This is a genomic window from Salsipaludibacter albus (assembly GCF_019798055.1).
Taxonomy (GTDB): domain Bacteria; phylum Actinomycetota; class Nitriliruptoria; order Nitriliruptorales; family Nitriliruptoraceae; genus Salsipaludibacter; species Salsipaludibacter albus.
The window spans coordinates 115,343-201,510 of sequence record NZ_JAHOPH010000004.1; the positions used below are offsets into that span (position 1 = coordinate 115,343).

At 72.1% G+C, this 86,168-nt stretch carries 63 protein-coding genes, 2 tRNA genes and 2 pseudogenes (1 of these 67 cut by a window edge); 25 read left to right on the forward strand and 42 right to left on the reverse strand.

Annotated features, from left to right (window positions below; translation table 11 throughout):
* The 8 genes from KR546_RS04310 to KR546_RS04345 all read right to left on the reverse strand — a co-directional run.
* On the reverse strand, positions 1-850 hold the 5' portion of the coding sequence (locus tag KR546_RS04310; RefSeq protein ID WP_238443468.1) for an ABC transporter permease. Its footprint begins 326 nt before the window's first position; the window shows 850 of its 1,176 coding nt (coding positions 1-850); the start codon lies at positions 848-850; its stop codon lies beyond the left edge, outside the window.
* A gap of 27 nt (positions 851-877) precedes the next feature.
* Positions 878-1,816, reverse strand: a complete 939-nt coding sequence (locus tag KR546_RS04315) for an ABC transporter ATP-binding protein (RefSeq protein ID WP_238443469.1) — start codon at positions 1,814-1,816, stop codon at positions 878-880.
* 199 nt (positions 1,817-2,015) lie between these two features.
* On the reverse strand, positions 2,016-4,061 hold the full coding sequence (gene uvrB / locus KR546_RS04320; protein ID WP_238443470.1) for an excinuclease ABC subunit UvrB: 2,046 nt from the start codon (positions 4,059-4,061) through the stop codon (positions 2,016-2,018).
* A gap of 132 nt (positions 4,062-4,193) precedes the next feature.
* Entirely contained in the window at positions 4,194-6,155 is a 1,962-nt protein-coding gene (locus KR546_RS19565) for an endonuclease/exonuclease/phosphatase family protein (protein ID WP_238443471.1), read from the reverse strand.
* Positions 6,156-6,159: 4 nt separating this feature from the next.
* Positions 6,160-7,848, reverse strand: a complete 1,689-nt coding sequence (locus KR546_RS04330; RefSeq protein WP_238443472.1) for an aryl-sulfate sulfotransferase — start codon at positions 7,846-7,848, stop codon at positions 6,160-6,162.
* Positions 7,849-7,937: 89 nt separating this feature from the next.
* The gene (locus KR546_RS04335; RefSeq protein ID WP_238443473.1) at positions 7,938-9,386 is read right to left on the reverse strand and encodes a gluzincin family metallopeptidase; all 1,449 of its coding nucleotides are present in this window, start codon (positions 9,384-9,386) and stop codon (positions 7,938-7,940) included.
* 295 nt (positions 9,387-9,681) lie between these two features.
* On the reverse strand, positions 9,682-10,299 hold the full coding sequence (gene coaE, locus KR546_RS04340; protein ID WP_274387563.1) for a dephospho-CoA kinase: 618 nt from the start codon (positions 10,297-10,299) through the stop codon (positions 9,682-9,684).
* Between the two features lie 171 nt (positions 10,300-10,470).
* Positions 10,471-10,890: a hypothetical protein gene (locus tag KR546_RS04345; RefSeq protein ID WP_238443474.1), complete on the reverse strand. Its 420-nt coding sequence runs from the start codon at positions 10,888-10,890 to the stop codon at positions 10,471-10,473.
* Positions 10,891-11,012: 122 nt separating this feature from the next.
* On the opposite strand from KR546_RS04345, the gene KR546_RS04350 reads away from it, so the two are divergent.
* Complete coding sequence (locus KR546_RS04350) at positions 11,013-11,627, forward strand: TetR/AcrR family transcriptional regulator (RefSeq protein ID WP_238443475.1); 615 nt, start codon at positions 11,013-11,015, stop codon at positions 11,625-11,627.
* 569 nt (positions 11,628-12,196) lie between these two features.
* Here KR546_RS04350 and rpsA read toward each other — a convergent pair.
* Positions 12,197-13,300: pseudogene (rpsA, locus tag KR546_RS04355) on the reverse strand (30S ribosomal protein S1); the annotation flags it as partial.
* A 556-nt stretch (positions 13,301-13,856) separates the two neighbouring features.
* Here rpsA and KR546_RS04360 point away from each other — a divergent pair.
* The 3 genes from KR546_RS04360 to KR546_RS04370 all read left to right on the forward strand — a co-directional run bounded on the left by KR546_RS04360 (position 13,857) and on the right by KR546_RS04370 (position 15,505).
* The gene (locus KR546_RS04360; protein WP_238443476.1) at positions 13,857-14,699 is read left to right on the forward strand and encodes an inositol monophosphatase family protein; all 843 of its coding nucleotides are present in this window, start codon (positions 13,857-13,859) and stop codon (positions 14,697-14,699) included.
* Positions 14,700-14,790: 91 nt separating this feature from the next.
* Entirely contained in the window at positions 14,791-15,207 is a 417-nt protein-coding gene (locus tag KR546_RS04365) for a hypothetical protein (RefSeq protein ID WP_238443477.1), read from the forward strand.
* Positions 15,208-15,232: 25 nt separating this feature from the next.
* A complete protein-coding gene (locus KR546_RS04370) occupies positions 15,233-15,505 on the forward strand; it encodes a hypothetical protein (protein WP_238443478.1) in 273 nt (90 codons plus the stop codon).
* Here KR546_RS04370 and KR546_RS04375 read toward each other — a convergent pair.
* Positions 15,502-16,050: a hypothetical protein gene (locus tag KR546_RS04375; RefSeq protein ID WP_238443479.1), complete on the reverse strand. Its 549-nt coding sequence runs from the start codon at positions 16,048-16,050 to the stop codon at positions 15,502-15,504. The genes KR546_RS04370 and KR546_RS04375 overlap by 4 nt on opposite strands.
* A 13-nt stretch (positions 16,051-16,063) precedes the next feature.
* Positions 16,064-18,748, reverse strand: coding sequence for a DNA polymerase I (gene polA / locus KR546_RS04380; protein WP_238443480.1), 2,685 nt, complete (start codon positions 18,746-18,748; stop codon positions 16,064-16,066).
* 571 nt (positions 18,749-19,319) lie between these two features.
* Between polA and KR546_RS04385 the strand changes: the two genes are divergently transcribed.
* Genes KR546_RS04385 through KR546_RS04395 form a run of 3 tightly spaced genes read left to right on the forward strand, consistent with a single transcriptional unit; the run spans position 19,320 to position 23,024 of the window.
* On the forward strand, positions 19,320-20,114 hold the full coding sequence (locus tag KR546_RS04385; RefSeq protein ID WP_238443481.1) for an enoyl-CoA hydratase-related protein: 795 nt from the start codon (positions 19,320-19,322) through the stop codon (positions 20,112-20,114).
* A complete protein-coding gene (locus KR546_RS04390) occupies positions 20,111-22,111 on the forward strand; it encodes an acetyl/propionyl/methylcrotonyl-CoA carboxylase subunit alpha (RefSeq protein ID WP_238443482.1) in 2,001 nt (666 codons plus the stop codon). Before KR546_RS04385 ends, KR546_RS04390 begins: the two co-directional genes overlap by 4 nt.
* Positions 22,101-23,024, forward strand: a complete 924-nt coding sequence (locus KR546_RS04395; protein WP_238443483.1) for a hydroxymethylglutaryl-CoA lyase — start codon at positions 22,101-22,103, stop codon at positions 23,022-23,024. The genes KR546_RS04390 and KR546_RS04395 overlap by 11 nt, the downstream gene beginning before the upstream one ends.
* A gap of 83 nt (positions 23,025-23,107) precedes the next feature.
* On the opposite strand, the gene KR546_RS04400 is transcribed toward KR546_RS04395, so the two are convergent.
* The 4 genes and pseudogenes from KR546_RS04400 to KR546_RS19905 all read right to left on the reverse strand — a co-directional run.
* On the reverse strand, positions 23,108-24,172 hold the full coding sequence (locus KR546_RS04400) for a pyridoxal phosphate-dependent aminotransferase (RefSeq protein ID WP_238443484.1): 1,065 nt from the start codon (positions 24,170-24,172) through the stop codon (positions 23,108-23,110).
* Positions 24,169-24,498 (reverse strand): GroES family chaperonin, encoded by a 330-nt coding sequence (locus KR546_RS04405; RefSeq protein ID WP_238443485.1) that lies wholly within the window; start codon positions 24,496-24,498, stop codon positions 24,169-24,171. Before KR546_RS04405 ends, KR546_RS04400 begins: the two co-directional genes overlap by 4 nt.
* A 175-nt stretch (positions 24,499-24,673) precedes the next feature.
* On the reverse strand, positions 24,674-25,345 hold the full coding sequence (locus KR546_RS04410) for a glycosyltransferase family 2 protein (protein WP_238443486.1): 672 nt from the start codon (positions 25,343-25,345) through the stop codon (positions 24,674-24,676).
* Positions 25,346-25,398: 53 nt separating this feature from the next.
* Positions 25,399-25,962, reverse strand: a pseudogene (locus tag KR546_RS19905) (lysylphosphatidylglycerol synthase domain-containing protein); the annotation flags it as partial.
* Positions 25,963-26,057: 95 nt separating this feature from the next.
* Here KR546_RS19905 and KR546_RS04415 point away from each other — a divergent pair.
* Together KR546_RS04415 and KR546_RS04420 are read left to right on the forward strand one after the other, a co-directional pair.
* Positions 26,058-26,990 (forward strand): NAD-dependent epimerase/dehydratase family protein, encoded by a 933-nt coding sequence (locus KR546_RS04415; protein WP_238443487.1) that lies wholly within the window; start codon positions 26,058-26,060, stop codon positions 26,988-26,990.
* Positions 26,987-28,357 (forward strand): hypothetical protein, encoded by a 1,371-nt coding sequence (locus KR546_RS04420; protein WP_238443488.1) that lies wholly within the window; start codon positions 26,987-26,989, stop codon positions 28,355-28,357. Before KR546_RS04415 ends, KR546_RS04420 begins: the two co-directional genes overlap by 4 nt.
* On the opposite strand, the gene KR546_RS04425 is transcribed toward KR546_RS04420, so the two are convergent.
* Positions 28,338-29,045 (reverse strand): hypothetical protein, encoded by a 708-nt coding sequence (locus tag KR546_RS04425; protein WP_238443489.1) that lies wholly within the window; start codon positions 29,043-29,045, stop codon positions 28,338-28,340. The two genes, KR546_RS04420 and KR546_RS04425, sit on opposite strands and share 20 nt — an antisense overlap.
* Complete coding sequence (locus KR546_RS04430) at positions 29,042-29,203, reverse strand: hypothetical protein (RefSeq protein ID WP_238443490.1); 162 nt, start codon at positions 29,201-29,203, stop codon at positions 29,042-29,044. Before KR546_RS04430 ends, KR546_RS04425 begins: the two co-directional genes overlap by 4 nt.
* Positions 29,204-29,311: 108 nt before the next feature.
* Between KR546_RS04430 and KR546_RS04435 the strand changes: the two genes are divergently transcribed.
* Together KR546_RS04435 and KR546_RS04440 are read left to right on the forward strand one after the other, a co-directional pair.
* Positions 29,312-30,130 (forward strand): SIR2 family NAD-dependent protein deacylase, encoded by an 819-nt coding sequence (locus tag KR546_RS04435; protein ID WP_238443491.1) that lies wholly within the window; start codon positions 29,312-29,314, stop codon positions 30,128-30,130.
* A 30-nt stretch (positions 30,131-30,160) separates the two neighbouring features.
* The gene (locus tag KR546_RS04440; RefSeq protein WP_238443492.1) at positions 30,161-30,589 is read left to right on the forward strand and encodes a hypothetical protein; all 429 of its coding nucleotides are present in this window, start codon (positions 30,161-30,163) and stop codon (positions 30,587-30,589) included.
* 59 nt (positions 30,590-30,648) lie between these two features.
* On the opposite strand, the gene KR546_RS04445 is transcribed toward KR546_RS04440, so the two are convergent.
* A tRNA-Val gene (locus KR546_RS04445) sits at positions 30,649-30,722 on the reverse strand.
* Positions 30,723-30,876: 154 nt separating this feature from the next.
* On the opposite strand from KR546_RS04445, the gene KR546_RS04450 reads away from it, so the two are divergent.
* From KR546_RS04450 to KR546_RS04460, 3 genes are all read left to right on the forward strand, one after another.
* The gene (locus tag KR546_RS04450; RefSeq protein ID WP_238443493.1) at positions 30,877-34,119 is read left to right on the forward strand and encodes a M36 family metallopeptidase; all 3,243 of its coding nucleotides are present in this window, start codon (positions 30,877-30,879) and stop codon (positions 34,117-34,119) included.
* Between the two features lie 203 nt (positions 34,120-34,322).
* Complete coding sequence (locus tag KR546_RS04455) at positions 34,323-34,592, forward strand: hypothetical protein (protein WP_238443494.1); 270 nt, start codon at positions 34,323-34,325, stop codon at positions 34,590-34,592.
* Positions 34,593-35,084: 492 nt separating this feature from the next.
* On the forward strand, positions 35,085-36,614 hold the full coding sequence (locus tag KR546_RS04460) for an HNH endonuclease signature motif containing protein (protein ID WP_238443495.1): 1,530 nt from the start codon (positions 35,085-35,087) through the stop codon (positions 36,612-36,614).
* A 1,155-nt stretch (positions 36,615-37,769) separates the two neighbouring features.
* Here KR546_RS04460 and KR546_RS04465 read toward each other — a convergent pair.
* Both KR546_RS04465 and rsgA read right to left on the reverse strand, forming a co-directional pair.
* A tRNA-Cys gene (locus KR546_RS04465) sits at positions 37,770-37,843 on the reverse strand.
* Between the two features lie 75 nt (positions 37,844-37,918).
* On the reverse strand, positions 37,919-38,908 hold the full coding sequence (rsgA, locus tag KR546_RS04470) for a ribosome small subunit-dependent GTPase A (protein WP_238443496.1): 990 nt from the start codon (positions 38,906-38,908) through the stop codon (positions 37,919-37,921).
* A 201-nt stretch (positions 38,909-39,109) separates the two neighbouring features.
* Between rsgA and acs the strand changes: the two genes are divergently transcribed.
* Positions 39,110-41,062: an acetate--CoA ligase gene (gene acs / locus KR546_RS04475; protein ID WP_238443497.1), complete on the forward strand. Its 1,953-nt coding sequence runs from the start codon at positions 39,110-39,112 to the stop codon at positions 41,060-41,062.
* On the opposite strand, the gene KR546_RS19570 is transcribed toward acs, so the two are convergent.
* The 5 genes from KR546_RS19570 to KR546_RS04500 form a co-directional block, all read right to left on the reverse strand.
* A complete protein-coding gene (locus tag KR546_RS19570; protein WP_238443498.1) occupies positions 41,035-41,781 on the reverse strand; it encodes a sensor histidine kinase in 747 nt (248 codons plus the stop codon). The genes acs and KR546_RS19570 overlap by 28 nt on opposite strands.
* A gap of 38 nt (positions 41,782-41,819) precedes the next feature.
* Positions 41,820-42,563 carry a response regulator transcription factor gene (locus KR546_RS04485; protein WP_274387566.1) on the reverse strand — a complete coding sequence of 248 codons (744 nt, stop codon included), beginning with the start codon at positions 42,561-42,563 and terminating at the stop codon, positions 41,820-41,822.
* A gap of 581 nt (positions 42,564-43,144) precedes the next feature.
* The gene (locus tag KR546_RS04490; protein WP_238443500.1) at positions 43,145-49,750 is read right to left on the reverse strand and encodes an Ig-like domain-containing protein; all 6,606 of its coding nucleotides are present in this window, start codon (positions 49,748-49,750) and stop codon (positions 43,145-43,147) included.
* Positions 49,751-49,944: 194 nt separating this feature from the next.
* Positions 49,945-50,430, reverse strand: coding sequence for a hypothetical protein (locus tag KR546_RS04495; RefSeq protein ID WP_238443501.1), 486 nt, complete (start codon positions 50,428-50,430; stop codon positions 49,945-49,947).
* Positions 50,431-50,509: 79 nt separating this feature from the next.
* Positions 50,510-51,463: a mechanosensitive ion channel family protein gene (locus KR546_RS04500; RefSeq protein WP_238443502.1), complete on the reverse strand. Its 954-nt coding sequence runs from the start codon at positions 51,461-51,463 to the stop codon at positions 50,510-50,512.
* A gap of 173 nt (positions 51,464-51,636) precedes the next feature.
* Here KR546_RS04500 and KR546_RS04505 point away from each other — a divergent pair, with 173 nt between their 5' ends.
* Complete coding sequence (locus KR546_RS04505; protein ID WP_238443503.1) at positions 51,637-53,559, forward strand: DNA gyrase/topoisomerase IV subunit B; 1,923 nt, start codon at positions 51,637-51,639, stop codon at positions 53,557-53,559.
* Between the two features lie 76 nt (positions 53,560-53,635).
* Here KR546_RS04505 and KR546_RS04510 read toward each other — a convergent pair whose 3' ends face one another.
* The gene (locus tag KR546_RS04510; RefSeq protein WP_238443504.1) at positions 53,636-56,656 is read right to left on the reverse strand and encodes an ExeM/NucH family extracellular endonuclease; all 3,021 of its coding nucleotides are present in this window, start codon (positions 56,654-56,656) and stop codon (positions 53,636-53,638) included.
* Between the two features lie 271 nt (positions 56,657-56,927).
* On the opposite strand from KR546_RS04510, the gene KR546_RS04515 reads away from it, so the two are divergent.
* Positions 56,928-59,330, forward strand: a complete 2,403-nt coding sequence (locus tag KR546_RS04515; protein ID WP_238443505.1) for a DNA gyrase/topoisomerase IV subunit A — start codon at positions 56,928-56,930, stop codon at positions 59,328-59,330.
* A gap of 155 nt (positions 59,331-59,485) precedes the next feature.
* Positions 59,486-59,776: a cold-shock protein gene (locus KR546_RS04520; protein WP_238443506.1), complete on the forward strand. Its 291-nt coding sequence runs from the start codon at positions 59,486-59,488 to the stop codon at positions 59,774-59,776.
* On the opposite strand, the gene ligD is transcribed toward KR546_RS04520, so the two are convergent.
* From ligD to KR546_RS04555, 7 genes are all read right to left on the reverse strand, one after another.
* On the reverse strand, positions 59,773-60,687 hold the full coding sequence (gene ligD / locus KR546_RS04525; protein WP_338019089.1) for a non-homologous end-joining DNA ligase: 915 nt from the start codon (positions 60,685-60,687) through the stop codon (positions 59,773-59,775). The genes KR546_RS04520 and ligD overlap by 4 nt on opposite strands.
* Positions 60,680-61,495 carry an alpha/beta fold hydrolase gene (locus KR546_RS04530; protein WP_238443507.1) on the reverse strand — a complete coding sequence of 272 codons (816 nt, stop codon included), beginning with the start codon at positions 61,493-61,495 and terminating at the stop codon, positions 60,680-60,682. The genes ligD and KR546_RS04530 overlap by 8 nt, the downstream gene beginning before the upstream one ends.
* Positions 61,492-62,310, reverse strand: coding sequence for a non-homologous end joining protein Ku (ku, locus tag KR546_RS04535; protein ID WP_238443508.1), 819 nt, complete (start codon positions 62,308-62,310; stop codon positions 61,492-61,494). The genes KR546_RS04530 and ku overlap by 4 nt, the downstream gene beginning before the upstream one ends.
* A gap of 78 nt (positions 62,311-62,388) precedes the next feature.
* Positions 62,389-64,350 carry a glycosyltransferase gene (locus KR546_RS04540; protein ID WP_238443509.1) on the reverse strand — a complete coding sequence of 654 codons (1,962 nt, stop codon included), beginning with the start codon at positions 64,348-64,350 and terminating at the stop codon, positions 62,389-62,391.
* Position 64,351: 1 nt separating this feature from the next.
* Positions 64,352-65,071, reverse strand: a complete 720-nt coding sequence (locus KR546_RS04545) for a sugar transferase (RefSeq protein ID WP_238443510.1) — start codon at positions 65,069-65,071, stop codon at positions 64,352-64,354.
* 242 nt (positions 65,072-65,313) lie between these two features.
* Positions 65,314-67,551 carry a pyruvate kinase gene (locus KR546_RS04550; RefSeq protein WP_238443511.1) on the reverse strand — a complete coding sequence of 746 codons (2,238 nt, stop codon included), beginning with the start codon at positions 67,549-67,551 and terminating at the stop codon, positions 65,314-65,316.
* Positions 67,552-67,587: 36 nt separating this feature from the next.
* Positions 67,588-68,514, reverse strand: coding sequence for a sulfotransferase family protein (locus tag KR546_RS04555; RefSeq protein ID WP_238443512.1), 927 nt, complete (start codon positions 68,512-68,514; stop codon positions 67,588-67,590).
* Positions 68,515-68,713: 199 nt separating this feature from the next.
* Between KR546_RS04555 and KR546_RS04560 the strand changes: the two genes are divergently transcribed.
* The gene (locus KR546_RS04560; protein WP_238443513.1) at positions 68,714-69,886 is read left to right on the forward strand and encodes a hypothetical protein; all 1,173 of its coding nucleotides are present in this window, start codon (positions 68,714-68,716) and stop codon (positions 69,884-69,886) included.
* 26 nt (positions 69,887-69,912) lie between these two features.
* On the opposite strand, the gene KR546_RS04565 is transcribed toward KR546_RS04560, so the two are convergent.
* The 5 genes from KR546_RS04565 to KR546_RS04585 form a co-directional block, all read right to left on the reverse strand.
* The gene (locus KR546_RS04565) at positions 69,913-72,117 is read right to left on the reverse strand and encodes an oligosaccharide flippase family protein (protein WP_238443514.1); all 2,205 of its coding nucleotides are present in this window, start codon (positions 72,115-72,117) and stop codon (positions 69,913-69,915) included.
* Positions 72,114-73,307, reverse strand: a complete 1,194-nt coding sequence (locus KR546_RS04570; RefSeq protein ID WP_238443515.1) for an O-antigen ligase family protein — start codon at positions 73,305-73,307, stop codon at positions 72,114-72,116. Before KR546_RS04570 ends, KR546_RS04565 begins: the two co-directional genes overlap by 4 nt.
* Complete coding sequence (locus KR546_RS04575; protein ID WP_238443516.1) at positions 73,304-74,926, reverse strand: GumC domain-containing protein; 1,623 nt, start codon at positions 74,924-74,926, stop codon at positions 73,304-73,306. Before KR546_RS04575 ends, KR546_RS04570 begins: the two co-directional genes overlap by 4 nt.
* 70 nt (positions 74,927-74,996) lie before the next feature.
* Positions 74,997-75,974, reverse strand: coding sequence for an NAD-dependent epimerase/dehydratase family protein (locus tag KR546_RS04580; protein WP_238443517.1), 978 nt, complete (start codon positions 75,972-75,974; stop codon positions 74,997-74,999).
* 129 nt (positions 75,975-76,103) lie between these two features.
* Positions 76,104-77,339: a PQQ-dependent sugar dehydrogenase gene (locus tag KR546_RS04585; RefSeq protein ID WP_238443518.1), complete on the reverse strand. Its 1,236-nt coding sequence runs from the start codon at positions 77,337-77,339 to the stop codon at positions 76,104-76,106.
* A 147-nt stretch (positions 77,340-77,486) separates the two neighbouring features.
* On the opposite strand from KR546_RS04585, the gene KR546_RS04590 reads away from it, so the two are divergent.
* On the forward strand, positions 77,487-78,665 hold the full coding sequence (locus KR546_RS04590; RefSeq protein WP_238443519.1) for a low temperature requirement protein A: 1,179 nt from the start codon (positions 77,487-77,489) through the stop codon (positions 78,663-78,665).
* Between the two features lies 1 nt (position 78,666).
* Here the strand turns inward: KR546_RS04590 and KR546_RS04595 are convergent, their stop codons facing one another.
* Entirely contained in the window at positions 78,667-79,608 is a 942-nt protein-coding gene (locus KR546_RS04595) for an ATP-dependent DNA ligase (RefSeq protein WP_238443520.1), read from the reverse strand.
* An 86-nt stretch (positions 79,609-79,694) separates the two neighbouring features.
* Between KR546_RS04595 and KR546_RS04600 the strand changes: the two genes are divergently transcribed.
* Complete coding sequence (locus KR546_RS04600; RefSeq protein ID WP_238443521.1) at positions 79,695-80,123, forward strand: cupin domain-containing protein; 429 nt, start codon at positions 79,695-79,697, stop codon at positions 80,121-80,123.
* Positions 80,124-80,132: 9 nt separating this feature from the next.
* On the opposite strand, the gene KR546_RS04605 is transcribed toward KR546_RS04600, so the two are convergent.
* Positions 80,133-80,627 carry an SRPBCC family protein gene (locus KR546_RS04605; RefSeq protein WP_238443522.1) on the reverse strand — a complete coding sequence of 165 codons (495 nt, stop codon included), beginning with the start codon at positions 80,625-80,627 and terminating at the stop codon, positions 80,133-80,135.
* 17 nt (positions 80,628-80,644) lie between these two features.
* Between KR546_RS04605 and KR546_RS04610 the strand changes: the two genes are divergently transcribed.
* Positions 80,645-81,022 carry an MGMT family protein gene (locus tag KR546_RS04610; RefSeq protein WP_238443523.1) on the forward strand — a complete coding sequence of 126 codons (378 nt, stop codon included), beginning with the start codon at positions 80,645-80,647 and terminating at the stop codon, positions 81,020-81,022.
* 22 nt (positions 81,023-81,044) lie between these two features.
* Here the strand turns inward: KR546_RS04610 and KR546_RS04615 are convergent, their stop codons facing one another.
* Positions 81,045-81,497: a universal stress protein gene (locus tag KR546_RS04615; RefSeq protein WP_238443524.1), complete on the reverse strand. Its 453-nt coding sequence runs from the start codon at positions 81,495-81,497 to the stop codon at positions 81,045-81,047.
* Between the two features lie 40 nt (positions 81,498-81,537).
* Entirely contained in the window at positions 81,538-82,161 is a 624-nt protein-coding gene (locus KR546_RS04620; RefSeq protein ID WP_238443525.1) for a hypothetical protein, read from the reverse strand.
* 205 nt (positions 82,162-82,366) lie between these two features.
* On the opposite strand from KR546_RS04620, the gene KR546_RS04625 reads away from it, so the two are divergent.
* From KR546_RS04625 to KR546_RS04635, 3 genes are all read left to right on the forward strand, one after another.
* Positions 82,367-84,031, forward strand: a complete 1,665-nt coding sequence (locus KR546_RS04625; RefSeq protein WP_238443537.1) for an ATP-binding protein — start codon at positions 82,367-82,369, stop codon at positions 84,029-84,031.
* A gap of 7 nt (positions 84,032-84,038) precedes the next feature.
* Positions 84,039-85,199: an exonuclease SbcCD subunit D gene (locus tag KR546_RS04630; RefSeq protein WP_238443526.1), complete on the forward strand. Its 1,161-nt coding sequence runs from the start codon at positions 84,039-84,041 to the stop codon at positions 85,197-85,199.
* Positions 85,180-86,168: AAA family ATPase (locus KR546_RS04635; RefSeq protein WP_238443527.1), on the forward strand; the 989-nt coding region annotated here is incomplete at its 3' end. The genes KR546_RS04630 and KR546_RS04635, both read left to right, overlap by 20 nt.

Here is an 86,168-nt window from a genome sequence, read left to right on the forward strand (position 1 = left end):
CCAGGACCGCGATCGGCACGACCGATCCGAAGTCGACGTCGAAGAGCAGGCTGCCCGCCGTGAGCAGGATGCTCGTCGACACCAGGCCCAGGACGAACGACACCAGGGTCTTGGCCACGATGATGTCGCGCGGGTGCATCGGCATGGACTGCAGGCGCGGCAGGGTCCCGGTGTCGCGTTCCTGGAGGTAGCCGATGACTCCGAACCCCACCGTGAAGAACATGAACAGGGCGGTCTGGCCCGCGACCAGGCTGCCCTGCAGGCTGAGCTGTTCGTCGGCCACCCGGCCCGGTGACGTGGTGACCAACTGGTCGGCCTGGGCGACCTCGCCGGCCAGCGCCGAGACGGCGGACGAGTCGAGGCCCACGGACCCACCCGCGGCGGCGGCCCGGCTGGCGGTCGCGACGCGGTCGACGAACCCGTCGGTCACCGCGATCACGACGTCCTCCTCCAGCGACCCGTCGCCCGAGCGGACCACCTCCACCTCGGGTGAGCCCCCGCCCTGCACCTGCGTCGAGAAGTCCTCCGGGACCAGGATCGCCACGTCCGCCCGCTCCTCGACGACCGCCGTGCGGGCCTCGTCGGCCGAGGACGCCGGGTCGACGGTGGCCGGCAGGACCGACATCGACTCGAAGGTCACCTGCAGCGCGGACCCCAGTTGGTCGGCGGTGCCCGTCATCGCGATGGTCGTGGCCTCGAAGTCCTCGGTCGAGCCCACCCCGGAGAACAGCAGGTTGAACACGACCATCAGCGCGAAGGGCACGGCCAGTCCGAACACCAGCACGGACCGGTCGCGGACCCGCTGGCGCAGGTCGCTGCCCGTCATGGTGACGATCGCACGCAGGTTCACGCCCGCCCTCCCCGGCGGCGGGTGCCGTCAGTCACGCAGGGCCCGCCCGGTCAGGTGGAGGAAGACCGCCTCCAGGTCCGGCTGGGACACCTCGACGTCGGCCAGGGACATGCCCGCGGCAGCTGCGGTCGACACGACCTCGGCCAGCACGGCGGACGCGTCCACGACGGTCAGGGTGATCGTGCGTCCGTCCTCGGCCACCTGGTGGACGCCGGGAAGGTCCCCAAGGGCCACCGCGGCAGCCCCCACCTCTCCCCCACCGGCCAGGTCGATCCGGTCGACCTCGCCCGTCAGGCGGACCAGCTCGTCGCGGGTCCCTTCGGCCTGGAGGCTGCCGTGGTCGATGATCCCGATCCGGTCGCAGAGACGTTCGGCCTCCTCCATGTAGTGGGTCGTGTAGAGCACGGCCATGCCCTCGCCCGACAGGGCTTCGACCGATTCCAGGATGGCGTTGCGGGACTGGGGGTCGACCCCGACCGTCGGCTCGTCGAGCACGAGCAGGGCCGGACGGTGCAGCAGGCCGATGCCGATGTTGAGCCGACGCTTCATCCCGCCGGAGTATTCCTTGGCGAGGTCGTCGGCACGGTCGACCAGGCCGATGACCTCGAGCACCTCGCCCATCCGGGACTCGCGCACGTCCTTGGCCATGCCCTGCAGCCGGGCGAAGAACCGCAGGTTCTCACGCCCCGTGAGGTCGGGGTAGATCGCGAGGTCCTGGGGCACCAGACCGATGTGGCGCTTGGCGTCGACGGCTGCCGGCCCGATCTCGATGCCGGCCACGCGGGCCGCACCGGCATCGGGTTCGAGCAGCCCGGCGACCATGGAGATCGTCGTGGTCTTGCCGGCCCCGTTGGGCCCGAGCAACCCGTAGGTCTCGCCCGGCGCGATCGTGAACGACACGTCGTCCACGGCCACGAGGTCACCGAACCGGCGCACCAGTCCGGCGCAGTCCAACACCTGGTCCATGACCCCTCGTCCGTGCGCGTGTCGCGAGCGATCCCGAACCTAGTCCCCCACCCCGCCGGCAGTGGGCGACGTCCCCCGACGCCCGTCCACTGTCAGACGTTCGCCTGCGACATGAGCCTGTGTTCGCGTGCTGGTCCCGCACAGCCGCTGCTGCGAAGCCGGCAGCATCGACCAGCATTGGAAATCGCCAAGGAAGCCGTCAGATCCCAGCCTGCGACATGTGGCGATGTTCGCGCTGGAGTTCGGAGATCTCGTCGCGGAGACGGGCGGCGTACTCGAAGCGGAGGTCGGCGGCAGCCTCGTGCATCTCCTCCTCGAGCCGGTGGATCAGCCCCTCCAGGTCCGCCAGGGGCATGTCGGAGGTGTCGACCCGGGCCAGGGACTCGCGCTCGACCGGGGCGTAGTCCTCGCCGGCCTCCTCGGCACGCACGGCGGCGATGATGTCGCCGACCCGCTTGCGGATCGTCTGCGGGTCGATGCCGTGCTCGAGGTTGTGGGCCAGCTGGGCCTCGCGACGCCGGTTGGTCTCGTCGATCGCGTAGCGCATCGAGTCGGTCAGGTCCTCGGCGTACATCACCACCGTGCCGTTGACGTTGCGGGCCGCACGCCCGATGGTCTGCACCAACGAGGTCGACGAGCGCAGGAACCCCTCCTTGTCGGCGTCGAGGATCGCGACCAGCGACACCTCGGGCAGGTCGAGTCCCTCGCGCAGCAGGTTGATCCCCACCAGCACGTCGAACTCGCCCAGTCGCAGCGATCGCAGGATCTGCACGCGCTCGACCGTGTCGATGTCGGAGTGGAGGTAGCGGACCCGCACGCCGTTGTCGACGAGGTAGTCGGTCAGGTCCTCGGCCATCTTCTTGGTCAGCGTGGTGACCAGCACCCGCTCGTCGGCCTCGGCCCGCGCCCGGATCTCCTCCATGAGGTCGTCGATCTGGCCGGTGGTCGAACGGATCTCGACCTGGGGGTCGACCAGGCCGGTCGGGCGGATGATCTGCTCGACGATGCTGGAGGACTCGCGCCGCTCGTAGTTGCTGGGCGTGGCCGAGATGAACAGCCGCTGGCCGATCCGCTCGAGGAACTCCTCGAAGCGCAGCGGTCGGTTGTCCAGTGCGGAGGGCAGCCGGAACCCGTGGTCGACCAGGGTCTCCTTGCGCGAGCGGTCACCCTCGTACATGCCCCCGATCTGGGGCACCGTGACGTGCGACTCGTCGACGAACAGCACGAAGTCGTCGGGGAAGTAGTCCAGCAGCGTGAACGGCGGCTCGCCGGGCGCGCGTCCGTCGAAGTGACGCGAATAGTTCTCGATGCCATTGCAGAACCCGACCTCGCGGATCATCTCGAGGTCGTAGTTGGTGCGCATCTGCAGCCGCTGGGCCTCGAGCAACTTGTTCTGCGACCGGAGCTGCTCGAGCCGCTCGCCCAGCTCCTCCTCGATGGTCGTCGCGGCCCGCACGAGCGTGGAGTCCGACGTCACGTAGTGCGACCCGGGGAACACGGCGTAGCGCTCGAGGTTGCCCGACACCTCGCCGGTGACCGTGTCGACCCGCGCGATCCGGTCGATCTCGTCACCGAAGAACTCGACCCGCAGGGCCTTGTCGCTGTCGACCGGGAACACCTCGAGGGTGTCGCCCCGGACCCGGAACGTGCCCCGGACGAGGTTGAGGTCGTTGCGGCTGTACTGCAGGTCCACCAGCCGGCGCATGGTGCGCTCGAGCCCGATCTCCTCGCCGCTGCGCAGCCACAGGATGTGGTCGGCGTACTCCGACGGCGAACCCAGGCCGAAGATGCACGACACCGACGCGACCACCAGCGTGTCACGTCGCGACAGCAGCGCCATCGTGGCGCGGTGTCGCAGTCGCTCGATCTCGTCGTTGACCGACGAGTCCTTCTCGATGTAGGTGTCCGACGACGGGACGTAGGCCTCGGGCTGGTAGTAGTCGTAGTAGCTGACGAAGTACTCGACGGCGTTGTCGGGCAGGAAGTCGCGGAACTCGTTGGCGAGCTGGGCCGCCAGGGTCTTGTTCGGCGCGATGACCAGGGCCGGCCGGTTGACCTGTTCGAGCACCTTCGCGGCCGTGAAGGTCTTGCCCGTTCCCGTGGCCCCCAGCAGGGTCACGGCCTTCTCGCCGGCGCCCAGGGCGTCGACGATGCCGGCGATGGCCGCGGGCTGGTCACCGGCGGGCTCGAAGTCGCTGACCACGCGGAACGTGCCCGCCTGGCGATCGGTGCGCCCCGGCTGCACGGACTGGTCCGGCAGGTCGGGGACCTCATTCGCCCGGGGGGTCGTGGGGGGCAGGAGCGGCTGGGAAGTCGTGTTCGTCGTCATGCCGTCGAACTTACCCCCGGGGTCCGACAACCCACCCCGCCCCCAAGGTCACGGCGAGCGCGTGACGTCGGCGAAGATCGGGAGGTGGTCGCTGGCGGTGGTGGCGGGCACGTCGACGTCGCGGAAGGCCAGGTCGGGCGTGCCGAGGATCCAGTCGATGGTGTGGTCCGGCGCATCGGCCGGTGACGTGGGACGGATCTCGCCGTCCGCCTGGGCCGAGACCAGGCCGGTGGCGTCGAACCACGGGGCGATGTCGGGCGATCCGGGACGCGAGTTCAGGTCGCCGGCCAGCACCGTGCGCTCGGCACCGTCCCACGCCGCGAGCACCAACCGGGCCTGGTCCTGGCGGGTCGCGGTGGTGTCGTCCTGGTGTTGCAGGTGGATGCTGAACACCTCCAGCACGTCGTCGTCGAACGCGACGGAGGCGGCCACCCAGCCGCGCCGCATCGGGCCCTCACCCTTCGGCATGGTCCCGGAGCGCCAGCGCTGGATCGGCCGGGTCGACAGGACCGCGTTGCCGAACTGGTGGTCCGCGGCCGGCCCGTACACGAACTGGGCGTCCAGGCGTCGCCCCAGCCACGACGCGAGGTCGATCCCGCCGGCCAGGGGCCAGCCGCGGGCGACCTCCTGGAGCGCCATGACCTCCGCGCCCCCCTCCTCCAGCACGTCGGCGATGCGGTCGGGGTCCAGTCGTCCGTCGGTCCCCACCCCGGAATGGAGGTTGTACGTGGCCACGCGCACGCGTTCCTCCCCCGCCGGCCCGGACCCGTCCTCGCGGGCCGACCCCGGCCCGGTCAGCGCGAGCACGGCGGGCACGACCAGCACCGGTGCGACCGCCAGCACGGCCGTCACCGTCCCGGCCCGCCCGCGGTCGGCACCGCCGGCCTGGTCCACCGTCGCCTCCTCCACGGCGGTGGGCGGTGCCACCACGGCCGTGGCGACCAGCACCAGTGCGACGAACACGGGCCAGGTCGCCTGTGGCACGCCCAACGGGAGCTCGTAGGAGATCTGGTAGGGCAGCATGCCTGCCACGAGCACCAGGGCACCGATCCCGCCCCCGAGCCCGGTCCGCCAGGCGCGCCCCGGGGCCGACGGCGTCACCGACTCGGCCCGGGTCCCGGTCGCCCCCGCGCGGTCCAGCGCGGTGACGACCAGCACCCCGACCGCCCACTGGGCCGCCAGAACGAGCACGACGACGACCGGGCCGCCCACGGCGGTCGGTCCGGTGGCCAGCGCGGCGACCGCCACCACGGTGGTCGCCGCCACGCCGACCGCCACCCGCCGGGCGTGCCCGCTCCCGAGCAGGCCGCCGCACGCCAGGCCCAGCCCCACGACGACGACCGCCCCGGAGGCTGCCAGCCCCAGGCCGGCGGACGACGCCACGAACGCCGGACTGGCCAGTGCGAGCGTCTGCAGCGCCAGGACCGGGGCGACCACGATGGCCCCACGGAGCCGGTCGGGTCCCCATGGTCCGGTCGAGGCCACGACCCACCCCGTGGCGACCACGACCAGGGTGGCGATCGCCAGCCCGACGACCATGGCCGCCACCGACGACTGCCACGACGGGTCCCACGTCACGAAGGCCAACCGGATCCCGGCGTCGACCGCCAGGCCGACGAACAGCCCGGTGGTCGCCGCCCGCGCCCCCCGACGGGCGACCACGACCCGCACCACGAGCGGGAGCGTGACCAGGCCGGCCACGACCCCCGCCATCACCACGACCAGCGCCGGCGTGGCCTGGACCTGGACGACGACGCGAGCGCCGCCGAGCACCGCGCCGCCGACCCCCAGCAGCACCCTCGGGTGCACGAACCGACCGACGGGGGCCGCGAGCAGCGGCAGGGCGAACAGCACCGGCACCAGCCAGGCCGCGGTCAGGAAGCCGAGGTCCTCGGCCAGTGCGTACAGCAGCGGGAACGACACCCGCAGCAGTTCGGCCAGCACCGCGGCCACGACGACCAGCAGCACCGTCGCCGGTCGGGTCCGCGGGATGTCGGACACCTCGGGCACGGCGCTACTCGAACGTCTCGGTCACGTCCCAGCCCGGTGGGTACAGGCTCGGGATCCGCTCGGCCCGGTACATGCCCCAGCCCTCGCAGTGCTCGTCGTCCCGGGTGGTCAGCTGCCAGACGATGTCGTTGGTGGCCTCGTCGACCTCGACGAGCTGGCCGTGGACGAACGTCGTGTCGTCCTCGGCCTCGGGGAGCTCGCAGGCGGCGGTCTGGCCCCCGTGGGTGATCAGGACGCTGTGCCCGCCACCCTCGATGTCGAGCCGGTCGGCGTCGCCCACGAAGGAGGCGTAGACGTCCGGGTCCATGCGGTGCTCCCAGAGCTGCTCGATGGTCTGGGCCTCGGGGTCGATCGCGTAGCGGACCGCCCGGCTGTAGGGCTCGGGCGCGTCGTCGCGCAGGTTGCCGTTGTCGTAGAGCAGGATCGTGCCGTCGTCCTGGAGCTCGGGGGCGTGCTGGTGCCAGAACCACCGGCCGTCGCCGACCATCTCCCAGCCCGTGTCGACGCCGACCTCCCAGCGCAGTGACCCGGCCGGACCGCCCTCGTCGTCGACCGCGCGCAGGGCCCACAGCGAATCGGTGTGGCGGTTGGACACGAGCCAGGTGTCCCCGTCGTCGATCGGGATCACCGCGTTGGCGTGGGTCCAGTCACGTGGCTGGTACCCCTCCGGGAACTGCGGGTCGAGGTAGCCGGCCGAGCAGTAGTCGGACTCGACCGGACGCGGGTCGTCGCGGACGTCCTGGGCGTCGAAGAACGACAGCTCCTGCAGGACCTGGCCGTCCGCGGGATCGAACACGACCACCGCGTCGCCGACGATGTTCTCGACGTCGCCGGGCTCGGACGACTCGCACAGCCCGTCCGGGTAGGCGACCTCCTCGACGACCCGGGTCAGGGTGACGTAGTTGCCGTCCTCGGTCTCGAGCGTCTCGTGGTGGGTGCTGTGGACGTCCAGGTCGATGACCTCGCCGGGCGACAGCCCGTAGCCGCGGGCGCCCTCCTCGGAGCCCGTGGCGGTGCCGCGCCACTCCCCCAGCACCTCGCCGGTGGGTGCGATCAGTCGGGTGGAGTCCTCGTCGATGCCGAACAGGAAGTTGCCGTCGTCGTCGCGGACGAGCTGCTGCACCCGGCCGGGCTCGTTGTGGTACCAGACGATCCGACCCTCGGCGTCCACGACCTGGATGTAGCCGGCGTGGGTGTTCGGCTCGGCGCCGGCGACCGGGGGTCGGTAGATCGAGTTGAACAGGGTCAGGCCGGGGCTCATCCGCTCGGGCTGCGACACGTCGACCGTGATGGGCGGCAGCTGGTCGAGCGGCAGCGGGGTCGTCACCAGGGTTCCGACCTCGGCGCTCGCCACCTCGTCACCCGCGGCGTCGCGGACCGTGACCGCGACGTCGTAGGTCGTGTCGGCCAGCAACCCGAGCAACGGCACGTCGTGGCTGGTCGCGGGCGAGTCCGTCCCGCCGACCGTGAGCTGGTGACCGGGGGCGACGGCCCGGACCTCGACCGTGCTGGGGTCGCTCGTGGTGAGGCTGACCGTGCCACGGATGGCGTTGTCGGGATCGCGCGTGACCGCCACGTCGTCCGCGACGCCGCGCAGCCCCGAGGGCACGGTGCGGTACCAGCCGACGGCCAGCGCCACCAGGGCTCCCAGCACCACGACCAGCAGCAGCGGGGTCCGCCAACGTCGCACCATGGACGCCTCCTTCGCACGGGCCCGGACGCTAGCGCACCCCGACCCCCGAACACCGCCCACCTGCCCCGTCCGGACGGTCCCGGGCGTGCTCAGCCGGGGGCGGTGGAGAACGCCTCACGCAGGTCCTCGGCGACCGCCGGGGACACCTGCTCGACGCTGGCGAGGAGGGACTCGACGTCGGCGACGCCCAGGGCGTGGTCGGCGATCACCTGGCGGATCGCGTCGTCGACCACGTCCACCCCGTGCGCCTCGGCCGCGTCGACCCAGGCCGTGGCCGCCGTGCGGTAGATCGCCACGGAGTAGGTCGAGCCGTCCGGGAAGTCGGCTGCCGCCTGGGCCGGGGCCACGCGGTCGGGCTGGCCCTCGTCGGACAGGCTCCGGGCGGCCAGGCCGTCGGCGAAGGCCTGGCCGTCCTGGGCGAGGAACCAGCGCCAGGTGAGGTACTGCGCCAGCGGCTCGTCCACGACCGGGTCCGACAACGACCCGTTGCCGACGAGTGCGTGGAAGTACTGGTGGGCCCACTCGTGGGCGAGCGTGAACTCGGTGCCCACGTCGGTCGGCTGCCAGTACTCGGTGTCCTCGATGACCAGGCCCGGGAACTCCATCCCGGCGGCGGGCAGGATCGGAGCGCGGACGAGGTCCAGCTCGGGCCACGGAAGATCGCCCCAGCGCTCGGCGTAGGCGACCAGCTGGTCGTGGCTGACCTGGGCGACCGGTCTGTCGTCGGACCCGTCGTCGCTGGTCGCGACGACGACGGGCGCGGCCGCCCCGTCGCCGGCCACGGTGGTCGGGGTCGCGCCGTCCGGGAACCACGTCGCTGCGAGGTCGCGCAGGCCGAAGCCCAGTGCTCGCACCGTGCCCTCCGGGGTCGCGCGGTCCACCGCCCCCGTGCGCAGGGTGCCCTCGGGGACCGTGACGTCGACCACCCAGGTGCCGGCCGCGAACGCGCCCAGGTCACCCCACTGCGGGACGGCCCCGTCGTTGTCGGGCACCGCGACGACGGCGGGCAGCCAGTGGCCGAGGGTCACGACGTCACCGTGGTCGGCCAGGAGTCCGTAGCCGGCCGGTCCGCCCCCGGCGGCGAGGTCCTCGGCAGCAGGGAGGTCGTAGGCCACGTCCAGGTGGAGCACGACCCCGTCCGGGGCGGCTGCGCCGAGGTCGACGACCACCCGGTCCAGCTCGGGCTCGACCGTGGTCGTGACGTCGCTCCCGGTGACCGTGGCCGTGATCGCCAGCGAGTCCACCGAGGGCCCGATCGACTCGCTGGCGGCCAGGATCCGGAGCACGACCTGGTCGTCGGCGGCCGGCACGGCGACGGCCAGTGACGCGGTCACCCGGTCGCGGTCCACCGACGCCGACCCGACCGTGACCGGTCCGGCGCTCGTGGCCGCCTCGACCAGCGCTCGCTGGCTCTCCACGACCACCCCGTCCGCGGTGGCCAGCAGGTCCACGGCAGCCTGCTGGAGTTCGGCCACCGAGGCCGTGGCTGCGACGTCGGGGGTGGCCAGGAGGTCCGGCAGGGCCCACGACGTGGGCATCGGGCTGGCCTGTCCGTCCCGGTCGAGGGGACCGGTCGCCACGTCCGGCGAGACCGTCGCCGGCCCCGGGCTCGACGTTGGGCTCGACGTCGCGGTGGAGCCGGGTGTGGGCGTCGTCGACGGCACCGGCGTCGCCCGAGCCGTCGTGGGGGACGGCTGGCCGGACCCCGTGGACTCCGATGGCGTGCCACCGTCCGTGTCGCACGCCCCGAGCCCCAGGACCACCACCACGACGACCAGCACCACCCGTGCGCGCTCCCACCTCATCGCGGGCTCCGTCCCGGTCGTGGCATGCTCACGAGGTCGTGGCCCCGGCCGACCGCTGTCGCAGGTCGGTGACCAGGTCGGCGACCTGCCCGGCGAGGTCGTCGCGGGAGCCGCTGTTGTCGAGGACGTGGGTGGCGGCGGCACGTCGGGTGGCGTCGTCGACCTGGGAGGCCATCCGGGCGTCGACGTCGTCGGGGTCCATGCCGCGATGGGTCACCAGCCGGTCGCGTCGCTGCCGGGCCGGTGCCAGCACCACGACGAGCGCGTCCACGCTGTCGACCTGGTCGGTCTCGACCAGCAGCGGGTGGTCCAGCACGACGATCGCCTCGGGGTCGCGGGCCGTCGCGGCCCGGTGCCGGCGGCTGACCTCGGCGCGGATGGCGGGGTGGGTGATCGCCTCGAGCGCGGCGCGTTCGTCGTCGTCGCGGAACACGATCGCGGCCAGGGCGGCGCGGTCGAGCCCGCCACCGTCGTCGATGACGGTGTCCCCGAAGCGCTCCGCGATCGCCGCCAGCGCAGGCTCGCCGGGCTCGACCACCTCGCGCGCGATCGCATCGGCGTCGATCACCACCATGCCCGCCTCCGCCAGCATCCCCGCCACGGTCGACTTCCCACTCCCGATCCCGCCAGTGAGCCCCACGAGCATCAGTCGTGCCTCCCGATCGCGGACCCGGCCAACCTATCCCGGCAGGTCCCCACCCCCTCACCCACCCGCTTCCACCCCGTCGGTTGGGGACTGCGAAGGCGCTGATGGACGTCGAGACGACAACCGACTCGAGGTGGTCCGCGCGCTCGAGGGTGGCACGCGCGGCGGGAGTCAGGCGGTCAGCAGGCCGATGCCGAGCGTTGCGGCCCCGGCCGCCAGCGCAACTGCCCCCAGCCAGACCAGGACGATCAGGCGGTTCGGCTCGTGGACATCGGTGCCCATCGAGGAGAAGAAGAACCCGGCCGGCATCAGGATCGCCGCGACCGGCACCCCGCTGCGGGCCACCAGCGACGCCACTCCGGTGAGGTGGGTGGCGTCGGTCAGCACCGCGGTCAGCACGCCGAGGATCACGAGCACGCCGGCGTGGGCATGGCCGGCCCGGGCGAAGTTCATCTGGAACTCGGTCGCGGGTGCCCGCCCACGCACCAGCTTCACCAGGTACATCCCCCCGGTCTCGATGGTCACGAAGGCGAGCATCAGGATTCCCGCGAGCCGCAGGGCGGCGGGAGTGAGGACGAGGACCGGTTCCATGTCGGGCTCCGACGGCGGGCGGGACTGTTTCGTGACACCGTAACGTAACACTGTTGCGCGCACGTGGCAAGGGTGGTTGAATCGGGCCGACCGATGCGCGCCGCCCGACCGGAGACCACGCCGTGCCCCGACCACGCGTGCACGACCAGGAGACGGCTGACGCCCTGGTGGACGCCGCCGCCCGCCGCCTGCGTGCCGGCGGGCCCGGGTCGGTCAGCGTGCGCGCCGTGGCCGACGAGGCCGGCGTGTCGACCCGCGCCGTGTACTCCCTGTTCGGCTCACGCGACGAGTTGCTCGCCGAGCTGTACCGCCGGGGCTTCGCCGGGCTGGCCGCCGAGCTCGCGGACCACCCCGAGGGGCTCGACCCGCTTGCCGAGCTGCGTGCCCTGGGCGACGCCTACCGGCGCAGCGCCCTTGCCCGCCCGAACCTCTACCACGCCATGTTCGACGGTCCCCACGGGGTCGACGACCCCGACCCCGTCGCCCGCTCCGAGGCGACCTTCCACGTTCTGGTCGACGCGGTCCGTCGCTGTGTCGCGGCCGACCTGCTGGCCGGTGACCCGGTGCTGCTCGCCCGCCAGCTGTGGGCCCTGACCCACGGACTGGCCCTGCTGGAGCTGTCCGGCTCCCTGGGCGACGACCCCGAGCTGGTCTGGGACCAGGCGCGCCGCGCCATGGTCCTCGGACATGCAGGATCGGCCCTGGAGGAGCGAGGACTCGAACCGCCGGCCGGCTGAGACGTGCAGCTGCACGACGAGCGCCCCGACCGTTGCCGGCCGGGGCGCTCGTGGATGGTCGTGCGAGGCGCTCAGGCGTCCTCGGACGTCTCGGTGTCGTCGGCTGCCTCGGTGTCGTCGGAGGCCTCGGCCTCGTCGGAGGCCTCGGCCTCGTCGGACTCGTCGGTCGCCTCGACCTCGGCCATGTCGGCCTCGGCAGCAGGGGCTTCAGCCTCCGCCACGGGCTCGTCGGCGTCGTCGTCGGATGCCTCCTCGGCGTCGTCAGCCTCGGCGTCGTCCGCCGCGGGCTCCTCCGTCGTCTCGGCCGCAGCCTCCGGCGCGTCCTCAACAGACTCGGCAGCCTCGTCGGCAACCGGGGCCTCGTCGGCCTCGGCCTCGGGCTCGTCGGCCGGCTCCGGGTCGGGCAGCTCGGCCTCGGCCAGGGCGATCTCCTCGGGAGACGCACCCTGGTTCTGGACCAGTCCGGCCGCGGCCAGGGCACCGGCCAGCGACGAGCCGCCGCCACCGGAGCTGTCGTCGTCACCCGACGAGTAGGCGTGCTCGACGCCACGGGCGTCGTCCTCGTACGGGCTCTCCGGGTCGCCCTCGGTGGCCTGCTTGAGCGACAGGCTCACGCGACGACGGACCGTGTCCACGTCGATGACCTTGACGTCGATCTCGTCGCCGACGTTGACGACGGCCTCCGGCACCTCGACGTGGCGGTTCGCCAGCTCCGAGATGTGGACCAGGCCCTCGATGCCCTCGTCGACCTTGACGAACGCGCCGAACGGCACCAGCTTGGTGACCTTGCCCTCGACGATCTCGCCGACACCGACCTCGCGGGCGAACTTCTGCCACGGGTCTTCCTGCGTGGCCTTGAGCGACAGCGACACGCGCTCGCGCTCCAGGTCCACGTCCAGGACCTCGACGTCGACCTCGTCGCCGACCTCGACGACCTCCGACGGGTGGTCGATGTGCTGCCAGGACAGCTCCGAGACGTGCACCAGGCCGTCGACGCCACCCAGGTCCACGAAGGCCCCGAAGTTGACGATCGACGAGACGGTGCCGCGACGGATCTCGCCCTTCTGCAGCGACTGGAGGAACTCGGCGCGGAACTCGCTCTGGGTCTCCTCCAGGAACTTGCGACGCGACAGCACCACGTTGTTGCGGTTGCGGTCCAGTTCGATGATCTTGCACTCGAGCTGGGTGCCGACGTAGGGAGCCAGGTCGCGCACGCGACGCATCTCGACCAGGGACGCGGGCAGGAACCCACGCAGCCCGATGTCGAGGATCAGGCCACCCTTGACCACCTCGATGACGGTCCCGATGACGGTGCCGTCGTCGTTGTAGATGCCCTCGATCGTGCCCCAGGCGCGCTCGTACTGGGCGCGCTTCTTCGACAGGACGAGACGACCGAGGTCGTCCTCCTTGTTCATGACCAGGGCCTCGACCACGTCACCGACGCGCACGACCTCGTTGGGGTCGATGTCCATCTTGATGGACAGCTCGCGGATCGGGATGACGCCTTCGGACTTCCAGCCGATGTCCAGCAGGACCTCGTCGGGGTCGATCTTGACGACGACACCCTCGACGATGGAGCCCTCCTCCATCGACTTCATGGTGCCCTCGAGGGCAGCCTCGAACTCGTCGTCGGAGAGGTCGTTGTCGACGATCACGTCGCCGGTGGAGGTCATCGACGACCCGGGGTCGTCCATCACGACGACGGGGCCGGAGTCGGGCTGGCCCTCGGCGCCACCGTCACCCTCGGGGGCGGCGGTCTGGCCGGCCTCAGTGGTGTCAGTGCCTGCCTCGGGGGCGGCCTCGGCGTGGGCGGGATCCGGGGTCTGGGTCGCCTCGGCCTCGTCGGAGGTGGTGCTGGTGGTGCTCTCGGTGGTGGTGGTCTGGTCGCTCATGGCTTCGCTTCGTTGTCGGGGCGGCGCGCGGCCTCGGTCTGCCGGGCACCGGGTCATCGGTGGATGACACGGGTGGACGATCGTGCGATCGGGTTGTGGTCGTCCGGTGACGGTGGCATGACCACCGCGGATGGTCGGCACCGCCCTCGCGTGGGCGTGCACCATCGTTGCGCTCGGACGACGGAACGGGTGGACCACGTCCACCCGTGTGCCTCCATGGTCCCCCATCCGGGCCGGGAATGCAATCCCGCGGCCGTGGCCCGGTCTGCATCGGCCCGCCAGTACGGTCGCAGCCCCACGGACGTGTCCGCGGGACGACCTGTGGAGGACTGCTCCCATGACCCACCCCGACGCTCCCCGACCCGGCACCGCGCCCGGGGGCGACGCGACGGTCGACGAGCTCGTCGTGGTCGCCGCGGCCGTGGCCGAGGCGGCCCGCCACGAGGCCATGTCGGCCTTCCGCACGCCGTTGTTCGTCGAGGACAAGCATGACGACGGTGGCTTCGACCCGGTCACCATCGCCGACCGCACGGCCGAGGCGGCGATGCGCACCGTGCTGCGCGAGCGGCGACCCGACGACGCGGTCGTCGGCGAGGAGCTCGAGGACACCCCCGGCACGTCCGGACTGACCTGGGTGCTGGACCCCATCGACGGGACCCGCGCGTACATCTGCGGCCTCCCGACCTGGGGGACGCTGGTCGCGGTCACCGACGGCACCCGTCCGTTCCTGGGCGTGATCGACCAGGGACACACCGGCGAACGCTTCGTCGGCATCAGCCACGGCGACCGACGCGAGGCATGGCTCGAACACCGGGACACCACGACACCACTGGCCGTGCGTGACGGCATGGACCTCGCGCACGCGACCCTGTTCACGACCTTCCCCGAGGTCGGCACCCCCGACGAGCGGGCGGCCTTCGAGCGAGTCCGGGACCGGGTTCGACTGACTCGCTACGGCACCGACTGCTACGCCTACGCCATGCTGGCGGCCGGGCACGTCGACCTGGTGATCGAGGCCGGGCTGTCACCCCACGACGTGGCCGCACTCGTGCCGATCGTCGAGGGCGCCGGTGGCGTCGCGACCTCGTGGACCGGTGGACCCGGCCACGACGGCGGTCGGTTCCTCGCGGCAGCCACGCCCGACCTGCACCGGGCGGCGAGGCAGGCACTCGCCGCCTGATACGTCCGAGATGCTGTCCGAACGGTCGTGGAGGACGACGCTGGCCGTGGCGGCCCAGCGGTAGGTTCGGCCGCAAGGCAAGGATCTCCTCATGTTCGGTCGTTTCCGCACCTCCTCGTCGTCGCGGGCGCACGGCGGCACCGCCCTGGTCGAAGGTGGCGGCCCAGTGCCCGACGACCTCCCCCGTGACGCGTTCTTCGCCCGGCCGCTGCAGGTCAGCGAGCTGGTGACCAAGGTCGAGGAGCACGAGGACGGGGTGCGAGTCAGCTTCGTGGCCACCGTCAAGGACGCCGAGGGCAAGCGCTGCCCCGACATCGCCGTCCATGCCCGGGTCCGGGGGCCGCACCGGGCCGCCACCGGCATGGGTCACACCTCGATGATGGGCAAGGTCACCTTCCGGATGTCCGGGCCGGCCGGCGAGTACACGTGCGTCGTCGAGGACGTCGCGGGTGGCGCCCTTGGGCTGGACGAGGACGCGAGCACCCTGCGGGCGACCGTGACGGCGTAGCCGCCCGCGCTCCTATCCTGTTCGCATGGAACCCACTGCCCTGACCATCGTCAGCCAACTGATCGTCGACGCCCAGACGCGTCACGGCGCCGCTGCCGTGCGCCGGCTCGACGTCGACCCGGACCTGCTCGACTCGAGCATGGACCAGGTGCTCGAGCTGGGAGGTGCGGTGGGCCTGGACTGGTGCCGCGTCGACGGCGTCGAGGTCCACGGCCTGCCCGACGACGTGGACCTCGCCCGCGCGTGGCTCCACGGCGACGACGAGCCGCATCCGCTCACGCCGCTTGAGGACGACTAGTCCGCCGGTGTCGGCGACGTCCCTCGTTCGACGCGCCGCCGCAGGCCCCGCACCATCGCGGCCTCCATGACCCGGTGACCGGGTCCCAGCAGCAGTTGCAGCGCCACGGCCCGCGTGCGTCCCGGACCGGCCCACATGCTGGTCGTGGTCTCCAACCGGGTGAGGACGTCGCCGTCGTCGCGGCGACGGGCACGCAACGCGAACCGCCACACCAGTGCCAGGTCGGTCGTCGCGATCCTGCTCCGGTGGTGGAACTCCAACAGCCGGGGGCGGTCACGGGTCGCCACGACCAGCTCGGCGCCACGCCCGAGTGGCACGGTGTCGCCCGCGTCCAGCGCCTGCAGCTCCGGCGCGATCCGGTCGAGCGAGCGCCACCCGTCGAGTGATCCCTGCAGCCCGATGACGCGTTCCAGCAGGTCCAGCGAGTACCACCCGGCGCGCCCGTCCCCGATCTGGACGAGCCAGGGCCAGACGTCGTCCGGGGGCGCGGCCAGGACCGTGACCCGGCGATGGTGCAGGTCCGCCGTACGCGCGGGCGGCGCCATCGGACCGGCCACGTCAGTGCTTCTGGGCGTCGAACCAGGTCGTGCCCGTCGCGGTGTCGACCTCCAGCGGGACCGCGAGGTCGGCGACCGAGGCCATCGCGTCGGTCACCAACCGGGTGGCCGACGCGACCTCGTCGTCCGGGCACTCCAGGATGATCTCGTCGTGGACCTGCAGGAGCATCCGTGAGCGCATCCCGGCCGCGGCGAGCTGCTCGTCGACCGCGATCATCGCGAGCTTGATGATGTCGGCCGCGGTGCCCTGGATCGGGGCGTTGAGCGCCATCCGCTGGGCCATCTGCTGGCGGTTGCGGTTGGCCGACACGAGGTCCGGGAGGTAGCGCCGTCGGCCGAACAGGGTCGTGGTGTAGCCGTCGCGCGTGGCGTCCACGACCGCGGCCTGGAGGAACTCGCCCACCAGCGGGAACCGGTCGAAGTAGGCGTCGACGATCTCGGTCGCCTCGTCCGGCGGGATCCCGAGCTGCTGGCCCAGCCCGTACGGGGTCAGGCCGTAGGCGAGGCCGTAGTTGACCGCCTTGGCCCGGTCGCGCAGGCCCGCGTCCACGTGCTCCAGTGGCAGGTCGAACACCTTGGCGGCGGTCGTCGCGTGGATGTCCTCGCCGGAGCGGAACGCGTCGAGCAGGCCGACGTCCTGGCACAGGTGGGCCATGACCCGCAGCTCGATCTGGCTGTAGTCGGCGACGAGCAGCTGGTCGAAGTCGCCGCCCACCGTGAACGCCCGCCGGATCTCGCGACCCTCGGCCCGACGGACCGGGATGTTCTGCAGGTTGGGGTTGGACGAGCTGAGCCGACCGGTCGCCGCGACCGTCTGCGACAGGGTCGTGTGGATCCGGCCGGACTCGTCGTCGACGAGCGGGGGCAGGGCGTCCACGTAGGTCGTCAGCAGCTTGGTGACCTCGCGCCACTCCAGGATCGCCGGGACGATCGGGTGGCTGTCGATGATGTTGCCCAACTGGGTCGCGTCCGTCGACCAGCCGGTCTTGATCCGCCGGGTCTTGGGCAGCTCGAGCTCGGTGAACAACACCTCCTGGAGCTGCTTGCCCGACCCGACGTTGAACTCGTGGCCGGCGTGGTCGTGGATGGTCAGCTCGAGGTCCCGGGCCCGCTCCGTCATGGTGGTCGACATCTCCGCCAGGACGTGGCGGTCGACCGCCATCCCGGCGCGCTCCATGCCGGCCAGCACTCCGACGAGTGGCAGCTCGACCTCGTCCAGGAGCTTGCGCTGGTCGCGCTCGTCCAGGGCGGTGGCCAGGACCTCGGCCAGCTGGCGCACGGCCTCGGCCCGCAGCGCGCGGGCCTCCCACTCGTCGTCGCCCACGTCCAGGCTCAGCTGGTCGTCGGACCCGCGGCCCTCGGCCACCTCGAGGCGACGCTGGAGGTACTGCAGGGCGAGGGCGTCGAGGCTGAACGAGCGCTGGGCCGGGGCGAGCAGGTAGGCGGCCAGCTCGGTGTCGATCACGACCGCCTCGAGCTCGACCCCCAGTCCCCGGGCGACGTGGTCGAGCACCTTGGCGTCGTGGGCGACCACGGCGTGGCTGCCGGCCAGCAGCTCGGCCAGCGCGGTGCGGTCGTCGTCGGTGGCCTCGTCGAGCCGGAGGCTGACCGGGTCGACGTCGGCGTGGGACAGGCCGATGGCATCCAGCCGGAGGTGCGGCACCCGGTCCGACACGTCGGCCACCACCCCGACCGGGGCGTCGGTGGCATCGATGCCGCCCAGCCACCCCCGCAGCTCGCCACCGTCGAGTCGGCGCGGCACGCGCTGGAAGCCGCTGGCCTGGGTGTCGGCGATGTCCGCCTCGAGGACCTCGTCGGCGAACCGGTCGTACAGGGCGCGGAACTCCAGTGTCGCGAACAGCTTGCGGATCGCGTCGGCGTCCCACGGGCTCAGCCGCAGCTGGTCCAGGTCCACCTCCACGTCGACGTCGCGCCGCAGCCGCATGACCGCGACGTTGGTGCGGACCTGGTCCTGGTGCTCGACCAGCATCGCGGGGACCTTCTTGCCCCCGACCTCGTCGATGTTGGCATAGACGCCGTCGACGTCGCCGAACTGGTTGACCAGCTTGGCGGCGGTCTTGTCGCCCACGCCGGGGACACCGGGGAGGTTGTCGGAGTTGTCGCCCCGCAGTGCCGCGGCGTACACGTACTGCTCGGGCCGGATCCCGTAGCGGTCCTCGACCGCGTCGGGCGTCATCTCGGCCATCTCGGTGATGCCGCGGAGCGTGTAGAGCACGGTCAGGTGCTCGCGCGGCAGCTGCATCGCGTCGCGGTCGCCGGTCACGATGTAGACGTGCCAGCCGTCGTCGACCGCGCGCTCGGCGATGGTGGCCAGCACGTCGTCGGCCTCGATCCCGGCGACGGTCAGCACGGGCAGCTGGAGGACGTCGCAGACCTGCTTGATGAGGTCGACCTGGGGTCGGAACTCGTCGGGCGGTGCGGACCGGTTGGCCTTGTACTCGGGATAGGCCTCGGTGCGGGCGATGTCGCGGCCCTTGTCGAAGGCCACGGCCACGCCGTCCGGCTCGCGGTCCCCCAGCATCTTGATCAGCATGGAGGTGAAGCCGTAGACGGCGTTGGTCAGCATGCCCGTCTGGGTCCGCAGGGTGTCCGGCAGGGCGTAGAAGGCGCGATAGGCCAGGGAGTGGCCGTCGAGCAGCAACAGCGTGGGACGTTCCTCGGCCACCGGGACTCCTGTGGGTGCTGTGGGGAGATGTTCTGGGAGGTGTCGGACGATGCCTGACGAGTCTAGGACCCCCGTGCGCCACCCGGTCCGTCCACCCGCCGCCGCCCCGACCCCGATGCCCCGGGCGTTCGCGACCGACCGACCCGGCACCGAACGCCATCCAGCCCCTCCCTCCACGACCGCCTGGCGTTCGCGACCGACCAACCCGGCACCCAACGCCATACAGCCCCTCCTCCACGACCGCCTGGCGTTCGCGACCGACCAACCCGGCACCCAACGCCATCCAGCCCCGACCTGCACGACCGCCTGGCGTTCGCGACCGACCATCCCGGCACCGAACGCCAACGCGCGGGCCCGGACGCAGACCCGTCCGGAGCGGGGCGGTCTCGGCGGGCACGCAGCTTCCGACCCCGCCCCCGGCCATGGAGTTGTGAGCGCAGCGAGCAACTCCAACGTGCCCGGACAGACCCGGGTCCGAAGCACCATGGGTCTCGGCGGGCACGCAGCATCTACGCTGCGAGGTCGACCCGCCGACGATGCCGGGGCGACGAGCCGAACGAAGGATCCAGGCGTGTCCGTGCTGCTGACCGAGCGCGACGACCGGGGCGTGGTGACGCTGACGATCGACCGGCCCGAGGTCCGCAACGCGATGTCGCCGGAGCTCATGACCGCCCTCACCGACACCCTGGCCGACCTGGCCGACGACCCGGACGTGCGGGTGGTGGTCCTGACCGGGTCCGGCGAGGTGTTCTCGGCCGGTGGGGACCTGGAGTGGATGCGGGAGGGGGTCGACAAGGACCGGGCCGAGCACGAGGCCGACTCGGCCCGCCTCGCCGACGTCTTCCGGGCGGTCGACGAGTTCCCCGCCCCGGTCGTGGGCCGGATGAACGGCCACGCCATCGCCGGCGGCACGGGCCTGATGTGTGCGTGCGACGTCGTGGTCGCGGTCCGTGGCGCGAAGATGGGCTTCACCGAGGTCCGGCTGGGGATCGCCCCGGCGACGATCTCGCGGATCGTGCTGCCCAAGATCGGCCCCTCGGCAGCCCGTCGCTGGTTCCTGACCGGCGAGCTGTTCGACACCGAGGTGGCGCGCGACATGGGCCTGGTCCACGAGGTGGTCGCGCCCGACGAGCTCGACGACCGCGTCGAGGAGGTCGTGTCCGCACTGCTGCTCGGCGCGCCGGAGGCCCAGCGCCGCACGAAGACCCTGGTCCGCGACGTGCTGGCGGACCCGGTCGACGCCGACCGCCACACCATCCCGGTGATCGCCGACCTGCGGGTCTCCGCGGAGGGCCAGGAAGGCATGGCGGCCTTCTTCGAGCGACGTCCCGCCGCGTGGGTGCCGACCGACGGCGCGTCGTCGTGAGCATCACCACCGTCCTGGTCGCCAACCGTGGCGAGATCGCCCGTCGGGTCCTCGCGACCTGTCGGTCCCGGGGCCTGCGCACGGTCGCGGTCCACAGCAGCGTCGACGCCGACGCCCCCCACGTGCACGAGGCCGACCTCGCCGTCGCGCTGTCGGGCGAGCCGGTCGCGGCCTACCTCGACGTCGACGCCATCGTCGCCGCCGCGGTCGACACCGGGGCCGACGCCATCCACCCGGGCTACGGCTTCCTGTCCGAGAACCCGGCGCTGCCCCACGCCTGCGAGGCGGCCGGGGTCACCTTCGTCGGTCCCTCCGCCGACGTCATCACGCTCATGGGCGACAAGGCCGCAGCCAAGGAGGTTGCTGCCGACGCCGGGGTGCCGGTGCTGCGCTCGATCGACCCCGCCGGCCTCGACGACGCCGCGCTGCGCCAGGCGGTCGACGAGCTGGGCCTGCCCGTGCTGGTCAAGGCCGTGTCGGGCGGTGGCGGCAAGGGGATGCGCCGGGTCGACGACCTCGACGACCTCGCGGACGCCGTCGCCGGGGCTGCCCGCGAGGGGGCCGCCTCCTTCGGCGACGACCGGCTGCTGATCGAGCGCTACGTCACCGCACCGCGCCATGTCGAGATCCAGGTCGCGGGCGACGTCCACGGTGGTGCCGTGCACCTGTTCGAGCGGGACTGCTCGGTCCAGCGTCGCCACCAGAAGGTCGTCGAGGAGGCCCCCTCCCCCGCGCTGGACGCCACGCTGCGCGAGGAGATGGGCGCGGCTGCCGTCGCCCTGGTCGAACGGGTCGGCTACGTCAACCTCGGCACGGTCGAGTTCATCCTCGACACCACCGGCGGCGGGACCGACTTCTTCTTCCTCGAGATGAACACCCGACTGCAGGTCGAGCACCCCGTCACCGAACTGGTCACCGGACTGGACCTGGTCGGCTGCCAGCTCGACATCGCCGACGGCGGCCACGTCCCCGAGCGCCCCGACCAGCCCGACGGCCACGCCATCGAGGTGCGCCTGTACGCCGAGGACGCCGCGGCCGGCCACCTGCCCCAGACCGGCCGGCTGGACCGGTTCGCGATCGGCGGCACCGACGTCCGGGTGGACGCCGGCGTCGAGCCCGGCAGCGTGGTCAGCCCGCACTACGACCCCATGCTGGCCAAGGTGATCGCCCACGGCGCCGACCGTGAGCAGGCCCGCACCCGGCTGGTCGCCGCCCTGCGCAACGCACGGGTGACCGGGGTCGTGACGAACCTCGCCCACCTGGCCGACGTCCTGGACCATCCGGCGTTCGCCGCCGGGGACGTCACCACGTCGTTCCTCGACGACCACCTCCCGGACTGGGCACCACCGGACCTCGGGGACCACGAACTGGTCGCGGTCGCCGCCACGCTGGCCGCGACCGCGGACCGCGCTGACCCGACGCCGGACCCGTGGACGGTGCTGGGCCCGTGGCGCCTCGCGGGTGGCGGTGGCTGGACGCTCGACCTGGCCGGGGCGACCTGGCGGGTCGCCACGGACCCGGAGGGCTGGCGGGTGCGTCGCACCGACGCCGACGGCGACCAGCCCCCCACGATCGTCGGTCGGGTCAACGGACCGGCGGCCGACGGGACGCTGGTCGTCGAGGTGGACGGGGTCGACCGGCGGATCACTGCCGACCGGGACGGCGACCACGCCTGGGTGACGATCCCCGGCCGGGGATCGTTGCGGGTGGCAGCGCCACGCCGGGTGCGCCACCTGGCCGAAGCCGCCGTCGCCGGAGCCGCCACGCTGGGCTCACCGATGCCGGGCCAGGTCGTCGACGTGCCGGTCGCCGTGGACGACCACGTCGCCGCCGGGGACGTCCTGGTCGTGGTCGAGGCGATGAAGATGGAGCACCCCGTGACCGCCCCGGGACCGGGCACGGTCACCGCGATCGAGGTCACGGTCGGCGACGCGGTCGCTGCCGACCAGGTGCTGGTCGGGTTCGAGGTCGACGAGGAGGACCCCGATGCGTCCTGACCTTCCCGAGCAGGTCCGGATCGTCGAGGTCGGCCCGCGTGACGGGCTCCAGAACGAGCCCGGCGTGGTCCCGACCGAGGTCAAGGTGGCGTTCATCGACCGGCTGTCGGCCACGGGCCTGCAGGCCGTCGAGGTGACCTCCTTCGTCCACCCGAAGTGGGTGCCGCAACTGGCCGACGCCGCCGAGGTGATGGCCGCGATCGGGGACCATCCCGGCGTCGCGCACCCGGTGCTGGTGCCCAACGAGGTCGGGCTCGACAAGGCCCTGGCCGCGGGCGCGACCGAGGTCGCCGTGTTCGCCGCGGCCTCCGAGGCCTTCTCGCAGGCCAACCTCAACACCGACATCGCCGGCTCGCTGGCGATGTTCGCCCCGGTCGTGCAGCGAGCCCGCGAAGCCGGGCTGGACGTGCGGGGCTACGTGTCGACCGTCCTGGGCTGCCCGTTCCAGGGCGACGTCCCGCACGACGACGTCCTGCGGGTCACCGCCGCGCTGCTGGAGATGGGCGTGTACGAGGTGTCGCTGGGCGACACCATCGGCGTGGGAACACCGGGCGCGATGCAGGACCTCCTCGACCGCCTGGTCGACGAGGTCGGGGTCGCGTCCTTGGCCGTGCACTGCCACGACACCTACGGCCAGGGGTTGGCCAACACGCTCGCGGCCTTCGAGGTCGGCGTCACGACGGCCGACGCCTCGGCCGGCGGGCTGGGTGGCTGCCCGTTCGCGCCCGGGGCCACCGGCAACCTCGCCACCGAGGACCTGGTCTACGCCCTGCACGGCTCGGGCGTCGCCACCGGGGTGGACCTCGACGCGCTGGTCGACACCAGCGCGTGGATGGCACGGCGGCTGGGCCGCCCGTCACCGTCCCGGGTCGTCACCGCCACGCTCGCCACGCGCGAGACCGCGGACCGCTGACACCCGAGCGGGTGCACGACCGAGCGGAACCCGCACCCATCCGCACCCGCTCGAGGGGATCGGGCCGGGCTGGCAGGTGCGGGTCAGACCAGGACGGTGGCGGCGGCGGTCAGGAAGCGGTCGATCTCGTCGGGGGTGCCGACCGTGACCCGGATGCTGGAGGGCATGTCGTAGGGCAGCAGTCCACGCACGCCCACGCCCTGGTCGGCGAACGCGTCGATCACCGGTGCGGCGGGGCCGTCCACCTCGAAGGTCACGAAGTTGCCGAGGCTGGGCGTGTGGGGCACGCCGAGGTCGGCCAGGCCACGCTCGACCTGTTCCCGCCCGGCCAGCGTGCCCCGGACCGTCGCTTCGAGGTGCTCGGTGTCGTCCAGGGAGGCGACCGCCGCGGCCTGGGCCGGTGCGGCCACGTTGAACCGGGTCCGCCAGGCATCCACCTCGCCGACCAGGCTGCGGGGACCCATCACGTAGCCCACCCGCATGCCGGCCAGCGCGTGGGCCTTGGAGAAGGTCCGCATGACCAGCATGCGGGGGTGCTCCAGCCCGAGCTCGGCGACGGTCGCGTAGCCACGGTGGCCGACCGCGAACTGGTGGTAGGCCTCGTCGATCACCAGGGTGACGTGCCGTGGCGTGCCCTCGACCAGGGTGGTGAGCTCGTCGGCGTCGAGGTGCGCCCCGGTCGGGTTGCCCGGGTTGTCCACCACGACCAGCCGGGTGTGCTCGTCGATGGCCCCCACCAGGGCATCGACCGAGCGCTGGTAGCCACCGGCGTCGTCGACCGCGGGGCCGCCCGTCGCCACCTCGACGTAGTCCACGCCGGCGTTGCGAGCCGCCAGTCGATAGACGATGAACGCCCGCTCGAAGGTCAGCACGTCCCCGCCGTCCCGGCACTCGTGCCCGATGGCGTCCATCAGCAGGGCCGCGGAGCCGGTGCCGACGGCGATCTCCTCGACGTCGCGGTCCTCGTGCGCGGCGATGGCCGCCCGCAGCTCGGTCGCCTGGTCGTCGCAGTAGCGGTGCGCCTCGGGGACGGCGGCGGTCATCGCCGACACGGCCCGGGGTGAGGGCCCGAACGGGGCCTCGTTCGACGAGAGGCGGACCTCCATGCCCACGGGGGGTCCGACGGCGGCGGCGGAGTCGAGGCTCACAGGTACAGCCCTGTCTTCGAGTCGGTTCGGACCGAGGCCACGGCATGCACGTCACGCTCGCGCACGACCAGGTAGGTGTCACCGCGGACGTCGACCTCGATGGCGTCCTCGGGGAGGTACAGGACCTCGTCGCTCGGGGCGACGTGGCGGACGTGCGGGCCGACCGTCTTGACCTCGCCCCACAGCCCCTTCCGGTCGACCGACTGCGCGGTCGCCGGGATCAGGATCCCACCACGGCTGGTCCGCTCGCCGCCGTCGGGCACCGCGATCATCACCCGGTCCCCCATCACCTGGACGCTGCGTCTGGCCTCGTCGTCGTCGCTCATGGCTCCGTCGCGGTGTGGGCATCGGGGAGGTCGGGGGGCGTCGCACGGCGGCACCCGTGGGCGGTCTGGCGCGAGACGGCCACGACCACCGGGGCGGCACCCGGACCCGTCGAGTCTGCCCGATCGGGGACGGACCTGCAGTGGTGGCGCGCCGCCGGGCGACGTGACCCGGGTCTCACGCCCGGTTGACGACCCGGTGAACGGCGGGGACGACGGCGGCCAGGTAGCGGCCGAGCCGGACGAACGAGCGGCCCTGCTCGCGGAAGTGGTAGCGGATGGGCACCTCACGGTAGGCGAACCCCTTCGCGAGGAGGTCGAGGGTCAGGACCTGCGCGTAGTTGAAGTCATGGGCCACGACGGCCCGCTCGGCCGCCGCCGGGGACAGCGCCCGGTAGCCCGACTGGCCGTCGCTGATCGGCGTCCGGGCGGTCCAGGCGGTCCAGCGGGTCAGGACGACGTTGCCGAGGCGCCGGTGGGGCAGCATCCGCTCGATGTCGCCGTCGAAGCGACTGCCCACGACGTAGTCGGCCGTGCCGTCCAGCACCGGGCGGACCAGGTCGGCGAGGTCGGCCGGGTCGTACTCCCCGTCGGCGTCACAGAACGCGACCGCCACCGCGTCGCGAGCGGTGGCCTGTGCGAAGCCCTCGCGCACGGCCGCCCCCAGCCCGCGGTTGCTGGGCATCCGGACCACCTCGGCGCCCGCGAAGGTGGCGCGCCGGGCCGTGTCGTCCGTCGAGCCGTCGTCGATGACGAGGCAGACCACGTCGTGGCCGTCCACCGTGGCGGGGCACCGCGCCACGACGTCGGCGACGGTGGCCTGCTCGTCGTGGGCCGGCAGGAACAGCACGACCGGACCGCTCGCCGGCCGGTCCACACGGCGCCCACCACGGTCACGGCCACGGCCAGCACGGCCGCGGCCACCGCACCCCCGCGGGTCAGCGACCACAACAGGCCACCGGACGCCACCAGCGCGAGCGCCACCAGCGCCACGAGGTCCAGCCCCCGGAGCAGGACCGTCGACGCACCCGCGGTCGCCGCGTCCACGTCGGTGCGCCGGGCCGCCGAGACGACCCGCAGCGGCTCGCCCAGGCGCAGCGGCAACACGTGGTTCCCGCCCAGGGCGAGGTGGATCCCTGCCAGCGACTGCCCCAGCGGCAGACGCGGGACGACGTACTGCCAGACCCGTGCACGCACGAGGAAGGCCGTCCCGTAGACGGCCAGGACCACGACCAGCGACCAGGGATCGGCCAGCATCCGGCCCCACGCGAGCGCCCAGGTCCCCGGGTCCACGGCGCGCACCACCACGACCAGCGCGACCACCGAGAAGGCCGTCACCAGGACCCCCGCCAGCCCGGCGCGACGGCGAGTCGTGGAGGTGCGTGGGGGCTTCGGCGTCGTCAGCGGCGGCTCGCCGGGTCCCCGGCTGGGACCGGGCGGGACGACGTCGAGGTCAGGGGCGGACATTTCGGCCTCGCGGGGCGTGGGCAACGGCACGAGAAGTTAGGGCAGCCTAAACTAACTTGCCAGTCGACATCCGATCGAACCCAGGCTCCACGACCATGCCCCGACTGCTCGTCACCGGCGCGGCCGGCTTCATCGGCCGTCACGTCGTGGCTGCCGCGACCGCGGACGGCTGGGAGGTCGTCGGGCTGGATCGTCGCCGGTGGGCCGCGGGACCTGCCGAGCACGCCGTGGTGGCCGACCTCCACGACGCCGTGACCCGTCCGCTGCTCACCGAGGTCGACGCCGTCGTCCACCTGGCGGGCGCGCCGGGCGTGCGTGACGACCGCCCGGACGTGGCACGACGGCGGTGGAGCGACAACGTGGGCGCCACGGCCGTGGTCGCGGAGGGACTGCCCCGTGACCGCCCCCTGCTCGTCGCGTCGTCGTCGTCGGTCTACGGCGGGGCCGGCCGGGTCGGTCGCCACCGACCCTGCCACGAGGACGAGCCCCTGGCCCCACGGGGTGGCTACGCACGCTCCAAGGTCGCGGTCGAGCAGGTGCTCGCACGCACCCGGACCGGGCCAGGTCCCACGGTGGTGGTGCGACCGTTCACCGTGGCCGGCGAGGGCCAGCGCCCCGACATGGCCCTGGCGAGGTGGCTGGCGGCAGCGCGGGCTGGCCAGCCGATCGAGGTGTTCGGGTCGCTCGACCGGCGGCGCGACGTCACCGACGTCCGCGAGGTCGCCGCGGCCATGCTGCGCCTGCTCGACGGTGGCCACCACGGCACGTTCAACCTCGGCAGCGGCACGACCCACAGCCTCGGCGACCACGTCGACGCCGTCGCCGCCGTCGTCGGGCGCCGACCCGAGGTCCGGGTGGTGGCGAGCCACCGACGCGAGGTCGCGACGACCTGGGCGGACACGACCCGGCTCGAGACCGCGGTCGGCGGGCTGGCAGCGACCTCGCTGGTCGACCTGGTCGCCCGCCAGGCGACCGCGCAGCCGGTCGTCGAGCACGCCGGCGGACGACCGGTCGCGGCGCACCCGTGAGATCCGACGTCCGCTGGGCCGTGGTGGCGGCCACGGTCGCCCTGGTGGCGGCACTCGCCGGCCTGGCCGTCCCGGCCACGTACGGCGCCCGCACCACGGCCGACGAGCCCCACTACCTCCTGACCGCCCTCAGCCTGGCCGAGGACGGCGACGTCGACATCGCCGACGAGTTGGCCGACGAACGGTGGCGTTCCTTCCACCGGGTCGAGCTGCCGCTGCAGGAGCGCGTGCTCGCCGATGGCCGGATGGTGTCGCCCCACGATCCGCTGCTGCCGGTCCTCCTGGTCCCCGGCGTCGCCCTGGGCGGGTGGGTCGGCGCCAAGATCGTCCTGGCACTGCTCGCGGCGGCGACGGCCGGCGCCACGGTCCTGCTGGCGACCCGTCGTCTCGCCGTCGCGGCCCCGCTCGCGGGGGTGGTCACGGCCGTGGCGTTCGCTTCGTGGCCGCTGGCCGCCCATGCGACCCAGGTCTATCCCGAGATGGCGGCGGGACTGGCCGTGGTGCTGGGGACCGGCGCGGTGACCGCCCGGCGACTCCACCTGCGCCACGTGGTCGTGCTGGTGCTCGCGGTGGTCGCGCTGCCCTGGTTGGCCGTCAAGTACGCACCCGTCGCGGCAGCCCTGGCCGCCGCGGCGCTGTGGCGACTGCGGTCCCGCCCTCGCGTCGTCGCGGCGACGGTCGCGGTCCTGGCCGTCGCCGGCGTCGTCTACCTGGTCGTCCACCAGGTCGTGTGGACCGGGTGGACCGTCTACGCGTCCGCCGACCACTTCGTCGAGCGGGGCGAGTTCTCGGTCGTGGGCTTCGCACCCGACCCGATCGGTCGCAGCCGGCGGCTGGTCGGACTGCTGCTCGGACGGGACTTCGGCCTGGTCGTGTGGCAGCCCGCGTTCCTGGTCGTCCCGGCGGGCGTGGCGGTCGGGCTGCGGGACCGGGTCGGCCGGGTGCTGGTGCTGGTCGCGGCCGCGGGCTGGCTGACGGCCACCTTCGTCGCGCTCACGATGCAGGGCTGGTGGGTCCCGGGGCGCCAGGTCGTGTTGGTACTGCCCCTGCTGGTCGTGCTGGTCGCGACCTGGCTCGATCGTTCGCCCCGACCCTGGGCCGTGCCCGTCACCGCCGTGCTGGGGGCGCTCGGGCTCGTGACGGGCGGCTGGCTGGTCGTGGACGGCCTGTCGGGGGCGCTGACCTGGGTGGTCGACTTCGCCAGCGTGGGCGACCCCCTGCACGGCCTGCGTCGCGCCGTCCTCCCCGACTACCTCCGGGTCACCGGACGGACCTGGGCACTCCAGGCGGCGTGGACCTGCGCCCTCGGCGCCCTCGCCTGGCTGGGATGGCGCGACGGCGACCCGGTCAGGAGTCGGCGAGCCTGAGCGTCTCGGCCAGGCGCGAGGCCTCGTCGCGGGCCAGGTCCGGGTCGCCACCGACCCAGGCGGCACCCAGCACCAGCACCGTCCCGACGCCGGGCACCGGAGCGGTCGTCGCGACGGCGTACTGGGTGAACCCGCTCGCGGGCCCCTTGATGCCGGAGCCGGCGCTGCCGTTGGCCTCCCGGCAGGCCACCAGCAGGCCGTCCTCGGGCGCGTCCGGCCCGTCGACCAGTGGCCCTTCCACGGCAGGGGTGTCCAGCAGGGTCGTGGAGCGGGACGGCTCGACGGTCACGTCGATGGCGTCCGCCCACCACCCCGGCAGGTCGTCGACCTCGACCAGCGTGCGGGACTCCAGGTCCGGGGCCGCGTTGGTGACGACGAGGTGCACCGTGGTCGCGTCACCCTCCAGCGAGTTGAGCTGGATCCAGCCCGGGCAGCGCTCGCGACGGATCCAGTCGTGGGCGAGCTCGCCGGTGACCACGGCCGGTCCGAGCGCGAAGGTGGCCGTCCCCGCCTGCTGCTCGACCTCGTCCTCGTCCAAGAGCTGTTCGGTGGCGGTGCTGCCACTGCGGAACAGCGCGAACAGTGTGGCCACCATCACCAGGCCGACCACGACCATGGCGACCAGCGGCGGTCGGTTCGGCTGGTCACGGTCGGGCCCGGCGGTGGGGCGATCGGTCTCGGTGGTCACGACTGGTCCTCGAACGGCACGCCGGCGCCGTCGCGGTCCCGCACGCGGATGCCGTCGTCGGTGGCCGTGCACGCCCCCAGCACGATGGCCACCAGCACGACCACCAGGCACCGAACGAGCCTGGCGGGCCGGACCGACGTGGAGGACAACGCAGGCATGACGGCGCTCTCGACGACACGGATGTGGGACCGGGACGGTATCGCCCGCCAGTAGCCTGCCCGCGGCACGATCCCGGACCACGCCCATCCCTCCGACAGGTCGCCCCCGTGTCGCCAGACAGTCCCGACGTGGTCACCGAGCTCGCCGCGCTGGTGGCGGCCGCCCGCCGGGCCGTGGTGTTCACGGGTGCGGGCGTCTCGACCGGCTCGGGGCTGCCGGACTTCCGCTCCCCGACCGGCCTGTGGACCCGCTACGACCCCCGCGAGATGACCTTCCAGCGTCACGTCGAGGACCCCGCGGTCCGCCGCGGCGGCTGGGAGATGCGACGGGAGTTCCTCGACGCCGACGCCCGTCCGAACCCGGCCCACCACGCGATCGCGGCCCTGGAGGCCGACGGGCACGTCGCCGGCGTGGTCACCCAGAACATCGACGGACTGCACCAGGCCGCGGGCTCCGCGCAGGTGGTCGAGCTGCACGGCACGGCGATCGTCACGACCTGCATCGGCGTGCGACCGGTCGGCGGCGAACCCGCCGGGTGCGGCTGGTCGGCGCCCACCCGCGACGTGCTGGCGCGGATCGACGCCGGCGAGGACGATCCGCGTTGCCCGGACTGCGGAGGCATCCCCAAGCCGGCCACGATCTCGTTCGGCCAGGCCATGGACGTCGCGACGGTCGAGGCCGCCTGGGCGTTGGTCGACCGCGCGGACCTCGTCCTGGCTGTCGGCACCTCGCTGCAGGTGTATCCCGCGGCGTCCCTGGTCCCCACGGCCCACGAGATGGGCGTGCCGCTGGCGGTCTGCAACGCCGAGCCGACCCCGTTCGACCACCTGGCCCAGGTGGTGTCCCGCGACCTCGTCGAGACGGTCCTGCCGGCCGTCGTCACGCAGGTCCGCGCAGCCGACGACCGCACCGACCGCGACGGCTAGCGTGCCGGGGTGTCCACCGGAGGACACCCGATGGCCGCCTCGCCACCCCGGTACGCCTGGGACTGGTTCGCACGCCAGCAACGGCTGTGGCGTGCGGTGCGACGCGACCTCGCCGACCTCGCCGATCCGCTGGGCAGTCGCTACACGCTGGTCGAGGCACGCGAGGACGTCATGGAACGCCTGCGCGTGGACTACCCGCGCGACGCCCTGGTCGTGGAGGCGGTGCATCGCCACGTCGACGCCCAGGTGTTCCTGGGCCGGGCCGACCGTGGGTTCGAGGCGCTCGGGATCCGCAACGCGCCCCGCGGCCTGCGCTGGTGGTGGAGCGCGATCACCGGCCTGCCAGATCCCGGTCGACGGGCCCCGGCGGGATGGGACCGACAGTTGTCCCTGGACGTGCTCGTCGAGCCCGACGAGGCCGCCGTCCGCGACGAGGTGCGCTACGGCTGGGGCGACTGAGCCCAACGGCGCGTGAACGCCGACGGGCCCCGCCGGAGTCGGCGGAGCCCGTGGGACGGTGGGGTGTATTGGATTTGAACCAATGACCTCTCGCGTGTCGGGCGAGCGCTCTAGCCATCTGAGCTAACACCCCGGGATCGACCGGACATGCTAACCGACCGCCCCCGGGCACGCGAACCCGTCGGGCCCTCCGCGGGCGCGGATGCGACCGCCCTCGAACCACCTCCACGTATCAGGACCGGGCCCGCGTGCTTCCTCATGGACGACACCTCTGGGGAGAACCACACATGTCCATGCGCTCGTCCACCCTGTCCATCACCGGCCTGGCCGTCACGGCCCTGCTGGGATCCGTGCTCGTGGCGGGTCCCGCCGCGGGCCAGCAGCCGTCGGCGGCCACCGCCGATCCGGGCGGTGGGGCGATCGTGCGACAGGACCCGGCCACCGGCGCCGTGCGAACGCTGTCGTTCGCCGCCGACGAGGGCGCGGCCACCGGCACCGACGATCCCGTCGAGGCCGCCACCTCGTTCCTCGCGACCGAGGCCGACCTCCTCGGCGTCGCACCGGACGACCTCGCCCTGGACACCACCGTGCCGTCGCCCGGCGGGATCACCCACGTCTGGTTCGACCAGGTCCTGGAGGGCCTTCGCGTCCACGGCGCACGGGTGGGGATCACCGTCGACGCCGACGGGGTCGTCGCCCACGTCGCGAGCTCGCTCGTGCCCGACCTGGAGCTGGTCGGCGCCCGTCGCCTGGACGCCGCGGACGCGATGGTCGCCACCGGCCGCGAGGTCGGCGAACGCCCCGACCGGACCGTCGGCCGGCTCCGCGCCGCGCCCGATGCACCCGGGCGCGGTGACGACGTGGTGCGCGGCCGGTCACCGTTCGTGACGGGCTCGGAGGCACTCGACGAGGCGACCGCCGAGCCGGTCGCGTACCCGACCAGGCGCGGCCAGGCCCGGTTGGCCTGGGCCACCGGTGTGCCGGTGACCGCGGAGGGCTTCTACGACGCAGTCGTCGATGCCGGCACGGGGGCCGTGCTCGCCATCGACAACCGCTGGAAGGACGACCACGGCCCCGAGGGCAACGTCTTCACCGAGCAGCATCCCGACGTCGCCGGCGCCGACCAGGACGTCACGCCGTTCCCGGCCAACTGGATCACCGACGACACCACGGTCGGCAACAACGCCGACACCTGGCACGACCCGGACGGCGACGACAGCCCGGGCTACCGGCCCGACACGGGCGACGCGGGTGACGCCGGCTACCAGCACTTCGACTACACCTACACCGACGCGATCGACACCAGTGGTGGGACCGACTGGATCACCGACCGCGACGCGGTCATCACCCAGGCCCACTACTACGTCAACATGCTGCACGACCGCTGGTACCAGTACGGCTTCGACGAGGCCTCCGGGAACTTCCAGGAGGACAACTTCGGCAACGGCGGCAGCGACGGCGACCGGGTCAACGTGCTGGTCGACTGGGACATCGAGGACGGCACCTGCTGCAACGCCTCGATGAACACCCCGGCCGACGGCTCCAACCCGTGGCTGCGACTGCGGGTCGGGCTGGCACCGGGCAACCTCGACATGCACCGCGCCATGAACGGCGACACCGTGACCCACGAGTTCGGCCACGGCGTGTCCAACCGCCTGGTCGGTGGCGGCTCGCTGGGTGGCGGCGTGCAGGCCGGCGGCATGGGTGAGGGCTGGAGCGACGCGTTGGCGACCAGCACCTGGAACGACCCGGTCTACGGCGAGTACAACAACGGCGACACCGACGACGGGATCCGCTCGACCGGCTACGCCGACAGCACCCTGACCTACAGCGACCTGTGCTCGGGTGGCTGCCAGGTCCACAGCGACGGCGAGATCTGGGCGACGGCCCTGTGGGACGTCCGCGAGGCCCTCGTCGACCGCTACGGGCTGGCCAATGGGACGTTCCGCCACGAGCTGCTGATGATCGACGGCATGAAGAACACCCCGACCGACCCGACCTATCTCGACGCCCGCGACGGCATCATCGCCAGCGGCGCCACCCTCCACGGCGGCGAGGACACCTGCCTGCTGTGGCAGGCGTTCTCCGAGGCGGGCCTGGGCGTGGACGCGTCGACCTCCGCCGACCGCGAGACCGGCTTCGACGGCTTCGGCGTGCCGGTTGCCTGCATCCCGACCGCCGACGCCGGCGGTCCCTACGACGTCGACGAGGGCGCGACCGTGCAGCTCGACGGCAGCGCGTCGGTGCCCGGCACCCACCCGTCGGCCGGGGCCATCGTGACCTGGGAGTGGGACCTCGACGACGACGGGGACTTCGACGACGCCACCGGCGTGAACCCGACGTTCGGACCACGTGGCGACGACGCCGTCCAGCCGATCGGCCTGCGGGTGACCTCCGACGACGGCATCACCGACCAGGCGACCAGCACCGTCACGGTCCACAACGTCGCCCCGACCGTGACGATCGACAGCGTGACCGCCGACCCCGACGAGGGCGACACCGTGACCGTCGAGGCGTCGTTCTCCGACCCGGGCTGGCTCGACACCCACCAGGCGACGATCGACTGGGGCACGGGCGACGGTCCGGTGGCGGAGGCGATCGACTCGCTGACCCCGGGCGGTCCGGGCAGCCCCGACCAGGGCTCGCTGACCGCGTCGTTCACCTACGGCGACAACGGCCCGTTCACGATCACCGTGGCGGTGACCGACGACGACGACGGTGTCGGCAGCGACGACGTGGAGGTGGCGATCGCCAACGTCGATCCGACCGCGGCGATCGACCCGGCCGGCTCCGAGGACGTGTTCGGCGTGCCGACCTTCATCCTCCACGCCGGCGAGGAGCTGACCGTCAGCGGGGACACGACCGACCCCGGCAGCGACGACCTGACCGCCTCGTGGGACTGGGGCGACGGTGACACCACCGACACGACGTACCTCGTCAACCCACCGGCCGCGGACCCGTTCCCGAGCCCGTCGGTGCAGCCGCGTGACCTCACCGACACGCAGTCACACACCTATGGCGACGCCTGCCTGTACGAGCTGGTCTTCTCGGTGGCCGACGACGACGGTGGCGTGAGCCCCGACGACGTCGCGGCCGTGGTCGTCCAGGGCAACGCCGACGACAACCGGTCGGCCGGGTACTGGTACCAGCAGTACCGCGGCAAGACCGGCAACCTGCTGCCGCTGGCCGATCGCGAGTGCTACCTCGAGATCGTCGGCCACATGAGCGGGGTGTTCCACGAGGTGACCGACGTGTCGACCTTCGCGGCGGCGCGCGACCTGTTGAAGGGGTCGGGTGGTCCGACCTCGGAGAAGCTCGAGCGCCAGCTCCTGGCGGCGTGGCTCAACTGGGCCAACGGCGCGATGGAGCTGCACGAGCTGGTGGACACCGACTTCGACGGGGTGGCAGACACGCCGTTCTCCGACGCGGTGACCACGGCCGAGGAGGTGCTGCTGAACCCGGTGTACTCCGACGCCGACCGGCTCGCCCAGAAGGACGTGCTGGAGTCCATCAACCTGCAGGACCACTGATCGTGCGGATCGTCGGGCTCGCCCTGGCCGTCGTGCTGCTCGCAGCATGCGGTCGGGGCGAGCCCGCGTCCGGGCCATTGGTCGGGCCGTCGTCGAACGGGTCGCCTGCGTCGTCGGCCACCCCCACTCCCCCGGTGTCCAGCCCATCGGGATCCGGCGGTCCGTCGGCCGACGGGACGAGTGCGATCACGGAAGGTCCCGAGGTGGCCACACCCGTTCCCGAGGTCCTGGTGCCGGCCGACGCCGGTACGTACGCGCTGGAGGCCGAGACGTCCGTGGCGGTGCGGCTCGACCGTGAGCACGACTGGGACGAGCCCATCGTCGAGGGGGACGCCGTGGAGGTCACGCGCACCGCGTTCGAGTCCGACCCCGGCTACGACGAGTACGAGGTCCGGGCACGTGCGCCCGGCACGGCCGCCGTCGTCTTCGAGGCCCCGGACGCGACCGCGGCGTTCTCCTTCGTCGTCGAGTAGTGCACGGGCTCTCCCGACCGGCAGGATCTGTGGGTCTGGACCGTGCCTCGAGGATCCCCCATCGGCCTTGGGTCGGCTGTGGTCCGGTGGTCGGGCCGCACCGTCGGCCCGGGGTGGGCTGTGGGCCGGTGGTCGGGGCCGCACCGTCGGACCGGGTGGGCTTCTGGCAGCGGGCGCCAGGCCGGTGGTCGGGCCGCACCGTCGGCCCGGGGCTCCGCTTGGTGCTCGCGCGCCCGCCAGCAGCGAGGGTCTTCGCCACGGACCATGTTCGGGCGCACTGCGCTCCGCTTGAGTCGCCCCGGTCCGTCGGAACGGTCCCTCCCTCCGGCAGGAGGCTTCCTGGCGCAAGAGCCCGCCGTACGTGTGGAGCGGGCCTCCGGGTTGCCGGTCCGAGCGGTCGTTGCGAGCACCGGTTCCTGGGCGGATCAAGGTTCTCCACAACGGTCGAATTCGGAGCTCGGGATGTCGCAGCAGGGGTTTAAGGTGCATGACATGGACTCGAACGACGCCCCGACTCCCGACCCCCGACCCGCCGGTCGGGCACGCACCGTCGCCCCGGTGGCCGAGGGGGTGGCGCCGGCGCCGTCGGCAGCCAGGGAGGTCGACTGGTCCGGCACCCGCCAGGCCGCCACCGTCGGCAGGCTGGTCGAGGCGGCGGGACGGTTCGACCGGCTCGCGGCCGACCTGGTCGAGACGTTGATCCGCGCGATCGAGGACGACGCCTGCGAGACCACGCTGGGCGTGCCGGTCGAGGTCGTGTTGGCGCAGACGTGCCGGCAGGTCGGGTTCGAACGCAACACGCTGCTGCGGGTCGCGACCACGCTCGCCGCCATGCCCGCCCTCCGGTCCGCGTTCCAGCAAGGTCAGATCTCCTGGAGCCAGGTCCGCGGGATCGTCACCGCGGCCCGGACCGTGGACGTCGCGGGGCGTGACCGCATCGACGCACTCGTGGCCGAACGGGCCGTGTCACATGCCGATGTCGAGGCCGATCACCTCGTGTGGGAGGTCGACTGGCTCGCCGACCAACTCGTCGGGCAACGCACGAAGGAGCGTGACCACACGCCGGTCGCAGCGAACCGCACACGGATCATGCCTCGTGTGGACGGGTCCGGATCGTTCAACGGCGACTGGGACCCGACCCACTTCACCCCTTGGGTCGAGGCCATCGACCACATGGCAGCCACCCTCGCCGCCGATGCTGGCGAAGGTGCCGGCGACGACCCGCTGGACGTCGTGAAGGCATCGGACGACTCCGACGCCCCCGAGGGCCACGACGGCTCGTCGGTGCACGACGACCGTGCTCTCACCGAGGCGCACCGGCATGCCGCTGCGCTCGAGGCGGCACGGAGCCGTCGGCGGGCCGATGCGTTGTTCGCGCTGGTCACCGGCAAGCGGGCCGGCACCCTGCAACCGCTCGACCCCGACGGCAACACGTCCGGGCGGGCCGGGCGGGGGCGGCGGGTGCCGTCGGTGACGCTGACGTGCCATGTCGACACGCTCATCGATGGGTCCACGCCGGCGTGGGTGCTGACGAAGCTGGCCGGACGGATGAAGGTCACCTCCGACGTCGCCCGCCGCTGGGTCGCAGACGGGGCCGCGACCCGCCTGGTCGCGGTCGACGACGTCGGGCAGGTCGTCGGGGTCGGACACCGCACCCGCGTCCCACCCGGATGGCTGCGTGACGCCGTGATCGCGCGGGACCTCCACGACACCGCACCGGCCTCCACGACCGCGGCGCGGCTGTGCGATGTCGACCATGTCGTTCCGTGGCCCCAAGGGCGGACCGACGTCGACAACCTCGGGCTCCTCTCGCGGCGGGCCCACACCCGCAAGACCCGCAAGCAGTGGCGGCTCGACCGCCACCCCGACGGATCCCGCACCTGGACCGTCCCCGCGTCCGGCTACCAGGTCCACCAACCTCCCCCCTTCCACCTCCCCACGCCACCGAGTCGACCGACCACTCGTGCTCGCCCGACCGACGACCGGTCCGGCAAGGATCCGCCGACGCCCCGCGGGCCCTGAACCTCCAGGGCGCCGGCCTCCGACCACCGACATCCACCATGTGTCACGGTGCATCAACGTCAAACGCGAACGTCTGGGCGTTCTACGGCCCGGAAGAGACATTCTGTGTTGTGCGCTGTCCGCACGGACTCATGGAGTGGCGCTCAGCACAAAGCCCCCGTGGACACCCAGCACATCGAATTGCTGAGCGCCTACAGGGGCTTTGGGGCTGACCTTGACCGGCCAACGAGCGGCATGACCTTCTAGTTCATGCTGCCTATTGGCTCAGCGGTCACGGTCGTTGTAGTCGTTGAGGCGCTTCAACTGGGCGGACAGGGCCGTGACGGCAAGCGCCAACATCATCACGGCTTCTGGCAGATTTTCCATGGGGCCTGCTCTCATTCTCCGGGGAGTCGCTCTGTTGCGACTCGCTATTCAGATACACACTCACACGGTCTGGCGGACAGAGGTTGCGGGAAGTCCCACCCGTGTTGTTACGCAGTAAACCCACTCCCCGCGACGCGTGGGAGGAACTGTCAGGCCGGGTGGGTTGAAGACGGTCCCTCAACCGGCAACCGACTGTTGGGGACCACTCAGATAGACGTAAGAATGACTGCCAGATGGACGTTCTCATAGTTGTAAACGTAGGATTTACGCAGTGGAACGGCGATTTTCTTTACTGTGCTCTGAGCGCACGACAGCACGTAGCGGGTACTCATCCACAGTTGCACAGGTGCATCGGTGTATTGTCCACAGGTGTAGCAAGTGAGTTACATGGGTGTCGTAGGGCCGGACCTTCTTGAAGTTCAGGCCGTCGATGACCTCGGTGACCCCGTTGAACTGTGACCCTAGGCCAGCAGACGGTCCATGCCGTCAGCGAACGGCTGGGACGACTCGGTCAGCATGTGGGCGTAGACCTTGCCCCACGTGTCCAGCCACAACCTGCGTCACACCTACGTGTCCCTGTCCATCAATGCTGGCTTCACTGCCGAACAGATTTCACAGGTGGTTGGCTGCACCCCGCAGACGCTGGTGAAGAACTGACGCGCTGAACCCTTCCTGTCGGGCCAAATCATTTGGCTGGAACTTGGCTGGCGCTCGTTTGGCACCGTGTTCAGCGTAAACAGAAAAAGCCCCCATAACCCTGTTTAGGGGCCTGTAGGGGCGCGGCGTCGATGGAGGCGGGGACGGGAATCGAACCCGTGATAGAGGATTTGCAGTCCCCTGCCTTACCACTTGGCTACCCCGCCGGGGCATGCGACCGGACAGCGTAGCGATGCACCTTCGTGGTCGCGGACGGCGCCTCGCCCACCTGACCGGGTCGGTCACTGCCCCAGCAGGCCCTCGCGGATGCGCAGGTACGACGACCATCGGGTGGGCGCCACCGCGTCGACGTCCAGCCGGCAACCGGGCTCACCCAGGTGCGCGCAGTCGTCCAGGTCACAGCCCAGGTCGGCCAGCTCCGGGAAGTGGTCCACCAGTTCGTCGGGCGCCAGCGTCCCGAGCCCGAACGACCGCACGCCGGGGGTGTCCACCAGCCACGCGTCCAGGTCCGGCGCGTGCTCGGCGATCGCGGCGACGGTCGTGTGGCGTCCGCCCCGCCGGCCCAGTTCGGCGACGTCCTGCTCGGCCGCCGGCACCACAAGGTTGAACAGCGACGACTTGCCCACCCCGGAATGTCCCGTGAACGCCGTCCAGCGACCCTGCAGTGCGTCCTCGAGATCGTCCAGCCCGGTCCGCGCCTCGGCCGACGTCTGCACGACCGTGACGTCGAGGTCGCGGTAGGGCGCCATGGCCTCGGCGACGATCGCGGGATCGGCGAGATCCATCTTGTTGACCACGACCAGCGGCTCCAGCCCGCCGACCGAGCCGGCCACCAGCACGCGGTCGACGAACCCGACCGCCTCAACGATCCGGTCGCCTGCCACGACCACCCCGACGGCTTCGGCGTTGGCCACCACGACCCGCTCGACGTCGGCATCGTCGTCCGGGGTCCGGGTCAGCCAGGTCCGTCGCTCCTCCAGGCCCAGCACCCGGACGACGTCGGTGTCGTGTCGGGGCGGGCGGATGCGGACCTCGTCGCCCACCACGACCTTGGTGCCACGCATCGACCCACCGAACCGGGCCGGGTGGCGCTCGTCGTCGAAGTACACCTCCAGAAGGCCCCGCGCGACCGCGACGACCCGGGCCCGATCGGCGTCGTCGATGCGTTCCTGGGCCTTGGTGGATCGCTTGGTGCCCCGACGGCGTCGATGTCTCGCGTCGTCGAGGTCGTCGAACTCCTCTTCCCAGAGGTCCAGGTCGATCCCACTCATGGACCCCATGCAACCAGAACCGGAGCAGGCGACGGACCAGGTGGCCACCACCCCACGTCGACTGTGCGGATCGAGGACGCCCACGGCCGCGCACAGCACACTCGACGGTGAGGAGCGGGCGGACGGCCGTGCACGAAGGACGGGACCGGTTCCCGGTCGACCACTACCGTCGAACGCAACCGACCACGGAGCCGACGAACCATGTCCGATGCGATCGAGGACCTCCTCCAGGAAGACCGGACGTTCCCGCCCCCGGAGGACTTCCGGGCCGCCGCCACGGTCAGCGACTCGTCCCTGCGCGACGCTGCCGACGAGGACTGGCTGGGCTTCTGGGCCGACCAGGCCAACCACCTCGACTGGTTCTCCGCATGGGACACCGTCCACGAGTGGGACGAGCCGTTCGCGACCTGGTTCGGGGGCGGCACCCTCAACGCGTCGTACAACTGCCTCGACCGACACGTCGAGGCCGGCCACGGGGACCAGGTCGCCTACCACTGGGTCGGCGAGCCCGACGACCGGCGCGACATCACCTACGCCGAACTGCTGGACGAGGTCTGCCGTGCCGCCAACGCCCTGAAGGAACTGGGCGTGGGCCGTGGCGACCGGGTCGCCATCTACCTGCCGATGATCCTCGAGCTGCCGATCATCATGCTCGCGTGTGCCCGCCTGGGCGCCCCCCACTCGGTGGTGTTCGCGGGCTTCTCCAGCCAGGCGCTGATCGACCGGATCAACGACGCCGACTGCAAGGTGCTGGTCACCGCCGACGGCGCGTGGCGACGCGGTTCGGTGTTCCCGCTCAAGGACCTCGCCGACGACGCGCTCGAGCACACCCCGACGATCACCAACACCCTGGTCGTCAAGCGCACCGAGTCCGACATCGAGATGACCGACGGTCGCGACCTCTGGTGGCACGACGCCATGGACGGCCAGTCCACCACCTGCGAGCCCGAGCACATGGACGCCGAGGACCTGCTCTACCTCCTCTACACCTCCGGCACGACCGGCAAGCCCAAGGGGGTCATGCACACCACCGGTGGCTACATGACCCAGGTCACCTACACCCACCGCACGGTGTTCGACCTCAAGCCCGACAGCGACGTCTTCTGGTGCGCGGCCGACATCGGCTGGGTGACCGGCCACTCCTACATCGTGTACGGACCACTGGCCAACCGCACCACGTCGGTGATGTACGAGGGCGCCCCGAACCACCCGGCCCAGGACCGGCTCTGGGAGATCATCGCCGAGTTCGGTGTCACGCAGCTCTACACCGCGCCGACCGCGATCCGCGCGTTCATGAAGTGGGGCGACGAGCACCCGAAGGCCCACGACCTGTCGTCGCTGCGACTGCTGGGGACCGTCGGCGAGCCGATCAACCCCGAGGCGTGGATCTGGTACCACGAGGTGATCGGCAACGAACAGTGCCCGATCGTGGACACCTGGTGGCAGACCGAGACGGGCGGGATGATGATCGCCCCGGTCCCCGGCGAGGTGACCACCAAGCCCGGCTCCGCCACCCTGCCACTCCCCGGCATCTCGGCCACGATCTACGACGAGGCCGGCGAGGAGGTCGAGGCACCCGGGGGCGGCTACCTGGTGCTGGACCGGCCCTGGCCGTCGATGCTCCGTGGCGTGTGGGGCGACGAGCAACGCTTCAAGGACACCTACTGGTCCCGGTTCGACGGCGTCTACTTCGCCGGCGACGGCGCCAAGCGTGACGCCGACGGCTACTTCTGGCTGCTGGGCCGGGTCGACGACGTCATGAACATCTCCGGACACCGCATCTCTACCACCGAGGTCGAGTCGGCCCTGGTCAGCCACCCGGCCGTCGCCGAGGCCGCCGTCGTCGGGCGCAAGGACGACATGACCGGCCAGGCCATCGCGGCGTTCGTGTCGACCCGCGGGGACGTGGACGAGGGCGAGGAGCTCGCCACCGAGCTGCGCAACCACGTCGCCACGATGATCTCGCCGATCGCCAAGCCCGCCTCCCTGCTGTTCACCGGCGACCTGCCCAAGACCCGCTCGGGCAAGATCATGCGTCGCCTGCTCAAGGACATCGCGGAGGACACGGAGCTCGGCGACACGACCACCCTGGCCGACGCCGGGGTCGTCGACTCCATCAAGGAGCGCTACCTGTCCGACTCGGCGGCGGACTGATCGTCCGGTCGGGCGGGAGGGTCGCCCGTCACCCCGGCGACCGGGATGCGCAGCACGAACACCGATCCCCGACCGGGGCGGTCCCGCACCTCCGCCCGGCCACCGTGGTGGCGCGCCACGTCCCGCACCAGGCTCAGTCCGAGCCCGATCCCCGATCGTGGACCCGATCCGTCGCCCCGGGTGAACGGGTCGAAGACGGTGCTCTTGAGCGGATCGGGGATCCCCGGCCCGTCGTCGGCCACGATCACCTCGGCCGCCCCGTCGTCGGTCCTCAGCGTGACGTAGACGGTCGTGTCCGAGGGCGTGTGCCGGAACACGTTGCCGATCAGGTTCCGGACACCGCGCGACACCAGTTCCCCGTTGGCGATGGCCACCACGGGCGCGAGGTCGGCCACGACCGGGTGCCCGTTGCGCCCGGCGAACTCCTCGATGGCCGAGGAGACGAGCTCGTCCATCGCCACCGGGCCCCACCCGAGCGCCTCCCACTCGCCGACCTCCGCCTCGAGATCGGACAGCAGGCCGACCGTCTCGTCGACCAACCCGTGGAGGTCGTCGCGAGCCGCCGCCAAGCCCTCACGATCCCCGGCGGACAGCCCGGACGAGTGGCGCAGCACCGACTCGATGACGCCGATCACGCCCTCGATGATCCCGGCCTGGTCGTGCTGGACGGTCTTGACCAGCAGCCTGAGTGTCTCCAGTGTCTCACCCTGCGACGGCACCGCGTCCTGTTGGTGCGGTCGACGACCCCGGCTCGACGTCACATCGCCGCCCGCACGACGGCACCGTTGCGACGTGCGGCCGAGAGGGCCACGTAGGCGGCCACCTCCGTGCGGTTGCGCATCCCGAGCTTCGCGAGCACGTTGGACGCGTAGTTGCGGATCGTCTTCTCGGCCAGGCACAGCTCGTCGGCGATCTCGCCGTTGGTGCGCCCTCGTGCCATGAGCGCCACGATGGTGCGCTCGCGGTCGGTGAGACAGTCCAGGAGGTGGTCGTCGGGGAGCCAGTTGTCCACGGACACGTCGGCCATGGCATCCATCATCCCGGGCTCGATCAGGCGCGCCCCGCCCGCGACCTGCAGCACCACGTCGACGATCTGGTCACGAAGGCGATCCTTGATGAGGAACGCCGCAGCGCCGGCGATCGCGGCCTGGAAGTACGCCTCCTCCTCGCGGTACGACGTCAGGACCACATGTGCGACGCGAGGGTTGCGCGCTCGCGCTTCACGCACGAACTCGATCCCGTTGCCCCAGGGCATGCTCACGTCGACCATCGCCACGTCCACGCGGTCGTCGACGACGGCCTGCATGGCCACCTCGACGCGGTCGGTGCTCACCACGACCTCGGCGCGGTCATCCTCCTCCCACATGGACCGGATCCCCGCCCGGACCACGCCGTGGTCGTCCAGCGACAGCAGTCGGACAGGTCGTCGTGCCCCGATCCGATGACTGACACTCGTTCTGTTCTCCCCAGCCCTTCGCCAGGCATGATCGTCGAAGCCCATCCGGTATCCCCCCCGTGGGTGCTGTGCGAGTCTCGTCGCGGGCCCCAGGCCCCCGGCTGCTCACCTTGTCGCGTGCTGTGCGTCCCAGTACCTCCAGATGTCAGTCTGTGCTCATCAGCCCCGTAGAAGCAGTGTCACCCCGTGGCAACCCTCCCGTCAACCGCCTGTGCGCACACGGCCCCGGATGCGCAGCCAGCGGACCACATCGGCCCGATCCGGGCCTCTTGGGACGTCTGTCCCTTTGGCAGGGCAACGGCGAGCCCTAGGATCGATGCTCGGCGCGATCGTGCGGGGACGATCGTCGCAGTCGGCTCAGGACCATGGTCCCAGCGCCATCCGGCGCCAGATCGACGACTCGTCGGCAGCACCCGGGTCCTCGCGTCGGCTGGGGGTGGAGCGAAGGTTCCGCTCGCGGGACGCGATGGACGCCGGGCACTGCCGACGAGGGTTGTCAGCAGGTCGGCGTTCGCGACCCCCGTCCTGCTGACCCCGGGCTGCCCCCCAGGTGCGGGGTAGCCGGCCGGCCCCGAAGGGCAACCTCAGTGTGCGGTGTCGTCTCCCGTGCTCGGTAGGGGCATATGTCATGTTCCCGACCGGTAGGTGAGGTGCAGCGTGGCGGACTGGTCCGCGACCCCGTCGTGGGCCTCCGCAGTGCGCTTGCCGGTGCCCTGGACCAGCACGACGACCGCGTTCCCGCTGGCCCAGCCGGGGCGATCCACCAGCTGCTGCAGGAGGGCCGCCAGGTTCGGGGTCTGCTGGGCCGGTCCGCGCTCCCCCACGACGTTCCACGACGGCGGTGTCCACGGCACCGGCGAACCGAGCCTCGGGCGCGACGTCAGGTCGAAGGCGGCCGACGAGAAGGTCGGCGGATCGTCGGCCTGCTGCAGCGCCACCTGCAGGGTCGTCACCTGGCCGTCGGTCTCGTCCGCCTGGAACTGCACGCGTGCGGACTCGATGATCGCCCCCGGTGGCACCGCCACGCCGTCGAATCGCAGGCCGACCGTCTGGACCGTGGCCTCCTGGACCATCTCGAGGTCCGAACTGCCGAGGTCCACCACGCCGCTGGCGCCTTCCTCGGCGTCGTCGCTGTCGGCCGCCACCTGGACCGCGATCGACGTGACGTCGCCGGTCACGGTGACCGTGACGGTGGCGGGTGCCGACACGTCGAGCCCGTCGGATGCCCGGTAGGTGAAGGTGTCCACCCCCGTGAACCCGGGATCGGGCGTGTAGGTGACCGTCCGGTCCACGTTGACGACCACGGTCCCGTGGCCGGGCTGGGCGAGGTCCACCACCTGCAGGGGCTGGCCGTCCGGATCGCTGTCGTTGGCCAGGACGGCGATGGTCCGCGCCAGTCCGATCCCGGTCGACGCCGTGTCCGCGGCGGCCACGGGCGCCTGGTTGTCGGTCGTGGCCCCCTCGCTCGCCCAGGCGACGTGCAGGGTCGCGGCCTGGTCCGGCACCCCATCGTGGGCCTCGGCGGTGCGCTTGCCACTGCCGGAGACGAGCAGGGCGACCGCGTTGCCGCTGCTCCATCCGGGGCGATCCACCAGCTCCTGGACCAGCCGCGCCAGGTCGGGCGTCTGCTGGGCGGCACCGCGCTGACCCACCGGGCTCCACGACGGCGGCGTCCACGTCACCGGCTCGTCCAGCACGGGCCGCGAGGACAGGTCGAACGCGCCCGGACCGAAGGTCGGTGGGTCGTCCGCGTCCTGCAGGGCCAGGTCCAGCTGCGTGGTCCGGCCGTCGGTCTCGTCGACCTGGAACTGCACCCGGGCGGTGGTGATGGTCGCCCCACGCGGGATGGCCACGCCGTCGAAGCGCAGGCCCACCGTCTGCACGGATGCCTCCTGGACCATCTCGAGGTCGGTGCTGTCGAGCTCGACGACCCCGCTGGCGGCCTCCTCGGCGTCGTCGGAGTTCGCCTCGACCTGGACGTCGACCGTCGCCACGTCGGGCGTCACGGTCACCGTGACCGTGGCCGGGGGCGACACCTCGACCGAGTCGTCGGCCCGGTAGGTGAAGGTGTCGACGCCGGCGAACCCCGGCGACGGCGTGTAGGTGATCGTCTGGTCGGGATTGACCACGGCGGTCCCACCGGCCGGCTGGACCAGGTCGGCGACCGCGAGCGGCTGGTCCTCGGGATCGGCGTCGTTGGCCAGGACGTCGATGGTCCGGGCCAGGTCGATCCACGTCGTCACGGTGTCGTCGACCGCCACGGGTGGCTCGTCGGCAGCCCGCACCGTGACCGTCACGGTCGCCGGGGCGGACACGGTCGTGGCGTCGGTCGCGGTGTACGTGAAGGTGTCGGCGCCGCGGAAGCCCACCGTCGGCGTGTAGGTGACGGTCCCGTCCCCGTTCACCTCGACGGACCCGTGGGACGGCGGCGTCAGGTCGGCCACGGCCAGCGGGTCCCCGTCGACGTCGACGTCGTTGGCCAGCACGTCCACCACGACCGCGACGCCCTCGTCGGTGCTGGCGGTGTCGTCGGCCGCCGACGGGGCATCGTCGACGGCCGCGACCGCCACGGTGACGGTTGCCGCGTCGGAGTCGTCGGTGCCGTCGCTGGCGACGTAGGTGAAGGTGTCGATGCCGTGGAAGTCCGGGGCCGGCGTGTAGGTCACCCTGCCGTCGGCCTCGAGCACGGCGCTGCCGTTGGCTGGCGTGGAGAGGTCGGTGACCACCAGGGCCTGGCCGTCGACGTCGGTGTCGTTGGCGAGCACGTCGACGACGACGGCCACGTCCTCGTCGGTGCCGGCATCGTCGTCCACGGCCTGCGGAGGCGTGTTCACGAACGCGACCTCGATCGTCACGGTCGCCGTGTTCGAGTCGGTCGTGCCGTCGTTGGCCGTGTAGGTGAACGTGTCCAGGCCGGAGAAGCCGGGCTCCGGCGAGTAGGTCACGGTCCCGTCCGCCTCGACCACGGCCGTCCCGTGTGCCGGGGCACCGAGGTTGGTGACCGTGAGCACGTCCCCGTCGACGTCGAGGTCGTTGGACAGGACGTCCACCCCGACCGACACCTCGCTGTCGGTCGTGGCGGCGTCGTCGACCGCCACCGGGAGGTCGTCGACCGCGGTCACGGTGATCGTCACGGTCGCCACGTTGCCGTTCGACTGGCCGTCGTTGGCGGTGTAGGTGAAGGCGTCCACACCGTGGAAGTCGGGGTCCGGATCGTAGGTGACGGTCCCGTCGGCCTCGAGCACGGCCGTGCCGTGGGCGGGGGTGACCAGGTTCGTGACGACGAGCGGGTCACCATCCGGGTCGGTGTCGTTGCCGAGCACGTCGAGTCCGACGGGCACGTCCTCCATGGTCACGGCGAGGTCGTCGGTCGTCGTCGGTGGGGTCGGCGGGGTGGTGCCGCAGGGCACGCCGAGCGTGTGGGTGTCGACCGGCCCGTCGACCGACGAGTGGAACGTCACGGTGAGCCCGGTGCCACAGGCCGTGGCCAGCACGGCACCGAAGCCGCCGCGGTAGTAGGCCCGGCTCTCGGGCAGCAACGACGACGCGGCACTGGCGATCGAGGCGCCACCCAGCCCCGACACCAGGTAGGTCAGCCCGTCGACCTCCAGCCGTTCGTAGACGTGGCGGTCGCCCGAGACCACGAGGTCCGCCCCCCAGTCGGCGTAGGGCCACTGGGTGTCGGTGTCGTTGCCGTTGGACGAGTAGGGAGGATCGTGCACGACCACCACCTGCCACGGCGTGGTCGAGGCCGCCAGGCCAGCCTGCAGCCACGCCGCCTGGGCCGAGGCGACGTCACGACCGTCGGGCTCGGAACTGTGCGGGTTGAGCACGAACAGGTGCACCGGTCCACGCACCACGTCGTAGTAGCGTTCGTTGCCCGAGTCCGCGGGTGCGGTGTGTCCCCCGCCGGGCAGGGTGTGGAAGTCCAGGTAGTCGGCCAGCCCGCCACCCGCCTCGATGTCCTCGTCACCCAGCGCGGTGAACAGGCGGTTCAGCGGGGCGCCGTCGCCGTGGTCGCCGCGGTAGTTGCCCATCCAGTCGCCGTAGAGCGCGCCGACGGTGCTGTCCTGGTCCCCCGGGCCGTAGTTGTTGTCCCCGGTGGTGACCAGGAAGTCCGGCTCCAGTCCGTCCAGCATCGCCGCGACCGCGGCGGCGTCCGACGACCCGTTGCCGTAGTCCCCGAACACGCCGAACGACACGGTCGACGGGCCGGTGTCGCCCGGCGCCACCACCTGGACGGGGGCCAGGTCGGTGCCCACCAGGTCACCGTCGTCGACCGCCAGCGCCAACTGGTAGGTCCCGGGCTGGGAGAACGTCGCGGTCGTGTCCAGCGCGTTGGAGTCGGCGAAGGTCACCGTTCCCGGGCCCGAGACCTTCGACCAGGTCGCGTCCAGGGCACCACCGGGGAGGCCGTCGTCGACCGCCTCGCCCGACAGGTCCGCGGCTTCGCCGGCGAAGGTGGCGTCCGCGCTGGCGACGACGTCGGGTGCGGTGTTGCCACCCGTCCCGCCCCCGTCGAACCGCACGTGCAGCGTGGGCGACAGGGCCGGGAACCCGTCGTGGGCCTCGGCGGTCCGCTTGCCAGTGCCGGTCACCACCAGGACCATCGCGTTGCCTTCGTCCCACCCGGGTTGGTCGACCAGTTGCTGCACGACCGGGGACAGGTCCGGGGTCCGCTGGGCCGGTCCACGCTCACCGACGGCGTTCCACGCCGGCGGGCTCCACGGCACCGACTGGGCGAGCAGGGGTCGCGCCGAGATGTCGAACGGCGTGACCCCGAACGTCGGGGGGTCGTCGGCGTCCTGGAAGGCCAGGTCCAGGGTGGTCGGCGTCCCGTCGGTCTCGTCGGCCTCGAACTGCACCCACGCTTCCGTGACCGTCGCACCGGGCGGGACCGGGACCCCGTCGAAGCGCACGCCGACGGTCTGCACGGACGACTCCTGGGTCATCTCCAGGTCCGAGCTGCCGCGGTCCATCGTCCCGCTGGCGGCCTCCTCGGCGTCGTCGGTGTCCGAACCGACCTGGACCACCACGGGTGGGTCCCAGTTCGCGGTGACCGTGACCGTCACCGTCGCCGGTGCCGACGTGTCGAGGCCGTCGCTCACCCGGTAGGTGAAGCTGTCGGTGCCCGCGAAGCCCGCATCCGGGGTGTAGGTCACGGTCTGGTCCGCGTTCACCACCGCCGTCCCGTCACCCGGCGGGACCAGGTCGGTGACCGTCAGGACCTGTCCCTCCGGGTCGGCATCGTTGACCAGCACCCCGATGGTGCGTGCCACGCCGACCCCGGTCGTGACGGTGTCGGCGACCGCCACGGGGGGTTGGTTCGCGGCCAGCACGGTGACGGTCACCGTCGCGGTGTCGCACTGCGGATCCGGGTCGCACACCTGGTAGGCGAAGCTGTCGGTCCCCACGAAGCCGGGATCCGGGGTGTAGGTGATGGTGCCACCCGGGTCGGCCGCAGCCGAACCGTCCGACGGTGACCCGACGCCGCCCAGGGTGAGCGGGTCGCCGCCCAGGTCGGCGTCGTTGGCCAGCACGTCGATCGTGACCGCCTGGTCGACCACGGTGGTGGCGGCGTCGTCCGAGGCGATCGGGGCGAGGTCGCCGACCTGTCCGGGGAAGCGCAACTCGTGGAGCCGTCCGTCGTTCTCGTTGGGGTCGGCGTCGTTGTCCACTCCCCGGTCCACCACGTACATGGACGTGCCGAGGCCGTCCGACGACGGCGCCAGCGTGATCCCGGCCGGCGTCCGCGGCGCCGCCGCCCCGATGTCGATGGTCCGGATCAGCCCCCCCGTCAGGGTCAGCTCGCTGACGAGGTCGGTCCGACGGTCGACCACCAGCAGCGTGTCGTCGAACACGTTGTGGACGATTCCCTCCGGGTCCTGGATCGCGTGCCGGGCGAGGTCGAAGTGGGTGATCGTGTCGTCGCCGGTGGAGCCGCCACCCGTGAACGTGCCGTCCGGACCCGGCGCGATGCGCCACACCTCGGCATTGACCCCGTCCACCACGAACACCGTGTTGGACGGCGCGTGGTAGGTGACGTCCTCGACATCGATGGTCCCGAACCCGAAACTGCCCATCGTGGCCGTGGTGACCGCGTCGTCGGGGGTCCCGTAGCGCAGGTCCGGCCCCGGTCGGACCGTGTGCAGCTTCCCACTCGAGCGGTCGTCGGACACGAACAGGCGCCCGTTGCCGAGGTCCTGGGACAGCCCGGTCGGCTCGTTCGACCACGGCAGCGTCGCCCCGGTCCGCACCAGCGTCCCGCCACGCGTGGTCTGGAACAGGTTCGCCCCCGCGAAGATCGGCATCTCGTTGACCTCGGAGTCCGCGATCAGGAGGCGGTCCTGGTCCGCCAGCCAGGTCACGCCCGCCGAGTCGGGACTGGGCGGCGAGAACGCCGACAGCTGCGTGGTCCTGATCAGCTCGGCGACGTCGTCGATCGCGGCCGCCTCCACGACCGCGGCCAGCGACAGCTCCACCACGCCACCCGACACGTCTGCCGTGCCCGCGTCCGCCACGAACAGGCTCGTCGCGTCGGCGTCGTCGGTGGCGTCCGCCGACGGTGCGAACGTCATCGCACCGGGCTCGACCAGTGATGCCGCCTCGACCCGGCGGGTTCCGACGACCGCACCGGCGTCGTCGACGGCGACGACGGTGTCGGTCGACCAGTCCGCCACGTTGACCAGCCCGGTCGACGGGTCCACCGCCACCGCGTCCGGACCGTCACCCATCGAGGTGTCGTCCAGCGACGTCTCGGTCACGTCGCCCGAGGTCGACACCCGCACCAGGCTGGGGCCCGACGCGTCCAGCACCACCACGTCCCCGGTCCCCGGGTCCGAGGTGACGGCCGTGGCCTCGTCGATCGACGTGCTGACGGTGTCGACGGTTCCGCCGCCGTCGTCGATGGTCACCCGGCCCCCGTCCACCGACACGAGGTTCCCGCCTGCGGCGATGGTGGCCGTCGTGGGGTCCACCTCGGTCGCGCGGACGTCCAGCACCTCGCTGCCGTCGCGCGACAGGCCGACCAGCCCGTGGTCACCGGGCTCGCCGATCCAGAGCACGTCCGCCTCGGGGTCCCACGCGACCCCCGACGGTCGCATCACCCCCAGGTCACCGGTCGTGACCACGTTCTCCTCGACGGCTCGCCCGTCGGCCACGGCAGGCTCCTGGGCCGCGACCAGGCCGCCCGCCAGCACCGCCATCACCGTCATGACGGCGAGTGGCCGCATCCGACTGGCCCGCTCGCCGGGCGGTCGACCACCCCCCGTCGACGAGATTTCGTGCACGCCAGTCACATCGCCATCGCCCATGCCACACCCGCCGCGCCCCAGACCACGCCACCTCGCGTGACGTGCCACGACATCCGACCACGGCCGGGCTCACCTGCGACAGGGGCAGGTGTCCCACCCGCGGATGACGGGCTTCAGGCGGCTGGGGAGTCCGCCACCGCCCGGGCGCGCAAGGGCTCCAGCACGACCAGTGCGCAGAACACGACCAGCACGCCCACCGGCACGTCGTGCTCGGCCAGGGCGCTGCCCGGCTTGATCCGCAGGCGACTGGCGAACGTGGTGAGGTCCAGCAGCTGCGGTCCTGACAGGTCGTCGGTCACCTCCCACTTGAAGGGTCCGACGCCACGCTTGGTGATCCGGGCGCGGGTCGAGGCCAGCGTGACGTGGCCCGCACCGTGGGCCATGATCCGCAGCGACCCCAGTCGCGAGCCCAGTCCGGCGTCGACCAGCGTGGTGTAGCCGCGACCGTGGCGCAGCTCGAGCCGGCGGCCGTCCAGCGTGACCAGGTCGTCCTGCAGCCGGCCGAGGACGTCGCCGTCCCCGTGCAGCTCCCACTGGTCGTCGGACCCCGCCTTCCAGGTCAGGGCTCCGTCGCGCAGGGCGTCGTCGATGCGGCTCACGGCGGTCTTCCGGTCGGGCGTGCAGGATCGGCCGCAAGCCTACCCAGCACCCGGGGCCAGCCGTCCGGACCGCGGGGGCTCAGGCCTCGTCGACCGCGCGGTGCTGCAGCACGTTGGCGTCGAGGTCGTCCACGACCAGGGTGGTGATCGGCCACGGGATCGTGAACCCGTTGGCGTCCAGTGCCGTCTTGGTGGCGCGCAGGACCCGGTCGGTGGTCGCGACCGCGTCCCGGTTGCGCGGCGAGGTCCAGAAGCGCACCTCGAAGTTGACGCTGGAGTCGCCGAGCTCGACGCACAGCACCTGCACGGCCGGCGCGTCCAGCACCCCGTCCACGGCGCCGACGGCCGCTTCGAGCAGCGGCGCGACCGCGTCGTGGTCGTCGCGGTAGTCCACGCCGACGGCGATGGTCGAGCGTCGGGTGGCCGCGTGGGTCCGGTTGACCAGCGTGGCCTCGAACACCGTGGTGTTGGGGATGATGACCAGCTCGCCGTCGAAGTCGCGGATCCGGGTCGTGCGCAGGTCGATGTCGGTCACGACCCCGACGTGGTCGTCGATCTCGATCTCGTCGCCGGCACGGAACGGCTTGCGCAGGATGATGATCAGGCCGGCGACGAAGTTCTCGAGGATCCCCTGCAGGGCCAGGGCAACGGCCAGCCCGGCGATCCCCAGCCCGGCCAGTGCCGCGGACACCGACACCCCGGCGATGCTGAGCGCGATCAGGACCGCCAGCACCAGGACGAAGATCCGCACCAGCCGCTCGGTGAGGTTCGACACGACCGGGTCACTGCCGGCCCGCTGGATCCCGCGCCTGGCTCCGGCGCCGACGTAGCGCGAGACCACGATCCCGATGGCCAGCACCACCAACCCGATGAGGATCAGCGGGATGTTGGCGACGAACCCCTCCCAGAGGGCGACCACGGTGTCCCACGCCAGCCCAGTGGCCTCGCCCACGGTCTCCGGTGGATCGCCCGTCATCAGGGGCTCCGGCGACGGCACCGGGGACACGGGTGCCACCTGGGCGAGCAGGTGCATCGGGGCAACTCCTGGGGTCGTCGGGACGCGTTCGGGGACGGGGTCATCTCGAAGGTATCGACGACGTGCGAAGTCCCTCCTCGGCCCGGTCCACCTCCTCGTACGCGTCGCGGGGCGGTCCTACCTTGGCACCCAACGCCTCCCTGCCGTCGACCACCGCCGGACCCACCAACGTGAGCGAGTACAGCGCCACCAGCATCAGCGTCCTCAAGGGCCTCGAGGGCGTGCGTCGCCGACCCGCGATGTACATCGGCTCGACCGACGTCCGCGGCCTGCACCACCTCGTGTGGGAGGTGGTCGACAACGCCGTCGACGAGCACCTCGCCGACGAGGCCAGCACCATCACCGTGCGGATCCTCGACGACGGAGGGGTCGAGGTCACCGACGACGGCCGCGGCATCCCGGTCGAGCTGCACCCGGAGGAACAACGCCCCGCGGTCGAGGTGGCACTGACCACGCTCCACGCCGGCGGCAAGTTCGACCAGCAGTCCTACGCCGTGTCCGGGGGCCTGCACGGCGTCGGCGTCTCGGTGGTCAACGCCCTGTCCACGCGCACGGAGGTCGAGGTGCTGCGGGACGGCGCGCGCCACCTGATCACCTTCTCCCGCGGCGACGTCGACCAGCCCCTGGAGAAGGTCGCCAGGGCCCGCAAGAAGGACCACGGCACCACGGTGCGGTTCTGGGCCGACCCCGAGATCTTCGACACGGTCGAGATCGACTACGACCGGATCGCCCAGCGCCTGCGCGAGACCGCCCTGCTCAACGCCGGCCTGACCTGTGTCCTGGTCGACGACCGGACCGGGCGCTCCGAGACCCTCCACTTCACCGACGGCCTGGCCGACTTCGTCACCGAGCTCCTGCGAGGCAAGGAGCCGATGATCGACACGCTGACCATCCACGACCAGCGCACGGTCGACGGGACCCCGCTGGCCCTGGACATCGCGGTGACCTGGACCGAGGGCTTCCACGACGAGCGGCTGCGCTCCTACGTGAACGTCGTGCGCACGGCCGACGGTGGCACCCACGAGGAGGGCTTCCGACGCGCCGTCACCGAGGTGTTCAAGGACGCCGCCAAGACCTCCCGTTCCCTGACCAAGAAGGACCCCGACCTGGTCGGCGACGACCTGCGCGAGGGCATGGTCGCCGTGGTGTCGCTCAAGATGGCCGACCCCCAGTTCGAGGGCCAGACCAAGGGCCGGCTGGGCTCGTCGCTGGCGCGCAGCTACGTCCAGCAGGTCGTCGGGGACCACCTGCGGGGCTGGGTGAAGTCCCACAAGGCCCAGGTCAACAAGGTGGTCGCCCGGGCGGTCGTCGCCGCACGGTCACGCCAGGCCGCCAAGGCCGCCCGCGCCCTGACCCGTCGCAAGGGGCTGCTGGACTCGCAGTCCGCGGGCCTGCCCGGCAAGCTGGCGGACTGCACGTCGCGCAATCCCGACGAGACCGAGCTGTACATCGTGGAGGGCGACTCGGCCGGTGGGTCGTCCAAGATGGCCCGCGACCGCCACACCCAGGCGATCCTCCCCCTGCGGGGCAAGGTGCTCAACGTCGAGAAGGCGCAGCTGCGCCGGGTCCTCAAGAACAACGAGATCCAGGCCCTCATCAAGGCGATCGGTGCCGGGGTCCACCCCGAGTTCGACTACGACAAGTTGCGCTACCACAAGATCATCCTGATGGCCGACGCCGACATCGACGGTGGCCACATCACGACCCTGCTGCTGACCTTCTTCTACCGCCTCATGCCCGAGCTGGTGAACGGCGGCCACCTCTACCTCGCCCAGCCGCCGCTGTACCAGCTGCGCCACTCCGGCAAGGTGGTCTACGCGATGACCGAGCGGGAGCGCCAGCAGGCGTTGCGCACCGAGTTCCGTGCCAACGCCAAGGTCGACGTCCAGCGCTTCAAGGGCCTGGGCGAGATGGACGCCGAGCAGCTGTGGGCGACCACGATGGACCCCAACCGCCGCACCCTGCTGCAGGTGGGCGTGCCCGACGCAGAGGACGCCGACGAGCTGTTCGACCTGCTGATGGGGTCGTCGACGGCACCGCGCCGTGACTGGATCGTCGACAAGGCCGCGTTCGCCACCAACCTCGACGTCTGAGCGTCGTTCCTCGGCACACGACGACGGGGTGCGGACCCGAAGGCCCGCACCCCGTCGTGGGTGTGTCGGTCCGGAACTATGGTCGGCAGCCGTTGCCGTTGCCCTTGCCCCTGTCCTGGCAGTTGCGGTTGCCCGGACGGTCCAGGTCCATGCCGACCAGCACGGCGTCGTGGTCCGACGCCCGGTACTCGTCCGGCGCGTAGATGGCGTCCTGGCCGTCGGACTTGAACGACATGTCGTAGTCGATCAAGTCCGGCTCGTCGGTGTTGGCGTGCCACACCGCGGCACCGGTGACGTCCTCGGCCAGGTCGGCGTTGGCCAACGCGTGGTCGAGGTAGCCCAGCTGCCCGTCGAAGACGTAGGAGTAGGCGTACTCACCCTGGTACTCGGCGATCAGGTCGACGTAGCCGCCGTCCACGATCGCGTCGATCGGGTCCTCCTTGTCGTAGGAGTTGAGGTCGCCCGTGACCAGGATGTTGCCCGGATGCACCTTGGTCGGGTTGCTGTCGAGCCAGTCGACGATGGCCTCGGCCGCCGCGGTGCGGACGCCGTCGCAGTTGCCACCCTCGGTGTCGGGCAGGTCGGGGTCACCGACGTCACTGCACGACGAGCCCTTGGACTTCAGGTGGTTGACCGCCACCAGGACGTCCGCCCCGGTGCCGTGCTCGACGAAGGTCTGGGCCAGCACCGGCCGGTTCTTGGAGTCGAGGAACCGCGGGTCCACGGACTGGTCCAGGATCGCGTACTCACCCTTGGGATCGACGCTGTCGGTCTTGTAGATCAGCCCGACCTTGATCGCGTCGGTGCCCAGGTAGCCGGTCGAGATCGCGGCATAGGTGCCCTCCCCGACCTCGGCGTTGAGGGCCGCGACCAGTGTCTCGACCGCGGTCGGGCTGTTCTCGATCTCCATCAGCCCGACGACGTCGGCGTCCAGCTCGGCCAGTGCGGCCACGATCTTGGCCTCCTGGCGCTCGAACTCCAGTTCCGTGTCGGCGCCTCGGCACTCCTGGTTCATGTCCGGCCCGCACGCGTTGTCGAGCGGGTCCCCGGTCGGGTAGTCCAGCGTCGGGAAGTAGTTCAGGACGTTGAACGCGGCCACCTGGAGCCGGCCACCGACGTCGGGCACGTCCGGCCGCGGGTTCGCGACCGTGAAGTCGGCCGGCCCGGTCGGCTGGATGCGGTACAGCCCGAAGCTCTCGTCGATCACCCCCACGGTGTTGGTGACCAGGTCACCACCACGGAAGCGGTTGTCGAGCGTGAACGGGTCACCGTTGGGGTGGCGGGTGACCTGCGGGTTCTGGGTGGACAGCCCGTCGTCGAGCGTGATGCGGGCCGTGTCGTTGTAGGTCTCCAGCGCCACTGCCTCGGCCGAACCGGGCTCGTACACCGCGGTGGGCTGGAACTGGCGCTCGGTCCCGAGCACGATCTCGCCGAAGCGGTCGTAGTTGAAGTACTCGAGGATCGCGAGGTCCTGGGGGAACGTGACGTACATGCCCTCGTAGCGCTCGAAGCCCGTGAAGTCGTCGAGGCCGGCGAGGTCGGTGGGCACCAGCACGTCGGTCGCTGCCGGCAGGTCGACCCCGCTGGCGCACACGACCACGGAGTCGGCGTAGACCTGGGTCTGGCTCGCGCCGCCCGAGGTCTCGTACTCGGCGGCTTCGCCCACGACGTGCACGCGGTCACCCACGTTGACGTCGACGAGCGGACTGCCCTCGTAGACGAACACGCCGTCGGAGGTGGCCGCGTCACCGTCGCCGGCGTCCTGCACGTGGAAGCCGCCCAGGTTGCCGAAGCCCTCGTCGTCGTACTGGAAGTCACCGACGACGACACCCTCGATGGCGACCGTCTCGCCCTCGACCGGAGTGGTGGCCCCGTCGCCCTGGACACTGCCGATGGTCACGGTCGGGTCGCCGCACTCGCCACCGGGGCCGCCGGTGTCCTCGACCCACGCGTTGGGTGCGCCGGGGGTGTTGTAGGCCTCGCCCGGGGCGGGGTCGCCGTCCTCGATGCCGGCCAGGTCGAAGTCGTTGCGGACCCAGTCGTCCGCGGTGTCGGTGTCGGCGCCGTCGGGGATGCGCGATGCACCGCCGGGCGCGAAGGTGTTGGCGTCCCCGTCGAACAGCCCGTCGAGCGTGGTCTGGGCCCAGGTCTGGTCGCCGCTGTCCCCGTCGTCCACCGCGACCGAGTCGACCACGGTGCCGAGGTCGCCGGTCACGTCGGTCTCGCCGGTCCAGTCCCGCACGAGCAGCAGCGACAGGGTGCCGTTCTGCAGCGCCGGGCTGGGCGAGTCGAGCAGCGCGAAACCGGCGGCGTCGGTCGTGCCCACCGCGTAGTCGCCGATCACGGTGCCGAAGTTTGACGAGCCCTCGTCGCCCTCGACCTGCAGGACGGTGTAGGCGGACAGGTCGGTGTCGGCCGGCCCGTACAGCTCGACGTACTCGACGTCGGTGCCGGTGGTGCTGGCGGAGAACTCGTTGATGACGACGGAGCCTCCTCCGCCCCCACCTTCGCAGTCGACGGCGTGGCTGCCGAGGCCGTCGAAGGTGTCGTTGCCGAACTCGCTCCACTCCTGCGACGGGTCGAAGGCGTCGTCGACCACCGTGTCGCCGGTGCAGACGTCGGCGTTGCGACGAAGGGTGTTGTTCGCGGTGGACGGCGTGCCCCAGCTGGTGCCGGGGTCGAGGCCGAGCGTGCCGAACGAGTCCACCACGGTGTCGTCGGTGGTCCGCAGCGCCAGGAAGTCGTCACCGTTCCACAGGCTGGCGTTGGTCGTCTGGTCGGCGTAGGCCGCGAGGTCCTCGTCGGCGAACACGTAGGCATCACCGGCAGCCAGGGATCCCGACAGCGGGAACGTGGCCGTGGAGGTGCCGCCGTTGAACGAGACGAACAACTCGTAGCCCGACAGGTCGACTGCAGCGTCGGTGCCGTTGTAGAACTCCACGGCCTTGTTGAAGCTCGATCCCTCGACGTACTCGCTGATGATCAGGTCGGTCGGTGCGGCGGCTCGCGCTGCCGTTGCCGGGACCATGACCGCCGCGGCCAGCAGTGCGGCCAGCAACGACACCCCCCAGCGCCTCGTCGTCAACGTCGTCTCCACGTGTGTCCCCTTCGACTGTCTGGTCGTGTTCAGAGTGGACGGGACCACGAACCTCGCACCCCCGCGACGGCCGAGTGACCGACCGGATGCGAAGGCTACTGAGACAACACCCACGGAGGCATGGTCGGACGGCGGCCCGTCCGGTGAACGCTCACGGGCATGTCGGCGCCCGTCGCGCCCACCCTCCCCGACATCGTCGGAGGCGGTTCGTATCCTCGCGACAGACGTCGCCCGCCGTCCCGTCCCCCGCACCGCCGAAGGCCCGCCGAACGTGTCCCGACAGCCCACCCTCGCCACCGGATCGATCGACACCGTGTCGATCGCCGACCGCATGCAGCAGGCCTTCCTCGACTACTCGATGTCGGTCATCGTCGGTCGCGCGCTGCCCGACGTCCGCGACGGGCTCAAGCCGGTCCAGCGTCGGATCCTGTACTCGATGTGGGAGTCCGGGCTGCACCCGGACCGGCCCTATCGCAAGTGCGCCTCGGCCGTCGGCGAGGTGATGAAGAAGTACCACCCGCACGGCGACACCTCGATCTACGACGCGCTGGTGCGGATGGCCCAGGACTTCTCGACCCGCGAGCTGCTGGTCGACGGCCACGGCAACTTCGGCTCGATCGACGGCGACCCACCGGCCGCCATGCGCTACACCGAGGCGCGCCTGACCCCCCTGGCGATGGAACTGCTCGACGCCATCGACGAGGAGACCGTCGACGTCGAGCCGAACTACGACGGCTACGAGACCCAGCCCGTCGTGCTGCCGGCCCGGTTCCCGAACCTGCTCGTCAACGGGGCGTCGGGGATCGCCGTCGGGATGGCGACCAACCTCGCACCCCACAACCTCGGCGAGGTGATCGAGGCGGCGATCGCGGTGATCCGCGACCCCGGGATCGGCCTGGACGACCTGATGGACCTCGTCCCTGCCCCGGACTTCCCCACCGGGGCACGCATCGTCTCCACCGACGGCATCCGCGAGGCCTACGACGGAGGCCGCGGCGCGGTCACCATGGAGGCCGTGGCCACGACCGAGACCCGGTCCGGCAACCTCCCCCGGATCGTCGTCACCGAGATCCCCTACCAGGTCAACAAGTCGACCCTGCTGGAGCGGATCGCCGACCTGGTCGCCAACAAGAAGTTCGAGTCGATCCGCGACCTGCGCGACGAGTCGTCGCGCGACGGCATGCGGATCGTGATCGAGCTCAAGCGTGGCGAGGACCCGGCCGAGGTGCTCGAGGCGCTGTACCGCTCGACCGACCTGCGGACCAACTTCAACGTCAACGCGGTCGCCCTGGTCGACAACGCCCCGGTCACGCTGGGGCTGCACGAGATGCTGACCCACTACGTCGCCCACCAGCGCGACGTGGTGACCCGGCGCACCGCCCACCGGCTGCGCCAGGCACGCGACCGCGCCCACGTCCTGGAGGGACTGCTCACCGCCCTGGACCACCTCGACGAGGTCATCGCGCTGATCCGGGGCTCGTCGACCGCGGCGGACGCCCGCACGGCGCTGGTCGAACGCTTCGACCTGACCGACGTGCAGGCGACCGCCATCCTGGACATGCGTCTGCGACGACTTGCCGCGCTCGAGCGTGCCGAGCTGGAGGACGAGTACCAGGAGTTGCAGGAGGTCATCGCCGGGCTCGAGGAGATCCTCGGCGACCCCGAGCGGCTCGACGCGGTCCTGTGCGACGAACTCGCGGAGGTCAGCCGGGTCCACGCGACGCCGCGCCGCTCCCGGGTCGTGGCCGAGGGCATCTCGGCCGACGACGTCCTGCAGGGTGGCTCCGCCGCCGGGTTCGAGGCCCGTGACGTCACCGCGCTCGTGACCCGCAACGGCTACCTGAAGGTCCTGCCCACCCGGCGCCAGACCCCCGCCCACACGCACCCGCACGACCCCGCGGTCGCGGTGGTGCGCGCCACGACCGACGACGACCTGCTGGTCGTCCTGGCCGACGGGACCGGCTACCGCGTCGGGCTCGCCGACGTGCCGGTGGACCGGGCACGCAACCGGGGAACCGCGCTGTCCGGCCTGCTGGGCGACGAGGTCGCCGACGTCGTCGGCGCGGTCGCCCTGGTCGGTGACGGCGCCGTGACGACCGTCTCGGCCTCCGGACAGGTCAAGCGATCCGCCGTGGACGACTACGCCTCGTCACGTGGCACCGGCCTGGTCGTCACCGGGCTCAAGGACGACGACCGGGTCGCCGCGGTCCTGCTGTCCGGCGACGACGACCACGTGGTCGTGGCGACCTCCGACGGGATGGTGACCCGGTTCGCCACGGACGAGGTGCGCACGATGGGACGGACCGCCGCCGGCGTCGTGGCGATGAACGTCGCCGGTGGCGCGCACGTGATCAGTGCGACCGTCGTGCCCGGCGGGGACGACGCGGCCGGCGACGTCGTGACCGTGTCCACCGACGGCACCGTCAAGCGGACCGGGCTGGAGGAGTACCTGGTCAAGGGACGTGGGGCGAAGGGCGTCACGGCCGGGATGGACAGGCTCGCGTTCTGTGGCGTGGCCACGGCCGTCCACGTGACCGCCGACCCGCCGGTCCTGGTGCGTGCGGTCGACCTGGACGAGGCCCGTCGGGCGTCCGGGGGCTCCGGCTCGGGCATCACCGTCACCGGCCCCGTGGTCGCCGAGCAGGACCTCGATCGCTGGCGCCCCGCTCCCTGACCGGGGTCGGAGCGGCTCGCTTCGCACCGGACGAACGGCGGGGGGACGGTGCTCGGATCGCGGCGGTCCGCCACCTAGGCTCATCCCGATCCGCGCCGCGCTGCACCGACCGACCCGTTCCTCCTGCCGCACGCGCCCATCGAGCACGAAGGACGATGATGGCCACCGTGGTCACCTCCGACAGCACGCCCTCCCCCCTGGTCGCCGACCGTCGTGACGACGACCGCGTGTGGGGCCGGGTGTGGTGGTTCTGCCCCGACCGAGGCTTCGGCTGGGTCCTGGACGACCGCGACCACGCCTGGTTCACGACCTGGAGCGACCTCCCGGGCCAGGGCTTCCGCTGGCTCGAGGACGGCGTGGCCGTGTCCTTCCGGACCGACCGCGACTGCCACGGCCCGGTCGCCCGTGACGTCGTCGTCGAGTCCGCACGCCGGATGGCCGGCTAGGACGTCCCCAACGCCGGGAGTTGCTGCTCCAGCGTCAGCGTCGGGGCGAACAGGTCTCCCTGCTCGTCGATCCGGAGGAGCACCTCGTCGGCGGTGAAGGCGAGCACGGTGTCGCGTCGGGCGGCGGTCTCGACCTCGTCACGCGTCACCGGCGTCGAGACCGTCGGGGTGTCGCGGGCGCGCAGCGAGTAGACCGCGACGGTCGTCTTGAGCGGCACGTTCTGGCTCCAGTCGACGAACACCTTCCCCGTGCGGGCGCTGCGGTCCATACTGGTCAGGACGAGGTCGGGGTGGACCCGCTCCAGCAGGCGTCCGACGGACCGGGCGAACTCCTTGGTCTCGTCATAGGTCGTGTCGTCCGAGTTCACCGGCACGTACACCTGCAGGCCCTTGGAGCCCGAGGTCTTGGCGAACGCCTCCAGGCCCAGCCGGTCGAAGACCTCGAAGAGCCAGCCCGCGACCACGCACGACTCGACGATGCCGGCGGGTGGTCCGGGGTCGAGGTCGAACACCACCATCGTCGGCCGGTGGGGATCGGGTGCCCGGCCCATCGGCACGTGCAGCTCGAGCGCCGCGAGGTTCGCGGCCCACACCAGCGCCGCGCGCTCGCGCAGGTCGCAGTGCGCCACGACCTTGTCGCGGCCGATCCGCCCCAGGTCGACGGTGGGCAGCCAGTCCGGATGGTGCGGCGGACACCGCTTCTCGAAGAAGTGGTCGCCCTCGACGCCGTCGGGGTAGCGCACCATCGTCAGTGGCCGGTCACGCAGGTGGGGCAGCATCACGTCGGCGACCCGCGTGTAGTAGTCGATCACGGCGGCCTTGGTGGTGCCCGTGGACGGGTACAGGACCTTGTCGAGGTTGGACAGGCGCAGTCGACGGTCGTCGACCGTGACAGTGACCCGTTCAGCCACGCGGTCGATCCGGATCGAGCGGTGCCAGGAGGTGGTCGCGGACCAGTTCTGCGGTCACCGCCGGGGCTTCCCAGGCCGGGAAGTGGGCGACTCCCTGGATCGCCTGCCCGACGGCGTTGGGCAACTCCTCGCGGTACCGCCGGGCGGCGTGGTGGATCGCGGGGTGGTCGTGGGTCCCGACGCCCACCAGGGTCGGCGCCTCGATGGTCGCGAGCCGATCGCGCAGGGGCGGGTCGATCTCCCGTGGCTCACCACCGTCCCAGGCGCCCTGCTCGCGTGCGGCCGCAGCCATCAGCAGGCCCATCACGCCCGACGCCAGCGGTTGGGGCAGGTCGGTCAGCGTGCGATCCCGTCCGACCACGAACAACTCCGCGTGGATCTCGGCCGTGAGGTCGAAATCGCCCTCCTGGCACGCGCGATCGGCCTCCTGGAGCCGTCCGAAGTCGTCCGGGAAGTCATCCCAGGAACCACCCCCAGGCAGGGCCGGGCCCAGCAGGACCATCGCGTCCACCGCCGTCGGCGTGGTCGCCGCGACGTCCGCGACGATCCGGCCCCCGTTCGAGCACCCGACCCATCCGGCGTGGTCGAACCCGGCCTCCTGGAGGACGTCCAGTGCGTCCTCGTGGTCGAAGTAGTCGCCCACCGGGTTGGGCGACTCGCCCTGCCCGCGCGGGTCCATCGTGATCACGGTGAAGTCGCGTCCCAGATCGGTGGCGACCCGGTCGAACTGCCGGCGCGAGCCGATCCCGGCCGGGACGAGCACGACCGGTGGTCCATCACCGACCACGTCCCAGGCGACGTCGGTCATGCCGACTTCTCGGCGGCGCCCTTGGCGTCCCCCTTGGCATCCTTGGCGGCTTGCAGGCTCTGCTCGAGCGCGGCCATCAGGTCGACGACCTCGCCACCCTCCTCGACCTCGGGCGGGGTCGCGATCTCCTGGCCCTCGGCCTTCGCCTCGATCAGGGCCAGGACCTTCTCGCGGTAGGTGTCGGTGTAGCGCTCGGGCTCCCAGTCGCTGGTCATCGACTCGATCAGCTGCTCGGCCATCTTGATCTCGGCGTCGGACACGTCGAGCTCGTCGCGGTCCGGCAGGTCCAGGCGTCCCGGCTTGATGATCTCGTCGTCGTAGGTCAGCGTGGACACGGCCAACGCGTCGTCCAGCGGCCGGATCACGACCAGGTACTCCTTGCTGCGCATCACGAACCGCGCAACCGCCGCCTTGCCGGACTCGGTCATGGCCTCGTGCAGGAGCAGGTAGGGCTTGGCGGCGGTCTCCTGGGGCACCAGGTAGTAGGACGAGTCGTAGTAGATGGGGTCGATGTCCGCCAGGTCCACGAAGTCCGCGATGTCGATGGTCCGGGACTTCTTGGGGTCCAGCGACTTCAACTCGTCGGGCTCGATCACGATGTACTGGTCGGGCGCGACCTCGTAGCCCTTGACGATCTCGTCGTTGGCGACCTCCTCCTCGTCGATCTCGGCCACCTTGCGGTAGCGGATGCGCGAGCTGTCGGACCGGCGGATCTGCTTGAACGACACGTTCTTGGAATCCACCGCGGTGACCAGCTTGATCGGGATGTTGACCAGCCCGAAGCTGATCGAGCCGGTCCAGATGGAGCGTGGCATGACGACCTCCCGGACATGTCCGACCACGATAGTGCCGCATCACGCCGCGCCGCACCCGTCGTCGGCGGGGCCCGGTGCTCAGGCGGCCACGCGTCGCGGCGGCGCAGGCGGGACGGTCACCAGGTCCGGCACGCAGTGGCCCAGGGCTGCCAGGACGACCTCGGTCGTGGCATCCACCGTGTCGTGGGGCCCGATCGACACCTGCACGACCCGGTCGTGGGGCACGCCCAGGCGGCCCAGCGAACCCACCAGGTCGTCCAGGACCCGGGCGCCGTGCCCCACCATCCGCGACCGCTGGTCGCCCGTCACCTGCTCGATCCGACTGTGGGGGTCGGCGCGCCGGGCCAGCCGTGCCTCCACGACCGCGGTTGGCGGGCGCAGCACCACGACCACGTCGGGGCGCAGCCACCGCCGGTCGCGCATCCATGCCTCCAGCAGACCGCGGTGGTCGCCGACCAGTCCCAGCGACCACGTGGCCTGGAGCGTGCCCTCGTCGAGCACGGCGTCCACACCCCCGGCCCGGGCCCGGCCCAGGAGTCGCTGGGCCACCACCCAGGCGACCGTGCGGCGGGCCACGGCACGCGGGTCGCCCTGTCCCGACGTCGCCACGGCCACCGTCGCCACCGCGGTCGGGCCCGGGTGCGTGACCGCCTCCGACACCACCGCGCCGACCTTGCGGGCGAGCCGGGCGGGCGTCGGGGTGCCTGCGCCGGTCCCGGCCGTCGTCACCGTGCCGACCCGCATGGCGGTCGCGACGGCCGCAGCCAGGGTGGACTTGCCCGATCCGGGCAGGCCGAGGAACTCCACGACCACGGGTGGTCGCTGCGTCGTGCGGCCGTGCCGCTCCGGGGACCGCCCGGTCGTGGCGGCCCAGACCTCCCGGTGGCGACTCCGGATGACGTCCGGCGACCACTCCCCGAGGGCGGCACGGATGGACGGGCGAGGCGCACGCGGAGCGTCGGCGGCCAGCAGCTCCGCGACCGCCGCCACCGCGGCGTCGAGGTCGTCGTGGGCCACGACACGTCCCTCGGCCCCGAGGGCACGCAGCTCCGCCACGCCGTCGACCGGGTGGGCGACGAACGGCGTGCCGGCGGCTGCCGCCTGCAGGAGGACCTGTGGGAGGCCCTCCGCTCGGCTGAGCAGCACCACGACGTCGGCGGCCAGCAGCAGGTCGTCGACCGGCGACACCCACCCGGGCATCGCGACGTCGTCGGCGAGCCCGAGCTCGTCGACACGCGCCGACAGCTCCCGGGCCTGCGGCCCCTCCCCCGCGATGACCAGCTGCGGATCCGACGACGTCGTCGCCTGCAGTCGCACCAGCAGCTCCGGCAGGGCGAGCACGCGCTTGCGGGCGTCGAGACTCCCCAGGGAGAGCACCACCGGTCGTCGGGGGTCCAAGCCCAGCCGTCGTGCCACGTCGGCTCGCGCCGCCGCGGATCGGCGGGACGCGTCCGGCAGGGGCGCACCGGAACGCACGACGTGCAGGCGCGCAGGGTCGGCACCGATCCGCCGGTACTTCTCGGCCAGGTCGGCGCCCACCACGACCCAGCCGGCGGTCAACGGGACCAGCGCCGTCTCGGCGAGACGCTGCAGTCCGCCCTCCAGGCGTCCGTACCCGTCCCCGAAGGTGGCCATCGACAGGGAGTGGACGACCGGTGGGCCTCCACGCAGTCGCACGGCGACACGGCCGAGCACGCCGGCCTTGGACTGGTGGGTGTACACGACGTCGCACGCGACCAGGCCGGGCAGCCGCAGCAGCCAGCGCAGGCAACGCGCGTCCCGGACGGGGTCGACGGCGCGCACCAGGTCGGGCGCCACGACCACCCGGGCGGGTGCGAGCTGGTGGCGGGCCAGGTCGAGGTCGGACTCGGCGCCGACCACGACGACGTGGTCGACCTCGGGGAGGGCCGCGACCACGTCACGGACGCGGCGCTCGGAGCCCCCGCGCAGGTAGCGCGTGCACAGGTGCAGGGCACGCGGGCGACGGTGGGTCGCGCCCGGCCCGGCCGGTGGCGACCCGCCGGGCGTGACCGGGGCCACGTCAGTGCGCCCCGTTGCGTCGGACGGTGACCATCTGTCCGGCCGTCCGGGCCATGATGGCCAGGTCGCCCGCCAGGCTGCGCCCCCGGACGTAGCGAACGTCGAGGGCGACCCGCGTGTCGTAGTCGATGTCACTGCGTCCCGACACCTGCCACAGGCCGGTCAGTCCGGGGCGGTCGGCGAACACGACGTCGGCCCACTGGCCGTAGCGCTCGAGCTCGTCGGTCACGATCGGGCGGGGACCGACCAGGCTCATGTCGCCCCTGAGCACGTTCCAGAACTGCGGGAGCTCGTCCAGGCTCGTGCGTCGCAGCCAGCGCCCGATCCGCGTGACACGCGGGTCGGCCGGCAGCTTGTAGTCGGCGTCGAACTGCCGTCGCAGGCCGTCGTCGGCAGCGAGCAGCTCGGCCAGGATGCGCTCGGCGTCGACCACCATGGTGCGGAACTTCAGACAGACGAACGAGGTGCCCGCCCGGCCAACCCGCTCGTGGCGGAACAGCACCGGTCCCGGCGAGGTCGTCATCACGACGAGCGCCACGAGCAGGAACACCGGTGCCCCGAGCACCAGGGCGACCGACGCCAGGACGACGTCCATCAGTCGCTTCGCGACGTGCCCGACGCGCCCCGCCGCGGGGCGGGCCACCTCCCGCCCGGCCACGACGTCCGCCGGCGTGATGATCGGCACCGCTCCCGGCCCCGAGATCTCGAGTCCCGCACTCATGTCGCCCCCTCGTCGAACGGACAGGGCGGCGTGTCCCTGCGTTTCCCCTGCAGTCACCCGCCCGTCACCTCCGAGACTGCTGGGCGGCGTGTCGCACCTGAAGGGACAGGTGTCCCCGGCGGCCGGCTCCTCGGGCACAAAGGGGACACTTGTCCCGAACGGGTTCGTCCGCGTCGTCCGCGACGGGACACGGCGATGCCGGGACCGACCCCGGCGGTCGATCCCGACGTGCTCGGGTGGCGTCAGTCGCGGAACACCGGGCGCCCGCTGGCGACCTCCGCCAGCAGGACGTCCTGGACCGTGCTGCGCATGAACCAGTCGGGCAGGCGCTCCCCCCGGCGGAAGGCGCTGCGGACGTGGGTGCCGGAGATGTGCGACAGTTCCTGCCCACGGGAGGTCTCGTGCGCACCGGTCGCCGGGTTGTAGCCCACCGTGTCGAAGAACTCGGGGGCGATGCCGAGGTCGCCGAGGCGATCGAACATCTCCCGGTTGGCCTCCGGCCCGTAGAAGTCCCGCACACCGGTGTGGTCCCGGCCGATGATGAAGTGGCTGCACCCCATGTTCTTGCGGCACAGGGCCGTGAAGACGGCCTCACGGGGGCCGGCGTAGCGCGACCACGTGAACAGGGAACCCAGCACGACCTTGCGCGCCGGGTAGCGACCGAACGCCATCAGGGTCTGGTAGCTCAGCAGGACCGGCTCGGGCAGGAAGTCCCCCGGGTTCTCGGGACTCGCCACCGGGCTGATGTAGATGCCGTCTGCCCCCGTCCGCTCCAGCGCACGCAACTGGATCGACTCGTGTGCGCGGTGCGCGGGATTGCGCGTGTGGAACCCGATGACCCGTGACCACCCCATCCGGTCGAAGATGAACCGGGTCTGCGTGGGGGTGAGCAGGTAGGGCCGCTGGGTCGACGCGAGTGGCTCGACCAGCGTCACGGCGCCGGCCAGGAAGTGGTTGCCGAGCGCCATGGTCCGTTCGACGCCGGGGTGGCGCGGGCTGGCCGTGCCGAACCAGGCCTCGGTCAGGGCGGGGAGGTCGAAGGTGAACCGCTCGGTCACGTCGAGCAGCGCCCGGACCACCCCGTCGGCGTCGACCAGGGCGACCCGCTCCCCGACCCGGACGGCTCCGGGGCCGGTGGCGTGGCGCGGATCCACGGCCAGCAGGAGCGGCATGGTCCACACCGTGCCGTCGGGCAACCGACAGTCGGCCAGCACCGACCCGAGGGTCTCGCGGTCCATGAAGCCGGTCAGCGGCGAGTAGGTCCCCTCGGCCAACTGCTCGCAGTCCATCACGTCGCGGTCGGTGACCGTGATCGTGCGCAGCCCGTCGATCCCGGCGCGGTCGTCGTCGGTGGCACGGCGTTGGACGAGCCGGCCACCGTGGGGCTCGGTCAGCAACGAGATCTGCCCCGGGGACTGCCCCACCGCGAGCTCCTCGTCGCCCCGCTCGAAGACCCGGACCATCTTCTGCACCATCAGGGCACACCGGACGGGGTAGCGGCCGATCGCCGTCTCGGCGGCGAGCACCAGGCCGTCGGCACCGTCCGCGAGCGTCGTGTGGATGTCGTTGACCTCGGCCCGGGTGGGCGACGGCTGGGAGACCATCGACTCCAGCAGGTTGGTGGCCACGTAGACCTTGCGGCCCATCGCCCGGGCCCGCGCGATGATCCGCTTCTGGGTCTGGGGCAGCATCTCGATGGCCACCTGTCGGGACAGGTCCCCCCGGTCGATCAACAGCGCGTCCGCCTCGGCCGCGATGTCCTCGAGGTTGTGCAGGCCGGCGATGGTCTCGATCTTGGCGATGACGTGGGCGTCCTGTCCCGCGAGCTCACGCAGCTCGCGGACGTCGGCGCCACGCCGCGCGAACGACAGGGCCACGTGGGCGATCCCCAGGGCATGCCCGATCTCCAGCGCCTCGCGATCCTTGTCGGTCAGCGAGGGGATGTCGACCTCGCGTTCGACGCTGACCCCCTTGTTCTGGCCGACCAGGCCCCCCTGCAGGACCCGCATCCGGACCCCGTCGGCGTCGGTGTCCAGCACCTGGACCAGCGCAGAGTTGAAGTCGATGCTGAGGAAGTCCCCCGGGACCAGTTCGTGGGCGACGTCACGGGGGTAGAGGTTGAAGTTCCAGTCGTCGCCGGGCACCGGGAGGTGGTGCACGCGGACGACCGTGTTGTCGTGGAGCTCGATCGAGCCGTTGATCAGGTTGCCGGTGCGGACCTGGGCGCCCTCGGTGTCCAGGCAGATCGGCACATCCGTGGCGTCACGGATCGTGGCGATGATCTGGCGTAGGTCCCGCACCTTCGTGTGGCTGAGGTTGACCCGGAACAGCGACGCCCCGCACTGGGCCAGGCGACGGATCGTCCCGGCCTGCATCGAGGCCGGCCCGAGCGTGCACAGCAGCTCGGGGGACGCCTGCCGTGCTCCGGGCCTCGGGGCGACCGGGGCGACCGTCGGGACGGGGAGTTCGTCGATGCTCACGATGGTTCCTCCGGACGTCCGGGTGGGTCGAGGTCGTCAGTGCCGAACATTGCCGACCGGCTGCGTTGGGGGCGTGGACAGGTCCCATGCGACGCCGAGCTCGACGGCGGCAGCGCGGACCTCGTCGGGCACGGCGTAGCGGTGGCGTTGCATCTCCGGGAGCAACTCCGGCAGGAGTCGCGCCAGGTCCGCGGGATCGAACCGACGCCACTTGTCCATGCGTGACGGGTCGACCTTGCGATCGGCCGCGGTGGCCATCTCGTCGGTCATCTCCAGGCCGCAGTGCTGGGTGACCCGCTCGAGGTGTGCGATCGGGTCCTGCACGAAGTCCTCGTAGCGCAGGCAGAGCAGCTGGTCGTCGGGGAACGCCGCCAGTGCCTCGGCTGCCAGTCGCGACGGGATCGCCCACTGGCGGGCGATCACCGTCAGCTGGTCGTGGTGGCGCAGGTCGTCCTGGATCCCCCGGTAGCGCGGTCCCCACACCGACAGGTACTCCGAGCCGGAGACGTGTTTGTCCCACAACTGACGGGCGTACTTGCGGGCGTAGTGGTGCACCTGGGTCGGTGGGGTCTCGCCCAGGCGGCGCCACGCACCACGCGCCGTCACCGGCTTCTGCCACTTGCGCTCCACCGAGCTCAGGAAGGCGAAGGGGTCACGCACGATGGCGAGGTAGGTGGCGTCGGGGAAGATCTCCCGCACGTACGGCACCCGCAGGATGTTCGCCGGGGTCTTCTCGACCACCGTCGACCCGCCGTGCTCCTCCTGGAAGCGCAGGAACCGACGACGCACGTAGCGCTGCACCCGGGGCGTCGCGTCGCCGGCGTCGTACTCGTCGTGGCGTCGCCCCGGGTCGGCGACCTGCCACAGCGTGCGTGGCTCGTACCAGCCGACGAGGTCGGGGTGTCGCGACAGGCTCCGTTGGAGGATGCTGGTGCCCGACCTGGTGTTGCCCAGGATGATCACGGGCGTTCGAAGTCCTGCGGCCACTCCCACCCCCATGGCGTGCGTGCTGGTTCCCGTGCGGCGATGTCGTTCCCCCACCACGAGGACGAGGGAACTCCCCGAGGCCGGTTGCGGGTAGGGACATTCGCCCCCTCTCGTCGTTGCCACCGGGGTCTAGTCTCCCGGCAGTTGCTGGGAACGGGCATGGGGGTGGCTGGCCATGGCGACGACAACGACGACGGGCACGGCCGGCGACCTCGTCGACCCGGTCCGCAGCGTGCTGGTCGGCCTCGACCAGGCCGGCATCCAGTGGTGCCACTGGAAGAGCAACGAGGCCCTGGCGGCGTCTGCGGCCGGGATCAACGACCTGGACCTGCTGGTCCGTCGTGACCAGGTCGGGACGTGCCGGGCGATGCTCCACGGGCGGGGCTTCGTGCAGGCCCTGCCCCCGGCGTCCCGACGCATCCCGGGCGTGCTCGACTACCACGGGGACGACCCGCGGCTGGAGCGTCCCGTCCACGTGCACCTGCACACCATGCTGGTGCTGGGCGACGACATGACGAAGAACCACCGGCTCCCGATCGAGGTCGAGTACCTGGCGGCCTGTCGCCGCGAGGGACCGTGGCTCCTCCCCGCACCCCAGTTCGAGCTGGTCGTCTTCGTCCTGCGGATGGTCGTCAAGCACTTCGCGTGGGACGCGATCCTCATGCTGCAGGCCGACCTGGCGCCCTCCGAGGAACGCGAGTTCGACCAGCTCGTGGCCGCGGCCGACCCCGGGGCCTGCGAGGCCCTGGTCGACGACCTGCTGCCGGAGGTCGGCAGCGCGCTGTGGACCCGCTGCCGTGATGCCCTGGCCACGACGACCTCGGGACGCGAGCGCGTGCGCCTGGAACGGGAGCTGGTCCGGGCACTGCGCCCGTTGGCACGCCGCGGCCCGGTGGTCGACACCACCCTGAAGGCCGGGCGCCGGATCGTGGCCCTCGGGCGACGCACCCTGGCGCCCAGGGACCGACGCAAGACGCTCCCCGACGGCGGGTTGGTGGTGGCGGTCGTCGGTGCCGGCCCGGAGGACCGGGCACGGCTGGTGGCGGACCTGGACGCCTGGCTCCGTCGTGACCTCGTCGTCCACGTGGTGACGTTCGCCGACGACCCCGGCCGCGCCGCACGCCGCGTACGCGCCGTGGCCGGGCGGGGTGGCATCGCGCTCGTGGCAGACCATCCCGCGACGCGCGGCCGGCGGCCGACGGGGATCCCGGCACCGGACCTCGAGCTCGACCTGGACCGACCGGTCGACGACGCGGCCGAGGGGCCCGGACCGGTGATCGGGGTCGCCGGGACGAACCCCGCCGACCGACTCATGGCCGCCCGGACCGGTCTGTGGCGTCGCGCCTGACGGGCCCGGGCCGGGCCAGTGAACGGTCAGGCGACCGTGACGACCTCGCGGATCGCCGCCACCGCGGCCGAGTGGACCCGGTCGGGCGGCGCCGAGGCGTCCAGGACGACCGTCGGGCAGCCCAGGTCCAGGGCACGCACGAGATGGACCCTCGCCCGGAGGTACTCCGGGTCCAGGCCCGGACGTCGCCCGTGCGCCACCTCGACGGGAACGTCGAGCTTGAGGACGAGGTCGGGCAGCACCTGCAGCGCCCGTTCGTAGGCCCGCCACTCCCACCGCGCAACGGCCCGCAGGACGCCCGAGGCACTCGCCGACCAGTGGTCCAGCAGGGGGCCGTCGTTGCCGCCCGGACACTGGGTCTGGGGGTACCGGTCGCAGACCACGATCGCCCCGCGCCGGCGGGCCCGGTCCGCGTGGCGCGTCTTGCCGACCTTCTCCGCCGCGAGCGTGCACGCCCATGCCGTCCGCAGCGAGGTCCGCAGGGTCGCCCGGAGGCCGGACGAGCGGGCCCCGGCGGGTCCCGGCACCCCCTTGCGTGTCGACGGCGGGTCGAGCCGGTCCCGGACGGCCTTCATCGGCCGGCGGTACCACGCCGCCGGACCGTCACCACTGCCCAGGTACAGCCACTCGACCGGCGTGCCGGGCAGCACGTCCGCGAGGTCGCCACCCAGCCGTGCGGTCAGGGTCGACTTGCCCGACCCGTCGGCCCCCAGCACGGCCACGATGGCACCACGACGCGGCGCCGGGCGACCCGGCCCGGACCGTCGTCGTCGCACGCGGGACAGCAACCACTGCACGTCCGGGCCCAGCACCGTGCGCGGGGCCACGACCGCCAGCATCCCCACGACCACGACGACCAGGGCCGAGACACCGACGAGCACGACCAGGGACCCGGCGCCCGTGGCGCGCAGCCAGGCAGTCGACGGCACCGCGACCGCCCCGACCAGGCCGGCCAGGGCGAGGCCACGCCCGTGGGCTCCGAGCCAGCCCGACCACCGCATGCCGACGATGTCCAGGCTCAGGTGGGCCATGAGCAGGGCGTTGACCAGGATCGCGACGGCCACGCTGGCCGCGACGGCACCCAGTCCCCAGAACGTCCCGACCCACGCACCGAGCACGACCAGCCCGGCGTAGACGAACTGGCGCCAGGCACGGCGGTAGACCCGTCCCGACGCCCTGACCAGGGAATCCGACGGCTTGTAGGCGGTGCGGGCCACCAGGCCTGCCGCCAGCACCTGGAAGGGCAGGACGGCGGCGTCCCACTGGGATCCCAGCACGACCGCGACGATCTCGGGTCCCAGCACGACCCCCATGATGGCCATGGGACCCGACACCGACGCCGCCAGCGACACCGAGCGGCGGTAGGTCTCGGCCAGTCGGGCCCGATCGTCCTGCAGCGCCGCCATGACCGGGAACAGCACCTTGTCGAGCGCCTGCCCCAACAGCATCGCGGGCTTGACGGCCAGCTGGTAGGCACGTCCGTAGACCCCCAGGGCCCCGACCGACAGCCACCGCCCGACCACGAAGTAGTCGCCCTGGAGCGCGACCTGGTTCGCGGACTTGCCGAGTGTGTGGCCGGCGCCGTACCGCAGCACCTCGGCCGCGGCCACGCGGTCCGGCACGAGACCGCGTGGGTGGGGCCGCCAGGCCAGGGTCAGCCCGCTGCGCACGGCGGCGTAGGCGAGCTGGGCGGCGACCAGGGCCCACACACCGGTGCCCGCGACGGCCAGCACGCAGCCGACCAGGGCGTAGCCGAAGACGTAGGACAACGCCTCGGCCTGGGCCAGTCGTCGGAAGGCCAGGTCACGCTGGAGCAGGGCGATCGGCACGGTGCTGAGGGCGTCCACGACCAGGATCGGCGACAGCCCACGCAGCACGGGGCCCAGCCCGTCGATCGCGAACAGCCGAGCGGCGAGATCCGCACCGACCCACAGGGCCGCCATGCCCACGATCCCCGCGGCGACCGCCAGCACGAAGGCGGTGCGGACATGCTCGTCGGTCAGGTCCGGCTTCTGGGTGATCGCCGGGCCGACCAGCGAGTCGGTGACGATCCGGGCCAGCGAGATCACCACGAGGGCGCCGCTGGCGAGACCGAACTCCACCGGGGTGAGGAAACGGGCGAGCAGGGCCAGGACGACGAACTGGGCGACCGCCTGGACCGCGTAGCCCCCGCTCGTCCAGGCCATCCCGTGGACGGCCTGGCGTCCGCTGGCCCGGGGTGCTGCACTCATGGCAGGCGGGCCACCGCGCGGCGACGGATCCGACGCACCTCCGGCGCGAGGTCACCGGTCACGCGCTCGTCCAGCACGACGGCCAGCGCCAGCAGCAACCACAGATGTCGGTAGTGCCACGTCTCGCGCACCAGGCTCTGGAGTGCACAGCCGATCACGAAGGCCCGGGTGAGCCCGCCGCGTCGCCCGTAACGCCACAGGGCGCCGTACAACGCCACCATGCCGACGAGCCCGACGATGCTGCGCTCGGACAGGTACGCGAGGTACTCGTTGTGGGCCTCCTGCTGCTCCGGCAGCAGGCCGAGCGCGCGGTTGCTGCCGGGGCCGATGCCCAGGGGGTGGTCGATGACCACCTCGACGGTGGCGGTCCACTTGCCCATCCGTCCGGTGGTGCTGCGGTCGAGGTGCTTGGCGTTGAAGCCCGAGTCGCTCGTGGACGAGGGCAGGTTGACCATCGCCAGCACGGCTGCGGCCACCACCACGACCGGGATGACCAGGCGGAGCCGATTGGTGACCCGCCCGCTGGTCACCGCCCCGAGCTCGAGGTAGGCGAACGCACCGGTCACCATCATCAGGGCACCGAACGACCCGGTGACCACCAGGCCGACGACCGCGAGCACCATGGCCGGCAGGCGCAGCCACCGCGGGATCGGCGCCCGGCTCAGCACGATCAGGTTGGCGCCCAGGAAGTGGGCGGCGACGTTGGGGTTCGGGAACACGCCACGGGCGCGCAGGCCGGTCTCCGCCAGCAGCATCACGACGACGATGCAGGTGCCCACGGCGGCAGCACCCGCGACCGCCTGCACACCCCGCGGCCCCATCCGACGCAACAGCGTGACCGCGGCGAGGAACGACCCGAACGCGGCGACGTCCTTGACGAGGTCACGGACCATCCAGACCTCGATGCCCATGGCGAGGACTGCCAGCATCGAGCCCAGCAGGATGATCAGCAGGGGAAGGGACACCGCCCGCAGCACCCCGCGTGGCTGACCGCGCACGAGCCCCGGCAGCCACAGCACGATCGCCGCCATGACGAAAACGTCGGCGATCACCAGGTCGCCCCCGATGGAGGGCACCAGGAAGCCTGCGCCGAACACCGCGCCCAGCACCAGCAGGGCGTCGACGTCCCGGAGCGCGGGGATGCCGGGATCAACCCGGTGGCGCAGGTCGATCCCCGGGGACAGGGTCATTCGATGCCCGACCGCTCGGCCACCGGGGCACGGACCCCCCGCCGGGCGGCCAGCCGTTCGCGGAGGGGCGCCAGCCGGGACAGGACCAGCCGTCGCGCCCGGTGCAGGGAGCTCCACCTGGCCGGCTCGAGGACGATGGTCAGCACCGGCACCGCCAGTTCTGCCAGGCGGGTGCGCACGGCGTCGTAGTGGGCGTGGCTGGCCACCCCACCCCCGAGCAGGACCAGGGCGAACTCGGGGCGGAAGGTGGTCTCGGCCCACCAGGTGACACCGCTCCTGGTCGCGTCGAGGAACACCACGTCGTGGTTGCGCCGATAGCCGGTGATCCCGTCGACGGCACGGTCGGAGTAGGCCGCACCCAGGATCGTGCCACCCGCCCGGCGGATCTCGATGACCCGATGTCCTGCTCCGACCACCGGCGACATCCGGTCGCGACTCTCGGCCATGACGAAGGGGTCGCTGTCGGACACCGTGGCCGACTCGGCGGGGCCGGGCGCCCCGGCCCGCCCGTCCCGGCCGGGCGGCTCGGCCAGCACGTCGGTGAAGTCGACGTCGACGACCGGGGCGTCGATCCCGCTCAGTCCGAACCACGACGCCAGGCCACCCACGGTGCGGCTGACCACGCCCGGCGCCACCCCGAGTGCGACGACGGACAGCAGGACCGGGACCCGTCCCTGCAAGGCGGGCAGGGTCCGGAGCCTGCCCGCGACCTCGCCGAGGTCGGGCCGCCACAGGTTCTCGCCCGTGTGGTGGATCCTCCCGAGGTGGCGACCGGTCCCGTGGTCATCGAGGTTCTCCGCCTGGATCCTGTCGCCCACCAGCTCGCGCCCCATGGCGACGGCGAGTCCGGCGACGATCGCCACGAACGCGGCGAGGAGGTACAGCGACAGGCCGTCCGGGGGTCGCGTCCGGACGCTCTCCTCGGCGGGCGTCGTGATCGCGAAGCCGACCGGGCGCAGGCTCGCCACCCGCGTGACCTCGTCGGCCTGCAGGGCGAGCTGGGTGTACTTGGCGACCAGGGCGTCTCGGACCTGTTCCTCGACGAACAGGGGGCCGTCTGCGTCCTCGGCACGCAGCCGGTCGATCTCCGCCTGCTGCTGGGCCGCCTGGTCCAGTGCGGTCTGTGCGCGGGTGCGCAACTCGCCGGCCGCCTGCTCGGCAGCGTCCTCCAGGGCCGCGAGCCGGTCCTGGGCCACCAGCTCCGGGATCGTGTCGGCGACGGCGACGGCGACGGCACGGTCGCCTGCCGTCACGGCGACGTCGACCGCCAGCGTCTCGCGCGGACTGGTGACCACCAGGTCGACGTCGTCGGGGTCGACCCCCACCAGCTCCGCGGCCCGACCCGCCAGGGAGTCGTCGCTGAACTCCGTGAGCAGGACCTCCAGCTCCTTCTCGGGGGTGCGGCCGCCGGTCCCACCGAACAGTGGGTCGACCTCCGTGCCGACCGCCTCGGACCGGTTCGTGGCCGTGTACGAGACCGGCAACGCCTTGACGGCCAGGACCGCGAGGACGAAGGTCACCGCGGCCGCGACCACCATCACGTGGCGACGACGTCGCCAGACGGCGATCGGCCGCAGCGCACGCGTGGCCTCCGGCGCCGCGTCGAGCTGCGGCGTCATGGACTGCTGTTCGAGACGTCCCATTGCGGCGAACCCCCTTCCCCGCATCGCGACCGACCGCCATGGCTGTTCAGGCGGCGTCCTGCATCCGTGCGGCCAGGGCCCAGTCGACCTGGGCAGCCAGTCCTTCCGGTGGTGCAACGGCCGGCTCGTAGCCGAACGTGTCCCGCGCCTTGGAGAAGTCGGCCGAGGTCACCCGCTGGTCCCCTCGTCGGGATGGCCCGTGGACCACCTTCGGCGTCACCCCGATGGCCCGTGCGATCAGCTCGATCGCCTCGCGCAGTTCGAGCGTGACACCCCCACCCACGTTGTAGACCTCGCCGACCTGGGCGCCGTCGATCGCCGCGACCGTCGCGGCCACGCAGTCCGACACGTAGGTGTTGGAGCGCGACTGGTGGCCGTCCCCGAACACCGTGATCGGTCGGCCGTCGGCCAGCGCCTCGATGAAGATCTGGTAGGCCATGTCCGGACGCTGGCGTGGCCCGTAGATCGAGAAGTACCGCAGGACGGTGGCCGGCAGGTCGTGCAGCTCGACGTAGGCCATGACCAGCTTCTCGGCCGCCAGCTTGGACACGCCGTAGGGCGACACCGGACGGGTCTGCTGGAGCTCGTCCCCGACGGCGTCGCGGCCGTACACGGACGAGGTCGAGGCGTGCACGAACTTGGCCACCCCGGCGTGGCGGGCGGCCTCGAGCAGCCGCGCCGTCCCGGTGATGTTGCAGGTCACGTACGAGTCGACGTCGGCCCAGCTCGTCGGCAGCCCGGCCAGTGCGGCCTCGTGCACGACCACGTCGACGCCGTCCAGCGCCGGCTCGAGCGGAGCGTGTCGCAGGTCCAGCTCGTGGAAGGTGAACCCGCGTCGCGGGCGCAACGACTCCAGGTGGCGATGCTTGTGCTCCGCCCCGTGGAAGCCGACGAAGGCATCGACGCCCACCACCTCGTTGCCGGCATCCAGCAGTGCCTCGGCGAGGTGGGAGCCGATGAAGCCCGCAACCCCGGTCACCAGCACGCGACGACTGCTGATGGCGACAGCCTCGTGTCCACCCATCTGGTCCCCCCAGTCCTGACCGTTGGTGCGCGGTCCGTGGCGCAGATGCGACACGGACCGCGTCGACCTCGACTGAACCGCACCCCGGGGGATGCCGGAAGGGACAATTGCCCCGGACCCGCGCCGGGGTCAGGAGCGGACGCGTCGCAGCACGCGTCCGTCGGACGTCAGGGCCAGGACGTGGCCCTGCCCATCGGTGTCCAGCGCCAACGGCCGGACCTCGTCGGGCAGCGCCACGTCCTCGGTCACCGTCCCGGTGGCGGGGTCGACCTGCCAGACCCGGGTGTCGCACAGGTCGGTGAAGAAGAACCGCCCCCGGTCCACCGCGGGCGCGTCGGCCACGGCCGCCCCGATCACCGAGCACGCCCCGTCGGTGTGGGACAGGGTCGCGACCGGCTGGATGCTGTCGTCCTCGCACACGTCCACCCGGCAGAAGTCGCCCTCCCACTCGGGCCAGCCCAGGTCGTGTGGTCCCGGCGTGGCCGGGACGATGCTGACCTCCTCGACCGCGTCCTGGCCCACGTCGGCGACGAACCAGCGCTGTCCGTCCGTCGCGATCCGCCACGGGTTGCGCAGGCCGTGCGCCCAGACCATGGGGTCGCCGCCCCCGTCGAGGAACGGGTTGTCGGGTGCCGGGACCGCGACGGCCGGGTCCGACGTCACGTCCAGTCGCAGGATCGCCCCGAGCGGCGTGCCCGGATCGGCGCCGTTGCCGAAGGCGTCGTTGGCCTGGCCACCGTCCCCGAGGGCCAGGTAGAGCCAGCCATCGGGACCGAACACGACCGACCCGCCGTTGTGGTTGCTGGCCGGCTGCTCGAAGGTCAGCAGCCGGGTCTCGGCCGCGGCGTCCGCCAGGCCCGTGGAGGGGTCGTCCGACACGGCGAAGGACGACAGCACGGTCCGACCGCCGTCGCCGCTGTAGTGCACGATCAGCCGGGTGCCGTCCGGGCTGGGCGTGGCGTCGAGCAGGCCCTGCTCCGACCCGACCGTGACCCGATCGGTGAGGTCCAGCACGACCGTGCCGTCGAGGCCGGCGATGCGGCCCTCGAGCTCGACCACCAGCAGGTCGTCGGTGCGCGGGTCGACCATCGTGGCCGACAGCGCGGTGAACCCCGTGGCCAGCTCCTCCCATGCCGGCGGTCCCGACGCGGTGGGCGTGGCGCTGGACCCGCCCGATGGTGACGGTGCCGCAGGCGCCGGGGACGGCGATCCGGGCACCGGGCCGACCGCGGGCGGCGAGGTCCCCGCACTCGTCGTGTCCGAGGCCGGATCCGGGGCGTCGACGGGATCGTCCCCGCAGGCCGCCAGTGCGAACAGGCCGACGAGCGCGACGATGGTGACGCAGTGGCGGACGGTGCGGTGCATGCAGGCTCCCTGACGTGACGCCCCGCCGGTCCGACCGTACCGGTCCGGCAACCCGATCCCGTCGCCCGATCCCCGTGCGCCGGCCGCCGCCGACGCGACTGTCTAGGGTGGGTCCGGCGCAGGCGACGCCATCCGGGGGAACCGACGATGCGTGGACTCGAGATCCCTCCTCGACAGGAGGACTTCACCGCGGACCCGGTCGAGCTGTTCTTCGACCTGTCCTACGTCTACGCGTTCTCGCAGCTGGTGTACCGACTGATCCACGAGCCGACCTGGTCGGGGGCCGGCCGGACCCTCCTGCTGTTCATGCTGTTGTGGATCCCGTGGGCACAGTTCCACTGGTCGGCCAACGCCGTGTCCGGCAACAGCCGCACGGTGCGGGCGTGGTTCCTGGTCGCGACCGTCGCCGCGATCCCCATGGGCGCGTCGGTCACGACCGCCTACGACACCGGCGGGCCGGTGTTCGCCCTCTCCCAGGCCGTGATCCTGGCCATGGGGTTGCTGACGATGATCGTGGGCCTGGACAACGACTCGGTCGAGTACCGCTCGATCCGCAGCTACGCGGTCCCCAACTGGATCGCGATGGGGATCGTGGTGGTGGGGGCGTTCCTGCCCGACCCGGCCCGGACGATCGCCTGGGTGCTGGCCCTGCTGGTCGTCGCGATCCTGGGCATGCGCGTGGCGGGTGGCCGCCAGTGGATCGTGCGCGCCGGCCACTTCGCGGAACGACACGGCCTGATCGTGATCATCGCGCTCGGCGAGGTGATCGTCGCCACGGCGCTGGGCATCTCCAACGTGGTCGGTGGGGAGGCCGAGGGGGCCGCGGCGACCGGCACGGTGTTGCTGGTGACCCTCGGCGCCGCCGGCGTGTTCGCCGGGTTGCTGTGGTGGGCCTACTTCGACCGACCCCTGCCCGCCTGGGAGCACGGCGCCGAGCAGCTCGAAGGTCCCGAGCGGGGGCGGTTCGCCCGCGACGTGTGGACCCTGTGGCACGTCCCCATCGTCACCGGCGTGATCGCGTCGGCCGCCGCCCTGGAGGAGGTGACGCTGCATCCCAAGGAGCCGTTGCCACTGGAGTTCCGCGTCATGCTCGCGGCCGGCGTGTGCCTGTTCCTCGGCGGGGTGGCCGGCGCGGTGTGGCGGGCCTTCCGGATCGTCGGCTGGGAGCGCGTCGGCGCGATGGTGGTCGTGGCCGCGTTCCTGCTGACGGCGTCCGGACTGCACGGGCTGTGGCTGGTGTTGGTGCTCGACGCCACGCTGGCCGTGATGCTGGTCGTGGAGTCGATCCGGGTCCGGACGCCCACGACCGTCGCGACGACCGCCTGACTCAGGCCTCGTCGACCACGTCACGCGGGTCGACGTCGTGACGCTGGGCCTTGTAGACGGGGTGGCGGAAGTGACCCTGCGGCGTGGCCTCCAGGTACGAGACCCGGACCACCACCTCGGGGCGCACGGCGATCACGTCGGGTGGCAGGTCCACGACGGGCGCCTCGACGGCCAGCGGGCCGAGCAGTCGGGCCAGGCGGTCACCCTCCTTCGCCGTGAGCCCCGAGCCGACCGAGCCCAGCGTCACCCAGTCGGCGCGCTCGGGATCCCATCGCGCCAGGGACAGCGAGCCGACCGGCCCGGTGGTGGCCCCGTCGACGCCCCGCATCCCGACCACCACGGCGTCGGCCTCGCGCACGCGCCGGAGCTTGCGCCACGACCGCGACCGCACGCCGGGCTCGTAGCGGGAGCCGACCCGCTTGCTCACGACACCCTCCATGCCCCGTTCGTCGACGACGGCCAGGATCGTGGCGAGGTCGTCCACGCTGGGAGGAACTGCCCACGCCGCGCCGTCCCCGACCAGCCCGCCCAGCCGGTCGCGCCGGGCACCGAGCGGCTCGTCGACGACCCAGTCCCCCGCGACCCGCAGCACGTCGAACACCATCAGCCGACCGGGGTGCGAGCCCCGCAGGGTCGCCACCCGGAGCTCGTTGCGGACGTGCATCCGGGCCGCGACGCGGGAGAAGTCCGGCCGCAGCCGGTCGTCGAGGACCACCACCTCGCCATCCAGCACCGTGCCCGGCGGCAGGTCGGCGGCGAGTGGCGCGAGCTCCGGCCACGCCACGGCGACGTCGTTGCCGTTGCGGGTCAGCAGCCGATGCCGGTCGCCGTCGGCCACGACCAGCACCCGGATGCCGTCCCACTTGAACTCGTGGGTCCAGCCGGACCCGGACACGAGCGCCTCGGTGCCGGGCGTCGCCAGCATCGGCTCCAGCGGTGGCACCGGGGGCTCCGTCCCTCGTCGGTCCGGCAGCCGATCGTAGGTCCGGACGGGCGGCAGGTCCGGCGGCGCGGTCTAGCCTCCCCGACATGACCACCGCCGACGACGTCATCGCCCGCCTCGACCTTGCCCCCCACCCCGAGGGCGGGCACTTCCGCGAGACCTGGCGACACGACCCCGGCGACGGCTCCCGTGGGGCCGGCACGGCGATCCTGTACCTGCTCGCGGCTGGCGAGCGGTCGCACTGGCACCGGGTCGACGCCGACGAGCTGTGGCACTTCCACGCCGGTGCCCCGCTGGCGCTGGACATCGCGCCGGACGACCGCACGGCACCCTCCACCGAGCTCCTGGGCGCCGACCTCGACGGTGGACAGCAGCCGCAGGTGCGCGTCCCGGCCGGCTGGTGGCAGGCCGCCCACACGACCGGTGACTGGACCCTGGTGGGGTGCACGGTCTCGCCGGCGTTCGACTTCGACGGCTTCGAGCTCGCACCCCCGGGGTTCACACCGGGAGGGTGACGGACCCGCTCACGCACCCACCCGGTCCTCCAACCGACCCAGCATCGCCTCGATGCGCGCCTGGATCCACCGTCGACCACCGGCTGCCAGCCACAGCCGGTCGCGCCGGCGGAGCGTGAGCGGCGTGACCGTCAGGACGACGAGGGTCCTGCCGTCACTGGGCGCCACGTCCCATGCCAGGCGCGCCGTTGCCGCCCCCGGCACCTCGACCGTGCCCACCAGCCGGGTCGGGCGGCGCCGCTCCTCGATGGTGGACACGGCGGTCCGATCGGGCAGGAAGGGACGTCGCAGCACCAGGGTCGCCCCGCGGGCCGGTGCACCGTCGTCGGCCACGTCGACGACGTCGAGCCAGCGGCCCCCGATCCAGTCGTGGTTGTGGAGGTCGTCGAGCAGGTCGAACACCTCCGTGTGGCGGGCCGGCACGACCCGACTGCCCACGAGTGGGGCGATCCCGCCCGCGGGGGACGCCCCCGGGCGTCGGGTCTTGCGTCGGTGCCCACCCATCGCCATCCTCGGACCGCATGCGACTCCCCGATGACGATACGGCCCCCGACCCCGCCTCGGCTCCCCGGCCACCCGGTGGCCATGCCGACCCGCCGGACCACCTCACGACCTTCCAGCGCCATGTCGTCGACGTGGTGGCGGGGCTGCGGCCCGGCGACGTCATGGGCTACGCCGACGTCGCCCTCGAGGCCGGGCACCCCGGTGCGGGCCAGGCCGTGGCCAACGTGCTCCGCCGGGTCCCCGGACTGCCGTGGTGGCGGGTGGTCCCGGTCGACGGACGTCTCTACCGCACCCATGCACCGGTGCAGCAGCCACTGCTCGAGGCCGAGGGGCATCGCTTCCGCGACCGGCTCCTCGTCGACGAGGAGTCGCCGGCGGGCGACGGCACGCACTGACGACGTTGCGGCGGCGCCGGTGTCAGGCCCCGTCGGTGGCCGACCCGCCGTCGGCACCGGCCGGCACGACCAGCACCGGGCAGGCGGCGTGGGTCGTCAGGTGTCGGCTGGTCGATCCCAGCAGCAGTCCGGTGAAGCCACCCCGTCCACGCGTCCCGACGACGACCATGTCCACCTCCTGGCTCAGCTCGACCAGGACCTCCGCCGGAGGGCCCTCGTAGGTGGTGGCCTCGACCTCCACGTCGTCGCCCACGGCCTCGAGCGCCTCGGCGAGCACCTGCCCGGCACGGGCTTCGAGCTCCTCGTAGGGCACGATGGCCCCGGCATGGTCGACCTGGCCGAACCAGGTCGTGGGCCGCCAGGCGTGCACGGCGACGACCCGGCCGCCCCGCAGCCTGGCCTCGTCGACGGCATGCTCGAGCGCTCGAATGGAGTGGTCCGAGCCGTCCACCCCGACGGCGATGATCGCATCCACGTGATCCTCCTCGCAGTGATCCGCGCGACCTCTCCTCACCCTAGTGGTCGGCCCCTCGCCGTCCAGTGGTCGACGCGTCACCATCCGCCTCGGCGGCCAGGAAGGCCCGACCGCGTGGTGACAGCGAGTAGCCGACGCGATGCGAGACGGTCAGCCCGAGGACCTTGAGCTTGCGCACGTCCCGCTTGAGGTCGAGCCGGTCCCAGCCGAGTTCGTCGGCCAGTTCGCCTGCCGCCACCTCGGGCCGTTCGCCCACCAGCCGCAGCACCCGGCGTGTCCACGGCGCGCGCTCGCCCCGCTGGTCCTTTCGGTCCAGGCGCCGACGCAGGTCCACCAGGTCGTCGTCGGACAGGTCGTCGTCGGCCGCGAGCAGGTCGCGTGGGTCCGGTTCGTCCAGCCGGTGGAAGCGGATGCGGTGGATCTCCCCGTCGGGGCGCGCATCCAGTGCCTCGAGCACCTCGGCACGGTCCACGGCCCCCGTTGCACGTGCGTCGGCATCGGTGACCGCGTCGCGGTCGACCACCGCGACCTCGTCGATCGCCAGTCGACCGACCGGGCTGCGCAGGGTGCCGCCGGTCCGCACCGTCGGTCGGCGCCAGCGTCGGAAGGCCACCGTGACCGATCCGTCGGCGAGTCCCTCCCAGCGCTCCTTCGGGAACAGCACGTGGACTCCCGCGTCGAGGTCGTCGGTCCGAGCCGCACGGTAGGCGGGGGTGGTCCCAGTCGCTGGTTAGCCTCGACACCACGACGCCCGACCGTTGCGGAGTTCCGTGAGCACCGACCTGCCCGACCCCGAGGCCGATCCCGAGCCCGACCCCGACGCGCCCGTCGAGGTCGGCCGCGTGCTGGGCACCGACGATGCCACGCCGATGGAGTTCTGGGTCGCGGTCCGGCCCGACCAGTACCTGCAGCTCGACGACGTCGTGGCCCTGGAGCGACACCCGGCCGGCACCGACCCGGTCAGCATCTACGGGGTCGTGAACCAGGTCCGGGCACGGTCCGAGGGCGCCCGGTTCGACTCCGACGTGTTCCTGTCCGCCGACGGGCTGCTGCCCACCCAGTCGTCGGAGGCCGCGCAGGTCCACCCGACCCGGTTCGAGCCCGAGGTGTTCGTGCCACCGCTGCCCGGCCAGCCGGTGGTGCGCGCCGTCGGCCACGACCGCGACATGGCGCTGTTCTTCGACCAGTTCGACACCCGCCTCCCGGCCGGGCTGTCACGCAACGACGAGCCGGTCTACCTCGACCTGGACTTCCTCGACGGCACCCGTGGTGCCCACGTCAACATCTCGGGCGTGTCGGGCGTGGCGACCAAGACCACCTACGCCTGCTTCCTGCTCCACGCCCTGTTCACCTCCGGGGCCGTGGACAACGCGACCAACACCAAGGCGATCGTGTTCAACGTCAAGGGCGAGGACCTGCTGTTCCTCGACCACCGCAACACCCGCCTCCCACCCGAACAGGCCGCGCGCTACGCCGCCGTCGGCCTGCCCGCAACGGCATTCGCCTCGGCCGGCTTCTTCGCCCCGCCGCGACGCACCTCGGCGTCGGCCGCACCCGACGTCACCTCGCGGGGCCACGGCGTGACGTCGTACTTCTGGACCCTGCAGGACTTCTGCGAGCTCGAGCTGCTTCCGTTCCTGTTCGCCGACGCCGGCGACGAGCGCCAGCAGTACACGATGGTCGTGTCCCAGGTCACCGCCCAGCTCAGGAAGACCATGCAGCCGCTGGGTGACGGCGCGATCAACCTCGACGGGGTGACCTGCCGCACCTTCGCCGACCTGGTCGACGCGATCACCGACCGGCTGGAGTCCGAGGCCCACCAGCAGCTGTGGGCCGGTCGCGCGATCGGGATCGGGACCATCCACGCCTTCGTGCGGCGGCTGGCCGGCGCTGCCCGCGACGTCGGCCACCTGGTCCGCGGCGACCTCCCCGAGCCCGAGCGCCACCGGATCCGCCAGGACGCCCAGGTCACGGTCGTGGACATCCACAACCTCAACGACCGGGCCAAGCGCTTCGTCGTGGGGGTCGTGCTGCGACGCGCCTTCGACATGAAGGAACGCTCCGGCACCTCCGAGCCACTCACCTACGTCGTGCTGGACGAGCTCAACAAGTACGCCCCACGCGAGGGCACCTCCCCGATCAAGGAGATCCTGCTGGACATGGCCGAGCGGGGCCGCAGCCTCGGCATGATCCTGATCGGTGCACAGCAGACGGCATCGGAGGTCGAGCGACGGATCATCGCCAACTCGGCCATCCGGGTGGTGGGGAGGCTGGACGCGGCCGAGGCGGGTCGGGGCGAGTACGGGTTCCTGCCCCAGGCGCAGCGCCGGCGCTCGACCATCATCAAGCCCGGGACGATGATCCTGTCCCAGCCACAGATCCCGGTGCCGCTGGTCATCGAGTTCCCGTTCCCCGCCTGGGCCACCCGGGCCAGCGAGGCCGGCGAGTCCCTGGCGCCGCGGGACGAGGTCGACGAGCACCCCGACGATCCCTTCGCCGACGTCGCCTCCTCCGACGACGGGCTGCCGTTCTGAGGACCACATGAAGCTGCTGCACACCTCCGACTGGCACGTCGGCCGGGCCATCCGTGGCCGCTCCCGCGGTGAGGAGCACCGTGCCGTGCTCGCCGAGATCGCCGGGATCGCCCACGACGAGGCGGTCGACCTGGTGGTCGTCGCCGGTGACCTGTTCGACACGGCGTCGCCCACGCCGATCGCCGAGCGGATCGTCTACCAGGCCCTGCGCGACCTCGCGGCCACCGGCGCCGAGGTCGTGGTGCTCTCGGGCAACCACGACAACCCGCGTCGCTGGCAGGCCATCCACCGGCTGCTGGACGGCACCAACGTCCACATCGTCGGCGAGCCGTGTGGCCCGGACGAGGGTGGCGTGCTGACGTTCCCGGCACTGCAGACCCGGGTCGCCGTCCTGCCGTTCGTCTCCAAGCGCGGGATCGTGCGCAGCCGCCACCTGATGGAGCGCCGGGCGGACGACCACGAGGTCCGCTACGCGGAGCGGATCCGCCGGATGGTCGCCACGCTCACCCGGGACTTCGGCGACGACATGGTCAACGTGTTCGCCACCCACCTGACCGTGGCCGACGGCGCCCCGGTCCTGGGCGGCGGCGAGCGCGCGGCCCACATCTTCGACTACCTCGTCTCGCCGGCGATCTTCCCGGCGTCGGCCACCTACGTCGCGCTCGGCCACCTCCACCAGCCCCACCAGGTCGCGGCACCCTGCCCGACCTGGTACGCGGGATCCCCGCTGCACCTGGACTTCGGCGAGGTCGAGCGTGACCACAAGGCCGTCATCCTCGTCGAGGCCCAGCCGGGGCTGCCCGCGTCGGTCACCCCGGTCGCACTCCACGAAGGACGACCGCTGCGCACCGTGCGTGGCCGGGTCGCTGACCTGGAGGCACGCCGCGACGAACTCCTCGACGCCCACGTCCGCCTGGTGCTGACCGAGCCGGGCCGGCCGGGGCTGGCCGACGAGGTCCGGGAGGCGTTCCCCAACGTCGTGGACGTGCGGGTCGAGCGCGAGGACGAGCCGGACGACGGGGCCGAGACCTGGGATCTCGAGGACTTCCACCGCTCCCCCGCGGACCTGTTCGCGATGTACCTGGAGGAGACCGGCCAGGACGACCCCGCCGTGCGGGCCCTGTTCGACGAGCTGTGGGAGGCGAGCCTTGCGCCCGACCAGGCTTGACCTCGAGGGCTTCGCGTCGTTCCGCCAGCCCACGTCCCTGGACTTCACCGACGCGGACCTGTTCGTGCTGTCCGGGCCGACCGGCTCGGGCAAGAGCTCGATCATCGATGCGATGACCTTCGCGCTGTACGGCGTGGTGGCCCGCTACGGCGACAAGCGACTGGTCGCCCCGGTGATCTCCAACGGGCGCAACGAGGCACGGGTCCGGCTGGCGTTCGCGGTCGGCGACGACCACTACACCGCGGTGCGGGTGGTGCGACGGACCGCGACGGGGGCGTCCACCAAGGAGGCGCGCCTGGAACGCTGGCGGGGTGACGACCCCGACGACGCGGTCGTCGTGGCCGCCACCGCCGACGAGCTGACCGAGGCGGTCGAGACCGTGCTGGGCCTGGGCTACGAGCACTTCACCACCACGGTCGTGCTCCCCCAGGGCGCGTTCCAGCGCTTCCTCCACGCGAGGGCCTCCGAGCGCCAGGGCCTGCTGGTCGAGTTGCTCGACCTCGCCGTGTTCGGCCGGATCGGCCAGGCCGCACGGACCCGGGCCACCACGGCGGAGGCCCGGGCGGGCGTGCTCGCCCAGCAGCTCGACGCCGCCGGCGAGCAGGCCACCGACGAGGCGGTCGAGGCCGCCGCGAGCCGGGTCGAGGCGTTGGCCACGGCCATCGCGCAGATCGACGATGCGCGACCCGAGCTCGACGAGATCCTGGCCGAGGGGCGCGCGCAGGCCGACCGGGTGACCGAGCTCGAACGCCAGGTCGCGGCCCTGGACGCCGTCGAGGCTCCGGACGACCTCGCCGAGCTGGCAGCCCGGGAGTCCGCGGCCGCCGAGTCCCTCGAAGAGGGGGCTGTCCGGCGGTCTCGCTGGGAAGTCGGTCCTCAACCAGGCGCCCGGCATCTCGCGGCGCTTCGTCGTCGAGCAGCTGGACCTCGGCGAGATCAAGGAGGTCAAGAACGCGCTCGGTGGCACGG

Coding starts and splice junctions, on each gene's coding strand:
- KR546_RS04630 (WP_238443526.1), top strand. CDS start 84,039: ATGAAGCTGCTGCACACCTCCGACTGGCACGTCGGCCGGGCCATCCGT.
- KR546_RS04520 (WP_238443506.1), top strand. CDS start 59,486: ATGATGGCCACCGTGGTCACCTCCGACAGCACGCCCTCCCCCCTGGTC.
- KR546_RS04490 (WP_238443500.1), bottom strand. CDS start 49,750: ATGCGGCCACTCGCCGTCATGACGGTGATGGCGGTGCTGGCGGGCGGC.
- KR546_RS04600 (WP_238443521.1), top strand. CDS start 79,695: ATGACCACCGCCGACGACGTCATCGCCCGCCTCGACCTTGCCCCCCAC.
- KR546_RS04560 (WP_238443513.1), top strand. CDS start 68,714: ATGGCGACGACAACGACGACGGGCACGGCCGGCGACCTCGTCGACCCG.
- KR546_RS04440 (WP_238443492.1), top strand. CDS start 30,161: ATGGCCGCCTCGCCACCCCGGTACGCCTGGGACTGGTTCGCACGCCAG.
- acs (WP_238443497.1), top strand. CDS start 39,110: ATGTCCGATGCGATCGAGGACCTCCTCCAGGAAGACCGGACGTTCCCG.
- KR546_RS04460 (WP_238443495.1), top strand. CDS start 35,085: ATGGACTCGAACGACGCCCCGACTCCCGACCCCCGACCCGCCGGTCGG.
- KR546_RS04330 (WP_238443472.1), bottom strand. CDS start 7,848: ATGGTGCGACGTTGGCGGACCCCGCTGCTGCTGGTCGTGGTGCTGGGA.
- KR546_RS04485 (WP_274387566.1), bottom strand. CDS start 42,563: ATGGGCTTCGACGATCATGCCTGGCGAAGGGCTGGGGAGAACAGAACG.
- KR546_RS04450 (WP_238443493.1), top strand. CDS start 30,877: ATGTCCATGCGCTCGTCCACCCTGTCCATCACCGGCCTGGCCGTCACG.
- KR546_RS04585 (WP_238443518.1), bottom strand. CDS start 77,339: ATGCACCGCACCGTCCGCCACTGCGTCACCATCGTCGCGCTCGTCGGC.
- KR546_RS04395 (WP_238443483.1), top strand. CDS start 22,101: ATGCGTCCTGACCTTCCCGAGCAGGTCCGGATCGTCGAGGTCGGCCCG.
- KR546_RS04345 (WP_238443474.1), bottom strand. CDS start 10,890: ATGGAACCGGTCCTCGTCCTCACTCCCGCCGCCCTGCGGCTCGCGGGA.
- KR546_RS04335 (WP_238443473.1), bottom strand. CDS start 9,386: ATGCCCACGTCGTGGGCCCTGCCGGACCTCCTGGCCACCCCCGACGTC.
- coaE (WP_274387563.1), bottom strand. CDS start 10,299: ATGCTCGTGGGGCTCACTGGCGGGATCGGGAGTGGGAAGTCGACCGTG.
- KR546_RS04365 (WP_238443477.1), top strand. CDS start 14,791: ATGTTCGGTCGTTTCCGCACCTCCTCGTCGTCGCGGGCGCACGGCGGC.
- KR546_RS04605 (WP_238443522.1), bottom strand. CDS start 80,627: ATGGGTGGGCACCGACGCAAGACCCGACGCCCGGGGGCGTCCCCCGCG.
- KR546_RS04370 (WP_238443478.1), top strand. CDS start 15,233: ATGGAACCCACTGCCCTGACCATCGTCAGCCAACTGATCGTCGACGCC.
- KR546_RS04360 (WP_238443476.1), top strand. CDS start 13,857: ATGACCCACCCCGACGCTCCCCGACCCGGCACCGCGCCCGGGGGCGAC.
- KR546_RS04405 (WP_238443485.1), bottom strand. CDS start 24,498: ATGAGCGACGACGACGAGGCCAGACGCAGCGTCCAGGTGATGGGGGAC.
- rsgA (WP_238443496.1), bottom strand. CDS start 38,908: ATGAGTGGGATCGACCTGGACCTCTGGGAAGAGGAGTTCGACGACCTC.
- KR546_RS04570 (WP_238443515.1), bottom strand. CDS start 73,307: ATGACCCTGTCCCCGGGGATCGACCTGCGCCACCGGGTTGATCCCGGC.
- KR546_RS04375 (WP_238443479.1), bottom strand. CDS start 16,050: ATGGCGCCGCCCGCGCGTACGGCGGACCTGCACCATCGCCGGGTCACG.
- KR546_RS04500 (WP_238443502.1), bottom strand. CDS start 51,463: ATGCACCTGCTCGCCCAGGTGGCACCCGTGTCCCCGGTGCCGTCGCCG.
- KR546_RS04545 (WP_238443510.1), bottom strand. CDS start 65,071: ATGAGTGCGGGACTCGAGATCTCGGGGCCGGGAGCGGTGCCGATCATC.
- KR546_RS04625 (WP_238443537.1), top strand. CDS start 82,367: ATGGAGTTCTGGGTCGCGGTCCGGCCCGACCAGTACCTGCAGCTCGAC.
- ku (WP_238443508.1), bottom strand. CDS start 62,310: ATGCCACGCTCCATCTGGACCGGCTCGATCAGCTTCGGGCTGGTCAAC.
- KR546_RS04580 (WP_238443517.1), bottom strand. CDS start 75,974: ATGGGTGGACACGAGGCTGTCGCCATCAGCAGTCGTCGCGTGCTGGTG.
- KR546_RS04590 (WP_238443519.1), top strand. CDS start 77,487: ATGCGTGGACTCGAGATCCCTCCTCGACAGGAGGACTTCACCGCGGAC.
- KR546_RS04575 (WP_238443516.1), bottom strand. CDS start 74,926: ATGACGCCGCAGCTCGACGCGGCGCCGGAGGCCACGCGTGCGCTGCGG.
- KR546_RS04610 (WP_238443523.1), top strand. CDS start 80,645: ATGCGACTCCCCGATGACGATACGGCCCCCGACCCCGCCTCGGCTCCC.
- KR546_RS04565 (WP_238443514.1), bottom strand. CDS start 72,117: ATGAGTGCAGCACCCCGGGCCAGCGGACGCCAGGCCGTCCACGGGATG.
- KR546_RS04530 (WP_238443507.1), bottom strand. CDS start 61,495: ATGACCGACGTCGCCTGGGACGTGGTCGGTGATGGACCACCGGTCGTG.
- KR546_RS04315 (WP_238443469.1), bottom strand. CDS start 1,816: ATGGACCAGGTGTTGGACTGCGCCGGACTGGTGCGCCGGTTCGGTGAC.
- KR546_RS04430 (WP_238443490.1), bottom strand. CDS start 29,203: ATGCCTGCGTTGTCCTCCACGTCGGTCCGGCCCGCCAGGCTCGTTCGG.
- KR546_RS04415 (WP_238443487.1), top strand. CDS start 26,058: ATGCCCCGACTGCTCGTCACCGGCGCGGCCGGCTTCATCGGCCGTCAC.